Source organism: Actinomadura sp. 9N215 (genome assembly GCF_044326345.1).
Lineage (GTDB): Bacteria > Actinomycetota > Actinomycetes > Streptosporangiales > Streptosporangiaceae > Spirillospora.
The window spans coordinates 1-115,343 of sequence record NZ_JBIRBA010000018.1; the positions used below are offsets into that span (position 1 = coordinate 1).

General features: G+C 67.7%; 87 protein-coding genes and 2 tRNA genes (1 of these 89 running past the window's edge). 25 read left to right on the forward strand and 64 right to left on the reverse strand.

The features are described 5' to 3' along the window. Together ACH34T_RS27125 and ACH34T_RS27130 are read right to left on the reverse strand one after the other, a co-directional pair. The coding region (locus ACH34T_RS27125; protein ID WP_396023737.1) for an amino acid adenylation domain-containing protein at window positions 1-11,730 on the reverse strand (11,730 nt) is incomplete at its 3' end. Next, the gene (locus ACH34T_RS27130; RefSeq protein WP_396023738.1) at window positions 11,730-17,924 is read right to left on the reverse strand and encodes an amino acid adenylation domain-containing protein; all 6,195 of its coding nucleotides are present in this window, start codon (window positions 17,922-17,924) and stop codon (window positions 11,730-11,732) included. The genes ACH34T_RS27130 and ACH34T_RS27125, both read right to left, overlap by 1 nt. A 332-nt stretch (window positions 17,925-18,256) precedes the next feature. Between ACH34T_RS27130 and ACH34T_RS27135 the strand changes: the two genes are divergently transcribed. After that, window positions 18,257-20,143, forward strand: a complete 1,887-nt coding sequence (locus tag ACH34T_RS27135) for an AMP-binding protein (protein WP_396023739.1) — start codon at window positions 18,257-18,259, stop codon at window positions 20,141-20,143. Here the strand turns inward: ACH34T_RS27135 and ACH34T_RS27140 are convergent. The 5 genes from ACH34T_RS27140 to ACH34T_RS27160 form a co-directional block, all read right to left on the reverse strand. Next, window positions 20,087-21,037, reverse strand: coding sequence for a hypothetical protein (locus ACH34T_RS27140; protein ID WP_396023740.1), 951 nt, complete (start codon window positions 21,035-21,037; stop codon window positions 20,087-20,089). The two genes, ACH34T_RS27135 and ACH34T_RS27140, sit on opposite strands and share 57 nt — an antisense overlap. Beyond that, window positions 21,034-21,924 (reverse strand): ABC transporter ATP-binding protein, encoded by an 891-nt coding sequence (locus tag ACH34T_RS27145; RefSeq protein WP_396023741.1) that lies wholly within the window; start codon window positions 21,922-21,924, stop codon window positions 21,034-21,036. Before ACH34T_RS27145 ends, ACH34T_RS27140 begins: the two co-directional genes overlap by 4 nt. Next, window positions 21,921-22,313, reverse strand: coding sequence for a GntR family transcriptional regulator (locus ACH34T_RS27150; protein WP_396023742.1), 393 nt, complete (start codon window positions 22,311-22,313; stop codon window positions 21,921-21,923). The genes ACH34T_RS27145 and ACH34T_RS27150 overlap by 4 nt, the downstream gene beginning before the upstream one ends. A gap of 288 nt (window positions 22,314-22,601) precedes the next feature. Continuing rightward, window positions 22,602-23,132: a hypothetical protein gene (locus ACH34T_RS27155; RefSeq protein ID WP_396023743.1), complete on the reverse strand. Its 531-nt coding sequence runs from the start codon at window positions 23,130-23,132 to the stop codon at window positions 22,602-22,604. A gap of 50 nt (window positions 23,133-23,182) precedes the next feature. After that, window positions 23,183-24,592 carry a hypothetical protein gene (locus ACH34T_RS27160; protein ID WP_396023744.1) on the reverse strand — a complete coding sequence of 470 codons (1,410 nt, stop codon included), beginning with the start codon at window positions 24,590-24,592 and terminating at the stop codon, window positions 23,183-23,185. 378 nt (window positions 24,593-24,970) lie between these two features. Here ACH34T_RS27160 and ACH34T_RS27165 point away from each other — a divergent pair, with 378 nt between their 5' ends. Further along, window positions 24,971-25,678 carry a tryptophan 2,3-dioxygenase family protein gene (locus tag ACH34T_RS27165; RefSeq protein ID WP_396023745.1) on the forward strand — a complete coding sequence of 236 codons (708 nt, stop codon included), beginning with the start codon at window positions 24,971-24,973 and terminating at the stop codon, window positions 25,676-25,678. Here ACH34T_RS27165 and ACH34T_RS27170 read toward each other — a convergent pair. Next, window positions 25,616-27,163, reverse strand: a complete 1,548-nt coding sequence (locus tag ACH34T_RS27170) for an amino acid adenylation domain-containing protein (protein WP_396023746.1) — start codon at window positions 27,161-27,163, stop codon at window positions 25,616-25,618. The genes ACH34T_RS27165 and ACH34T_RS27170 overlap by 63 nt on opposite strands. A gap of 510 nt (window positions 27,164-27,673) precedes the next feature. On the opposite strand from ACH34T_RS27170, the gene ACH34T_RS27175 reads away from it, so the two are divergent. Next, window positions 27,674-29,275 carry a tryptophan halogenase family protein gene (locus tag ACH34T_RS27175; RefSeq protein WP_396023747.1) on the forward strand — a complete coding sequence of 534 codons (1,602 nt, stop codon included), beginning with the start codon at window positions 27,674-27,676 and terminating at the stop codon, window positions 29,273-29,275. 320 nt (window positions 29,276-29,595) lie between these two features. Continuing rightward, complete coding sequence (locus tag ACH34T_RS27180) at window positions 29,596-30,804, forward strand: hypothetical protein (protein WP_396023748.1); 1,209 nt, start codon at window positions 29,596-29,598, stop codon at window positions 30,802-30,804. A gap of 113 nt (window positions 30,805-30,917) precedes the next feature. On the opposite strand, the gene ACH34T_RS27185 is transcribed toward ACH34T_RS27180, so the two are convergent. Next, window positions 30,918-31,487 carry an alkylmercury lyase family protein gene (locus ACH34T_RS27185; protein WP_396023749.1) on the reverse strand — a complete coding sequence of 190 codons (570 nt, stop codon included), beginning with the start codon at window positions 31,485-31,487 and terminating at the stop codon, window positions 30,918-30,920. Window positions 31,488-31,840: 353 nt separating this feature from the next. Between ACH34T_RS27185 and ACH34T_RS27190 the strand changes: the two genes are divergently transcribed. Next, window positions 31,841-33,412, forward strand: a complete 1,572-nt coding sequence (locus ACH34T_RS27190) for a pyridoxal phosphate-dependent decarboxylase family protein (RefSeq protein WP_396023750.1) — start codon at window positions 31,841-31,843, stop codon at window positions 33,410-33,412. 182 nt (window positions 33,413-33,594) lie between these two features. Continuing rightward, entirely contained in the window at window positions 33,595-35,049 is a 1,455-nt protein-coding gene (locus ACH34T_RS27195) for a CUAEP/CCAEP-tail radical SAM (seleno)protein (protein WP_396023751.1), read from the forward strand. Here ACH34T_RS27195 and vioD read toward each other — a convergent pair whose 3' ends face one another. Then, window positions 35,050-36,183, reverse strand: a complete 1,134-nt coding sequence (vioD, locus tag ACH34T_RS27200) for a capreomycidine synthase (RefSeq protein WP_396023752.1) — start codon at window positions 36,181-36,183, stop codon at window positions 35,050-35,052. It abuts the gene before it with no gap. Between the two features lie 740 nt (window positions 36,184-36,923). Here vioD and ACH34T_RS27205 point away from each other — a divergent pair. Next, entirely contained in the window at window positions 36,924-37,289 is a 366-nt protein-coding gene (locus ACH34T_RS27205; RefSeq protein ID WP_396023753.1) for an ArsR/SmtB family transcription factor, read from the forward strand. A 733-nt stretch (window positions 37,290-38,022) separates the two neighbouring features. On the opposite strand, the gene ACH34T_RS27210 is transcribed toward ACH34T_RS27205, so the two are convergent. The 11 genes from ACH34T_RS27210 to ACH34T_RS27260 form a co-directional block, all read right to left on the reverse strand. Beyond that, window positions 38,023-40,083, reverse strand: coding sequence for an ATP-binding protein (locus ACH34T_RS27210; protein WP_396023754.1), 2,061 nt, complete (start codon window positions 40,081-40,083; stop codon window positions 38,023-38,025). 380 nt (window positions 40,084-40,463) lie between these two features. Continuing rightward, window positions 40,464-42,416 carry an alpha/beta fold hydrolase gene (locus ACH34T_RS27215; RefSeq protein ID WP_396023755.1) on the reverse strand — a complete coding sequence of 651 codons (1,953 nt, stop codon included), beginning with the start codon at window positions 42,414-42,416 and terminating at the stop codon, window positions 40,464-40,466. A gap of 300 nt (window positions 42,417-42,716) precedes the next feature. Then, on the reverse strand, window positions 42,717-43,253 hold the full coding sequence (locus tag ACH34T_RS27220) for a hypothetical protein (RefSeq protein ID WP_396023756.1): 537 nt from the start codon (window positions 43,251-43,253) through the stop codon (window positions 42,717-42,719). 78 nt (window positions 43,254-43,331) lie between these two features. Continuing rightward, a complete protein-coding gene (locus ACH34T_RS27225) occupies window positions 43,332-43,652 on the reverse strand; it encodes a hypothetical protein (protein ID WP_396023757.1) in 321 nt (106 codons plus the stop codon). A gap of 197 nt (window positions 43,653-43,849) precedes the next feature. After that, window positions 43,850-44,761, reverse strand: coding sequence for a hypothetical protein (locus tag ACH34T_RS27230; RefSeq protein WP_396023758.1), 912 nt, complete (start codon window positions 44,759-44,761; stop codon window positions 43,850-43,852). 221 nt (window positions 44,762-44,982) lie between these two features. Further along, window positions 44,983-46,512: a S8 family serine peptidase gene (locus ACH34T_RS27235; protein WP_396023759.1), complete on the reverse strand. Its 1,530-nt coding sequence runs from the start codon at window positions 46,510-46,512 to the stop codon at window positions 44,983-44,985. A gap of 402 nt (window positions 46,513-46,914) precedes the next feature. Further along, a complete protein-coding gene (locus tag ACH34T_RS27240; RefSeq protein ID WP_396023760.1) occupies window positions 46,915-47,538 on the reverse strand; it encodes an HAD family hydrolase in 624 nt (207 codons plus the stop codon). Continuing rightward, complete coding sequence (locus ACH34T_RS27245; RefSeq protein WP_396023761.1) at window positions 47,535-48,464, reverse strand: SAM-dependent methyltransferase; 930 nt, start codon at window positions 48,462-48,464, stop codon at window positions 47,535-47,537. The genes ACH34T_RS27240 and ACH34T_RS27245 overlap by 4 nt, the downstream gene beginning before the upstream one ends. Further along, complete coding sequence (locus tag ACH34T_RS27250; protein ID WP_396023762.1) at window positions 48,461-49,336, reverse strand: SAM-dependent methyltransferase; 876 nt, start codon at window positions 49,334-49,336, stop codon at window positions 48,461-48,463. The genes ACH34T_RS27245 and ACH34T_RS27250 overlap by 4 nt, the downstream gene beginning before the upstream one ends. Next, window positions 49,333-50,142 carry an SAM-dependent methyltransferase gene (locus tag ACH34T_RS27255; protein WP_396023763.1) on the reverse strand — a complete coding sequence of 270 codons (810 nt, stop codon included), beginning with the start codon at window positions 50,140-50,142 and terminating at the stop codon, window positions 49,333-49,335. The genes ACH34T_RS27250 and ACH34T_RS27255 overlap by 4 nt, the downstream gene beginning before the upstream one ends. Then, entirely contained in the window at window positions 50,139-50,357 is a 219-nt protein-coding gene (locus ACH34T_RS27260; RefSeq protein WP_396023764.1) for a hypothetical protein, read from the reverse strand. The genes ACH34T_RS27255 and ACH34T_RS27260 overlap by 4 nt, the downstream gene beginning before the upstream one ends. 492 nt (window positions 50,358-50,849) lie before the next feature. Here ACH34T_RS27260 and ACH34T_RS27265 point away from each other — a divergent pair, with 492 nt between their 5' ends. Then, on the forward strand, window positions 50,850-51,983 hold the full coding sequence (locus ACH34T_RS27265) for a hypothetical protein (protein WP_396023765.1): 1,134 nt from the start codon (window positions 50,850-50,852) through the stop codon (window positions 51,981-51,983). A 28-nt stretch (window positions 51,984-52,011) separates the two neighbouring features. Next, a complete protein-coding gene (locus ACH34T_RS27270) occupies window positions 52,012-52,899 on the forward strand; it encodes a phosphotransferase family protein (RefSeq protein ID WP_396023766.1) in 888 nt (295 codons plus the stop codon). Between the two features lie 284 nt (window positions 52,900-53,183). Here the strand turns inward: ACH34T_RS27270 and ACH34T_RS27275 are convergent, their stop codons facing one another. After that, a complete protein-coding gene (locus ACH34T_RS27275; protein ID WP_396023767.1) occupies window positions 53,184-53,537 on the reverse strand; it encodes a hypothetical protein in 354 nt (117 codons plus the stop codon). 128 nt (window positions 53,538-53,665) lie between these two features. On the opposite strand from ACH34T_RS27275, the gene ACH34T_RS27280 reads away from it, so the two are divergent. Next, complete coding sequence (locus tag ACH34T_RS27280) at window positions 53,666-53,794, forward strand: hypothetical protein (RefSeq protein WP_396023768.1); 129 nt, start codon at window positions 53,666-53,668, stop codon at window positions 53,792-53,794. A 319-nt stretch (window positions 53,795-54,113) separates the two neighbouring features. Here the strand turns inward: ACH34T_RS27280 and ACH34T_RS27285 are convergent, their stop codons facing one another. From ACH34T_RS27285 to ACH34T_RS27310, 6 genes are all read right to left on the reverse strand, one after another. Continuing rightward, complete coding sequence (locus tag ACH34T_RS27285) at window positions 54,114-55,178, reverse strand: thiopeptide-type bacteriocin biosynthesis protein (protein WP_396023769.1); 1,065 nt, start codon at window positions 55,176-55,178, stop codon at window positions 54,114-54,116. A gap of 17 nt (window positions 55,179-55,195) precedes the next feature. Beyond that, entirely contained in the window at window positions 55,196-56,449 is a 1,254-nt protein-coding gene (locus tag ACH34T_RS27290) for a lanthionine synthetase C family protein (protein WP_396023770.1), read from the reverse strand. A 2-nt stretch (window positions 56,450-56,451) separates the two neighbouring features. Next, the gene (locus tag ACH34T_RS27295) at window positions 56,452-59,706 is read right to left on the reverse strand and encodes a lantibiotic dehydratase (protein ID WP_396023771.1); all 3,255 of its coding nucleotides are present in this window, start codon (window positions 59,704-59,706) and stop codon (window positions 56,452-56,454) included. 91 nt (window positions 59,707-59,797) lie between these two features. Then, window positions 59,798-60,013 carry an FxLD family lanthipeptide gene (locus ACH34T_RS27300; protein WP_396023772.1) on the reverse strand — a complete coding sequence of 72 codons (216 nt, stop codon included), beginning with the start codon at window positions 60,011-60,013 and terminating at the stop codon, window positions 59,798-59,800. Between the two features lie 58 nt (window positions 60,014-60,071). After that, window positions 60,072-61,277, reverse strand: a complete 1,206-nt coding sequence (gene fxlM, locus ACH34T_RS27305) for a methyltransferase, FxLD system (RefSeq protein WP_396023773.1) — start codon at window positions 61,275-61,277, stop codon at window positions 60,072-60,074. A gap of 247 nt (window positions 61,278-61,524) precedes the next feature. Next, on the reverse strand, window positions 61,525-62,364 hold the full coding sequence (locus ACH34T_RS27310) for a TauD/TfdA family dioxygenase (protein WP_396023774.1): 840 nt from the start codon (window positions 62,362-62,364) through the stop codon (window positions 61,525-61,527). Window positions 62,365-62,660: 296 nt separating this feature from the next. Here ACH34T_RS27310 and ACH34T_RS27315 point away from each other — a divergent pair, with 296 nt between their 5' ends. Then, the gene (locus ACH34T_RS27315; RefSeq protein ID WP_396023775.1) at window positions 62,661-63,014 is read left to right on the forward strand and encodes an NUDIX domain-containing protein; all 354 of its coding nucleotides are present in this window, start codon (window positions 62,661-62,663) and stop codon (window positions 63,012-63,014) included. Between the two features lie 59 nt (window positions 63,015-63,073). Then, complete coding sequence (locus ACH34T_RS27320; RefSeq protein WP_396023776.1) at window positions 63,074-64,210, forward strand: helix-turn-helix domain-containing protein; 1,137 nt, start codon at window positions 63,074-63,076, stop codon at window positions 64,208-64,210. 237 nt (window positions 64,211-64,447) lie between these two features. Here the strand turns inward: ACH34T_RS27320 and ACH34T_RS27325 are convergent, their stop codons facing one another. The 8 genes from ACH34T_RS27325 to ACH34T_RS27360 all read right to left on the reverse strand — a co-directional run bounded on the left by ACH34T_RS27325 (window position 64,448) and on the right by ACH34T_RS27360 (window position 71,822). Continuing rightward, window positions 64,448-65,932 carry a hypothetical protein gene (locus ACH34T_RS27325; protein WP_396023777.1) on the reverse strand — a complete coding sequence of 495 codons (1,485 nt, stop codon included), beginning with the start codon at window positions 65,930-65,932 and terminating at the stop codon, window positions 64,448-64,450. 23 nt (window positions 65,933-65,955) lie between these two features. Further along, window positions 65,956-66,339, reverse strand: coding sequence for a hypothetical protein (locus tag ACH34T_RS27330; protein ID WP_396023778.1), 384 nt, complete (start codon window positions 66,337-66,339; stop codon window positions 65,956-65,958). 191 nt (window positions 66,340-66,530) lie between these two features. Further along, window positions 66,531-66,842: a hypothetical protein gene (locus tag ACH34T_RS27335; protein ID WP_396023779.1), complete on the reverse strand. Its 312-nt coding sequence runs from the start codon at window positions 66,840-66,842 to the stop codon at window positions 66,531-66,533. Window positions 66,843-66,979: 137 nt separating this feature from the next. Beyond that, the gene (locus ACH34T_RS27340) at window positions 66,980-67,816 is read right to left on the reverse strand and encodes a hypothetical protein (protein ID WP_396023780.1); all 837 of its coding nucleotides are present in this window, start codon (window positions 67,814-67,816) and stop codon (window positions 66,980-66,982) included. 37 nt (window positions 67,817-67,853) lie between these two features. Further along, window positions 67,854-68,678: a hypothetical protein gene (locus ACH34T_RS27345; RefSeq protein WP_396023781.1), complete on the reverse strand. Its 825-nt coding sequence runs from the start codon at window positions 68,676-68,678 to the stop codon at window positions 67,854-67,856. Window positions 68,679-68,726: 48 nt separating this feature from the next. Then, window positions 68,727-69,515, reverse strand: a complete 789-nt coding sequence (locus tag ACH34T_RS27350; protein ID WP_396023782.1) for a hypothetical protein — start codon at window positions 69,513-69,515, stop codon at window positions 68,727-68,729. A 42-nt stretch (window positions 69,516-69,557) separates the two neighbouring features. Next, complete coding sequence (locus ACH34T_RS27355) at window positions 69,558-69,959, reverse strand: DUF4913 domain-containing protein (RefSeq protein ID WP_396023783.1); 402 nt, start codon at window positions 69,957-69,959, stop codon at window positions 69,558-69,560. A gap of 57 nt (window positions 69,960-70,016) precedes the next feature. Continuing rightward, window positions 70,017-71,822, reverse strand: coding sequence for a type IV secretory system conjugative DNA transfer family protein (locus tag ACH34T_RS27360; protein ID WP_396023784.1), 1,806 nt, complete (start codon window positions 71,820-71,822; stop codon window positions 70,017-70,019). 191 nt (window positions 71,823-72,013) lie between these two features. On the opposite strand from ACH34T_RS27360, the gene ACH34T_RS27365 reads away from it, so the two are divergent. After that, window positions 72,014-72,691 carry a hypothetical protein gene (locus ACH34T_RS27365; protein ID WP_396023785.1) on the forward strand — a complete coding sequence of 226 codons (678 nt, stop codon included), beginning with the start codon at window positions 72,014-72,016 and terminating at the stop codon, window positions 72,689-72,691. Window positions 72,692-72,924: 233 nt separating this feature from the next. Here the strand turns inward: ACH34T_RS27365 and ACH34T_RS27370 are convergent, their stop codons facing one another. The 6 genes from ACH34T_RS27370 to ACH34T_RS27395 are packed head-to-tail and all read right to left on the reverse strand — an operon-like array spanning window position 72,925 to window position 78,842. Continuing rightward, a complete protein-coding gene (locus ACH34T_RS27370; protein WP_396023786.1) occupies window positions 72,925-74,406 on the reverse strand; it encodes a hypothetical protein in 1,482 nt (493 codons plus the stop codon). A 40-nt stretch (window positions 74,407-74,446) separates the two neighbouring features. Beyond that, the gene (locus tag ACH34T_RS27375) at window positions 74,447-75,922 is read right to left on the reverse strand and encodes an SCO6880 family protein (RefSeq protein WP_396023787.1); all 1,476 of its coding nucleotides are present in this window, start codon (window positions 75,920-75,922) and stop codon (window positions 74,447-74,449) included. Beyond that, window positions 75,912-77,261 carry a hypothetical protein gene (locus ACH34T_RS27380; protein ID WP_396023788.1) on the reverse strand — a complete coding sequence of 450 codons (1,350 nt, stop codon included), beginning with the start codon at window positions 77,259-77,261 and terminating at the stop codon, window positions 75,912-75,914. The genes ACH34T_RS27375 and ACH34T_RS27380 overlap by 11 nt, the downstream gene beginning before the upstream one ends. Before the next feature lie 53 nt (window positions 77,262-77,314). Next, entirely contained in the window at window positions 77,315-78,043 is a 729-nt protein-coding gene (locus ACH34T_RS27385) for a hypothetical protein (RefSeq protein ID WP_396023789.1), read from the reverse strand. Beyond that, window positions 78,040-78,357, reverse strand: a complete 318-nt coding sequence (locus tag ACH34T_RS27390) for a hypothetical protein (RefSeq protein WP_396023790.1) — start codon at window positions 78,355-78,357, stop codon at window positions 78,040-78,042. Before ACH34T_RS27390 ends, ACH34T_RS27385 begins: the two co-directional genes overlap by 4 nt. Continuing rightward, on the reverse strand, window positions 78,357-78,842 hold the full coding sequence (locus ACH34T_RS27395) for a hypothetical protein (RefSeq protein ID WP_396023791.1): 486 nt from the start codon (window positions 78,840-78,842) through the stop codon (window positions 78,357-78,359). Before ACH34T_RS27395 ends, ACH34T_RS27390 begins: the two co-directional genes overlap by 1 nt. A gap of 179 nt (window positions 78,843-79,021) precedes the next feature. On the opposite strand from ACH34T_RS27395, the gene ACH34T_RS27400 reads away from it, so the two are divergent. From ACH34T_RS27400 to ACH34T_RS27415, 4 genes are all read left to right on the forward strand, one after another. After that, window positions 79,022-79,318 carry a helix-turn-helix domain-containing protein gene (locus ACH34T_RS27400; protein WP_396023792.1) on the forward strand — a complete coding sequence of 99 codons (297 nt, stop codon included), beginning with the start codon at window positions 79,022-79,024 and terminating at the stop codon, window positions 79,316-79,318. A gap of 482 nt (window positions 79,319-79,800) precedes the next feature. Then, on the forward strand, window positions 79,801-80,316 hold the full coding sequence (locus tag ACH34T_RS27405) for a C40 family peptidase (protein ID WP_396023884.1): 516 nt from the start codon (window positions 79,801-79,803) through the stop codon (window positions 80,314-80,316). Between the two features lie 14 nt (window positions 80,317-80,330). Next, complete coding sequence (locus ACH34T_RS27410) at window positions 80,331-81,269, forward strand: phosphoadenosine phosphosulfate reductase (protein ID WP_396023793.1); 939 nt, start codon at window positions 80,331-80,333, stop codon at window positions 81,267-81,269. 630 nt (window positions 81,270-81,899) lie between these two features. Beyond that, window positions 81,900-82,190, forward strand: coding sequence for a hypothetical protein (locus ACH34T_RS27415; RefSeq protein WP_396023794.1), 291 nt, complete (start codon window positions 81,900-81,902; stop codon window positions 82,188-82,190). A gap of 52 nt (window positions 82,191-82,242) precedes the next feature. Here ACH34T_RS27415 and ACH34T_RS27420 read toward each other — a convergent pair whose 3' ends face one another. From ACH34T_RS27420 to ACH34T_RS27430, 3 genes are all read right to left on the reverse strand, one after another. Continuing rightward, on the reverse strand, window positions 82,243-83,187 hold the full coding sequence (locus ACH34T_RS27420) for a tyrosine-type recombinase/integrase (RefSeq protein WP_396023795.1): 945 nt from the start codon (window positions 83,185-83,187) through the stop codon (window positions 82,243-82,245). An 85-nt stretch (window positions 83,188-83,272) separates the two neighbouring features. After that, window positions 83,273-83,346, reverse strand: a tRNA-Phe gene (locus tag ACH34T_RS27425). Between the two features lie 24 nt (window positions 83,347-83,370). Continuing rightward, window positions 83,371-83,445 (reverse strand) — tRNA-Asp (locus ACH34T_RS27430). A 263-nt stretch (window positions 83,446-83,708) separates the two neighbouring features. Between ACH34T_RS27430 and ACH34T_RS27435 the strand changes: the two genes are divergently transcribed. The 3 genes from ACH34T_RS27435 (at window position 83,709) to ACH34T_RS27445 (ending at window position 88,242) form a co-directional block, all read left to right on the forward strand. After that, window positions 83,709-85,133: an amino acid permease gene (locus ACH34T_RS27435; RefSeq protein ID WP_396023796.1), complete on the forward strand. Its 1,425-nt coding sequence runs from the start codon at window positions 83,709-83,711 to the stop codon at window positions 85,131-85,133. 100 nt (window positions 85,134-85,233) lie between these two features. Further along, window positions 85,234-86,985: an adenylate/guanylate cyclase domain-containing protein gene (locus ACH34T_RS27440; protein WP_396023885.1), complete on the forward strand. Its 1,752-nt coding sequence runs from the start codon at window positions 85,234-85,236 to the stop codon at window positions 86,983-86,985. A gap of 234 nt (window positions 86,986-87,219) precedes the next feature. After that, window positions 87,220-88,242, forward strand: coding sequence for a glycerophosphodiester phosphodiesterase (locus tag ACH34T_RS27445; protein WP_396023797.1), 1,023 nt, complete (start codon window positions 87,220-87,222; stop codon window positions 88,240-88,242). A 146-nt stretch (window positions 88,243-88,388) separates the two neighbouring features. Here the strand turns inward: ACH34T_RS27445 and ACH34T_RS27450 are convergent, their stop codons facing one another. Then, window positions 88,389-89,294 (reverse strand): LysR family transcriptional regulator, encoded by a 906-nt coding sequence (locus ACH34T_RS27450; protein WP_396023798.1) that lies wholly within the window; start codon window positions 89,292-89,294, stop codon window positions 88,389-88,391. Between the two features lie 192 nt (window positions 89,295-89,486). Between ACH34T_RS27450 and ACH34T_RS27455 the strand changes: the two genes are divergently transcribed. Then, complete coding sequence (locus ACH34T_RS27455; protein ID WP_396023886.1) at window positions 89,487-90,815, forward strand: sensor histidine kinase; 1,329 nt, start codon at window positions 89,487-89,489, stop codon at window positions 90,813-90,815. 193 nt (window positions 90,816-91,008) lie between these two features. Here ACH34T_RS27455 and ACH34T_RS27460 read toward each other — a convergent pair whose 3' ends face one another. Beyond that, the gene (locus tag ACH34T_RS27460; RefSeq protein WP_396023799.1) at window positions 91,009-92,748 is read right to left on the reverse strand and encodes a cyclic nucleotide-binding domain-containing protein; all 1,740 of its coding nucleotides are present in this window, start codon (window positions 92,746-92,748) and stop codon (window positions 91,009-91,011) included. Between the two features lie 833 nt (window positions 92,749-93,581). On the opposite strand from ACH34T_RS27460, the gene ACH34T_RS27465 reads away from it, so the two are divergent. After that, window positions 93,582-94,454: a helix-turn-helix domain-containing protein gene (locus tag ACH34T_RS27465; RefSeq protein WP_396023800.1), complete on the forward strand. Its 873-nt coding sequence runs from the start codon at window positions 93,582-93,584 to the stop codon at window positions 94,452-94,454. Window positions 94,455-94,714: 260 nt separating this feature from the next. Next, window positions 94,715-94,927: a DUF397 domain-containing protein gene (locus tag ACH34T_RS27470; RefSeq protein WP_396023801.1), complete on the forward strand. Its 213-nt coding sequence runs from the start codon at window positions 94,715-94,717 to the stop codon at window positions 94,925-94,927. Window positions 94,928-95,428: 501 nt separating this feature from the next. On the opposite strand, the gene ACH34T_RS27475 is transcribed toward ACH34T_RS27470, so the two are convergent. From ACH34T_RS27475 to ACH34T_RS27515, 9 genes are all read right to left on the reverse strand, one after another. Then, window positions 95,429-96,211 (reverse strand): maleylpyruvate isomerase family mycothiol-dependent enzyme, encoded by a 783-nt coding sequence (locus ACH34T_RS27475; RefSeq protein WP_396023802.1) that lies wholly within the window; start codon window positions 96,209-96,211, stop codon window positions 95,429-95,431. Next, window positions 96,208-97,035 carry an NAD(P)H-binding protein gene (locus ACH34T_RS27480; protein ID WP_396023803.1) on the reverse strand — a complete coding sequence of 276 codons (828 nt, stop codon included), beginning with the start codon at window positions 97,033-97,035 and terminating at the stop codon, window positions 96,208-96,210. The genes ACH34T_RS27475 and ACH34T_RS27480 overlap by 4 nt, the downstream gene beginning before the upstream one ends. Before the next feature lie 441 nt (window positions 97,036-97,476). After that, window positions 97,477-98,094 (reverse strand): alpha-ketoglutarate-dependent dioxygenase AlkB, encoded by a 618-nt coding sequence (locus ACH34T_RS27485; RefSeq protein ID WP_396023804.1) that lies wholly within the window; start codon window positions 98,092-98,094, stop codon window positions 97,477-97,479. A gap of 61 nt (window positions 98,095-98,155) precedes the next feature. Beyond that, on the reverse strand, window positions 98,156-100,312 hold the full coding sequence (locus tag ACH34T_RS27490) for an AarF/UbiB family protein (RefSeq protein ID WP_396023805.1): 2,157 nt from the start codon (window positions 100,310-100,312) through the stop codon (window positions 98,156-98,158). 579 nt (window positions 100,313-100,891) lie between these two features. Beyond that, window positions 100,892-101,758 (reverse strand): helix-turn-helix domain-containing protein, encoded by an 867-nt coding sequence (locus tag ACH34T_RS27495; RefSeq protein ID WP_396023806.1) that lies wholly within the window; start codon window positions 101,756-101,758, stop codon window positions 100,892-100,894. A gap of 162 nt (window positions 101,759-101,920) precedes the next feature. Next, window positions 101,921-102,958 (reverse strand): XRE family transcriptional regulator, encoded by a 1,038-nt coding sequence (locus ACH34T_RS27500; protein ID WP_396023807.1) that lies wholly within the window; start codon window positions 102,956-102,958, stop codon window positions 101,921-101,923. Between the two features lie 15 nt (window positions 102,959-102,973). Continuing rightward, window positions 102,974-103,663 (reverse strand): hypothetical protein, encoded by a 690-nt coding sequence (locus ACH34T_RS27505; RefSeq protein WP_396023808.1) that lies wholly within the window; start codon window positions 103,661-103,663, stop codon window positions 102,974-102,976. A gap of 45 nt (window positions 103,664-103,708) precedes the next feature. After that, on the reverse strand, window positions 103,709-104,494 hold the full coding sequence (locus ACH34T_RS27510; protein WP_396023809.1) for a glutamate ABC transporter substrate-binding protein: 786 nt from the start codon (window positions 104,492-104,494) through the stop codon (window positions 103,709-103,711). A gap of 250 nt (window positions 104,495-104,744) precedes the next feature. Then, a complete protein-coding gene (locus ACH34T_RS27515) occupies window positions 104,745-104,987 on the reverse strand; it encodes a hypothetical protein (protein ID WP_396023810.1) in 243 nt (80 codons plus the stop codon). Window positions 104,988-105,440: 453 nt separating this feature from the next. Between ACH34T_RS27515 and ACH34T_RS27520 the strand changes: the two genes are divergently transcribed. After that, window positions 105,441-106,049, forward strand: coding sequence for a hypothetical protein (locus tag ACH34T_RS27520; protein ID WP_396023811.1), 609 nt, complete (start codon window positions 105,441-105,443; stop codon window positions 106,047-106,049). A 62-nt stretch (window positions 106,050-106,111) separates the two neighbouring features. Here the strand turns inward: ACH34T_RS27520 and ACH34T_RS27525 are convergent, their stop codons facing one another. Beyond that, window positions 106,112-106,957, reverse strand: coding sequence for a nucleic acid/nucleotide deaminase domain-containing protein (locus tag ACH34T_RS27525; RefSeq protein WP_396023812.1), 846 nt, complete (start codon window positions 106,955-106,957; stop codon window positions 106,112-106,114). 124 nt (window positions 106,958-107,081) lie between these two features. Between ACH34T_RS27525 and ACH34T_RS27530 the strand changes: the two genes are divergently transcribed. After that, window positions 107,082-107,870 carry a YbaB/EbfC family nucleoid-associated protein gene (locus ACH34T_RS27530; RefSeq protein WP_396023887.1) on the forward strand — a complete coding sequence of 263 codons (789 nt, stop codon included), beginning with the start codon at window positions 107,082-107,084 and terminating at the stop codon, window positions 107,868-107,870. Here ACH34T_RS27530 and ACH34T_RS27535 read toward each other — a convergent pair. The 7 genes from ACH34T_RS27535 to ACH34T_RS27565 all read right to left on the reverse strand — a co-directional run. Further along, entirely contained in the window at window positions 107,833-110,202 is a 2,370-nt protein-coding gene (locus tag ACH34T_RS27535) for a hypothetical protein (RefSeq protein ID WP_396023813.1), read from the reverse strand. The genes ACH34T_RS27530 and ACH34T_RS27535 overlap by 38 nt on opposite strands. Before the next feature lie 14 nt (window positions 110,203-110,216). Beyond that, window positions 110,217-111,353: a nucleic acid/nucleotide deaminase domain-containing protein gene (locus tag ACH34T_RS27540; protein ID WP_396023814.1), complete on the reverse strand. Its 1,137-nt coding sequence runs from the start codon at window positions 111,351-111,353 to the stop codon at window positions 110,217-110,219. Then, the gene (locus ACH34T_RS27545) at window positions 111,350-113,353 is read right to left on the reverse strand and encodes a HEAT repeat domain-containing protein (RefSeq protein ID WP_396023815.1); all 2,004 of its coding nucleotides are present in this window, start codon (window positions 113,351-113,353) and stop codon (window positions 111,350-111,352) included. Before ACH34T_RS27545 ends, ACH34T_RS27540 begins: the two co-directional genes overlap by 4 nt. Window positions 113,354-113,636: 283 nt before the next feature. Next, complete coding sequence (locus ACH34T_RS27550) at window positions 113,637-114,188, reverse strand: nucleic acid/nucleotide deaminase domain-containing protein (RefSeq protein WP_396023816.1); 552 nt, start codon at window positions 114,186-114,188, stop codon at window positions 113,637-113,639. A 73-nt stretch (window positions 114,189-114,261) separates the two neighbouring features. Continuing rightward, complete coding sequence (locus tag ACH34T_RS27555; protein WP_396023818.1) at window positions 114,262-114,756, reverse strand: hypothetical protein; 495 nt, start codon at window positions 114,754-114,756, stop codon at window positions 114,262-114,264. A 12-nt stretch (window positions 114,757-114,768) separates the two neighbouring features. Then, the gene (locus tag ACH34T_RS27560; protein ID WP_396023819.1) at window positions 114,769-115,095 is read right to left on the reverse strand and encodes a WXG100 family type VII secretion target; all 327 of its coding nucleotides are present in this window, start codon (window positions 115,093-115,095) and stop codon (window positions 114,769-114,771) included. Continuing rightward, window positions 115,092-115,343, reverse strand: the 3' portion of a protein-coding gene (locus tag ACH34T_RS27565; RefSeq protein ID WP_396023820.1) for a YbaB/EbfC family nucleoid-associated protein. 168 nt of this gene lie beyond the right edge of the window; the window shows 252 of its 420 coding nt (coding positions 169-420); the start codon falls outside the window, past its right edge — the gene reads right to left on this strand; its stop codon occupies window positions 115,092-115,094. Before ACH34T_RS27565 ends, ACH34T_RS27560 begins: the two co-directional genes overlap by 4 nt.

Below are 115,343 nucleotides of genomic sequence, written 5' to 3' on the forward strand. Positions count from 1 at the left end.
GAGTTGTTGGGGGGAGTGGCGTTGGGTGTGGGTGGTGGTGATGAGGGTGGCGCCGGCGGTGAGGGCGAGGGTGGTTTCCCAGATGGAGGCGTCGAAGCTTGCGGAGTAGAACTGCAGGATGCGGTCGGTTGGGGTGAGGTGGAAGTGGTGTTGTTGGGCGGTGATGAGGTTGGTGAGGCCGCCGTGGCGGATGCTGACGGCTTTGGGGGTTCCCGTCGACCCAGAGGTATAGATCAAATAGGCACAATTGTCCGGGGCCAGACCGTGGCGCGGCGGCGTGGAGGGCCGTCCGGCGAGCGCGGCTACCGTGCCGGGATCGTCGATGACGAGATGCCGTGCCTGCGGCAGACGCTCCTGGAGGCCGACGGTGGTGACGGCGATACAAGCGCCGCTGTCGGTCAGATGGTGGGCCAGGCGGCCGGGCGGATCCCCGGGATCCAGCGGCAGGTACACGGCCCCCGCCTTCCAGATGCCCAGCATCGCGATGACCAGTTCCGCGTCGCGAGGCAGGCATACGGCCACCACACGCTCTGGCCCGGCTCCGAGCGCGCGCAGGTGATGCGCCAGCCGGTTGGCGGCCTCGTCCAGCTCGCGATAGGTGAGCTCGCGGGTCGGGCTGACGACCGCCGTCTGATCCGGGGCCGACGCGGCCCACTCCGAGACCAGCTCGTGCACCAGGCGATCCGGCGACGGTACGGCCGGGCCCGTTCCCAGCGACACGTGCCGCTCGACCTCCGCCGGGCTCATCCGGCCGAGCTCGCTCAACCGCAGGCCCGGATCAGCGGCGACCAATCCCAGGATCGTCGTGAAGCGTCCGATCAGGCGCTCGATCGTGTCCGCACGATAGAGCCGCGTACGGTACTCGACGCCTCCGCTCAGCCCGCCGCCGGCTTCCACCAGGTTGAACGTGAGATCGAACTTTGCCGTGGTGTGGCTGAGAGGGAAACCGCACAGGTCGGCATCGCTCAGGGCGGTACGGCCCAGCCGGGCGGGGGCGTCGAGGGCGTCGAACGCGAACATGACATCGAACAAGGGGTGGCGTCCTCGGTCCCGAGGCGGCTTCAGCTCGTCGACGAGATGTTCGAAGGGGAGGTCCTGGTGGGCGAACGCGCTCAGCGTGACCTCCCTGACCCTGATGAGAAGCTGCAGGAAGGTGGGATCGCCGGACAGGTCCGTGCGCAGCACAAGCGTGTTGACGAAGAAGCCGATCAACTGCTCGATGTCGGGATGACCACGCCCGGCGACGGGAGAGCCGACCGGCACATCCTCCTGGCCGCTGTATTCGGAGACCATGGCTTGGAACCCGGCCAGCAGCGTCATGTACATGCTGCATCCCGCTCGCCGGCTCAGCCTTCGCAGGGCATCGGCGGTCTCCGACGGCACGGTGAACGACAGGAGCGCGCCCGCGGAATCGCGCAGCGCTGGGCGGGGCAGGTCGGTCGGCAGGTTCAGGACCGGTACGCCGGCGAGCTGCTGTCGCCAGTACGTGAGCTGGCGTCGTAGTTCCTCGCCGGAGAGCAGAGCGCGCTGCCAGGCGGCAAAGTCGGCGTACTGCACCGGGAGCGGTGCCAGCGGGGACTCCGCTCCTCCGCTGAAGGTCTCGTACAGCTGGGAGATCTCGCGGCGCAGGATGACGCCCGACCATCGATCGGAGGCCAGATGATGCAAGATCAGGGCGAGCACGTGATCGTCTCGGCTCACCCGGATCAGGCGGGCCCGCAGCGGGAGATCGACAGCCAGTTCGAACGGCTCGGCAAGATCCGAGTTCATGATCCGGGTCGCCTCTGCCTGGGCCGACTCGACGGCGAGACCTGACAGGTCGACCAGCGGCAGCGCGACCGGCGCCGGCGGATGGATGTGCTGGACGGGGTCTCCGTCCGCTGTGGTGTCGATGGTCGTACGCAGAACCTCGTGCCGCGTGACGATCTCGTCCAAGGCCCGCCGTATCGCCTCGATGTCCAGCCTTCCGGTGAACTGCAGCACCGTGGGCACGTGGTAGTCCGCGGCCTCGCCGACGAGCTGGTCGAGGAACCACAGGCGTTGTTGGGAGAACGAGAGCTGGAGGGGGAGGTTTCGATCGACCCTCTCGATCGCGGGCAGCGGGCGAGTGCGCGCGGTCTGGTCGACCACGGTGGCGAGGGCCCCTAGGACCGGGGCGTCGAACAGCGCCGCGATGGGGACGTCCACATAAAGCCGGTCGCGGATCCGCGCGATGACCTTGGTCGCTCGGATGGAGTGGCCGCCCAACTCAAAGAAGTCGTCGTCGAGACCGACCCGTTCGACGCCGAGCACTTCGCCCCAGATGGACGCCAGCGTCCTCTCTGTCGGCGTCCGAGGCGGCCGGTGAACGACGGACGGCCCAGGACGAGCCGCACCGGGCGGGGCCAACGCGCTCCGGTCGACCTTCCCGCGCGTGGTCAGGGGAAGAGCCTCCAGCGGGACGAATACCGTGGGGATCATGAAGTCAGGAAGCCCGGTTCTGAGATGTTCGCGCAGTTCTCCCACGGACGGCGGGCCCGCGGTCCGCACATGCACGAAATAGGCGATCAGCTCGTCTTCGTGGGCGACGACCGTGGCGGCGTGGACGCGGGGGTGGGTGGTGAGCGCGGTTTCGATCTCGGCGGGCTCGATGCGGTGGCCGCGGAGGTTGATCTGGTGGTCGGTACGGCCGAGGAAGTGCAGGGCGCCGTCGGCGTCCAGGCGGGCTTGGTCGCCGGTGCGGTAGAGGCGGCCGCCGTCGTTGGTGTGGGGGTTGGCGATGAAACGTTCGGCGGTAAGGGCGGGACGGTCGAGGTAGCCGCGAGCGAGCTGTGCTCCGCCCACGTACAGCTCTCCAGGTACGCCTACCGGCGCGGGGCGCAGGTGCTTGTCGAGTACCAGCGTCGTCGTGTTGGGCAGGGGCGTGCCGAGCGGCGGTGGTTTCCCGGAGTCGGGCTCGATTCGTGCGGTGGTGGCGCAGACGGTGGTTTCGGTCGGCCCGTAGGCGTTGAGCAGGCGCAGTCCCGGCCTTTGCCAGCGTTCTGCTGTGGCACTGGGCAGCCGCTCCCCGGCGGAGACCACCGTGCGCAGCGTCGGGGCTAGGCCGGGGTCCAGGACGGTCAGCAGCGCGGGAGGAAGCGTGGCCGCGGTGACACCGTACCGAGTGAGGTGCGCGGCCAGCGCCTCGGGGGATCGGCGGTGGCCCTGGTCGGTCATGACCAGGGTGGCGCCCGTGGTCAGCGTCACCGCGATCTCCGAGATCGACGCGTCGAACCCGGTCGTCGCGTACTGCGCCACTCGGTCGTCCGGGCCTGTTCCGAAACGCTCTCGTTGCGCCGCGACGAGGTTGCGGAGCCCGCCGTGCCGCACCGCCACCGCCTTCGGATACCCGGAGGACCCGGACGTGTAGATCAGATAGGCCGTGCTGGCGGCGTGAACCCGCTGTTCTGGTGGAGTGTGAGGCTGAGTCCCGATGGCGTTCTCGGTCGCCGCGTCGTCCAGGAGGACCAGGGGCACGGGCTGATCGGGTAGCGCGTCGAGCTGGCCGGTCGTGGTGATGAGCAGGCTGGCGGATGCGTCCACGACCTGGTAGGCAGTGCGCGCAAGAGGTGCGTCGGGCTCGAGGGGGAGGTACGCGGCACCGGCCTTCCAGATGGCGAGTAGCGCGGTGATGAGGTCAGCGTTCCGGGGGAGGCAGACGCCGATGACGGTGTCCGGGCCCGAGCCCAGGGCGTGCAGGTGATGAGCGAGCCGGTTGGCGGCCCTGTCCAGGTCGCGGTAGCTCAGCGACCGGCCTGTGGCGTCGATCACGGCGACCTTGTCGGGTGCGGCGACCGCCTGGCCGGCGACGAGCTCGTGGGCCATCTCGCGGGCCCACCCTGTGGAGGGGCCGGTGCTCCATGCCCGCAGCTGTTCCCGTTCCGTGGGTGAGGAAAGATCGAGCTCGCTCAGCCGTAGGCCGGGGTCAGCGGTCACGGTGTCCAGGAGTGCCAGCAGATGAGTGATCCACTGCCGGATGGTCCTCGGCTCGAACAGGGCGGTGCTGTACTCCATGCCCCCCTTCAGCCCGCCGTCCGACTCGGTCATGACCAGACGGAGATCGTTCCCCGCCATGACGCAGGCGACGGGGAAGTCGGCGCTATCGACGCCGGCCAGCTCGCGGGCCTCGGTCATCGTGTTCTCGAAGTCGAAGACCACCTGGAACAACGCATTGCGGGTACGTTCGCGCCGCGGCTGGAGCTGCTCGACGATGTGCTCGAACGGGATGTCCTGGTTTTCGTACGCGTCAAGGGCGATCCGACGCACCCGGGACAGGAGCTCGCCGAAGGTCGGATCTCCCCGGAGATCCGTGCGGAGCGCCAGCGTGTTGATGAAGAATCCGATGAGCGGCTCGGCGTCGGGGTGGCCACGGCCGGCGACCGGAGCGCCCACGGTCACGTCTTCCTGATCGCTGTAGCGCGAGAGCAGCGCCTGGAACGCCGCCAGCAGGGTCATGAAGAGCGTGCATCCCGCCTGCCGGCTCAGATCCCGGAGCCGCTCGGCGGTCGCCGGGGAGATGATGATGGGCTCCAGCGCGCCGATCGGGTCGCGATCCGCGGAGCGCGGCCTGTCCGTCGGCAGGTCGAGAGGCGGCAGCCCGGCCAGTTGCTCGCGCCAGTAGTCCAGCTGCGACTGAATCGTCTCGTCCGAAAGCCGGCCTCGCTGCCAGGCCGCGTAGTCGGCGTACTGGACGGGCAGCGGCGCCAGTGGGGACGGGAGGCCGTTGCGGAACGCCTCGTACAGGATCCCCAGCTCGCGGAACATGAGCGCGGCCGACCAGCGATCGGACGCGCTGTGGTGGGTGGTGATTCCCAAGACGTGATCATGCTCGGCTAGGCGGACGAGCCGGAGCCGCAGAGGCGGGTCGGTGCTCAGGTCGAACGGTGCCGTGGCGGTGCCGTCGATGAGGCGGCGCGCCGCGACGTGGGCTTCCTCGGGAGGCAGGCCCGACAGGTCCGCGACGGGCAGCTCCACAGGTCCCGGCGGCCGGATCTCTTGGGCGAACGTCCCGTCGGATGTGATCGCCACCGTGGTGCGCAGCACTTCGTGACGCTCGACGACCTCGCTGAGCGCGCGTCTGAGCGCCTCGATGTCGAGTTCGCCGGTGAGGCGCAGCGCAGTGGGGTTGTTGTACTCGGTGCTCTCAGGCTCGAGCTGATTGAGGAACCAGAGGCGTTCCTGGGCGAAGGATGGAGGCAGGGGACGGGTGCGGTCGGTTGTCGTCAGTGGTGGGAGTGGTTCGTCCTCGACGGAGTTCTCGATCGCCGTGGCGAGTGCGGAGAGGACGGGGGCGTCGAAGACGGCGGCGATGGGCAGCGCGGCGTGCAGGCGCGTTCGGACGTGGGCGACGACCTGGGCGGCGAGGAGCGAGTGGCCGCCGAGGTCGAAGAAGTCGTCGTGCGCGCCGACGCGGTCGAGGCCCAAGACCTCGCACCAGATGCTCGCCAGTGCGTGCTCCGTAGCGGTTCGGGGTGGGATGTAGGAGGCCGCGAGCCGCGGACGGTCTGTGCCGGGGTCTGGCAGGGCTCTGCGATCGACCTTTCCAGTGGCCGTCAGCGGTAGCGCATCCAGGACCACGAACACGCTCGGGATCAAGTGGCTCGGCAGTCGCGGTGCGAGGAAGGCCCGCAGCTCGCCCACGGGCGGTGGATCGTCGTCGTTCTCCACGGTGAGGTAGGCGGCCAGCCGTCGTTCGCTCGCGCCTTCGCCATGGGCGACGACGGCGGCCGACCGGATCTGGGCGTGACCGGTGAGGGCGACCTCGATCTCGCCGGGTTCGATCCGGTAACCCCGTATCTTGATCTGCTCGTCGGCCCGTCCGAGGAATTCGAGGTGGCCGTCCGGTCGCCAGCGGGCGAGGTCGCCGGTGCGGTACAGGCGGGAGCCGTCGGCGGCATGCGGATTCGGGACGAAGCGTTCCGCAGTGAGGACGGGTCGGCGATGGTAGCCCCGTGCGAGCTGCGGTCCGCCGATGTACAGCTCGCCGGGCAATCCGACCGGCACGGGCCTGAGCCGTTCGTCGAGGACACGCATCGTCGTGCCGGGGATCGGCCCGCCGATGGGCAGCCTGCGGTCAGTCGAGTCTTCGGGCCGGAGTTCGCACATGGTGACGCCGACGGTGGTCTCGGTGGGCCCGTAGCCGTTCATCACCCGCAAGGAGCCATTCAGCCAGCGGTCGACGGTGGAGGCGGAGAGGTTCTCGCCGACGGCGATGACCGTTCGCAGCGACGTGGTGTGGGCGGCGTCGAGCGCGTCCAGCACGGCGGGGGGAACAGTGGCCACGGTGACGCCGTGCGCGGCGATGTGGCGACTCAGCTCGTCGGGCGAGCGGCGGTGGCCGTCGTTCGCGATGACGAGGGCGGCACCGCCGGTCAGCGCCAGGGTGAACTCGGAGATCGACGCGTCGAAGCTCGCCGAATAGAACTGGAGCACCCGGTCCTCGGGGGTGATCTGGAAGTGCCGCCGCTGCGCGTTGATCAGATTTGCCAGGCCCGCGTGCTGCAGAGTGACCGCCTTGGGCGCCCCGGTGGAGCCCGACGTGTAGATCAGATAGGCCGCGGTGGTCAGGGGCGTCCGGTGGTCCGGCGCGGTATCCGGCAGTTCACGCGCCCCTGCGGTCGCGCCGGAGCCATCGAGGACGACCTCGTTCGGGCATGGGCACCGGCCCTTGAGATCAGGGCTGGTGATGACGACATGGGCCTGGCTGTCGGCCAGATGGTGGGCGAGCCGTTCGGGTGGGTCGGCGGGATCGAGAGGGAGGTAGACGCCCCCGGCCTTCCAGATGGCGAGCAGTGCGATGACGAGCTCGGGACCGCGGGGAAGGCAGACCGCGACGACGGCTTCCGGAGCGGTACCGAGGGACCGCAGGTGATGGGCGAGCCGGTTGGCGCGCCGGTCGAGCCGCTCGTAAGTCAGCCGCCTGTCCCCGTCGATCACGGCCGGACTGTCGGGTGTGTAGGCCGCCTGCTCGGCGATCAGTTCGTGCGCGGGATGCTCGGCCCGCGCGCCGTGGCGGCGAGCGCCGGTGCCCCATGCGGACAGGGTCTCCCGTTCCGCCGCGGACAGGAGCTCGATGTCGCGGAGCGGGAGATGCGGATCGGCCGCCACGGCCGCCACCAGCGCCTCGAAGTGACCGGCGAGACGCTCCACCGTCGCCCGGTCGTACAGCCGGGTGCTGTACTCGACGCAGCCGCGCAGGGCGGGGCCGTCTTCGATGACGTCCAGGCCAAGCTCGGCCTTCGCCGTCGCGTGGCTCAGCGGAAAGCCGCTGATCGAGAGGTCGGCGAGAGTGACGTGGTCCGCGATGTCGTCGCGCGTGCGGTAGCTGAAGAGAATGTCGAACAAGGGGTGGCGGGTGCGGTCGCGCGTCACGTGTAGGGCTTCCACCAGGTGCTCGAACGGCACGTCTTGGTGGCTGTAGGCGTCGAGCGCGGTCTCGCGTGCGCGGGACAGCAATTCGGTGAACGTCGGGTCGCCGGACACATCGGTGCGCAATACCAGCGTGTTCACGAAGAACCCGATCAGCTGTTCGGCCGCTACGTGGGTGCGGCCGGCGATCGGGGTACCGACCACGATGTCGTCCTGACCGCTGTAGCGGGCGAGGAGCCCTTGAAAAGCTGCCAGGAGCGTCATGAACATGCTGCAGCCCGCCTGTCGGCTCAGCTGCTCAAGCCCGCTGGTGACCTCGGCGGAGATGGCGAAGTGGTACACCGCGCCCGCGGGGTCGCGATCGTGCGGGCGCGGGCGGTCGGTGGGCAGCTCGAGAGTGGGCAGGTCGGCAAGTTGTGCTCGCCAGTAGTCCAGCTGCCGCCGCAGCGTGTCCTCGGACAACCATTTCCGCTGCCAGGAAGCGTAGTCGGCATATTGGACGGTCAACGGTGGCAGCGGTGACGGCAGGCCGTCGCGGAACGCCCCGTAAAGCGCCGAGAGCTCCCGCATGAAGATGCCCGTCGACCATTCGTCCGACGCGATGTGATGGACGGTGACAACGAAGACGTGTTCGTTGCGGGCGAGACGGAGCAGCCGGACACGCACAGGGAGATCCGACGCGAGATCGAACGGCATGGCGGCGTCGGCGTCGAGCTGTTGGCGGGCCTCGTCCTCGGCGTGCTGGTGGAGCAGATCCGAAAGGTCTGTGATGGGCAGCTCCAGCGCCGAAGGAGGACGGACGATCTGAACGGGGACTCCGTCGGCCGCCGGCGTGATGTTCGTGCGCAGCACCTCGTGGCGGGCCACGACCTCATCGAGCGCTCCGCGTAGTGCTCCAACGTCGAGCGGCCCCGTCAGCCGGAGGACGGAAAACGCGTTGTATGCGGGACTGTCCGGGACGAGTTGATGGAGGAACCAGAGCCGCCGCTGGGCGAAGGACAGCTCCAGCGGGCCGCCGCGCTCGACGGCGACGAGTGGTGGGAGAGGCTGGGAAGGAGCGCTTTCGTCGATGATTCTGGCGAGAGCGGCGAGGACGGGAGCGTCGAAGAGGTCAGCGACCCGAAGCGCGACATGGAAGCGCGTCTGGATCCGTGCGACGACCTGAGTGGCGAGAATTGAATGTCCGCCGAGCTCAAAGAAGTCGTCCTGGGCGCCGACGCGGTCTAGGTGGAGGACCTGCCGCCAGATATCGGCCAGCGCGTGCTCCGTGGGCGTGGCCGGCGCAACATACGCGCCCGTGAGATCGGGCCGCGAGGAAGCGGGATCTGGTAGGGCATGGCGGTCGATCTTCCCGCTGGAGGTGCGCGGAAACGAGCCGAGAGCGACGAATCTCGCAGGGACCATGGGGTCGGGCAATCGGGTGCGGAGGAAGGCCCGCAGTTCGTCGGCCTTGGGCGGGTCCTCGTCCGGCACCGGAACGACATAGGCGACCAGCACGGGCTCGCCGGAGGCGTCGATGTCCCGCGCGACCACCGCGGCCTCCCGTATCCGTGGATGGGCGGCGAGCAGGGCTTCGCTCTCGCCTGGCTCCACGCGGTGGCCCCGCACTTTGACCTGGTCGTCGACTCGCCTGAGGAATTCGAGCTGGCCGTCGGGGAGGCGGCGGACCAGATCCCCGGTCCGGTAGATACGTGTCCCGTCGCCTTTTACGGGATCGGCGATGAACCGTCCGGCGGTCAGCGCCGGGCGCCCGTGATAGCCCCGGGCGACCTGCACCCCGCCGATGAAGAGTTCACCCGGGACTCCGATGGGGACGGGACGCAACCCGTCGTCCAGGACGAGTGCCGTCGTGTTGGCCATCGGAGCGCCGATCGGGGCGCTCGGGGTCACCGGTTCCGCCGCGACGGCGTAGGTGACCGCGCCGATGGTGGTCTCTGTGGGCCCGTAATGGTTGTGGACGGCCAGGTTCGCGTGGCCGTGCTCATGCATGGTGCGGTGCAGTTCAGCCATGAGTTCGCGGGAACTGCGTTCTCCACCCAGGATCAGCGCCATGCCCGGCAGTGGAGGTGGGGCGTCGCCGACATCAGAGAGCAGTCCGGCGAGCTGGGTGGGAAGGAGCTTGAGGTATTGAACGTCATGCTGAGTCAGGTGGGCGCGCAACCGGTCGGCGTCGATGTCGGGTGGGAGAAGGTGCGTGGTGCCTCCGAGGACCAGCGCCGGATAGAGCATGGTTCCGGCGAAGTCGACGCTGAGGGATTGCGCGGTGGCGTAGCCGACTTCCGGCCGCAGCGCGAATCGGTCGATGATGTGGCGGGTATAGGCGGCGAGGTTCCGGTTGGTGATGGTGACCGCTTTGGGGTTGCCGGTGGAACCGGAGGTGTAGATCAGGTAGGCGGCGTTGTCGGCTTGCGCACGGCTCTCCGGCCGACTCGGATCGGCGGCGGCGATCGCCTCCCGAACCTTGTGGTCGTCCAGGAGTACGAGGGGAGTGGGATGGTCGGGAAGCCGGTCCAATAGATCACTGACGGTGATCAAGAGGCTGGCTCTCGCGTCGGCGAGCTGGAAGGCGGTTCGGGCCAGCGGGGCGTCAGGATCCAGGGGGAGGTAGGCGGCACCGGCCTTCCACACGGCGAGCAGGGCGGCAACAAGGTCCGGGGTGCGAGGCAGACAGATGGCGATGACGGTTTCCGGGCCGGCGCCGAGGGCTTGTAGGTGGTGAGCAAGCTGGTTGGCGTTCTTGTCCAGGTCCCGATAAGTGAGGCTTTCACCTGCGGCGACGACCGCGATGCGTTCTGGAGCGCGGGCGGCGTGACCGGCGATGGCGCGGTAGACCGGATCGTCGGGGACGGCCGCGTCCGGGCCTTTGCTCCAAGCGGTCAGCTGGTTCAGCTCGACGGGCGATAGCAGCTCTATGTCGCTCAGCCGGACGGCAGGTTCGTCGGCCACCGCCCTCAACACGTTGAGCAGATGGGATGCCAGCCGCTCCATCGTGGCGGCATCGAAAAGCCGGACGCTGTACTCGAGGCAGCCGTGAAGAGTTTCTTCGGATTCGACGAGGTTCAGCGTCAGGTCGAACTGTGTGGTGACGTGGGCCGTTTCGAACTCCGCAACCTCCAGACCGGGGATCAGCCGGTCAGCCGGCGAATCGTCGTGAGCCTGGTGGCTGAAAAAGATGTCGAACAGCGGGTGTCGTGTCCGCTCCCGCCCGGGACCGAGGGCTTCCACGAGGTGTTCGAAGGGGAGGTCCTGGTGGCCCAGTGCTTCGAGAGCGGTGCTGCGGACGCGGATCAGCAGCTCGGCGAAAGTCGGATCGCCGGACAGATCCGTCCGCATGACCAGCGTGTTGATGAAGAACCCGATCAGCCGTTCGCTCTGGGGGTGGTTGCGTCCCGCTGTGGGAGTGCCGATCGCGATGTCCGTCTGCCCGCTGTAGCGCGCGAGCACGATCTGGAACGCCGCCATCAGCGTCATGAACATGCTGCAGCCCGCCTCCCGGCTCAGCTCTCGCAACTCCTGCGTCAGAGCGGCCGGGATGGTGAACTCTTGGAGGGCGCCGGCCGGATCGCGATGTGCAGGGCGTGGCCGGTCGGTGGGTAGTCGTAAGTCGGGTAGATGGGCCAGGCGGTCTTTCCAGTAGTCCAGTTCCCGGTTCAACTTCTCGCTGGTCAGCCATGCCTTTTGCCAGGCGGCGTAGTCGCGATACTGGATCGGCAGGGGTTCCAGGGGCGACGGTGCGCCTTGCCGGAAGGCCGTGTAAAGAGCGGCGAGCTCTCGCCGCAGGATGTCGGCCGACCAGTGATCGGAAGCGATGTGGTGCAGAGTCAACGCGAGCACGTGATCTCGCTCGGCCAGCCGGATGAGGCGGGCTCGCAGGGGTGGGACGGTGGCGAGGTCGAACGGAGCCGTGGCCTCCGCGTCGGCCATACGGCGGGCCTCGGCCATGGCCTCCGCGGGTGGGAGACCGGAGATGTCGGCCACAGGCAGCACGACGTCCGGCGGCGCGCCGACGCACGGCACCGCGGTTCCATCTGCGGCCGTCCCGACCGTGGTGCGCAATACCTCGTGGCGGGCCGCGATCTCGGTGAGGGCTCGGCCGAGCGCCTCGATGTCCAGATCCCCCTTCAGCCGCAAGGTGATCGGGACGTTGTACTCGGGGCTTTCGGGAGCCAGGCGGTTGAGAAACCACAGTCGTTGCTGAGCGAACGACAAGGAACGGGGGGCGTTGGCAGGGAGAGGCTCAATGCCTGTGGACTTGCCGGCGTCCCCATGCAATCGGCGGCGGAGCAGTTCCTGTTGGGCGGTGGAGAGGTCGGTGTGCGGGTTCGTCACGTGATCGGCGCTCATCACGCCTCCCCGTCGGACGCCAGCAGCATCCGCGCCTGGTCATCGGACAGCTGCCGGATCTGGTCGATGAGGGCTTGTTCGACGGCTGCCGAGTAGTCGGAAAGTACTGGTTTGTCGAAGAGGACGGCGACCGGTGTGTCGATCTCGAACCGGGTGCGTACCCGCGTTACGACCTGGATGGCGAGCAGGGAGTGGCCACCCAGGTCGAAGAAGTTGTCATGCACTCCGACACCGTCGACGTCGAGCACTTCCCGCCAGATACCCGCCATCACATGTTCGGTCGGCGTCTGAGGTGGAAGCCGAACCGGGGTCTGCTCGTTGCGAGCGGAATCGGGGGCGGGAAGAGCGCTGCGATCGATCTTGCCTCTGAGCGTCAGCGGGAGCTCGTCGAGCGCAACGAAGACTTCGGGGACCATGGGATCGGGCAGTCGGCTCCGGAGGAAGGCGCGGAGCTCTCCCGGTCCGGGCTCTTCGGCTGGGTCCGGGACGAAGTAGGCGACCAGGCCGGCGGTCCCGGAGGCGTCGCGGTGCGCGACGACCACGGCCCTCGTGATCAGCCGGTGGGCGGTGAGCGTGGCCTCGACCTCGGCGGGCTCGACGCGATGACCTCGGATCTTGACTTGGTCGTCGCCGCGGCCGAGGAACTCCAGTTGGCCGTCTGAACGCCAGCGGGCGAGGTCACCCGTGCGGTACAGGCGCGATCCTTCGGCGGATTGTGGATCGGGGACGAAACGTTCGGCCGTCAGGCTGGGCCGGCCGTGGTAGCCACGGGCGAGCTGAGGGCCGCCGATGAACAGCTCGCCTGGTGCGCCGACCGGGACCGTCCGCAGGTGTCGATCGAGCACCAACAGCCTGGTGTTGGCGATCGGGACGCCGATCGGGACCGTTCGGTCCTCGATGGGCGGGGCCTCCAGCCGGTATTCCGAGACCCCGATAGCCGTCTCGGTCGGTCCGTAACCGATGCACAGCGTCGTGTGCTGCTGGAATCGTTCGTACCAGCGGCGCGCCAGCGATCCAGGCACGGCCTCGCCTCCGCAGACGAGCAGACGCAGGCTTCCGCATCGGTCTGCGCCGGCGACGTCCAGCACCGGGCCGAGTAGCGCGGGCGCGAACCGGGCGACGGTGATCGCCCGCTCATCGATGAGGCGGCACAACGCGACCGGGTCGAGTTGTGCTTGTGGGGGTGCCATGACGATGCTGGCGCCGGCCAGAAGCGGACAGCAGAGCTCCCACAAGGAGACGTCGAAGGCGATCCGGTCGTTGTACAGGACCCGATCTTCGGGCGTGTAGCCATGGGCGTCGATCTGCCAGCGCAGCCGGTTGATCAGACCACCATGGTGGTTGATCACCGCCTTGGGCGCGCCGGTGGATCCGGACGTGTAGATGAGATAGGCGGCGTTGTCGGGGCGTGTGTCGCACGCGGGGGCTGTGGCCGGGCGCCGGTCGATCGCGATCCGCGTGGCCGGGTCATCGATGACGAGCACCCGTTCCGGGCGGAGACCGAGGCGATCACGCAGCCCGCCGGTGGTGATGACGGAGCGGGCTTTGCCATCCTGCAGGTGGAAGGCAATGCGATCGGGGGGATCGTCCGGGTCGAGCGGAAGATAGGCGGCTCCGGCCTTCCAGGTGGCCAGCAGAGCGGTGATGAGGTCGAGCCCGCGGTTCAGGCAGACGGCGATGATGGTCTCCGGGCCTGCCCCCAGGTCGCGGAGGTGGTGGGCGAGCTGGTTGGCGCGCTCCTCAAGCTGCCGGTAGGTCAGCGCGCCGTCGGCTGCGATCACCGCGGTGCGGTCGGGAACGGCTGCCGCCTGCTCTGCGATCAACTCATGGACCAGCAGGCCGGATTCGGGCATCCGCGGGCCGCGGCTCCAGGCCGCCAGCCGGTCGCGTTCCGCTGAGGGCATGGGGTCGATCTCGCTCAGTCGCGCATCTGCGGAAGCCACCGCGGCCGCGAGCAAGGCCGTGAAGTGATCAGTCAGCCGTTCGATCGAGGCGGCGTTGAGGAGCTCTGTGCGATACCTGACGCGTCCGCGCAGTTCGTCCCCGGACGCGATGAGCTCAACGGACAGATCGAACTTGGCCGTGGTGCGGTCCGCGGGAAAACTGCACAGATCGAGGTCGGTGAAGTCCGTTGAGAACTCCGTATCCAGCCCATTCTGCTCTTGGTCGGCTGTATCGAAAGCGAACATCACGTCGAACAAAGGATTTCGCCCGCGGTCGCGCGCCGGTTGCAACGCGTCCACCAGCTTTTCAAACGGCAGGTCTTGGTGGGTGTAAGCGTTTAGAGTGGTCCGGCGAACCCGGCCGAGCAGTTCCTTGAACGTCGGGTCGCCCGAGGTATCGGTACGGAGAACCAGTGTGTTGACGAAGAAGCCGATGAGGTGCTCGGTGTCCGGGTGGGTGCGGCCGGCGACAGGCGTGCCCACCGCGATTTCGTCCGATGCGGTGTAACGGGCGAGAAGGGCTTGGAATGCAGCGAGGAGGGTCATGAACACACTGCAGCCCTCATGCTGGCTCAGTTCCTGGACGCGGGTGGTCAGCTCCGCAGCCAGGGTGAAGGTGTGGAGGGCACCAGTGGGGTCACGGTCCGGTCGACGGGGTCGGTCGATGGGCAGATCGAGCGCGGGCAGGTCGGCCAGCTGTGTGCGCCAATAGTCCAACTGCCGGTCTAGCCTTTCGCCTGAGAGCCAGGCCCGCTGCCATGCCGCGTAGTCGGCGTACTGGACCGGTACTGCTTCGAGCGGGGAAGGACGGCCATGGCGGAACGCCTCGTACAGAGCTGAGAGCTCACGAGTGAAGAGGCCGGTCGACCATTCGTCGGACGCGACGTGGTGGAAGATGACGCTCAGGACGTGCTCATTTTCGGCCAACCGCATCAGACGTGCTCGCATCGGCGGGGCTCCGGCCAGGTCGAAAGGAGTGGAGGCGTCGGTGTCGTTCAACCACCGTGCTCGATCGCGGGCCTGCTCGATGGGCAGGTTTGACAGGTCGATCAAAGGAATTTCGACAGCTGAGGGTGGGCCGATGAGCTGGACGGGCATCCCTTCGGGGTCCACCGCGATGGTCGTGCGCAACACCTCATGTCGCGCGACGATTTCGTAGATGGCTCGATAAAGTGCGGCTACGTCCAATTCGCCGGACAACTCCAAGGCGAACGGCACGTTGTACTCGGTGTTGTCGGGATGAAGACGGCTGAGAAACCAGAGGCGCTGCTGAGCGAACGAGAGTTCCAGCGGGCCGTTCCGGTCGGCCTTGGAGATACGCGACAGCGGATGGGCCGGGGCCGCGTGGTCGACCACGATTGCAAGCCGGACCACGGTCGGTGCATCGAAGACGGCCACGATCGGTAGATCGACGTTCAGTTCCGATCTTATTCTGGCGATTATCTGAGCGGCGAGTAGAGAGTGACCGCCGAGTTCGAAGAAGTCATCGTTCACGGCGACGTAGTCGACGTTGAGGACTCGTCGCCAGATGTCGGCGAGCACCCGCTCGGTAGCGGTCTCCGGTTCGACAGGATCGGGTCGCGGAGGATCGGGAAGGGCCTTGTGATCGACTTTCCCGCTGGACGTCAGCGGAAGCTCCGGCAACATAACGATCGCCGCCGGAATCATGCTCTCCGGCAGCCGCGATCTGAGGAAGGCCCGCAGTTCATCGGCGCGGGGCTCCTCTTGGCCCGGAGTGGGAACGATATAGGCGACCAGCCGACGCCTGGCGGGCGGTTCGGCCAGGGCGGGAGGGGCTTGGTCACCAACGATCTCCAGTTGGCCGTCCGAGTGCCACCTTGCGACTTTGCCTGTGCGGTACAGCCGTGACCCATCCCCGAGGTGGGGATTGGCGACCAGAAGTTCGGCGGTCGAGTGAGGCTGACGGCCAAATTCCCGGGCCTGCCCGGCTCCGCCGATGTAAAGCTCTCCGGTGACTCCGATCGGAGCCGGAGCCAAGTTGCGTTCCAGCACGTAGCAGGCCATGCCGGGCAAGGGCAGCCCGAAGTCGGTACGCGGTTCCTCGCAGCCGCGTGTCAGTTCGACGAGAGCGGCGAAATTTCGCTCCACGACGCTCGCGCACCCAGTGTGCGTCACCGTTTCCGGGGCCATGACCAACCGATGCCCCAACGTCAGGGTCGCCGACATTTCGCAGATGAACAGGTCGGAATCGGCTGGATGAGAAAGTATCCAGGAACCGGTGGTCCCGGATTTGAGGTGGCGGCGGGCTCCTGCGGCCAGGTGGGAAAGTGCGCCATGGCTCAAGGTGACCTCGCCGGACTCGGAGAGCCGTACGATGCAGGCTGCGTTATCCGGGCGCGGACCCATGAATTCGGGTGCATCGGCCGAGTGAGAATCCAAAAGCGGCGAGGCGCCGAGATCGTCCACGGCGACAACGTTCGCCGCGGCATCCGGCGACGAGTCGAGGGCCTCGGCGTGCACAAGCGGCGACGAGTCGAGGGCCTCGGCGTGCACAAGCACCGTCGCGAGACCGTCGCGTGCCGGGACCCCTGTCTGAGGAAGGTGCTCGATGGCCAGAAACGAGGCACCGGCCTTCAGCACGCCGAGAACGCCGATGATAAGCCCCGGAATCCGCGGCAGACGGAGACCTACGAGATCTTCGGGGCCGATGCCCAGAGATCGCAGATGGCGGGCGAGCCGGTTCGCGCGAGCGTCCAGCTCACCGTAGGTCAGCTGGAGGTCGCCGGCGATCACCGCGACGGCCTCGGGGACACGCTGTGCACAGGCCGCCACTGCCTCATGCACGAACGAGCCCGGGGGCTTTTGCTCATTCCCGGACCCCGGGAAGGTGCACAGTACTCGGTCGCGTTCTTCCTGCGTCAGAAGCGGCAGTTGAAGGATGGGTGTGTTCGGATCCTCGACCACCGCCGCAAGAAGATTGCGGAAGTGGTCGGCGAGGCGTTCAACAGTGCCCCGGTCGAACAATTCTCTGCTGTACTCGATCGTGGCCGTGATCTTTTCGTCAACCTCTAGAATGTCGAACGTGAGGTCGAATTTCGCGGTGCTGGGCCCAAAACTGCAGGCCGTCAGACCAGAATGGTCGCTCTGCGCGGCCGCTCCGTCTTGGCTGCGAAAATTGAGCATGACGTCGAAGAGTGGATTGCGCCCTCGATCTCGTTTCGGCTGAAGTGCATCGACCACTAACTCGAACGGAACGTCCTGATTGGCGTATGCATCGAGGGCCGTCTTTCTAACTTGAACTAGCAGGTCTAGTGCAGTGTCGCGGTGGCCTATCTGTGACCGCACTACAAGTGTGTTGACAAAGAAGCCGATCAGTCGCTCGACACCCGGGTAATGACGTCCGGAGACGGGGATACCGATGGGGATGTCATATTGGCCACAGTGGCGGGCGAGTAGAGCTTGAAGGCTAGCCAGTAGGGTCATGAAGAGGCTGGCGCCGGCGTCGCGGGATATGCAGTGGAGCTTTCTAGTGGTCTCTCGCGAAATGGCGAAGTTCACGGTCGCGCCAGCAGTGCCGCGAACCAGGGGGCGAGGTCGGTCGATGGGGAGCGTCAAAGGCGGGAGGTTGGCGAGCTGTGAGCGCCAGTAGGATAGCTGCTTATCGATTATTCCTTCAGTGAGCCATTCGCGCTGCCAGGCCGCGTAATCGGCGTACTGGATGCCCAGGGGTGCCAAAGATGGCTCATGCTCTTCTCGAATCTCTTGATAAATTGTTACGAGCTCATCTTTTAGGACTCCCGCGGACCATTGATCGAAGATGATGTGATGTGCCACGATGAGGAGAACATGTTCCGCGGTGGGGAGCTTGATCAGATGCGGTCGCAGGAGCGGCCCTGTGGCCAGGTCAAAGGCGGTCGATAGGTTTTTCTCGGCCAGTCGTCGGACCTCAAGCTCGGCATCGTTGCTTGACAGATGGGACAGATCAGTGGATCGCAGCTTCAATCCGGTAGTCGGGTGAACGGTTTGTACCACAATTCCGTCCACTTCGCCGAAAGTCGTGCGGAGGCTCTCGTGGCGCATGACAACTTCATGCAAAGCCTGCCTTAGTGTCTGCGCTTCAAGTGCCTCGCCTTGGCGGAGGGTGATGACCAGGTTGTAAGCCGTGGTCTTCGGCTCAAGCTGCTGCAGGAACCAGAGGCGTTCTTGGGCGAACGAGGCCACCACCCGCCAAGCGGCATCGCCAGGGAGGCTCTCAGGCGTGGTGGTCGCAGGGCTGTTCTCGTCGCGCATGTCCCGCCATCCTCCAGAAGAACGGAGCAGGGGCCGGGCTCGCCGTCTTGAGGACGATATAACAGGACTTCCTGTAGTGTCACGCCTTGTGCCTCCGGGCCGAACGGCGACGCGCCTCCCCATCCGATCGAAGCCTTGCCGGGCGAGAGGCGTCGGGGCATGCTGGAAAGCATGTCTCAGGAGAACCTGTTTCGACGCGGGCGGCGACGGACGGTTGCCGGCGCGGTGAACCCACGATCGGCCAGGCGGAGCACATGAGACCCGTGATCGCAGGTCACCGGTCTGTAACCGATGCCGTGTCACCGACCCGGAGACTGGACCCTTCGGCGTCGGTGGTGCCCGACCTGTTGCGTAGCTGGGCGCAAGCCGATGGTGAAAGAAGTGCGGTCGTCGTGGACGGTGGGGGCTCTCTGACCTACAGCCAGTGGGAGACGCGGTCCAACGCCACTGCCCAGGGTCTGCTGAGCAAGGGGATCCGGCTGGGCGACCGCGTGGGCTTGTATTTCGAGAACGCTGACTGGCTGGATTTTGTCATTGCCTACATCGGTGTCCTCAAGGCCGGAGCGATCGCCGTTCCACTGTCGAGTCGGTTGGCTGACAAAGAACTGACTTGGATACTCGCCGATTGCGAACCCTCCGGCGTCATCCATGGCCGTGTCCGGCCCGCGTCGCAGGAGCAGTCGGGCTGGCGCGCGACACTGCCCGAGCTCACCGCCGACTGCGATACGGCTGAGACGCAGGTGGCCGTCCAGCCCGAAGACCTTGCGGACGTGCTCTACACATCCGGGACGACAGGACGACCTAAGGGCGTCGCTTGCACGCACGGGCACGCGGTCCGGCCACTGTTGGAGGTCGCGGACTGGTATCCCGAAGCGTGGCGCCGATCCGCCCAGCGGCCCTATCTACACGCGAACTCGGTGTCCACCGCAGCGGGACAGCTACGGATGATGGAGCCGCTCGGGCCGCTCGGAATGACGACGGTAGCGCTCCCCGCCTTCGACGCTGAGCGTTTCTGCGCGCTGATCGCCGAGCATCGGGCCGCGGTCGTGCAAATGATTCCCGCCATGGCGCTGACGATCATGGACAGTGGCGCTGTGGACCGCCACGACTTGAGCAGCCTGCGTGTCGTGGTCTTCGGGTGTGCGCCTTTGCCCGCGAACGCCGTGGTCCGCGTTGCGCGGGCCTTGCCCGAGTGTCTGCTGGTGAACCTGTACGAGCTCAGTGAGGCCAGGCATGTCGGCACCTACTCGATCTGCGGTGAGGAGCCCGCGGGGTCCGTGGGGCGGCCACGCGGCGCGACCGAGGTTCGGATCGTGGACGGATCAGGGCGGCTCATGCCCACTGGGCAAGTCGGCGAGATCTGTCTGCGTTGGCGTGGCCTGGCTCCTCAGAGCTACTTCCGCGACCGGGATGCGACTGCCACGGTCTTTGGCGATGGCTGGACCAGGACCGGCGACGGTGGCTACCTGGGCGAGGACGGGCGCCTCCGCCTCGTCGACCGGCTGAAGGACGTGATCATATCTGGCGGCCACTCGGTCTCCTCCGTGGAGGTCGAGGATGCTCTCTGCGATCACGACGACGTCGCTCAGGCCGCGGTCTTCGGGAGATCGCATGCGAGTGAGGGAGAGGAGGTTTGCGCTGCCGTCGTCCTTCGAGGTTCGGTCGAGCCCGAAGAACTACGGCGGTTCGTTCGCCAGAGACTCGCCGACCACAAAGTGCCACGCCGGATCTGGGTCCTCGACGAGATCCCGCGCAACCGGTCTGGGAAACCGCTCAAGCGGGAGCTCCGCGAGCGTTTTGCCGCCCGGGTTTCGGATCACGGCTTCAGCGCTCATCCCGGCGACGACATAACGGAGATAGTGTGCGGAGTGTGGCGGCAAGTGCTCGGTGTGATGTCCGGGCCCGCTGATGACTTCCTCGCGCTCGGGGGGAACTCGCTAAGCGCGACCCAGGTGGTCACAAGGCTGCGTGACGTCCTCGGCGTCGAGCTGACCGTAGGTGACGTGTTCGAGCAGCGAACGCCGGCGGGACTGGCCGCTGCGATTCGTGGAGGAGAACATAGCGATCATGAACCTCTTCGTCCGATCCGCCCGCTGCCGCGACCGCCTGAGCTGAGCCGCCGCCCACTGAGTCGGCGCCCGCCCGGCCTGGGGTTAGACGAGTCAGCCGAATCGGCGCATGATCCAGTAGATCGTGAACGCGAAGAGCAACACGGCTAGGCCGCTGAAGACGGCGGTTTCAACAGCCTGCAATGACCAGAAATGGTTGTCCGGGTGGTATTTGTCCAAGTGTTTGAAACCGCGTTCACGGAGACACCTCAGCGTGCCCTCATAGTCGGCGGCTGTACGGCGGCACAATCGATCCGCCGCAGTCAGGCTGACGCGGTCTCCCTGACCGTCCACGTATCCCCTGGAGATCACCCATGCCTTGTCGGTGGTCTTCGTTCCTGTGCCGCCGACGGGATAGGTGGTCGAGAGCGTCGGCATGAAATGAACCCGCAGGCCGGATACAGCGAACCGGACCGTGACGAAGCCGATCAGGGTGACGCCCATGGCGAGAAGTGAACGGCCGAGCACGGCGCCGGCGGCGACTCCGAGGGACACGGCGAAGAGCGCGTATCCGATCGGCGCGATCCCGACGAGGTCGAATGCGTCCGGAGTGACCCGTCCGAGGGCGGTCGCGTCCTGGAACGGCTTGAACCACCAGGCGAGTAGAAGTGACGTAACGCCGGCTATTAGCGCGGTCGCCAATATCATGATTCCAAGCTTAATGGAAAGCCAGCGAGCACGGCCGATTGTCTGGTTCCAGACGAGGCGATGAGTGTTCTGCTCGAACTCGCGAGCGACGAGCGGCGCACCCCAGAAGAACCCGATGAGCAATGGAAGTACAATCAAGAAACGAGCGGTGTTCAGCCAGCCTGTAAAGCGCTGGTCGAAGCTGTGGGCGATGGTGACGCAGTCTCCTCCGGAAGCCAGGCACGAGGTGAGACCGCTGTCCCTTGAAAAGTCGGTGATCTGCATCCTCGTCAGGTACGCAGCGAGGGCGAGTACGGCGAGCACGACGGCCCCTGACAGGAACTGGACCCTGTGCTGCCGCCAGGTCAGCCAGATCACGAGGTACCTCCGTCAGCGAGGGCTAGGCGCGTGGCCGGGCCCGAGTTCTGACTCATATAGGCGAGGACGAGCTGCTCCAGACCGACGGGGAGAGCCTGCCATGCGGGATCGAGCAGTGGCCCGTTGAGCCGCACGAGCAAAGTGGTCTGCCGGTCCGTGTGGCTGGAGCTGATAACGGTGTGCGGCCCGATCTTCGGGCTGTTCTCTCTCGGCCCCTGGAGCAATCGGTGCGCGTCGAGGAGCGGCTCGATGTCCCCGGCCAGCTGGACCCGCGACGCCGACAACAGGACGAGGTGGTCGCAAAGCTGGTCGAGCTCGGAGACGACATGCGACGACAGGACGACCCCCAGCCCGCTCATCTCAACCTCCGACATGAGCGCGCGCATGAACTCCTGGCGCGCCAGCGGATCGAGATCGACGACCGGCTCATCGAGGAGTAGCAGTTCCGGTCGCCTGCCGAGCGCCAACGCCAAGGCAACCTGCGCACGCTGGCCGCCCGAGAGATGTCCGACGCGCTTCTCCAAGGGGACGCCGACGCGCTGCAACCGCTCCTCGGCGGACTCTTGATCCCATCCTGGATTGAGACGACGGCCGAGTTTCAGGGTTTCGGCCACGGTGAAATTGCGGTAGAGCGGCTTGTCCTGAGCGACGTATCCCAGGCGAGCCCGGACGTGCGGGCTGCGGGGAGCATGGCCGAAGACACGAACTTGCCCGGCGGTCGGGCGCAGCATCCCGACCGCCAGATCGAGCAGAGTGGTCTTGCCGGCGCCGTTCGGGCCGACCAGCCCCACGACACGCCCTTTCGGGATCGACAAGGTGCAGTCCTGCAGTGCCCAGTTGCGGCGGTACCGTTTGCCCACGTCGATCATCTCAAGGATGGCCGTCATGCCACACCCTCCGAAAAGCTGTGCCGGATGACCGCGGTTACGAGCGCAATGACGTCATCCTGTTGGAGTCCGGCCGTCCGAGCCCTACGAATCCACTGTTCGAGATCCCGGCGTAGCCACGGCTCAGCGCTCAAGGATGGATTCGCCAGTGAGAGCAAGACGAAAGTCCCCTGGCCGGGACGGGTCTCGACGAGACCATCACGCTCCAGATCCCGATAGGCCTTGTGCACCGTGTTGGGGTTGATCGCGAGCTTCTCGACGACTTCCCGAGCGGTGGGCAGCTGATCGCCCGGTTTGAGTAGGCCGAGCCGCAGCGCCCGCTTCACCTGGTGGACCAGCTGGAGATAGGTCGTGACACCCGATCCACGGTCAAGGTAAAACTCGATCATCGTGCTACCGATCTACTAGTTGCTTAGTAGTATAGTAGTTGGCAGCAGCCTTTTGAAGGCCTTCGCGTCATCGGACGGTGATCTCTGCCCCGACGACCCGCCTCCGGCGAAGGTCGCCCGGCTGCGCCGTCCGGGGGCCTAGTTGCGCTCGGCGTGACTCAGAGCATGGCCGCGTGCCGACCGGTTCGGGACGGTCAGCTGCCCTGCTGCCCAGTGCAGCTGACCATCTCAAAGCTCAGCGAGATGCCGTGGCACCAGCCGACCAAATCTTGATCGCAGCAGTCTGAGCTAGTGGGAACCATTTTGATGGGCGAGTGAGGAGTGGCTCCCAGTGGGGCCGTAGTTCACCATTCGGGCATTGCGAAAGAATTCCCTCACATCGGGATCGCCCATCAATTTTTCTGCCACCCGAACGGCCTGCTCGCGATGAGATTCAATCGGTCTTCCAAGCTGGATGATAGGACATGACAATGCATGAATCAGTTGGAGAATGCCCTCAATCTGAAACCAGTACGGATACAGCCTGCAATCTAGTGACTTGTATGCGCGGCTACCGCGGATGGCTGCAGAGCAGCAACCGTCTTGTCGAGCGTCCACCTTCTTTCCACCAAAATACGACTCGTCCAATATCTCGTACTGCGCAACCTCATAGCCAAGCGCGATTGCGCTTTCCCACTCGCCGGGCAGGAAGAGGATATAGGAGTCGGACTTCAGGCAGCAGTTCCACTCGCACTGACCGTGATTGACGAGCTCACGACAGAGTGGGATCTTTTCGTTCAGTGAACTCAAGATGTCATCAAGCAGATCTGCTGTGATCACGTTTTCCCCGTCCTATCAGCCAATTTGATAGCAGCCCTTGGTCGCCGCTTCTAGATCCACGAGCTCATATCGTGATACCCGAGAGAATGGGCCATTTCCGTTATCTCCGGCTTCTGGAGTTGAGGGCTGATGATCTCGTAGTTGCGTCGCCACTTGCCAGGGCGCGGAGGTACGATCGATACCATTGGAGGGAGGCCGGACAGCACAGGTTCAAGTAGTTCTGACGGGTCGACTTCCAACCATTCTGCGAGGGCCAAGGTTACTTTGACACGTTTTTCCCGACCGCCTATCAAGTCCTCGTGTCGAAGTTGGAACAAGTCGACGCTGTTGGCCTCAGAAAAGTCCAATATTGATCTATGGATCTCGTACCACTGTCGTGTACAGATCTCCTCCAGGCTGGCGTGGGTCAGCTCTTGCCAGCCGGGCGGAAAGTCCATCTTCCACCAGGACGTGCTCCAGGGGCGGCCTGGAGAGGTGTACCCACTAATCGCCAGAAGTGTGTCTACCCGCTGATTGAAGAACCATGGTGAGAGCCAACCCTCGCGCAGGCTGTCAATTGTGGCACCCGGATTTCGGGTCAAATGCAATATCCTCAGCCGTGCATTAGGAAAGAAGTCATGAATTGCCTGTATCTTGTATGCGTTCACGGGCGCTTTGGAAACCACTGCCTGCGCAGAGACATCGGCCTGCCCTGCTCTTTGCCAGGGGCCAGGCATTGCCAGGGGCGCCCACTCGAAGATTGTGGGGGAATGCGGGCCTGAGGGAGTGGGAAGGTCGGGAAAGTACGCACGTACCTTGTGCCAGGGAAGATCACCATAGTAGGGATCTACCATGGGGTGACGATCCACCAGTTCTCGCAGGATTTTGCAATGAATGTCAATCGACAAATCCTTGTGTGGGATTGATCGATCAAGGTTGATTGAGTTGAGCACCCGAGTCGCGATGGCCTGGGCTTCCTCCAGGCTGATCTGCTCCATGGGCCACTGCACGATCCAACGCCAAAGGAGGTCGACGGCGAAACGCTCGCTGTCCACCGATCCCCAGTCATTGATTGGAAATCCGACATCGGAACCAAGCTCTTCCTCAAGAAGGCCGGGATCGCCGGTCACTTGTTGGATGCGGTCCGAGTCGGCATTGTTCTCGGGATAGTTCCATCCAGCCAGTTTCAGAATTGGCTGCATTTCCCCCTGAAAGTGCAGTAGGGCGCTTGAATGTCGAAGAATTTCGGCTAGAAACGATGACCCGCCTCTGAACGATGAAGCAACAAAAATGAGAGTCCGCACAGATCGGCGAAAGTCGGGTATCGGCGAGCGCAGCCTTCGCAGATTATCCAGCCGTTCACGGGTCATTGCAAAAGTGTCAATGCTTTCGTTAATCACCAGAATGCCGTCCCTGGTCGACCCTGATTGGCTGTAGGTGACGCCGACCGGCTGATGCACCGCCGGGAAGGCAGCGGTCACCCCATCCAGCGCTTGCCGTCCGCTTATCAACAGGATAACCTGATATAGGCGAGAGGGGTAGTCCCGTGCCAGAAGCTGCTTGGACGAGGCTGGCTCAGAGGGCCCCTTCTTCAATAGATGTCTGGCTAGGGTGCCATGGCATATTCGCCCAGCTGAACTGGTCATATGTGCTCCCCGATTCCTTCCTGGTGTCGATGGGCTGCCTTCCCGAGGCCGATCGGACAGCGGGGTGCGGTGCGGCTCGGGCCACGTACGACGAGACGCGCCGAGGAGGACTCAGTGTCCGGGGGTGAACGCATGGATGGGGATGGAACACGCGACGAGGCGGGTTGTCCTTGGGGTAGTGCGAACGCCGGAGGCCCGGATCCTGAACCAGTCGTGTACAGCAGGACGCTACGCCTGGAGGTGCTGCTGGACCTTCAAGGCGAGATCGCGTCGAGTGGCGATGACCTATTCTTCATCGTTCTGCACCAAACCCATGAGCTCTGGTTCAAGTCTCTTCTATACGAACTTGAGAGGGCCCGAGATCACATCGCCGCCGGCGCGCTGGATCCAGCGGCCCACGAATTGCGACGGGTCCGGGCTATCGAGCGTCTGCTCACCGAACAGCTTCTCTCCATGCTGACACTTACTGTGGATGGATTCGCGGCGCTACGTCCATACCTGGGCACGTCGAGCGCGTTCCAGTCAGCGCAGTTCAGGGAAATCGAGTTTTTGTCCGGGCTAAAGGATTCTCGCTACCTGAATGTCAAGTGGTTCTCGACCGCGGAGCGTCGGCGTCTGCAGCGACGTTACGATGAGCCGAGCCTGAGGGATTCCTTTGATGGCCTGCTCGCGCGGAAGGGGGTCGCAGATCTGTTCGACGCCATTAAATGCGACCCCGATGGCGAGTTGCGTTCGCTCGTGGAAGGGCTGGTAGCGCACGACGAGGGCCTGAGGGAGTGGCGAGTTCGGCACATGGAGATGGCGCGGCGTCTCATCGGGGACAGTTCTGGGACGGGCGGGACATCCGGACTTCCCTATCTACGCTCCAGGCAAGGGAGCGCCGTCTTTCCCGATCTCCGGGCGATCCTTGATCGGCTTTGATGTGGCAGAAATTCCGTCGTCCGTATCGTTCCGAACTACGACAACGCTGGCGGCCACGGCCGCGTGCTGATTCAACACCGCCTCGATCTCACCGGGTTCGATCCGGGTTCCGGCGATCTTCACCTGCCGATCGATCCGTCCGAGAAACTGGAGAACCCCCTGGGGGAGGAGCCGCACCGCGTCGCCCGTACGGTACAGGCGGCCCGTACCGGTATCGGTGAAGCTGTCTCGGAAGAAGCTCGCGCGAGTTCGCTCAGGGTCGCCGACATAGCCCCGTCCTACACCCAGGCCCCCTACGAAGAGCTCGCCAGGCTCTCCCACAGCGCATGCTTGCCACATGTGTCCTGCCAGTTTCAGAACATAGAGTGCGGTGTTCGACACCGGGCCGCCTATCGGCAAGCGGCCGAGCGCGAGGTCGTCTTGCGTGACCTCGTGATGGGCGACGTCGTCTGAGCATTCTGTGGGGCCGTAGGCGTTGAGCAGGCGCGTTCGCGGAACGGTTCGAAGCCACCGACGCGCGAGCTCGGCAGGGAGTTCTTCGCCGGTGGCGAGGAGCCAGCGCAGTGTGGGCCAGGCGCCGGCGGCAAGCCCTTCGGGGGTGTCGAGGAGCAGTCTTATGAGGGTGGGCACCAGTTCGAGCACCGTGACGCCTTTGTCGCGGATCGCTGTCGCGATTTTCTCCGCATTGCGAGCATCGTCGTCCGCGATGATGTGGACGCGGCCACCGACGAGCAGTGGGGCGAGCAACTGCCACACCGAGATGTCGAAACCGAGCGATGCCGTCTGGGCGACGACGTCGTCCCCGTCCAGCTGAAGGTCGTGCACCTTGCTGAACAGGTGGTTCAGCATGCCGCGATGCTCGACGACCGCCCCTTTGGGGTGTCCGGAGGACCCGGACGTGAACAGCACGTATCTGGGCTGGTCCATCGAGTCGAGACGCGGCGGCTCCGTCCAGATCGCTGACCGGTGCGCGTCATGGACGCGCAGAACGGGGCAGCGTGCCTCGGCAGCGCCGTGTTTAACGGACGATCCGATGAGGGACTCGTCGCCGACCAGCAGTACGACCGAGGCGAATCCGCGCTTCAGGGTGTCCTCAACGCGCCGCGTTGGCCATGAGGCGTCAATGGGCAGATAGATTCCCCCCAGCAGTTCCAGAGCCAGGAAGGCCGACGCCGTCGCTGCCGATCGCTGGCCGCTTACTGCCACGACCGAGCTTGGCCCCACGCCGGCCTCGTGCAGAAAGGTAGCGAAACGGCGTGCCTCCGAGGCCAGTTGCGCATAGGTCAGGTGTCGGTTGCGATCGACGATCGCAGTACGCGCCGGGGTGCTCGCCGCGATCTGCTCGACCTGGGAGACGACCGGTTGGTCGAGTCCGAGCGCGGTCTCCTTGTGGAGCGCCAGCGCCCGCGCCCGCGCCGTCTCGGTGTCGGCCATGGGGAGCACGGGGAGCGACGACGTCTCCGGGAGGTCCGCGATGCCGATCATTGTGGCCTCCTGCCGACCTGACGGTTGCCGTGCCGCATTGCCTGTGCTTGTTGGAACAGGCTACCCTGTTATAAGAGATATGGGCACTTCCACGGCAAGGCGGGGGGTCGTCGAGGACACGGCAGTAGCGGGCGATCGACGTTGTGGAGGCCTGGCCCTTGACTACTTCGGGACAAGCGGAGCCCCTCACACCGCCGCATCTGCTGTTCCTCTACGTGCAGATGGGTGCGCCCCTCCGCCCTGGCAATTCTGCCCAGCCTGGTAATCGGTTGGATCAGGCGACACGGGATAGCCCAACAGTTGTCTGCGGGAATACTGATCCGCCGGCCGGTCCTAGGCAAGTTCTGGCTTGTCTTCCTCGTGGCGGGTGCGTGTGGTGGTGCTTGGCAACTTCGCGGGCGCGTACAGGCGGCTCGACGCTATGACATGCACGATCGTAGTGCTGGTGGCGGCAACTGCGGGAGGAAGGCTTCATCGGCCATATGGGCCAGCGTCAATGAGTGAACGGATGTGATCGCCGTGGACAACCGCATCGAAGACGTCGTGATTCTCGGAGGCGGGACGGCCGGCTGGATGACCGCTTCCTATCTCGCCAAAGCGCTGCAGGGCACGGTGCGGATCACTGTGCTCGAGGCGCCGGCGATTCCCAGGATCGGCGTCGGCGAGGCGACGATCCCTAACCTTCACAAGACCTTCTTCAGCTACCTTGGGCTGTCAGAGGAAGAGTGGATGCGCGAATGCAATGCCGGCTTCAAGATCGCCGTGCGGTTCGTCAACTGGCGAACTCCGGGGAGCGGCAGCCCGCGCGCCCGACCGCTGAAGAATCGGACGGACCACTTCTACCATCCGTTCGGCCTGCTGCCGGACTGCGATCAGATACCTCTGTCGCACTACTGGTTGAGCAAGACGCTCAATGGCGAGACGGACACGCCCTTTGACTACGCGTGCTTCAAAGAACCCCCCATCATGGACGCCAAACGTGCGCCGCGATGGATGGACGGCCGACCGGCCACCCGCTACGCATGGCACTTCGACGCGCAGCTCGTCGCAGACTTCCTCAAGCGGTTCGCCATCCAGCGGCTGGGCGTCGTTCATGTCGAGGACGAGATGCGTGACGTCCGCATGGACGAGCGCGGCTTCCTCCAGGCGCTCACCACCAAGAGCGGCCGTGTGCTGAACGGAGACCTGTTCGTCGACTGCTCGGGATTCCGCAGCCTGCTGATCAACAAGGCGATGGGTGAGCCGTTCCTCGACATGAGCGACCACCTGCTCTGCGACAGCGCGGTGGCCACCGCGATTCCGCACGACGACGCAACGCACGGCGTGGAGCCGTACACGTCCGCCATCGCCATGAACGCGGGTTGGACCTGGAAGATCCCCACGCTCGGCCGGTTCGGTACCGGCTACGTGTACTCCAGTCAGTTCGCCTCTCAGGACGAGGCCACCGCGGACTTCTGTGCGTTGTGGGGCCTCGATCCCACCGAGACCAAGCTGAACCAGATCCGCTTCCGCGTCGGGCGCAACCGCAGGGCGTGGGTGAGGAACTGCGTCGGCATTGGCCTGTCGTCCTGTTTCCTGGAGCCGCTGGAGTCCAGCGGCATCTACTTCATCACCGCCTCCATCTACCAGCTTGTCAAGCATTTCCCGGACAAACGCTTCGACCCCGTGCTGATCGATCGGTTCAACCGGGAGATCGAGAGCATGTTCGACAACACCAGGGACTTCATCCAGGCGCACTTCCACTTCTCACCGAGGACGGACACCGCCTTCTGGAAAGCCAACAAGGAGTTGCACCTTGCAGACGGCATTGCCGAGAAGATCGAGATGTACAGCGCCGGGATGCCGATCAACCCCCCGCTCACCGACGAGGACAGCTACTACGCGAACTTCGAGGAGGAGTTCCGCAACTTCTGGACAAACGGTAGCTATTACTGCATTCTGGCTGGGCTCGGTTTCATGCCGAAACAGCCACTTCCTGTGCTCCGCTACAAACCGGACTCGATAACCCGGGCCGAACCTCTCTTCGAATCGGTCATGGAGCGGCAGAGAGAGCTTATCGAGACGCTTCCAACAAACTACCAGTACCTGCGCGAGCTGCACGGCGTGCAGTGAGCGTCCAGGGGGGTTGGCGAGAGATTACCGCCTGGGGAACACTTCGCGCGGGGCTCGGAAGCTCTATACCAGCGCTGCCGTCGTGGCGGTGGCTGATGCCGCCGGGGGCGGCAGGGGCGGCGGGCGCATGATCTCCAGCCTCCGCCGTGTCCGTTGGTTCGGGATCCGTGTGCACAGCGATGCGCAGCAAGGATACGCACGACACGATGCCAGAAGTGGACGCTCTGCCCGTTTTGCGTGCGGGGTGATGTCGGCCTTCCCCCTCGGGGACCACAAGCTGGCACTCAGCCAAGTGAAGCACTGTGAAGTGGGCGGTCATCATGGATGATCTCCTCGCGAGGCTCGCCCATGTCGCGCCCGACGCGTTTCCGTATGAGGCGGTGCTCGACGAGTATCGGCGGGTGGGAAAGCATTTCGTCCACAAGGATCTTCTCTGCGCGCTCGACGCGACTCGTACTCGCATATTCGGTCGGTCGACGGCTGATGCCTCGGAGCTGAAACGTTTTCTCAATTGTGCACTGGACAAATGGGATGGCCATTACGACTATGCGACGTACATCGGGTTGAGTCTGTTGCCGATGCCTGACGTCGAAAGCCCGTCGGAGGCCCTGGCCCGACGGGACAGGCTAGTGCTGCTGCTCGTCACGGACGCGCTGCGATTCGAGCTGGACGCCGCTGACGGGCGTACCGGACTGCTGCCTCGATTCCGTCCCGACGAACGATCGGTGGCCAAGCGTTGCCGGCTCGGCGTACGGGCGGTGGGCCAGGACACGTGGGTCGTGCGTCCGCGAGGGCGGGAATTTGTGGATGACCCAATGAAGGTGTCACGTCGGTTGTGCGAAGGCTTGGCGGCGAGAGCGACGTCCGCTGAACGTCGATTTCTGGAATTGAGCATGCTCCCTGTGTACACCGTCCACGACGAATATTTGTTCATCCGAGTCCTGCAGGCCTTTGAGGTGACGTTCGCCGCGACTTGCGTTCTGCTCCGTGCCACGATCAACGCCCTCCTGAACGGGGCGGGTGAGATAGCCGCCGAGCGTCTGGGATCTGCCGAGGCCGTCCTCCGTGGCTCGGCACCGCTCTTCTCGTTCCTGGCGACGATGCGGGTGGCCTCGTTCCACACGTTCCGACAGTTCACCGAGGGGGCGAGCGCAATCCAATCGGACTACTACAAAATGATGGAAGCGCTCTGCCGTACGCCAGACCCGGAACGACTGAATTCCCCCGCCTATCGCTCCGTTCCTGAGGTCCGGCGACTTGTCGGTGAGGGTGTCGCCAACGTCGATGAGGTATTTTATGCCGCACGAGCGGCAGGAGTTCTCGCACCATCGGCGGCCAGCGAAGTGGCATCTGCGATGGATCGGTTCGCGACGACTCTCAAGCTCTGGCGGAGGACCCATTACCGGCTCGCGGTGCGAATGCTCGGAGAGCGCCGCGGGACGGGATACACGGAGGGGACCCCGTATCTGAAGCAGGCGCTCGACGTCCCGGTCTTTCTCGACACACGGGATCGTTCGCGCGGGCGTTAGTCGTGCGGTGCGTCCTGGCTCATCTCAGTATCAGGGCTCGCCGGCAAACGTCGCCCGCGCCGGTCATGCGTGCGGGGTGCTCCTCGTAGGCGGGAAAGCCGGGCCGTTCCGGCTCAATGTCCGGACGACCGATCCCTGATGGGAAGCGGATGGAGCAGCGGACGAAAGGCATGAGCGCTGTCGAAGGCGGCTTCACGGATGGGAAGGATGGCCGCCGAGAGATCGTTGCTTTCCAGCCAGCGCTTGGCACTCTCCGGACTCTCCATCAGGTTGACCAGCGGACACCAGTCCTCGACTGTCACACAGGAGGTCGACCGGTCGGGCATCATCAGGACGGCCGACCTCGGGACGCTGACGACACGCCTTCTGCTGAAGCGCACTTCGATCGGAGTCCCGGTCTGTGGGCAATGGGAACGCACGATGGTGCGTCGGCCCTGCAGCGCGCTGATTCCGAGTGCGTCCCAGGCGCACCAGGTCCACCGAGGCCCCTCGCTCGTTACGAAAACATGCTGGGTCGGTTTGGCGCTCAGCCCTGCGATGCCGAGGATCAGGCGATCCTCGCTCCGGATCAGGCGTCCACGTTCCTCCAAATTGTCGACGTGTGGCTCTATCGCGTCCGACGAGGACCCCAGCGCGCCGCCGAGCTGCTCGAGGGAAACCGGCCGTCTCGTCGCGTAGAGCATTCTGAACGTCTGGCGTTCTACGGCACGCTCAGTCGGGGCTGTACATATGGGCGATTCTCCGTGGCCGGACTGACTCTCGGGTTCGAAAACGTGGCCATCGGAGCGGTGAGCCGACCGTCCTCCCGCCCGACGCCCCGCCATGAAACCTGCGAGCACGCCCACGCTGAGCAGGGCGGCGCCCGCGGGGAGGAACGCGGCGTCGTCCAGGCCGAAGGTTCGTGCAGACCGATCGGCGCCCTTGAGAGTCCGCCTCATGCGCGCCCCTTCGCTTCGGTTGGCAACCGTGCGCCGTCGAGAGTGCCCCTTGCCCGCGAAGATAACAGGACTTCTTGATATGTGTCTGCCCCCGTGCGATGCTGCGTGGAATCCACGAGGAGCTGACGGGAGGCTCGGTGGATCACCCCGGTCCTGCATTCGATCCGTTGACCCTCGACAGGCGTACCCGAGATCGGTTGTGGGGGCTGCTCGCCGAGGCCGCGGAAGGGTTCGCCGACAACGTGGGCGAGCTCGCGGCCGGAGCATTGGTCGACGCGTCCGACGTGAGAAAGGCGCTCGCCGCCTTCGACTTCGACGACCCGGTCGCGCCGACCGACGCCTTCACGCTTGCCCTCGACGCGCTGAGGACCCTGCAGCCGCAGGTGGGCCATCCACGTCACTTCGGCATGTTCGATCCCGCGCCGACGACCATGGGAATCATCGCCGACGCACTTGCCGCTTTGTTCAACCCCTGTCTGGCGACGTGGGACGGCAGCCCGTTCGGTGTTGAGACGGAGAGACACCTCGTCGCGTCCTTTGCCGGCAAGTTCGGCTACCCTCAGGACGTCGCGGACGGGATCATCACCTCCGGTGGGTCGGAGGCCAATCTCACCGCCGCCCTTTTGGCCCTGGTGGAGCGGTTCCCCGAGTATCCGGAACTCGGACTGCGGGGACTGCCCGGACAGCCGGTCATCTACTTCGCCACCGGAGCCCACCCGTCCGTGCCAAAAGCAGCGAGGCTGGTCGGCCTCGGTGATTCGGCTGCACGCGAGGTGCCGGTGACCGAGACGGGTCGGATGGACGGAGAACTTCTAGACCGGCTCATACAAGCTGACCGTGACGCCGGCCTCATCCCTCTGTTGGTCAGCGCCACCGCGGGGACGACCGGTGAAGGCGTCATCGACCCGATCGGCGTGATCGCGGAGGTGGCGACACGCCATGGCGTCTGGCTCCATGTGGACGCGGCGTGGGGCGGGGCGGCGGCGCTGCTTCCCGAGCTCCGATCGGCGTTCGCCGACATGGAGCAGGCTGATTCCATCACCTTCGACCCGCACAAATGGATGTCTGTCCCGATGAACTGCGGGATGCTGCTCACGCGGCATGGTCCGCTTCTCGGGCGGGCGTTCGATGTGACGGCCCCGTTCGTCGCCGCCCAGGAAGGCTCGGCGCCCGACCCCTTCGCTCGTTCGATCCGCTGGTCGCGTGGGTTCGCCGGGCTCAAGCTCCTGCTGTCGCTGGCGGTCGCCGGCTGGAGCGGCTACGAGGAGACGCTGCGCCGGCAGGTGGCTCTCGGAAACGTCCTTCGTGCACGCCTCCGCGCGGCGGGATGGTCAGTGACCAACGACACGCCTCTGCCCGTCGTCTGCTTCACCGACGAGCGCCGAGGGGCGGACGAGGAACGCCGGTTCCTCTCCCTCGTCGCCGGGGCAGTCAATCGGACCGGCGAAGCCAAGCTCTTCGTCGCGAAGGTCCGCGGCCGTCACGCGCTCCGTGCCTGCCTGACGAACCACGCGACCAGAGCCGGCGACGTGGACCGGCTCGTGGATCTTCTTGAGTCCGCAAGGCAGCAGGTGCTGGCTGGGGATGCGGACCTTCAGGCGCCCGTATCGGCAGGTGACTGTACGGACGGTGCCTGCTCGACGGGCTTCAGCTTCGCGTGGGATCGCTGAACTGGGGTACTCGACGAAACCTTTCAACGAGCATGCGCCGACGAACAAATAATCAGGAAAACCTGTGGAAAGCATGGATGGAAGGACCTACCGTGGTAGGCGTCGTCATCGCAAATAAGGATCATGGGCAACGTTCGCGTCCGTCCCCAGTGCCGGTACGCGGCTAGGAGGCGAGGTCCCCTGTGCGCGTCCTCCTGATTTCGTCGTACGAGATCGGTCGCCAGCCCTTCGGACTCGCCTCTCCGGCCGCGTGGCTTCGTGGAGAAGGGGCTGAGGTCACCTGCGTCGACCTTGCTGTGGAGCGTTTCGATGAGCGTTCGGTCGAGGCTGCGGGGCTCATTGCGTTTCATGTCCCGATGCACACGGCGACTCGCATCGCGATCTCTCATCTCGACCGGGTGAAGAAGCTGAACCCGCAGGCACACCTGTGCTTTTTCGGTCTGTACGCGCCGGTCAACGAAGAGTATCTGCGGAGCCTTGGCGTTCACACCATCCTGGGCGGCGAGTTCGAAGAGGGGCTGACCGCGCTGGCCCAGCGATTGGCCGGTTCGCCGGATGCTGTCGCGGAACGACGGGGAAACGACGTCGTCCAGACCGGGCCCGTGATATCGCTCGCGCGGCAGCAATTTCGAGTTCCCGATCGAAGTGGTATGCCGGCGTTGAAGCGTTACGCCAAGGTTGATCCCGGCAATGGCCGCTTGAAGGTGGCCGGCTACACAGAGGCGTCTCGAGGGTGCCGCCACCTGTGCCGCCACTGTCCGATCGTGCCAGTGTACGGGGGCCGCTTCCGTGTCGTGCAGCGAGACGTGGTGATGGAAGACATACGGCGTCAGGTCACGCAGGGCGCGGAGCACATCACTTTCGGGGATCCCGATTTCTTCAACGGCCCCGGGCACGCCATGGCCTTGGTGACCGCCTTGAACGAGGAGTTTCCGGACGTCACCTACGACGTCACTATCAAGGTTGAACATCTCCGGAAGCACCTGAGGCTGCTGCCAGACCTTCGTGCGACTGGTTGCCTGTTCGTCACCAGTGCGGTCGAGGCCGTTGATGCGCCCACACTTCGGATCTACGAAAAGAACCACACCCGGGACGATTTCATCGACGTGGCATCTGAGTTTCGGAGTATAGGGCTGGCCTTCAATCCGACCTTTGTCACGTTTTCACCATGGACGACGCTCGAGAGCTACGCAGACCTACTGAGCCTTCTCGTCGAACTTGAATTGGTCGACAATGTGGCTCCCATTCAGTTCGCCATCAGACTGTTGATTCCGGCGGGTTCGAGACTGCTGGAGCTATCCGAGGTCCGTCAGATCACCGAACCGTTCAACAAAGAAGCACTGTACTATCCTTGGACGCATCACGACCCACGCGTCGACGCGCTATACGAAACCGTTCGAGGACATGTCGAGGCCGGCACCGCTGCCGGGCAAAGTAGGCGTGAGATCTTCCGTCTGATCTGGAAGTGCACCTATGCTGGGCTGCACAACACCGATCCCGACGACGTTTCCGTGCCGGAGCCTGCGCTTGACGGCCTGCCTGAGCGATCGGTGCCCGCAGTCACCGAACCCTGGTATTGCTGTGCCGAGCCCACTGATTTGCAGCTGGCCGGCGCCGGCGACCGTGCGATCATTTGATCAAAGGCCGAGAGGATCCGCAGCCTTCATGGAGCCTAGAAGGCTGGACACTGCGGACAGTCCGCCCTGGAGTTCATCGCGCGAGCCGCCAAAGCCAAGGCGGACGTGGCTGGGGTGTGCGAAACATGTGCCTGGCACGAGCAGAGTGCCGTGCTCGCTCATGAGCCGATGGCAGAAGTCTTCCACGTTAGAGACGTTGCGTAGCCGGGGAAAGGCGGTGACTCCTCCCGCCGGACGGACCCACTCAATGTGGTCCTCGTGCTGGCCAACCCACTCATCCAGCACCGCCAGGTTGCCGCGGGCCTGTTCGAGCATGGGCTGAAGAAGAAGTTCGGACTGCTTGACCGCGTGGGTCGCAACCAGTTCGGCCAGCGGCGACAATGCCAGCGTTGTGTAGTCGCGATGGGTGACACATCGTTCGAGCACATCGAGGGGAGCCATGCACCAACCGACGCGGATGCCCGGAAGTCCATACGCCTTGGAAAGTGTGCCGAAGGTGATCGCCTTTTCATACAGCCGGGAGGCATCCGGAAGAGGCGGGATCCCGTAAGTCAGTTCGGCAAAGGCCGCGTCCCAGACCAGATAGCAATCGTGGGTTTCTGCGATGTCGACGATTGTGCGCTGTTGGTCCCGGTTGACGGTAACGCCTGTGGGGTTGTGGGGAAAATTGACGACCAGCATGCGGGTCGCCGAGGAAACCAATGACCGCAGTTGATCGATGTCAGGTTTGAAGCCGCGCTCGAAACGCAGTTGCCAGGGCACGATCCGGCATCCGATTCCGGCCGCGATGGAGACAAGGGAGTGGTAGGCGGGATCGACCACGACGACCTCGTCGCCAGGATGCAGAAGCGCCGTCATCACGAGGAAGAGCGCTTCACTCGAGCCATTCGTGGCCATGACCCGGCTGGGGTCGCCATTGCCCCATCTCTGCGCGATCGCCGTACGAAGTTCCGGAGCTCCGCAGGACGGACTGTCCCTGAAGACAACGGAGTCGAGCTCTGTGATGTCGATGCCGAGCGTTTCGCGTAGCTCACCGAACGAGTAGGAGCTCACTCCGCTGCAACTGATGTCATTGGATGCGGTGAAGTAGTAGTCACGAAGCCAGTCTTCAAGCGCGGCTCTTGGTAGCTGCATGTTTCACGCTCCCTGGAAACCCTGTCTACGTGATTCTACATAACGATACCGAGCTTTCTAAAGGCCCTTTCCTGTCGTGCTGAGGATGCCCACCGGCCCGGGGGTGATCGTGAATGGTGTGCTGGCCTAAGGGCATACCGAAGCCCTGGCGATCGGCCGGTTGTGATTATCAGGCCGCCACCAGATGCTTCGCATGCTGTTGTTCTGTACCTCACGGCAGCCTGTCCAGACCGAGTCGGTCAGCCTATGCGCAGTTCAGGACGTACGCTTTCCCGACTACCGGGAGGTATCGACGGCTCGTCTGGAGGCAGTGACCACAGGTCCGCGGCGGTCTCAAGGTTGCGTCTGCAACCGGATATGAGATCGACACGCTATGCCTTCATCGCTGGACGAACGATGACTAATCCTTGCGTAGGCAATACTTGATCACGCTATTTGACCCTCCGGATGCAAGGGGCAAGGTATCGAGGGAGAGGTTCTTTCGGTGAGGTGGCTGGTGTCGAACCGGTGGCCCTGGTACCTATTTTGGTCGAACCTATCGATCGCAAATCTTGTCCAAAATGGGGCCCAGGCGGCCGCTCATCGAGTTGCATTAGGGTGATCGATTGTGTGCGGAAAGTAATGGTGAAGCTTGGGTTTGGATCGATCCTAGAAGCGGACTCGATGATTGACGTAATATCTGACCCAGAGGGACTTGGCCCGTAAGTCAGACGCCAGGCGGGGATGGGGTTTGCACGGAAATGCTTCACGAGCGGATCCACGGCGATGCCGAGAGTGGCGGCGAAGAAGCGGACGCGGGGTCCGTCGCGAGGTTTCTGGGCGTGCTCGCTGATCCGGCGAGGTTGGATCTAATGGAGCTCCTGTGTGACGGTGAGCGTACCGTGAGTGAATGCGCCGAACAACTTCATCTTTCGCAGGGACAGGTCTTAGGTCATCTACACTGCTTGGTCGAAGCTGGGCATCTGCGGTCCTCTCACCGTGGACAGCAGACGTACTACCGAGTGGCGGCACTGCAGACCGCCCACCTGATTCACCTGGCGCGCTCGCTCGCGACCGACAACGCAACCGAATTAGGCTGTTGTAGTCGCATCAGCACGGAGCCATGAACCGGATACGCCGGTTGCTGTGGATCTTCAGCAGTGGCATGAATCAGTCGGTACGACGCCTCGGGTTCGCCGACGTCCTTCGAGCCAGTCATGATTTTGGCTGATGGGGAGGAGGATGACCCTCGATGGCGGCACCACGTGAGTACCTTCGGAACTCCGCGACCGAGAGGTGCTGCTGGCGTTAAAGGTGGACTGGCCGATCGCGCGGACCGCCTCGAACCTGAGCATCCACCGCGAGGTTGCGGACCTGGAGGCCGCCCGTACGTTCTTCGCATCTCTCCCCATGATTGAGGACACGAGGATTCCAGAAGGACGACTCGGCCCTAGCCGGGGCACGTCACCGATACGTGTGGCGGCTGGCCTGCGACGGGCGGGTCCGAACGCAGCGGCGTCCGGCGATCGTTGCCGGACGCCCTGGCCTGACGCCGCACGGCATGCGTCACGGGCATAACACCTGGCTCGCCGAGGCCGACGTGGCCGAGGTGGTGCGTTGCGCGGGGCTGGGCTGGGAGAGGTGATTGAAGGTCTTCCCGTTGGCGCATCACACTCGGGGCACGGCCCTCGGACTCGCGCATCCGCGCGTACGGGCCTGGCCTGCTCCCCTTCATCGGCTGGCCCCCTCGTTGGTTCGTTTTCCCAGGTCGTAGTAAGGATCCATGTGAGGGCGTTCCTGGAGCGGGGTGGCTCGAACACGACCACGGGCGTATTAGCTGATCGGGTCGCTGGGCTTGGACTATCGGGGCTCCTCGGTTGAGGGGTGGTCGGGATCTGCGCTTGGAGATCGTTGGGCGAGTTGGTCGGCGATGTGGGTGGCTTGTGGGGCGCCGAGCTGCTGGTACAGGTCGAGTGCCTGGTGGAGGTGGTGGGTTCGGGTGGCGGGGTCGTCGCGTAGGTCGGCGAGGCGGGCCAGGAGGGTGTGGATGTTGGCGGTTTCGTGCTGGGCGTCGACCTGGTGGGTGAGGGTGAGGGCGGCGTGTAGGTCGGTGTCGGCGTCGTCGAGTCGGCTGAGGTGAAGGTGGCTGTCGGCGCGGCCGGTGAGGGCGCGGGCGTGTAGGTAGGGCTCGTGGTGCGTGGCGAAGTAGCTGATGGCTTCGTCGTAGTGTTCGATGGCGCGGTGGTGGTGGCCGGTCCGGGCGGTGACTTCGGCGAGGTGGCGGGTCATGAGCGCGGCGCCGCGCGGGTGGTTGATGTGGCGGTGGATGTCGCGGGCCCGGGTGAAGGTTTCGGTGGCTAGGTCGAGTTGGCCGGTGGCCATTTGTGCTACGCCGAGCATGTCCAGCGCGGAGGCCTCCCCGATCGGGTGGTCGGCCGCGCGTTCCAGGTCGAGGGCGCGTTGGGCGTGGGTGATGGCGGCGGTGTGGGAGCCGCGGTTGTTGTGGTAGGCGGCCAGCCCTTCCAGCATCCGGGCCTGCGCCAGGACGTCCTGGGCGTTTTCGGCGGCGGCCAGCCCGTCCAGGTGGAACTGCTCGAAGTGCGTGTAGTGCTTGCGGTGGGTGAACAGTCCCCACATCGCCTCGGCGATCTCCCACGCGGTGGTGAAGTCACCGTACAGGTGTGCGTGGTGGAGCAGGGCGAGCAGGTTGTCGCGCTCGACCTCCTGCCAGTCCAGTGCCGCGACGGTGTCGGCGAAGGTGGTCACGGGCGGCTGGGTGAAGTATCGGCCCAGGTACCAGCGGTGGGGGTTGATGGTCCGCTGGGCGGCGACGGCGATCTGCAGCATCCGGGTGGTGATGCGGTTGAAGGCGGCTCGCCGGACGGGTTCGGGGTCGGTCGTCTCGGTGGTGTCGAGGGCGTGCTGGCGTGTGAGGTCGTGGTAGCGGTACCGGCCGGGGGCGTGCTGGTGGAGGAGTTGGGCGTCGGTGAGTGTTTCCAGTAGCTGCTCGGCTTGCGGGGGCTCCAGGTCGGCGGCGGCCGCGGCGAGGTCGGGGGTCAGGTCGGGGCCGGGGTGGAGGCCGAGGAGCCGGTACATCCGTTTGGCGTCGTCGCTGGGCAGGGCGTTGTAGGAGGTGGTGAGTGCAGCCGGTACCGAGTGGTCGTTCATGTGAGTGTCCGTGCCTTCATGGTTGTGGTGGTTGTGGAGGGCGTGGAGTTGGGCCAGGCGGGTGTGTTCGTCGTTGAGGCGGGTGACGAGCCGGGCGATGGGGGTGTGGGGGTGGGTGATCAGGTGTGCCGCGCAGGCGGTCAGTGCGAGCGGCAGCCGACCGCAGTGGGCGATCAGGGTCCGGGTGGCGTCCGGGTCGGTGGCGGTGCGGGCGGCGCCGGCCATGGCGTCCACCAGTTGCCGGGCACCGGTCTCGTCCAGCGGTTGAAGGTCCAGGTAGTGGGCGCCCTCGACCCGCAGGCAGGGCAGGGTCCGGCGGGTGGTAACTGCGACCAGGTTGCGGCCCGCGCCGGGCAGCAGCGGCCGGACTTGGGCGGCGGATGCGGCGTTGTCGAGCAGGATGATCAGCCGCCGCTCGGCGGTGACTGATCGGAACAGTGCGCTCTGCTCGTGGACGTCGCGGGGGAGCTGATCGGGTGTGATGCCCAGGGCGCGCAGGAACCGTTCGAGGACGTCGCCGGGGTCGGCCGGGCGGGTTCCGGAGAACCCGCGCAAGTCGGTGAACAGTTGCCCGTCGTTGTATTGGGAGCGGAGCTGGTGCAGCCACCGCAGCGCCAGCGCGGATTTGCCGACTCCTCCAGTGCCGGTGATCACCACCAGGGTTGGCGCGTCGTGGTGGCCGGTCCTGGGGGGCTGGGTCGTTGCCGGGTTCGGCGGCTGGTGGGGCGTATCGGTCCAGGTGGGCCAGCTCATCGGTGCGGTCGGCCCAGCAGGCGGGCGCTGCGCGCAGCTGGGCCGGGACGGGCATCACGGCGGCCGGATGCGGCGCGGGCATGGTGAGGTGCATCCCGCCGTGGACCGCGCTGGCTTGCACGACGGCGTGGACGTTGCCGTCGCCCCCGGTGAAGTCGTTGTGATGCCCCGGCCCGGTCATCACGACCGTCCCGGGTGTGTGGCCGCTTGTACAACCGGTCGTGCTGCGGCGCAGTGCAGCCGCACAGCGAGCACCTTCACCATGTGGTCGACATCTTTCACAGAGAGCATCCGGTACGGTCTGGCCGGTGCGGCCGGTCACTCCGGGCGATAGACCGGCCGCTCGGCGTTCGTCATTCGGCGCGCAGCTCGGGCTCTGGTCAGGACGGGCCGCAGGCTCCGCCGAGGTGCCGGGCCAGGAACTCCTCGACCGCGGCGTAGAAGGTCTCGCGGTTCTGCGGCCGGACGAGGCCGTGGCCCTCGCCGTCGAACTTGAGGTGGCGGTAGGGGATTTGGTGTGTTTCCAGCGCGGCGATCAGCGTGTCGACCTGCTGCGCTGCGGGCACGCGCACGTCGTTGACACCGTGAGCGATCAGCAGCGGAACGCGGATCTTGTCGGCGTGCTCGGCGGGTGAGACCTCGCGGAGCCAGTCAGCGTCGCGCTCGGGGTGGCCAACGCGGGCGCACAGCTGTTCGCGCATCGGCTGGGCGTAGGGCGGCAGTGAGGTGATCAGGGTGGTCAGGTCGGTGGGAGCGCACGCTGCCACCGCGGCGGTGAACACGTTTCCGTTGAACACCGCGCCGCACAGCGCGGTGTACCCGCCGTAGGAGCCGCCGTAGATGGCGACCCGCCCGGCGTCGGCCACTCCTTCGTCGATGAAGTGGGTGAGGGTATCGAGGAGGTCGTTCTGCATGGCCCGGCCCCATTGGCGGTCCCCAGCGGCCATGTGGGCTGTGCCGTAGCCGGAGGAGCCGCGGTAGTTGACCTGGATCACCGCGTATCCGCGGTTGGCCAGCCATTGCGCCTCGGGGTGGAACTCCCACCGGTCGCGGGCCCAGGGCCCGCCGTGCACCACCAGCACCGTCGGCAGCGGCCCGTCGGGCGCGCCCGGCGGGCGGGTCAGGTAGCCACGCAGATCGAGCCCGTCTCTGGCCACCAGCGCGAACGGTTCCATCGGCGCGAGCGCGTACTGGGTCAGGTCGTCACGCTGGTGGAACAGGAATTGCGCCTGCCTGCTGTCGCGGTCGTAGAGGTAGTAGCGGACGGGGGCGTGCGGGGCGGTGGTCTCGGCGAGCAGCAGCCGCCCGCCGCGGGCCCACCCGATCACGCTCACGTCACCCTCGTCCAGCGCGGTCAAATCGTCCAGATCGGCGGCGAAGTCCGGGTCGAGGAGCTGGTAGCGGTTGCGGTCGGGGGCGTAGACCGCCACGACCGGCTCGACGCGGTCCGGGTCCAGCCACGCCTGGACGACGTCGTGGTCGGGGTCGGCGTCGATCGTGGTGATCGCCCCGTCGCAGACGTCGACGTAGGCGAGTCTCAGGGCCCTGGCCTGCACCGAGGTGCCCATGATCAGCCTGGTGCCGTCGCGGGTGAAGTCGATGCGCGTGTCGAGAGAGACGTCGTCGACGGGCAGGTGGAGCAGCGGACGCCACGGCCCGCCCGGCTCGTCGCAGACGTGGACCGTGCAGCTGCCGTCGGGGTTGGGGGCCATGCCGCCGCGGACGTGCAGATCGGTGTCGGCCAGCCATTCGGTGAACGGCGGGTCCCCGTCATGCCCGGGGTTGGACTCGACTAGGCGCAGCTCGCCGCTGTTCAGGTCCAGCCGGTAGAGGTCGCGCAGCCCCGGGTTCCCGACGTTGGCCGCGATGAGCATCTGATCGGGGTGCCATTGCGGGTGGTAGGCCACGACCTTGGCCTGGACGGGGCCGTGGTCGCCGTGCTCGGGCGTGACCAGCCGGGGCCGGGGCTGCTCGTCGGGCTGCTCATCGAACTGGTCCGGCAGGTCGAGCAGAGAAAGCCGCCAGTTCTCGTCGCCGTCTGTGTCCTGGCGGATGAGTAGCCGTCCACCGGCGCACAGGGTGAATTCGGTGATGCCGCGTCCCCGGTCATGGGTGACGGGGCGGGCCGGGGCCGAGCCGTCCACCGGCTGGATCCATACGTTCATCACCCCCTCGATTGGGGCGGCGAAGCCGAGCAGCCGCCCGTCCGGCGACAATGCGGGGTTGAGCCGGTCAGGGGCGCCGAACAGCACCCGCCGCGGGATGAGCGTGCGCGGACCGGCGGCCGGGGCGGGTGAGAGGGTGGGTGGTTGGGCGGGTGACGCGATGTTCATCGGACTCGTCGATTCCTCTTCGCTGCGTTACGGACACGGAGTTGTCGGCCGCGGCTGGCGGCGTGCCCGCCGCCCTGCGCCCGGTGGCACGGGTTGGTGGCACGGGTTGGTGGCACGGGTTGGCAGGCACGGCGGGGTCACGGGGACCGGCCGCGTCCCTGCCGACCGGGTTGCCCGACCGGGTTAAGCACGCGCGAGCCCAGGTCGAGCAGGCGGGCGGGCGGGTTCGCCGAACGAGCGGAACCGGCGATTTCGGCGGCGCGCGACGCCCGGGCCGGCGCGGCACGGCCGCCAGCCCCGTCAGCGGTCAAGGCCGCTGGCCTTGGCCGCTCGGGTGGCCGCTCGCATCTGGTGTTGCACGTTGATCGCCGCGCCCCACAGCATCATCAGCAGGTTCTGGGCGTCGTTTTCGGCCGCGGCCCGCTGCTGGTAGAGCTCGCGGGCCTTGTCCCGGCCCTGCGAGGCGTAGGTTTCGACCATCTCCCGGGCGAGGCGGGCGTTGGTGCGATGGATCCGGCGGGCCTCCACCATGGTCTGCGCGGTCATGCCGGGCACCGCGTCGCGGGCGCGGGCGACGCCCTTGCGCTCGTCGGGCAGGAAACGGGCCACCTCGGGGACGTCGTCGCCGGTGACGGCGCCCAGGGCTCGGCAGCGACGCTGGATGAATTTGATGAGGGACTCCGCCATGATCGGCCCGGTCTCGGGGAAGTCGCGGCGATGCTGCATCGCGGCGAAGGCCTCGTACGCGCCGAAATGATCACCGTTGACGGAGGTGGTGATGGTGTTCTGGCATTGCGCGCTGATGATCTCGTTGCGCGTCAGTCGGGATCTCGGCATGACAGGGCTCCGGTTTGTGGACGAGGGAGATGCTGGGCTCTGGCGGTGGTCGATGACCTCGCGGACGGGCTGCCGGGGTCATTTGGTGGTCGAGCACCGCCGACGGGTCGCCGGCGCCGACCTCGGCGGGGTCGTGGTGGCGGGTCGGTGGCCACGCTCATCTCCGGGCGCGCACGCGGCGCGCCAGGCGGGCCAGCGGGCACCGGTACCCAGCGCTGTGATCTGCTCGGCGGTGACGCCCCGGGGCGGCTTGCGGTCGATCGTCCCGGCGGCGGCCAGATGCTCCTGGACGGTCAGCGGTGAGCGCTCCAGGTCTTGGGCGATCTGCGCAATGGTGCGTCCGGCGGTGAACAGGTCGACGAACTGGGCCTTTTCGGTGGCGCGGACTGGCTTGGCCATGGCGGGATTCCTCCGGCTTCTCGATGGGACTTCGGCGTTGCTGGCCGGAGCACCGGCACGGCTCGGAACGGCCCGGACGGCGGTCCTGGCAAAAGGGGGGTGCGGCCGGTTCTGGCGGCGCAACGGTCACGGGGACCGGGGCTGCATGGCCGACTCGCATGGCCGACTCGCAGGCCGCAGGCGGTCATGCGGTGGGCTCACTCGGTCAGGTGTTTGGCCAGTTGGTGGCGGGCGATGCGGGCGGCCAGGGCCGCCCGCAGCGCCATGGGCGGGTGCGTCGGCCCCAGCACCGCGATGACGGCTGTGGTCAGCTGGGCCCGGCCTGTCGGGGCGGGGAGCGCGGCACGCAGCATCCTCCAGAAGCCGCGGGCGGCATCAGGTTCAGCGGTGCTGGCGGCGGCATCGGCAGCGAGTTCGCTGATCCAGTTCAGGAGCAGTGTCGCCATCCACACGGTGGGGGCGGCGACCACGAGAGCGCGCGGCGGGAGGATCAATCCCATGCCCAGCCAGCCGGCCAGGCTGACCAACTGCACCGCGATGGCGACTTGTCGCCACGGGCGGCGGACGTGGTGGGCCTCATGGGCCAGGGCGTAGGCCAGCGCGGTGGGCTGCTCCAGGAGCCGGTCGCCGACCAGGATGATCGGGTGCCGCCGGTTCGGCAGCACTGCGGCGTACAAGCGCGTACGCGCACAGTCGCAGCCGGTGGTGTCCAGGGCGCACTGATGCTCCGGTGGCCGGTCCAGGCAGTACACATGGACGCCCTCGGCGGCGGGGAGCCGGCGGCGGACCCGGTCTTGGGTGCGTGTCAGAACCGTGCGGGCCACCGGGCGCAGGTCGGCGACGAGCCGCTGCTCGTAGTCGTCGGCCGAGCTCCAATCCACGCCCGGCAGCGGATCACCGAGATGGTTCACGTAGACGACCAGGACGGCCCAGGCGCCGACCAGGACGGCCAGCGCGCCGGTCACTGCCGTGGCCCAGGACGGGGGCAACCCCATCCGAGCGGCGCCGCCGACGACGGCGCCACTGGTCAGGATCAGGGCGGGGACGATGGGGATCTTCCGTTTGGCGGCCGCCTCGTGGTGGTGGTTGGCGACAAACCTGGCATACATCGCCTCAGCGAAGTCACGGCGCTCCGGCGGAGCTTTCACGGGTGGGGCTTTTGCAGGTGCGGTGGGTGAAGCCGTGTCGGCCATCTCCGGTGGTCCCCTCTGGGACGTGAGTGCGGGTGGGAGGGTTGGGTCCGGGGCGGACGGCGCCCCAGGCCCGCTCGTGGGTCCTGCTGCCGGTCGATCCGCAGGCCGCATGGGCGGCCTGCGGATCGCTCACCCGGTCAGGTGCCGACGCGCCGAATAGCGGCCGACAGTGCCGGGACCAGCCATCGGGCGTCGCCGATGGTGCCGTTGCCCGACACCACGTCCCATCCGGGCTGTGCCGGGTAGCCGGGGTTTCCGGGGACGGCGTTGGAGCCTTGGGTGACGTCGGCGATGCCGGTGCGGGTGCCGGTGGCGGCCACCAGCCCGTACAGGGCGGGGTTGATCCGGCCGAGCGGCCGGTGCGCGGCCTGGCGGACCAGCCCGAGGACACCGGCCCACAGCGGCGCCGACACCGAGGTGCCGGCCGCGCGCCGCCAGCCCCCGTCCCGGTCGATCTTGCCGCCGAGCACGTTGTAGGTGGAGTAGATGATCATGCGGCTTTCGCCCGAGCCGTTGGCGGCTACGTCGGTGGTGCCGCGGTGCCCGGCGACCAGGTGGGCGTAGCGGTCCTGGAACGCCGGGCGGGTGAACACCCTCGACAGGCCGCCGCCGGTGGCCCGTCCCAGCCCGTGCGGGTCACCCCAGACGGTGTCGGGGGAGCGCCGCCGCCCGTGGTCGTCCAGGTCGACTTGGGTGCCGCCGACGGCCAGGACGTCCGGGGAGCTGGCGGGCCAGGGGACGTTGGCCGCGGTGGACTGCCCGGAGGTGTTGCCGGTGTCGCCGTTGGACACCGCGACCGTGAGCTTGCGGGCGCCGATGATCTGGCTGAGCTGCCGGTTCAGCCGGGTGAGCGTCGCGGCGGGAAGATCGGACTCGTACGTGCCATACGACATCGACACGATCACGCCGGGGTGGCCGGGGGCGTAGTCGCGCACGGCGTCCAGGATGTCGGCGTAGCCACCGTCGGTAGCCGTCTCGGGGGTGGCGATCACCACGATGCGGGCGTGCGGGGCCATCGCGTGGATCATGCTGGCGTCCAGCACGGTCTCCTGGGCGATGGCGTACCGCCAGGGAGCCTCCGGCGCGTCGGGCGGCGGCATCGGGGTGATCGGCCCAGTGGCGCGGTACTCCAGGTCCGCCTTCGGCAGCCCGTAGGCCGCCGAGAACACGCCGAGGTCGTGCCGCAGCGTGTGCTCCGGCACGCTGTGCCAGATCGGCAGCACGACGGTCGCGCCGCGGCCGGTCCACCCGGCCCGGTGCGCGCCGGTCACTCCGTAGGCGCGGGCCAGCTGCCGGACCGAGTAGCAGGGCGACCCGTAGGCGGCCCGGCATTCGGCCGTCGTGGGCGGCGCCTGCCCCGTGCCCGGGCTCGCTCCCGGACTCGTGGCCGGGCGCGCTCCCTGGCTCGTGGCCGGGCCGGTGCCGGTGGCTAGGGCGCGCGCGGCGGTGAGGTCGGCGTGGGTGAGGCGCCGTGGCCCGCGCAACGGGAGCACTCCGGCGGCCAACTGCCGCGCGATGCTCGTCGCCGCCGCGGCAGGCGTGGACGCGCCCGCCGGGGCGGCCGATCGGCTGACCGGGCCGGTGCCGGTGGCCAGCGCGAACGCGACGGCGCTGATGCCCAGCACCGCCACGCCCGTCAACACGGCCGTGGTTGGTTTGGTCGGCAAAAACAAAGGGTGTCGCTTTCTCTGGTCGCAATGGTCACGGTCGTCCCTCCAGACCACGGGCTCGTGGAAGCAGGGACGGCCGCTGCCCAAGGCTCCGCGGGTCTTGGATTGCGGTCGCCTGCGGCGGCGCCGCTGCGCTGCGGCGCTAGGGGGTGTCGCTGGGCTGTGGCGTGGGGCGAGGCTGGGGTGGGCCTCGTGCGGCGTGCTCTTGCGTCGCCGATCCCCAACTCGTTCCCACGCCCAAACCGCCGTCGACCCACCGCACGACCCACCGCGCCACCCGTTCCGCCAAGCGCGGCAGCAGGACCAGCAAGCCAGAACACAGAGGGCCGAGATGCAGGTGGGCGCGCCACGGAATCCACACGGTGGCGGCGCGAACCTCCGACCCCGCCCAGGCACCGTTCACTGGGCCCGCCCCGTCATCCGGGCGAGCACGGCAGGCAATTCCCGCACATGCTCAATCACCGGCACCCCATCGGGGACCTCGCCGGAGGTCTCGTCAACTGGCCAGCCCGCCGACCGATCGGCGGTCGAGGCCAGCGGCGCGACCAGCACCGCCCGCATCCCCGCCTTCACCGCCGGGAGCACATCGCTGTGGACCTGGTTGCCCACGTAGCAGATCTCGGCGGGAGAGCACCCGCCGCTAGCCGCGGTGATCGCGTCAAAGAATCTCGGTGACGGTTTCGCGACTCCAAGCTCGGCGCTGTGCAGGACGGCCCGCAGCAGCCCCCGCACGCCCGCGGCGACCAGCTGCGCCTCGCCGGACTGGCCCGCCAGGGTGTTGGAGGCGACCAGCAGCCGCAACCCGGTCCGGTGCAGCGACCGGATCACCGCGGCGGCCGCCGGATCAACCGGGAACGACTGGTCCAGCCGCCGCGCCACCGCCCCGACGTTGAGCGTGATCAGACCCTCGTAACCGGGCGGCACGGAAACGTCCTGGTCGGCACCGCGCTGGTCCAGGACCCCGCCGTAGTCGAACCCGACACACCGCACCGGCGGGTCCCACACCACCTGCCCGGCGCTCACCGCGCACCGTCCCGGGCCTGGACGCGGCCGACGCCGCACCACAGATCGGAGGGTCCCTGGCCGATCGCCTCCGCCTGCGGCGAGCAGGAGCGCTCCGGTCGCCATTGCGGCGCGGGCACGATGCCCGGCTCGACGAGTTCCACCCCGGCGAACAGGTCCCTCACGTCCTGGGGCGTGCGGGGATGCGGCAGACCGGGGATCGGCCGGTCCTGCAACGTGCCCAAAGCGGCCACTCCTTGGCTGGTCTGCCCGGTCAGCTGGCAGACCGCGATGTAGCTGCCGCAGGGAAGTGCGGCGCGCAGCCGCTCCACGGCCCCGACGGCGCGGCGGCCGTCCAGGGGATCGAGGCTGGTCGTCAGCAGCACCCCGACCGGCTCAGCCAGATCCAGCAGATTCTTGGCCGCGGCGGCAGCCAACGCTGCGGCAGGATCGGTCGGGTCGGCGTCGACGCAGGTGTCCTCAAAAGGGGAGGACAGCCACGCTCGGGCCTGCACCATGACGAAGGCGTCGGCGTCGGCGTAGACCACCCGGGCCGCCGGGTCGATCCGCTGGGCGACCTCGTGGACTTCCGCCCGCAACGGCTCGCTCGGCAGATCACGCACCGGCAGATCGGTGCCCGCGACCAACACCTGACCAATACCGTGCTCGCCGACCAAGGCCCGCACCACGCGGGCCCGGAACGCCAGCCGATGACGGGCGGCGGCGACCAACCCCGGATACCCCCGCCCCGCCCAGTCGCTGAAGTTACGATCAGCGGGGTAGTTCTCCTTGCCGCCGACCAGCGCGTTCCAGACACGGCTCCAATGCGGTGTCGTGGGGTCGAGCGGGTAGAACAGATCGCGCTTGGCCGCCGCCCACTCCAACCCCTGGACGGTCGGAAGGTACGGGGCCCAGCTGAGCCCCGCGCCGCCGAGCTGGTCGTTCACCGCGACCTCCCGGCCGCCTGGTGACTCACCCGCGCACCCGTCCGGGCACGAACACGGCCGACACCGCACCACAGATCGACCCCCTCCAGCGGCGCCCAAGGGGACGGTTCCGGTCGCCAATGCGGCGCTGCGACCAGACCCGGCTCGGCCACGTCCAGGTCGGTGAACAGGGCCCGGATCCCATCCAAGGTCCGCGCGTGCGGCAGGCCAGGGATCGGCCGGTCCCACAACCCGCCCAGCGCCCCAAGCCCCTGACCGGTGTCCCCGGCAAGGTGACAGATCCCGATACAGCTCCCGCCGGGCAGCACGGTCCGCAGAACGGCCAGAGCGTGCGCGGCCGTCTGATCGTCCACGCCGTCCAGGCTGGTCGTCAGCAGCACCCCGACCGGCTCAGCCAGGGACAGCGTCGCCGCCGCCTGATCCAGGAGCACGCCGGGCTCGTACAGATCCGCGTCAACGTGCGCGCAACCGCCAGGCGCGCGAGAAGTCAGCAACGCACGCGCGTGCATCATCACCCACGCGTCGGTGTCGGCATACACCACCCGAGTCGCCGGATCGATCCGCTGCGCGATCTCGTGCACCTCGTCGCGCAGCGGAACATCGACACCGACCACCAGCAACTGACGCAGCCGGTACTCCTCGACCATCACCCGAACCGCCCGGGCCCGGAAGACCAAGCGGAACCGAGCAACGTCCAAAATCTGCGGGTAGAGCTGTTGCACCCGCTCGCCGAACTGCTGCTCAGCCGGGCCAGCGTCCTTGCCATTCGCCCATAGATTCCACAACCGCGCCATGACGGGCGTGGACTCATCCAGCTCGATCAGGTCACCAGCGGCGGCCGACCCGTGAACGGTCGTGTCGTGAGCGCTCATGCCGCTCTCCCCACGCTGACGCGGGCGGCCATGCCGACGACGCGGATCGTCTCGTACAGCTCGCCCTCGTAGGCGCCATCGCCGGACCACAGCTGCACGTCGACCAGGCCGGGCGGCAGGAGGTCCCAGCCGTCCGCGAGGGCAGCGATGTCCTCCTCCTCGCGAAAGACGATCGGGCTGCTGGCGTTGCTGTAGGCCTTGGTCATCCCACTGACCCGGGCCTGGCTGGTGCGAGTCTTGGTCGCGTGAGACAGGACGACGACGCTGCCGGGCGCCAAGCGCTCCCGCAGCCCCGCCATAACGGCGGCCGGATCGTCCACGAAGTGCAGGACGGCAGCCGCGATGATCAGCACCGGCTCGGTCAGGTCGACGCGGCCCACCAGCTCGGGGTGGCCAAAGATGCCGTCGGGGTCGGTGATGTCACCGCGAAGCACGCCGAGATACCCCCGGCGGAGCGCGCGGGCGTGCGCGAGCACGACCTCGTCCTTATCGAAGGCGAACACCGTGGCGTCCGGCGCGACGTTGCGGACGCAGATCTCCACGGAATCAAGCGGAACGTCGTCCACGATCCCAACACCAATGTCGAGGATCTGCCGGATGCCGTATTCGGCAACGGCCCACGAGGCGGCGCGACCGGCGAACTTGAAGTTCTCCTTCGCCATGGCCGGGACGTCCGGCGAGATCCGGATGACTGCTTCGGCGGTCTCCCTGTCGGCCTCCGTCCAGGCTCTGCCGCCCAGGTAGTAGTTGTAGAGGCCAGCGGGGGTAGCGTGGCTGAAGTCGAGGGCGAGGCCGGGGGTGATCATGATTCCGCCGCGTCGAGTAGTTCGTGCAGTTTCTCGGGCGTGTCGGCGTCCGCGGCGGTGGCGCGGTTGGGGGCCGCGTCCTTCCCACGCTCGTTGGTGTCGAGGAAGCCCCACCGGCGGTCCTTGTCGGAACGCACGATGCTCCAGTCCGGGTGGGCGTCCTTCAACCACGCCTTGGCCTGAGCGGGGTCGGTGACTTTGGGCATTGCGGTCATGATCGGTTTCCCTGTTAGCGGACGCGAGGGGTAAACGCAGCGGGGGATCCGCTGTGAGGACGGCTGACCGTTCGGTCTCCCGCCGCTGCGGTCAAGGGAAGGCGCCGCCAGCCAATCCGTCTCGTCCGCCCAAGCCGGCGGCGGCCTTGACCAGGCGCTTGGGAACGGACGGGGCGGGCGAGAGCTCGCTGCTGGGGAGGGATTCACGCTCGTTCCCCGCGCGGGTGTCCTCCTCGTGGGAGAGTCCACGCTCCTGGATGCAGTGCTGGACGAACACCGGTACCTCGTTTGGCGGGTCGTGAATTGGCTGCTTCCAGCAGATCGCTTTCGCGTCCAGCGCCTCTAGCCGACAATGTTCGACAACTTCCGACATCTGTGATGTCGTGACCTGGTCAGCTGCGAAGGTGCATGCTCATGGCATATGAGACGACCCCTGAGATCCGAGCGCGCCTGCGGTGCGAACGCCGGGCTCGGGGGTGGGACATTCCGCGTATGGCGCACGAATTGCGGGAAGCCTCTGACTATCCGCACAAAATGCCGTCCGAGCGCAGCCTCACCCGGTGTGTCGAGCGCTGGGAGGGTGGGCAGGTTCGGCGGATTACCGAGCGTTACCGAATCCTCTACGCACGAGCGCTGAGCATGAGCCAGGAAGAACTGTTCGAAGACAGCCCGCACCAGCCGCCGATCCCGGTCCCCACCCAGGGCGACGTCGAGGCGATCCGCATGATGCTGAATGCCCTGATGGCCGCCGACCGCCGCTTCGGCGGACGGCGCATCCGCCGACAGGCCGACGACTATCTGACCGACGTGATCGAGCCGATGCTGCGCGGGCACGTACCCGAGGCCCTCAAGCGGCAGATGTTCGGCCTGGCTACGGAGTTCACGCTGCGAGTGGCCGCGATGCACCTCGACACCGATCAGCTAGCCCAGGCGCTTGGCCTGCTCGGCAGGGCATCGAGTATGGCCGCTGAAAGCGCTGACATGACGCTGACCGCCTGGGTGCTGTCTCGACGTGGTGAGCATGAGATGCATCAGGCTGCCCTCACCTCCCGACCAGAGCGACGCGCGACCTTCGTCCGGCAGGCCCTCGCCTACACCGAGGGCGCAGCTGGCGTCGCACGCGAGGCTCCACCCCTCAGCCGCGCATTCTTGACCACCAAGCATGCGCTGGCCTGGTCACTGACGGGCAATAGGGCCCGGACTCAACGAGTCCTCGGTACCGTGTGGACGGCCTACGAGCGGGCCGGAGATGTCCAGGAGCCGGAGTGGATGGGTGCCTATGAGTACGGGCATCTGCGCCACGAGGAGGCCCGCTGCTACGTCAACCTCGGCATGGGGCGTGAGGCCGTCCAAGCCGCCGAGCTAGCCCTCAACGCACGCACCGCTGCGCGGCCCCGCGCATTCACGCTCGGTGTCTTGGCCATCGGTCACGCCCAGACTTTGGAAGTCGAGGCCGCATGCGCGGCAGCCCATGAACTCATCGACCTGGCATCCCAGATCTCATCGCGACGGGTGTGCATCCGACTCGGCGAGGTTCTCGATGCGCTTACCCCTTACGAGAACAACCAGGCTGTCGCTGAGTTGCGGGAGGTGGCAAAGCCGGTGTTGCAGGGTTGTGGGCTCTGACGGTGGGGAGCTCTGGCCAATGACTGCAATGCCGTCCGAAGTCCAGGACGCCCTCGCCGAGGTGGGCGCCCGCTGCCAGGTTCCCGTTGACGACGCTCGATTAGTGCATCAGCACAGCAACACTGCTATCGCGCTGCCAGCCGCTCGGCTTCTGGTCCGCGTCGCTGGCAATCCCGATGCGTTCGAGAACGTCGTCTCCGCCGTAGCCATCACGCGTTGGCTTACTTGCCGGGGCTACCGCTGCGTGGTTCCTGCCGAAGTGGATCCATTCCTCGTCGTCGGGCGGGCGGTCTCTGTGTGGCGGCTGCTGGACGTAGCCGAAGAACCCCCAGCGAACGGTGCCGAACTCGGTGAGTTGCTCCGTGAATTGCACCGCCAGCCAAGCCCGCCGGTCCAGTTACGAAACCTCACCGACCCATTCGAGTCGGTGACGGCCGCCATGCGACAGCACCCAGACGCCATGACCGAAGACGATCAGACGTGGTTAAGCGACCGGGTGAGGCGACTGCGGCGCAGTTGGACTGATCTGAGCCCTGCTCTACTGACCGGCCTGGTGCACGGTGACGCGCACACCAACAACACCATCCGTTTGACTACAGGCCAGGTCGTTCTTGGCGACTGGGACCACGTCGCCCAGGGACCTCGCGAGTGGGACCTTATCCAGGTGCACTACATGGCCCGCCGATTCGGCCGCCACACGCGGGAAGACCTTGACCGGTTCACTGCGGCCTATGGCTGGGATGTTCGCGACTGGCGAAGTACAGAAACGCTCATTCAGATTCGCGAGATCACAGGTCTTAGTCCCTACATGCGAAAAGCGTCAACCGACAGGCTGGTACGAAGGGAAGTTGCGCACCGCGTCGCCTCGCTGCGTATGGGGGACACCTCCATACGGTGGCACTCGCCGACTCGCTAGCCAGCAGTTGAGCTAAAAGCGCAGCCGACAACTTGAAGAAGACCTTGCAGGCGCGCGCTGGTTGACCGATCGAGCGCGCGCCAGCGAGTGCGGACCCTCTCCTGCGCGGTGTGCCCGGCCTCTACACATTATTCCAGCTGGATGACTAGCGGCCACAATTCAGGGACGGTCTCAGAAGCTCGGCCCGCAGACGAGCGAGCTCAGCGATGCGGACCACGGTTTTGGTCTGCCGAACCAGTGGTAGATCAGAAGTACCCAATTGTGCGCCCCGAGGCCATCGGTGCCTAAGAGGACCGGGGATGCAACGTGCGGCGCAGTCTCTTGGTCGCGAGTGCGGCCGACTGGGTGAGCTCTTGGTCGAGCGGATGCGGGTTTTCTCCGGTGGCCAGACCTGCGGCGCGGAGAACGTTCGCTAATTGCTGCAGCTCCGGCGCTGTTACCGCAGCGCGGACCAACGGGAGGTTCAGGGCATCTCTGGCGGCGTAGGCGTCGGTTTCGGCCGCATGGAGCAGTTCCTTGAGGAGGGAAAGGCGAGGAGGTTCGCAATTGTCGCCAGCGAGATCGAGCGCGGTCAGACCAGCGCGGACGCGGAAGACCGTCGAGCAGGGGGCGGTGGCCCCGGCGGTGAGGTATTGCATGCTAGTGAGCCACCTGGAGGGGATGAGATGCTTCCAGTACGTGTGTGCTGGCAGAGGGCGCGTAGCAGGGCTTGTGCCGTGTGCTCCCAAGACGTGCTCGTCGTACTGGCCTCGACCATGGTGGCGGCTTGGTCGAGTTCACCGTCCTTCAACAAGGCCAGGATGGCGATCTGTCGGCCATCGAGGAGACGTCGGCCAATACCGCGGTGAGCGGCGGCGTTCTGGGCTGCTTGGTTCCAGAGTCCGGCGGTGGCTAGTGCGCGGGTTCCGTCGGCGAGGAGTGCCGTCCACGTCATGGTGCGGATGGTTTGGTGGTTGTCGGGCGTGCCGGTGAGGTCGTGCAAATGGACGGTTCGCCCGTCGATCATGGTGTCGGCGCGGGCATGTGCAGCGCGGCGTAGTTCTTCCAGGGCTGTGTGCGCCGCAATCGGTTCTCCGTCGCGGATCATTTGGCGGATCAGGTTGAGGATCGGCTGGAGTGCGAGCTTGGTCGCTGCCGGAGAAAGCGGGCGTGCTTTGGTGAACACTTCGTATTGTTGCCAGCACAAGGCGCGTGCCAGGCCGGAATGGCCGCAATCAGAGGCGATCAGTGCCGCTTTGTTGAGTGCTTGGGCGGCGCTGGCGAGGGAGTGGGGGCTGTTGGTCGCCAGGAGGCGCAGTTCGGCGAGTCTTCGGTGTAGTGGCAGGGCGGGTGGGCGTGGCCGGTCGATCAAGGGGAACCAGGCGAGTGCGGGCAGGTTCGTGGTCGCTGATTGCATCGGCTTCCCGTTCTTCAGCGTGGTGCCGCGACCTGATGGGGCTGGGCATTGGCGGCGCGGAGGGGTCTGGCCCGAACACGGCGGTCATGGCAGCTTGGGCGATCGTGGCCTGGATGGCGTAGGGCAGGCCGAAGCGGTTGAAGGTGAAGATCACGTGGTGGGTCAGTACTGCGCGTAGGCCTCGGTGGAGACGTCCGGAAATGTGATGCTCGGAGAGCGCCGCTCCTGCGGCGGCGTAGGCGTTGAACCACCGTGCGGCAAATTTCAGTGTTCCCTGTGGTGTCATCAACGGTTTGATGTCGGCCCCTATCAATCGCCGCATCGCGGCGCAATGGGTGCTGTCGGCCTTGGTGAAAGGTGGAGAGGTATCGGCGCGGTGGTCGGCAACGCGTGCCCACACGTCGCCTTGCTCGTACCAGTCCAACCGTGCGGCACGGAGCAGTTCGGTGACCAGGAGAATCGCGAGTTCTGTCCGCCGATCTGTGGATTGGAGGAGGTGGATATCGCTCAGATAGGCCTGCAGGTGTCGGGTGTCGTTGCTGAAGAGTTGGTGCGCGGTGGCCATCGCGTCGAGGCCGCCGAAGGCATGTTGTTCGGGTTCGTAGACAGTGTGCGTAACGGCGGTGACTCGCTCGGCGGGGCCCGACCGGGCGAGGGCGTGGAGGCGGTTGCGGACCTCGGGGGCGGTGTCGGGGCAGGCCAGGTAACGGATGCGCCAGTATGGGTTCTTGCGGACGAGGAACCAGTCGGTGATGAGGCCTTCGCGCTCAACGCTGGTCAAGACGGGGATCAGGTGCGTCACGGCAACACGCTCGGCGGCGTGCCAATCGGAGAAGGCGACGTTGCTCTGCCACCAGCTGGGCCTGTCGGCGGAATCGTGCATGGCTCAGTTGCGGGAGGTCAGGCTACGGCGAGGACGGCGTCCCAGCCGGTGGCCGGAACGGCGCTGTTGCCTACGGCGTGTAAGGCCAGGGCAATACCCGCCGCACCGTCCAGAAGTGTGGGGGTGGTGGCGCACGTTGCTGCCGGATCGGGCAGCCTGGCCAGGAGCCGGTTGGTCAGGTTCGGGAGACGTTCCCCGAGGTGCGGAGTGCACGCGTCGGCGGCCATACGGTGAGCAGTGTGTAGAAGTCCGGCCTGCCCATGACACAGTCCCAGGTCAGTGAGGCGTCCGACCTGGACAGGGTCGCTCAGTGTCGTGGTCATTGCGGCTTCGGCGGTCTGCTGGCGTCGGGTGTCGCCGAGAGCGAGCGCGGCGAGCTGCTGCGCGCGGGCGGTGCCGCCGACGCCATAGCACCATGACGGCCGAGGTCTAAGAGACGAGTCCACTTCTCCGGCGCGGATCTGGTCAGAGGTGAGCAGGCCCGGCCACCAAGGGCCAGAGTCGTCGTGCTGGAGCCATTTATCGGTCCAGGCGCACAGACGCTCGATCGCCTCCCGGGTGCCGGACACGCTGACCCCGGACAATGTCGCCAGCGACAGCAGTGCGAGCGGAGCGCTGATGCCATGGGAGGCCCCGAGGTTGCCGTGGCCATCCGGGAACTCGGGATCGCGTTCCCCGTTGGGGGCGTCGAGCGTCCACCAAGACGGCCACCGGTCGGGCGCGTCGCCGGGTTCGGTGAGGCGTACCAGGTACTGAAGGACCTGGGCGGTGACCGGGTGGTCGGGATGGCGGCGTAGGTGGTAGACGCCGAGTCCGGTCAGTCCCCGGATGAGGTCGAATTCTTGGAGCTGTGGGCGCTGCTCGCGGTGGATGCGGGCGTGGGCGGTGTCCAGCCGCGTCTGGGTGAGGGTGATGGCGGCTTGGTCCAGCCGCTCCAGCGCGTGCCGGTAGCCGTCTTCGGCGCTGGAGCGCGGACCTTGCTGGGGGGCCTTGTCGCGGGCAGGGCTGGTGGCGGCGTGCAGTATGAACGCGAGGGCGGGAACGCCCATGTAGAGGCCGGCGTTGGCGGCTGCGGTGATCGGGGCGGCGCAGGCCGTGGTTATCCAGCGGTGCGCGGTTTCCCAGTCTCCATGACCGGTGCGAGCGCGTTCAATGTGCAGCAGGGCGATGCCGGCCGCGCCGGTGGCGAGCGCTTGCGGCCACGAGTGCCGGGCTGACGCGGTGAGGGCGGTGCGCGGATCAGAAAGAGCCGCTGCCAGTGCCCCGGCCATCGTCAGGGCTCTCTTGCCGGTGAGCGTCCCACTGGCCGCCGGGGTGCTGTGGCCGGTTCGCGTGGAGCGCGGCGGGAGCTCCAGCTCAGCGCAGCGGCTCGGGCTAGGTGCAGGCATGTGCGTTCCCCTTTCGGATCGACGCCGGCCATGCGGACGTGGTGCAGATGGAGCAGCTCGGGCAGGAGCGGCGACACGCTGGCCGGTGCGTTTGCATCAAGGGCGCGGCGGTAGGCCGCCAAGACGAGTCGGCGCTGCGCCCAGCAGGCGAGCAGTTGCTCATTGAAGGCGAGACGGGCCAGGGCGGTGTGGTCGTGGGGGTTGGCCAGCGTGATGGCTTGGTCGTATAGCGCGCGAGGCGGTGCGGTGGAGGCCGGACGGGTGTGCTCGATGAGCCAGCGCAGGGCCTGGTCGACGTCGCCGCAGAAGCCGACGGTCAGGTCGAGCATGCTCGCGGCTGTCACGGCGCGTTGTTGTGGCCCGTCTGCGGCAGCGGCGGCCGTCAGTTGCGTCACGGCGGCGTCCGAGTCGGCGGCGAAGAATTCCTCGGCGGCAGGCAGGGCAACGGGGCCACCGAACCGGTCGGTTTCGGGAAAGTCGGTATCGAACTGGACGCGGGTGGCAAGTCCGCGGCGCTGGAGCCGTGTAGTCCAGGCCGTGACCGCCGCCACGGCAGCGGCCGTCTGATCGCGTGGTATCTGCAGCCTGAGCCGGAGGTGCGGGTCGGGATCGCGGTAGCGGACGAACCAATAGCGGCCTGAACTGCCGGATCGGTTCTGGTCGGGTGGATCCAGGCTGGACAGCAGATCCGGAAGATGCCGAACCAAGATGGTGTTCTGCCGGTCCGGGTGCCCATACAGCTTGAGGTAAAGCTGCCCGCCGCTGAGAGGATGGCGCCCGTGCGTACGGACGTCCACTGGTCGCCGCACGTTTTCCAGCCAGGACGGCGCGGGCGGCGCCTGCTGCGTGGTGACCAGGGGAATCACGATCTCGTGCGGGTACCCGCCGCACCAGTCGGCCAGGCCGCCGGTGTCGCGCTCCTCCGGCGGATCGCCCGGCCTGTGAGGCTGGCGGCTTAGACGATGGGTGGGGCGGTGAGCCACTCGTTCGTCGATGAGCAGGGCTCGTAGTGATGTGCGGCCGGTCCGGCGTAGGTGTGCCCGCAGCACGGCTCTGTGGGAGGGCTCGGTGAGGTCCAGGCCGAGGCGCTGGTCACCCTCCCCGAGATAGCACTGCTGCGGTAGACGGTTCCGTTCCCGCCACGCGGCGAACGCTTCGTCCCAGGCGCGGGTGGATGCTGTAGGGCCGGGCAACTCGGTTCGGCTCAGCAACCAGCGGGCCGGGCTGAGGATGGTGCGTCCGTGCCGCAGGGCGGGCAGGAACGGCAGGTTCGCCGCCGCGCCCCAGTCGAACGTCGCACACGGCACGCTCATGGCATGCGGGACCTCGGCGAGGAACCGCACCAGCGGATGAGTGCGCCGGGACAGCTCGACGGCGTTGAAGGAAACAGGCTCCACCACCGTCTGCCGCGATCGTGACACCAGGTAGAGCCGGTGCAGGTCCGCGGTGACCGCAAGGTCGTCCAGCGGGATCACTTTCGGACTGTCTTCGTAGTATTGCCCCAGCACGATTTGGTGCGGCAACACTTCGGGGAGGGCGGCGACGTTGCCTGTGGTGGCGTGCAGGGGCGCGGCGCACAGTTGCGCGACCAACGCGTCCTGTGTGCTGCTGGGCAGATCCGCCAGCATCAACGACAGATCGTCGGCGCCGGGCAGGTTCAAGAATCGGCCGATGGTCGTTCCCGCCGATCGCGAAACTCCGACAACGGCGAGCGTGAAGCGGCCTGCGCGGACAGCGCCCTCATCGGTGGCGAGGACCCGGGCGGTAACCTCGGTGGTGGGCTGCGCTCTCTGATGCCCGGTCTCAGTGGACAAGGCGCTGATCGTGGTCTCTTCCAGGACGATTTCGCATTGACCTCCCAGCGCCGCCCGCTGCGCCAAGGCAAGCAATAGCCTGTCGCGTTCGTTCAAGGTGTCGCCGGCCGGGAGCGGCGGGCCGCCGAGATAGCTCGCCGGGTAGCCCAAACCCATATCGGCGTTCACGACATCGCGCACCGGGACGACGGCGCGTGGACCAAAGCGGTCCAGGAACGCGGCGTGCCAGCGGACCCATCCCAGGGTGAGCGCCGGTCGGCCGGCCAGCCGCACCAGCAGACTGGCGGCACGAGATGCTTCCTCTGCCACGCACTCGGGCACTCTCACGTCCCAGTCCAGTTGGAGATCGACCGCGAGGGCCGGTGCTGATGCCGGGTCCAGCTTGTCCATCACATCCTTAAGGCGTGTGCGGCATTCCCGCGCCGCCGCATGCGAGTCTGCAGCGGCGCGGCTGCGGTTATGGTCGCGAAGGTGCTCGTCGAGTTGCCGGAGCCGCCCGGTGAATCCGGCCGCACTCGGGGCGTGTTTGATGGCCGGGCGTAGGTGGCGGATCAGGTGGCCCAGCGGATCAGGGCAGCCGATGGGCGGGTGTAGGTCCGTCACCAGAACCCTCTGCGCCAGCAGGCTGATCAGCAGTGATGTGACGGCGCTGGAGTCGGTGTTGGGAAAGCGGACGGCGAGCTGTTCAGCCAAATCGCTGAGCGTGATGGGTACCTGTGCGAGCGCCAGGACCGCCTGGACGGGGGCGGTGGCGCCGATCCGGACGTGTTCGGGCCCCGAGCAGCCGCTGCGCTGCGGCCGGTACTCCTGGACTAGGTGACCGTCGCGGATGAAGATCATGTTGTTGGCGCGCACGAGCAGGCAGGGCCAGAGCGTCGGCTCGGTCTCCAGTTGCTCCACCAGCCCCGCCAGCCAGGCCGCGTCGACACGGACGACGGCGCGATGCCGGTGGCCAAATCGGCTACCGTCCCCAACGGGCGGAGCGGAAGCATCGAGGCGAGCTGGAGCGACCCCGGCGAACAACCCGAACGGGGTCGCCCGCGAGCCGGCGCGCAGCGCATAGCGCAGCACCGACAGCACCGCGCGGCGCGCGGCCGATTCGCCAACGGTCTGTCCGCCGCGTAACTGCTGGGTGCGGTGGAACAGGGAGGGGCTGGCCAACTCCAGTGCGGCGGAGAAGTCGGCCTGCTTCATGATCTGGTTCAGCCACGGCCTCCAGGTGCTCGGAGCGCCGGGATGGTCGCTCAAGTCCGGCCAAGAGCCGTCATCGGTGTTCCGCGGCCGCGCGGCGCCACGTATCAGGGCATGGTCGAGGTGGCGGTACATCGTCTGCTCCCGAGGGCGAGCGGCCCCGACCGGTCAGGGCCGGGCCGAGGCCGTTAGCCGATCGAACGTCGGTGAGGCCCGCGACGCTGGCCTATGGGCAAGTCGTAGAGCAGGCCGACTGGCAGGTCGACCCGCAGCCGTCGTCGGTCATCCGGATTAGTTGGTCGGCCTCCGGGCCGGACTCGATGATCGTGATGTCCAGCTCGAACTGGTCACGTCCAGGAGCTGGCTCGGACTCAACCGACAGACCTGCGGGCGGCGCAGTGTTCGGTGCGGTGGTCGGTTCAGTGCGGGTTCGGATGGGCATGGACTCCCCTTCTTGCGGTGGTGGGCGTTCACGGGCACCGACCCGTCAGGGCCTGGGCCTAATGCCAGGTGATGGCGACCGTGCCGTGCCGTTTGGAGATGGCGCCATCAGTCGGGGCGAGGTGGCCGACGGGGATGTAGCGGATCGTGGCTGCACCGCGGCGGCGGTGATCGCGTGCCCAGCAGCGCAGCAGGCCTAGATACTCGGCGGCCACCTGCTCAGCGGCGGGACCGTGGGCGATCACCACGGTCTCGAAGCCGCCCACGTCGGCGTTCTCACGTTTGGTCCGATAGGCGAAGGAACCGCCGCGCACCAGAGCCGGGACACCCCGCCCAGCCGAAGCCGCGAAGGCTCTCTGCTCGATCAACGTTGGACGTGCGTGCAACATCATCATCTGCGGGTGACTGGCAAGCAGGAACAGCTCCAACTCGTCGGGCAGGTCGAACACCGTGCCCGACGGCTGCTCCAGCCGCGGGCGCTCCAGCGCGGCTCGCAACTCAGAGGCAGCGATATCGAAAGTGTCATCGTCCGTCCGCAGGCCCCAGCTCCCATGATCGCCAACGGGGTAGACGCGCTCGTGGTGCTGCCCGTCACCCTGCATGGGCACGAATCCCGACAGCCGATAAGAGACGCTGGTCAACTCCTCACCCTCGGTCTCGAACGCGATCGACCGGGTGATGCCCTTGAGCCGAAGCGGAACCACCAGGCGGCCGGCCGGTGCCAGCTGCGTCCGCCATGCTGGTGGGATGTCCCAGGCTCCTGCCGTAACGATGATCCGGTCGAAGGCATCCTCGCCAGGAACGCCGTGCTCAGCGTCGCCGACGACGACCTTGACCCGCTCGTAGCCGACCGAGTTCAGGCAGGCCCGGGCCCGATCGGCGATCTGCGGGTCGATATCCACGGAGACGACCGCGCCATCGTCGCCGACCAGCTCGGCGATCAGGGCGGCGTTGTAGCCGCCGCTGCCGATCTCCAGGACCCGCATACCGGGGGTGATCTCAGCTTGTTCCAGCATGACCGACTGGATGTGCGCCGAGGACAACGAACTGGTCGCCGTGCCCTGGTCATCGCGTTTGATGACCACAGCATGGTCAGCGGCATAGACCGCCTCCAATGGCTGGTCAGGGACGAACCGGTGCCGGGGCACCGTACTGACGGCGTGCGCAACGCGGTCGGAGGTGATCGCACCCATGGCGCGCAGGTCATTCACCATCGTGGCCCGCAACGCAGGCGAGAAGTCCTCGGAATCGCGGACGGTAGTCATTGATCACCCTAATCAGTGGGGCTCTTCGGGAGCTGGGAACGGACGGTGGGCCCGTCCCGGTCTTGACACGGTTGTGGCTGGCCTGGGGTGCCCCAGGGAACTGCCGGTAGTTCGTCGTCAGGTCTCTCTGGGTTGGACGCCGAGCGCGGCTCACGTCCACCGTGTCCTGTGGTCGGCCACCGGTCCGGTGCATGTGGGCGATCGGGTCGGCGCCAGCCTCGTCCCAGAAGCTCGGCTGTCACGGCCGTCAGGTCGGCCAGCTGCGGACCAGCCCGCTATAGATTGGCGTGGTCACCGGTGAAGCCCAGTTCATGTGGCCGGCGCCGGTGGCCATGTGCGGGCGCTGGTCGGGGAGGAATCCTGGCATAAGGGAGAACGTCGGCTCGCCAAGGGCCCGCCAGCAAAGTCGGGGCCCCGTGAACGCGATGCGGGCGTGCAGCCACCGTGTGTTGTCCAGCAGGTAGCCTTGGCCAGCTGCTAGCCGGATCGGGAGTTGATGGGCGATGGCTGCGGTCCGGAGTTCGGACACGTAGGGCTTTGTCAGGGGACTCCAGCGTGCTAGCTCGTCCAGCCGCAGCCGCACCGACATCCGCCCGTCGGGGTGGGCCGTGAAGACCTGGGTGGGGTGGCCGCCGCCCATGCTGTCCCCCGTCCCAAAGAAAGCGGTGCGTGGCTGCGAGAGGGCGTGGGCAGCTTTCGGGTGGTGGGTGCGGAGGTCGGTGTGGATCGACCGACCGTCGGTGAGCAGGCATTCGCCACCCTGGTCGGCGGAGCGGCCGCACACCAGCATCATCAGCCTTGGCGGTGCTGGCGTCCCAGAACGTTCGGTGTGCGGTGCCAGTTCACTGCCGGTGAACCCGGCGAATCCTGGGCGCAGGGAGGGACAGCCGTTGTTGCGAATTGTGGTCAGGCCGTCGACGTCGCTGTCGCGGTGGGGGGTGATGGTCATGATCTGGGCGGCCAGGTCCAAGACAGCGGACCGGGAGGTCAACCCCTCCAAGAGGATCAGCCCGATCTGGCGCAACCGCTGCTCGATGATCCGCGGTGTGCCAGGGGTGACACGGTGGGGAGCGAGCAGGTCGCTCACATTTGGGAGAGCGTGAGGCATCACCAGGCTCCTTCGCTCAGTCGGTCTCGATTCACTGTCCCCAGGCGGGGGGCGGATGGTAAAGCGACAGATTGTCGATTCGGGTATCTCGTTCACATCCGGCCGGTGGCGAAGGGCGGCATGTTAGGTTCCGCACCGTAGCGCTCCACCCTTGAACCTCTGAGCTGCTGGGCAAACGAGTCCTGTACTGGTCGCTGACTGCGAGGACCACCATGGTGAATACGCCCCCAACCTGGCCTGTATCCGTCAAAGGCGTCGCAGTCGCAGGTGCCCGCGTGGCGCTGCTGAAGAACGAGCGCGACGAGTGGGAGTTGCCCGGCGGACGCCTGGAGTCTGGCGACGTCAGCCCCGAAGCGGCCGTGGAACGAGAGATCCAGGAAGAGACCGGCTGGAACGTCAAGGCGGGTCCGCTCCTGGACGTGTGGATCTATCAGCCGCTGCCGGACACGTTGCCAGAACGGCGCGTCGTGATCGTCACCTACGGCTGCACCGTATTGACCCCCGATGCCGAGCCCGTGGTGAGCCATGAGCACAAGCAGCTCGGGCTGTTCACCGCCGATCAATTCCCCAGCCTGCGCATGCCCGACGGCTACAAACAATCAATCGCCGCGTGGTTCGAACGGACATGATGACGACGAGCTCGCCGAGCCGCTCTCCAGACTCCGGGAGAGCGCCGGAGTCGAGCCCGGTGCACAGGTATGCGGCCTGGCACTGGGCCACCCCTCAAGCTCAACACGTCCTCGCCACCGGAGATCTGGGACAGATCCTGCGGTTCCACCGCCACGTCCACGGCCTCAACCAGACCACACTCGGAGAAATACTCGGCTACGACAAGACCTACATATCAGCGCTGGAACTCGGGAAACGAACACTGGACGATCTGGGCTCGCGACGCCGGATCAGCGACCTCTTGCGTCTACCACCGCACGTCCTGGGCGTCACCGACCCGGCCGACACCGACCACAGATCCATGATCCAGTTCGGGGAGTCCGCCGTCCGCCTCGCCGAAATCGCCCGCCAGTCCGGCCACGCCTCGGAGGCCGTCGCCGAACTGTGGCCGCTGGTCGCGCGGCTGGAGTCACGTATCGAGGCCGGGCACACCGAGCGGGAGGTGCTGCACCTTCTAGCTCGCGCTCGCGCTGGGCTCGGTGTCGCGCTCGGCAACGTGCTGCCCGAAGAACGGCTCAGCACTGCGGCAAACTGGACGGCGAAGAGCCTGCATGTCGCGCTCTACTTCGAGGACCCCGGGTTCTCCTCTGAGGTACTACGTCTGCACGGCAACGAACTACGCAAGGCCGGGCTCCGCGGTGCCGCCGTCCACCGCCTCCAGCACGCCCTCGCGCTCGCACCTACGTCGGACGCCCGCGCTGCCGCCGTTCCGCTGCTCGCACGCGCCGCAGGCACCCTCGGTGACGCCAGCCTGTTTGACGCCACCATTCGGCAAGCCGATGACTTGCTGGACCGAGTAGACCACACCTCACTGTTCAACCCGTACGCGCTTCACGAAATCCGGTTACGGGGCCTGGCAGTGACAGGCCGCGCGGACAACGCCATCGGTCTCGCGGACGACCCGCCCTCCTGTACCACGACCGTGGCACCCCAATGGCATGTCATCGAGCAGATCACTGTGGCGGGGGTCCGCCTGCGGGCCGGCGACCACAACGGCGCTCGTGAATGCCTGGACATCGCTGTTCGCGAGGCGGTCACTCAGCGGCTGCCACATCAACTCCAGCGGATCACGCGAACTGCCGGTGGGCAATTGCCGGAAACCCGCGCAGACGCGGAACAGGCCCTTAGCCGACTACGCCAAGAGTTGGCTGCATAAACGATCAGAATCGCCCGCTTCTACCGCTGACGCCACGACTCGAGAATAGGGGATGTGGCTGGCTGGCCGCCCGCGCCGCGTCGCCCACCCGCCCGGGCCTGGATCGACGAAACGGACATCGACTCCAATTCAGTTGACTCAGGCAGCTGCCGAGATCTTCACAATGCTCGCGGCATGCTGTCAGCGAATTAACAACCTAGAGCACTATGGCGCTCAGTCGGTTGCCGCGTGACGTGGTCATCGTTTTGAATGCTGGCTGGAGAACCGAATAGTTGGGTTAGATTGGCCGTCAGAATATCTTCCAGGTTCTTGGCCGTTGAGAAATTCGGTGATTGGGGTTGGAAAATCGGACGCTGCTAGTTGGTGTTGGAGGCGGGCGGCGGAGATGGTGGTGCGGCGGAGGATTAGTCGTGCTTCTTCCGGGAGGGGATTAGAGAGGGAGGTTAGGTCTTGAATGGCTTGGCCGAGTGTGGTGATGGCTTGGTGGCCTCTAGCCTGTGCTGTGTTGTAGTGGGTTGAGAGTTGGCGGGCTGGTCGTGTGACGCGTGGTTGGTGGGTTGGGAACCTTTTCTGGCGGTTGAGGACGCTGATTGCGGCTGCGTCGTGGATGGCGGTGTGGTGGCTAGCGATGATGTTGCAGGCCTCGGTGGTTTTGAGGGTGATGGTGACGAGTTCCGCCGCGTGGGCGAGGTCAGGGACGAGTTTGTGGGGTGGTTTGAGGCAAGGCGAGGCACGGGGGCTTGGGGTCCAGACGGGGTCGGCGTGGAGGAGGCGACCGAACCGGACGATGAGGTCGCTTGCGTCGGTTGCGGGGCCGTTTGCGGGGTGGCCATAGTGGCCGACGTATTCGTCCCAATGTCGGCTAATGGTTTTCCACGCGCGGCCGGTCTGCTGTAAGTCCGCTTGCGCATGCTGGAATGCTGGCAGGTGGTCGGGGCTGTTCAGTTCGTTGAGGCGGTAGATCAGTTGCTGGACGGCCTTGTGATTGAGGTCGCAGATGATTGCGGCTGCCCGGGCGAGATAGCGCCATGTGGGGATCGAGGAGCTTGTTGTGGGGAGGCTTAGGCGGTGGATGCTGGCGTTAATGCCGGCCAGGGATTGATTCTTGTGTTCGTTGATCTCGGGTGGGATGCGGTCGGGTGTGTGATGGAGGGGGACCGCGGTGAGGGTGGGTGTCGTCTGGGTCTCGCTGTAGATGCGGGAGAGGATTGCGGCTTTCAGGAGTAGCGGGCCGGCTTGGTTGGCGGGGTCGTTGGTGCGGCGTGCAAGGTGGCCGATGGTGGCGGTGTGGGTGCTGAGTTGGTGTAGAAGGGAGCGCGCCGTGTTGGGTGCCGCGATGACCGTGGCGTTCGCCGAGGCGACCTGGTCGGTGGTGGGGAAGTGGGTGACCAGCAGGTCCAGTCCGCAGCCCAGGGCGATGGAGGTGGCGCGGAGTTTCTGGGCCAGGGCGGATCTTGGGGTTTCGGTGTGTGCGGGTGGGCCTAGGAGGTGTTCGGCTTGTCGGAGGAGGGCGCTGGCGCGGTGGGCGGCGTCCCGCACGCCGGTGCCATCCGGATGCGGGACGCTGAAGCCGTTGGCGAGCTGGTCGTAGTAGCGGACCAGGACATGGGTGAGACGTGCGAGTTCGGGTGGAATGGCGCGGCTTCGGATGTCGCGGTCGAGGCGTTTGGTGTGGAGTCTGCGTTCGAGGTCGGTGAGGTGTTCGGCGGCGAGGGCGGTCATCTCCCCGAATGTGGCCACGGCGGCTACCGGAGCGCGTCGCGGAGGCGTCCGGCGTGCAGGGCGGCCTGGAGGCAGGCCATCTTGTCGTCGGGGTCGTTGGCCAGTTCGGCGGCCCGGACGAGGCTCTGCGATATTTTCCGCGCGAGTTCGAACAGGGCGTCGGCGGTCGCGTTCACGGCGTCGTAGTCGGCGGGGACCGCCGCGTGCAGGGACGGGGCCTGGCGGAGCGCCTGGTGGGCCTGGATGGCTTCGCCTTCGGCCATGCCCCAGGCGATGAATCCGTCGGGTTCCTGAGAGGCGTGGGAAGTGATGACCCGTTCGGCGCGGGCGAGGTCGTTGAGTGCGCTGTTGAGGATCTCCGTGAACCAGCCTCGTCGGACGTCTTCGTGTTCGCGTTCGTGCGTCATCTCGGTGTCCTCTGGTTGAGCGGGTGGGTGTTGGGAGGCGTCGACCATGGCGGTCCGGGGCGGATCCGGGCGTCAGGACGATCGATGCCGAGGTGGTCGGTGCGAGGCCAGCATGGGAAGGCACCGAGTTCGTAGGCGGTCAGTGCGTGGATGGCGCGGTCGATGCGCCTGGTGGTGTGGGGCATGAGCGGCTACCTCAGCGCCGTGTGGACGTTCCCGGCGTGGTGGACAGCCCTCAGACACGCCACACGATCGCCGGGTTCGGTGGTCTTGGACGCGACGGTGAGGATGGCTTCGGCCACGACCATCACCAGGGCGGCGACGGAGTCGGCGAACTCTTGGATCTCGCGGTCGGGCATGGAGTGGTCTGGCCAGGCGAGGGTGGGCGCGTCGGCGAGCGCCCACCAGGCATCGGTCGCCTCGATGAGCGCTGTCTGGTGAGTGTCCCGGGGTGAGGTCTGGGCCAGGACGGTGGTGGCGCGTTCGATCAGCTCTATTCCCATGAAGGCGGCTGCAAGGAGTGCGGGGAGGGAGTCGGCGGTCCTGATCTGTCGGGTGACGTGGTCGAGAAAGTGCTTCAGTGGAGCCTCCGTGTGTCGACGTCCAGCCTTGGAAGGCAAGTGCTTTCTGCGAGTCCGGGTTATCGGTGACGGTTGTGGCGGCTGTCGGGCGGGACTGCTGGGCGCGACGTCGCTTGAGATTCGGGGTGATGCTCGGTCAGCTCTTTGTCGAGCGGTATGGGGAAATCCTGCGCTGCGATTTGGGCAGGGCTGAGCGGTTGGCTTGGTGCCTCGTTCTGGGGATTCGGGGCTGGCAGGTGTGATTCCACCTCGGCCAGCAACAGGTCGGAGACGTTGTACCTGTCCATGCCGTTCCAGGCGACCAATGCGTCGAGCAGTACGTGGCGATCGTTGAGGTCGTCTTGCCGTGGTTGGAGGCCGTCGATATCAGCTCGGCCAATCCGGGTCATGGTTTCGACGAGGGTCTCCTCGGCCTGGAGCGGGTTGTTGATGACGCCTTGGGCGGTGGGTGTGGCAGGGAAGGGCGGGGCTGATTCCAAGTCTGCGGCGATGATGGTGCGGCTGCGGGTCTCACCGAGGAAGCGGACGTGGTATTCGGTGGGTCCGTCGTGGGGGACCAGGAGTCCGGTGACGCTGCCTCGCGTCGGCTGGCCCAGCAGAATCGCCTCGTCCGCGGCCGGGCCGTCGAGTTGGACGGCCGAGCCGATCGCGAAGACGTCCGGGCTTTTCTGCTCGCTGAGGTAATAGCCGTGCGCCTGGGCGAAGATGTCGTTGAACTCCAGACCGCGGTGTTCGGCGTAGTGCATCAGGTCGATCAGCAGGTCGCCGAGGAGTTCACGAGCGTCGGTGTCGTTATTGCGGTGGTCGAGGTCGTCGGTTCCTTCGAAGAGGGTTTGGAAGGAGTCCAGGGCGGCGGCTCCGAACTCGGCGAATTCTTCGGCGCGGGCTTCGGCCATGCAGCCTCCATGTAGGTCGGTACTGGTTTAGGGGCGGTCATTGGCCGGGCTTGCGCTGCTTCGGCGGGTTGCCTGGCTTGGGCCTGGTGGTGCGCGGCAGTTCGTCGGATGGAACGGGGGCCGACGCTTGGGGAAATCCGGCGGCGGCCAACCGGGCCGCCGTTGCCGCCGGTCCGGGGCGTCCCTTCGGCGGTGTCTGAGCCGCGTCCATGATGCGGTCGTGAAGTTGACGCATGATCGCGTCGGGACGGCCGCCGGACCATCTCCCGAGCCTCATGGTCAGCTGGGCGAGGTCGGTGAGTGCCTGCTCGTCGGCGACGAGTCCGTTGTGGGCGGCGCGCTTGAGGCGGACGGCGATGTCGATGATCGTCGATTCGGCGTCCCGGGCGTGGGAGACGACCCCGGCCGTCCGGGTGTGCAGGGGGAGCAGCGAATCGGCCGGTTCCAGCTCAGACGCGGCGACGTGCAGAGTTCTATTGAGACCCGGGACCTGAACGGTGCACCGGGCCTCGCCGTCGGCTGAGGTGGCGAGTGCTGTGACAAAGCCGCGCCAGAGCGCGGACTGCCTGCGTCCGGTGGCGGTGCGCTGCCGGCGGGACTGCACCTCCGCACCGAGCCGGAGGTTGTAGCTCGGGTCGTGGTCGTGTCCGCCGCGGTCGAGTCGTTGCTGGTGAACCTCGATGAACGTGTCGTGGACGTCCAGCCCTCGACGATCGGCGTAGCGGGCGAGTTGCTCGACAAGAGATTCGATCAGCGGCTCGGCCACTGTGAGGTCGGCGCGGTGACTTCGGGTGTGGTCGGGCAGGAGTTGCAGCTGATAGGCGTCGAGTGCGGTGGCGACGGCCTCATCATGGTCGGGCATCGGTGTACCTCCGGATGGTCGGGCGGGAGCAGGAGTGGGGCGTGGTGGTCACATTCGGCGAGGACGTGAGTTGGAGTCCTTGAGCTGCGGAGGGCTGTGATGCCTCGGATCGGGCTGTTCACCGGCCAGGAGAGCTGCGATGTCGTTCGGGAATGCGGCGGCAGCGCGGCGTGCGGCAAAGGATCGGTCGTCCGGCGTGCGCTGTGCATCGTCGGCCAAATGACGCAGATGATGCAGTACCCGTTCTGGCTTGGTGCCTGACCACGTGGCAAGTGCGGTGGAGACATCGGCCAGGTCCGCCAGCACCTGCGGGTCAGCATCGCGCTCTTGTCGCGGCAGGCCTTTGATGAGTTCGATGACGGTGTCTTCAGCCTCTAGGGCGGAGAAGACGATTCCGCAGGTACGGGTAGGCCGGGGAACCATTCGGGTGGCCGGTTCTAGTTGCGATGCGCTGGTGTGCTGGGGGTCGATGACTCCAGGGATGCGTAGCACGCACTCGGCGTCTTGTCTGGGTCCGTCTGAGCTCAGCTGGGTGATGAAGCCCCGGTGGTGCTCGGTCTCGCGGTCACGGAGCTGGACCTCGGTATTGAGCCGGAAGCTGTAGCGAGGATTACTCAGGGCGCCGCCACGGTCGATCTGGGTTTGGACGAGGACGTCCAACAGGTCGGTCACGTCTAGGCGGTTGCCCTCGCCGTAGCGGATTAGGTCGGCGACCAAGGAATGCAGGAGGCCCTCGGCTTCGGCGCGGTCGGTTCGGTGGCCGTTGGTCAGGTCGCCCAAAAGATGCTGTTCGTAGGCGTCGAGTGCCAGCGCGGTGGCTTCGATGCGGTCAGGCATGAAGTGTCTCCCAGTTGCGGCGTGAGCTGCGGTGATTCGGTCTCAGGCGTCGGCCGGGACGGGAGCGTCCGGGCCGGGGCTGAGCCACCACGTGGGGACGGGGACGATGCGTGCTTCATGCGGGGTGAGGTGCTCGTTCTCGGTGCATTGGTAGAAGGGGCCGCGAGGTCCGAGTAGGACGGGGAGCTGGTGGTCGAGGTGGTCGCGGTACCACAGGGCCATGCCGGTGGCGCCCTGGAGTCGCATCGCCTCCCAGGAGAACCAGAGCGCTGTAAGGCGGGAGATGGCCTCGCCGTGGCGCCACCATTCGGCGCACCAGCGGAACTCGCCGCCGAGGGTGCGCCGGTACATCGGGACGAAGTGCTCGGTCACCCAGGCGGTGACATCCGGGTAGAGCGACTTGGGGCGCTCGCCGTCCGTCGCGGATGCATCAAGGTTGGGCATGAAGCCTCCAAGGCTGTTGGTGCGTGCATGGGAAGGCCCCTTTCTTGTCGACGTGAGCTAAGGAGTGGACGGGTCGTCTGGGCGGTTGTAGTGACGGCGGGCGGCGTCGGCGATGGCGACGTCGGCGGTCTTGATGGCCTGGTTGATGGACGCGGCGTGTGGCCCGGCATACCAGGGGCGAAGCCGGAGGAGGGCGGGCCTTGTGCCGGTGGCAAGCAGCAGCGCGGTGCCGGTGGGCAGGGCGCGAATGTCGGCGGCCTCGAGGATTTCCTGACGGCGCAGGGAGATCTGCTCGCTGGCGCGTCCCTCGGTGTAGGTGATGGAGCGGACGGGGACGTCATGCTGGCCAACGAGAGTGGCGAGGTCTCGGACGAGACGGGGTGAGTCGATGCCGGCGCCGATGAGTTTGCGGGTGGCGGCGCCCCACAGCGCGGCCATGCCCGGCTCGCCCCAGACGGTGACGCCCTGCTCGTAGCTCTGCAGGATGGTGACCGGGATGATGCCGCGAGAGCCGAGGTGGGAGTACAACTGCGGCAGGTCGGCGATTCGGCAGATGTTGGCGGCCTCGTCCAGCGCCACGATCAGGGGCGGGTCGAGGCGTCCGCCGGCTTGCTCGGCGCGGCGTTCGGCGGCGCGCATCGTGGTGTCGGTGAGCGCGGCGATCAGCGGTGCCGCAGCCGACAGCGACTTCGACAGCAGGTAGAGGGTGTCGCGGGAAGTGGCGAAGGCGTCGGGGTCGAAGACGGGCAAGTCGCGGTCGGGAGTGACCCAGGCGAGGATCTCCTGGTCGCGGAGGGCCTTAGCGGCGGTGCGGGCGGTCTGGTAGATCCCGTCGCGGGTCTCGACGGCGCCGTTCTGGGTTCCTTTGAGGGACGAGGCCATGAGCTGGAATCCAGCGTCCTGGAGGAGTTCGATCGGGGTGGGGACGGCGGGCTCGTCCAGCCATTGGGCTACGTGGTGAAGCGAGCGTCCGGACGTCGCGGCGGCCAGGAACAGGGCGCAGAGCAGGTCTTGGGCGGCGGGTCCCCAGAGGTCCTTCTTCTGGCCGTCGTCGACGGTAAGGACGAAGTGTCCGGCGAGGCGGTGGGCGTCTTCGACCGTGGAGAGCCCGGCGAGCGGGTTCCACCACCAGGACTGCGGCTGGTAGGTGATGTGCTGCGGATCGAACAGCCAGATCTGCCCGCCAGTGCGTTCGGCGCGGACGGCGGCGATCGCCGACCACAAATCGGCCTTGTTGCTGGTGGCGATCACCGGCCCGGGCGCCGAGAGGACGTGGGGAATTGACTGGGTGGTGGTCTTGCCCGAGCGGGGTGCCATGAACGCCACGACGGTGTCCTCGAATGAGGCGAACACCGTGGGACCGCTGCGGTCGCCGGGAAGCAGGATATCGCCCAGGACCAGGCCGATGTCCTCTGGTTCCAGCTCTTCGGGCGCTGCTTTAGCGAGGGAGCGCCGTAGCGCAGTGGCCTTGGTCGCGGTGGCGTTGGGTTGCAGCGCGGTGAGGGCAGGGTTGTCGGCGAGAGCCGCAACTGGATCCCCAGGCTGTGGAAAACGTTCGGCGATGCGTCGACAGAGCGTCCACAGAGTGCCCGCGAGGCCGATTGCCAGCAGCGCAAGGACAAAGACGACCAGTGGTGTGGGCGTGTCCGGCCACGTGACATTCGTCTGCCGTCTGGCGAGGGCCACTGCGAAATCGGTGCCGAAGGGCATGACGGTTCCACCGGCAATTACGGCGGCGGTCTTGGCTGCGGCCCATACGATCCACAGGCCAGCGATGGGCGTCCAGCAGGCGGCCAGCACCAGCCATCCGGCGCCCGCGTTCGAGTGCAGCAGAGATGCCCGCGGCCCGAGCGCCCGCGTCATGAGCTTGTCCCCCAGGTCGCTGCCGCCTGGCGCAGCCTTGCCGCCATCGGCGCCCCGGCCACCTCGCCGCCGAGTTGCCCGCCCGGATACTCGGCATCCGCATCGCGGTCACCGTCCGCCGGCAACACGCCTTCGTCGGCGGCTGGACCAACTGCGTCGCGGACATCAGCCGACGCAACTAAGGAGCCGTCTTGAACGATGCGATCCGACCTGAGCACCCCGTGGGGACTGCCGACGCCGCAGCACTGCGGGCACAGATGCGGCACGTCTACTGGATCGGTGGCGGGAGCGGTGCGGGCAAGTCGACCATCGCTCGTTGCATAGCCGCCCGGCACGAGCTGCGGCTCTACGCGACCGATGACGTGATGTCGGATCACGCCAGCCGGAGTAGACCCGAGGACAGCCCGCTCCTGAGCGAATTCAAAGCCATGGACATGGATGAGCGGTGGGTGCAGAGATCCCCGGAGACCATGCTTGAGACCTTCCACTGGTTCCAGGGCGAAGGCTTCAACCTGATCGTTGATGACCTTCTCCGTCTCCCGAAAGAACCCGGTGTCATCGCTGAAGGCTTTCGGCTGCTGCCATATCTGGTGAAGCCACTGGTCGCCGCGCCCCGCCAGGCCGTCTGGCTCCTGCCAACGCCCGACTTCCGCCGGGCAGCGCTCGACAGCAGGGGCTCGACGTGGGACATCGCAAGCAAGACCAGTGATCCAGACAGGGCCCTGCGCAACCTGCTCGAGCGCGATCGGTTGTTCACCGAACGCATCTACGAGCAAGCGACACTTCTTCAACTGCGCATCATCGAAGTCGACACCACGATCGCGGAGGAGGACCTGGCTGAGCGAGTGACGGCGGCGTTCGGACTGTGAATCGCGACGCCATATGGCCCCATCAACAGGCCTCGCTTTCGAATGATCGAGGCATCGACTGTCGACGGGGAGCCACGATCGAGCTATCCAGAACTGGCATTTAAGCGATTGCGATAGCCGAGACGGGACTGTCCGCCGGGCGACAACCTCATCAAGGACGCCGACCCGAACGACGACGGACGAGACGACGGTCTGCCGCCGCCACTGACGGCGTTCAACCAGGCCAGATGCCCTCACCACAAGGCAGCCTTGCGCGGGTTCGTCGCCGCAGGAGCTTCAGAACTCGTGAACCTGCTGGAGCTGGTCCGGATGGCCTGGTCGGTGTCGTAGAGGTCGACCTCCGCGCCGACGAGGCAGAGCTCGACCGGGATGCCGAGGCGTTCGCCGGTCTTGATCAAGTACTTGCCGCGTCCGGGGTGGCGGGCGCTGGCCTGCCAGGAGTCGGGTGCCGACCATGAGGTGACGAGTTGTTGCTCCGGCCCGGTGAGCGGGGTGATCTCGTGGACTCGGGCCAGTTCGCGCGGCGGGAGCCCGGCGAGGACGGTGATGGCCGACCGGTCGGCGAAGCCCTTGGCCTTGGCGCGATCTTCCTCGGTGGCCAGGGCGTCGAGGTCGGCCAGCGAATGAGTGATCATGATCGACGCCATGCCTTTGGCACGGTTGAGGCGGGTGAGGGCGTCGGCGTGCTCGACGAGGCCGGGAGCGCCGCGCAGGGCGCGCCACAGCTCGTCCATGACGCCGAGGTAGGAGCGGCGGGGGCCAGCGCCCAGGTCGGTGAGGGCCGTGGCGGCGTCGACCATGCCGAAGGCGTAGGCCCAGGTGCAGAGCATCGCGGCGGTCAGGAGCTTGTCGCCGGCGGCGCGGACGCGGGAGATGTCGACGCTGATCGCGGGCGCGTCTAGGTCGAGCGGACGGGTGGTGCGCGAGTCGAAGACACCAGCCAGAGAGCCGGAGATGAGCAGGTCGAGGGTGAAGACGAGGTCGCGGGTCTGCGCCCGGTAGGAGCCGCCGGTGTCGGTGCGGGTGGCTGAGCGCAGTTCGTCCGGGGCCGCTTCGAGAATGCGCAGGACGTCCACGATGGTCGGGTCCTGGTCGAGCCGTTCGTCGAGGAGGTCGATGGCGCGTCCGAGGACGACTTCCTCGGCGTTGGTGATGCGGGCTTCGCGGACGAGGGTCGCCAGCGCGAGCAATAGGGAGAGTCGCCGTGACCGCACTTCCCATCGCAGGGTCTCGGCGTCGGCTCCGGTCAGGCGTCGGCGTGCTTCGTCCAGGGGGCCGGCGTCGAGGGGGTTGATGCGGTCGAAGCCGCGTCCGACACGGATGACCTGGCCGCCCAGGTACTCCACCAGCCTGGTGTAGTCCGGTTTGGTGTCGCCGAGGATGATCGGGGTGGTGCCGGTGGCGACGGCTCCGGTGACCAGGCGTTTGACGAGCGTGGACTTGCCGGTGCCGGGCTGTCCGAGGACGAACATCCCGGGGTTGGTGACCAGCCCTTCGCGGAGCCATACGAGTGGGTCCAGGCAGACGACCTCGCCCCAGAGTTGGTGGCGTCCGACAGGGGTTCCGACGGTCGGTGTTCCTGAGCCGGCGGTGAAGGGGTAGAGGCCACAGACTTGGCTGGTGGTCGCCTGGTACTCGGGCGCGGCGGCGACGTGTGCGGCGCGTCCGGCGCCGGGGCCGTGCCAGCCCCACGGTGGAGCGAGCGGTTCGGACATGGCTTGTGCTTCGACATTGGGCAAGCGCTGTTCCTCCGGTTCAGTGGATCAGGCGATTGGACAGTTCCGGTGGGCAGATGCCGCACGGGAGCGTTGTGGCGAATCCGGCGGCCTGGCTTCCCCACAGGCGGCGCAGGCGGATCTTGGCCGAGTCGGCGGACGACTCGACGTGCGCGACGGCGCGGCGGAGCCGGTCGGGATCGGTGACGGTGACGGTCGCGTACATCGAGACCAGGCAGACTCCGGCGCCCATCGCCTCCTCGGCGGCGGCTTGGCGGGCGCGGGCGGAGTCCCAGCTGTCGCGGGCGGTTTCGTCGCGTCCGGTTCGACGGCGGAACTGGCTGCGGAACGCCGCCGCGTTCACCTCTTGTTGCAGGACGCGGCTCGCCGCGGCGGCGGGCATTGCGCGGTATTGGAGGGTGACGCGCTTGGGGAACGGGCCGGGAGCGACCAGCCGGGCGAGGACGTCCGAGCGCACGTTCTGGCGGGGTGGTTCATGCCATGCCCAGGTCACTGAGACTCCGCCGTCATGCTCGTAGCGGTCGGTGTACTCGGTCGCGGCGACCGGCCCCGCGTCGTCCCAGGACAAGACGTCCTCCCGGCCTGGACGGGTGAGCAGCCGGTTGACCTCGCCGCGGGCTTGCGGGTCGAACGCCGTCCGCACCGCGCCCGCAATCTCGGCGGCAGTGGCCCGTCCCAAGACAGAGACGCCGCAGCCACCGAGCCTGGATGCCAGCCCGTCCAGTGTGCGACCCAGTTCGGCGACCGCGTCGAACAGGTCCTTCGGGCTGATCGAGGACGCCTTGGGGTCGAAGGTGATCGAGACGCGGGTGTCGACGTCGGCGGCGGCAGCGGGCGCCGTCCGGACGAGCTCGCTCATGATCGTGCGCGCCGGAGCCGGTGCGGTCGGAACGACGGCCCGCTCGACGGTGTCGGCGAGTGTGGACCCAGGCTCGGGCGCCGTATCCACTGTCACCGTCACCCACCGGACCGCGGGCATGTGGCCGAGCGTGGCGAGCCAGCCGCCCCAGGATGCGACCCAGGTGTCGGCGTCACTGCGGTCGGCGAGCCAAGTCGAGGTGGGAACCACGCGCAGGGTGGCGGTGAGCAGGCCAGTGCGGCGATCCCACACGATCCCGTACCGGCCGCCGTACCCGTCCTCGGCACTGAGCAGCGTCAACGGCGCCAGGGCGCCCGGAAGCTGAAACGCACGCGGGTGGTCGATGACGACCCCGGCGCGATAGCGATTCTGACCGCGCAGCAGCCCCAATTGCCAGCGGCATCGCGCCAACACCAGCCGTGCCAGCGGAACGCCTCCGACCCGGACGAGCCCCAACCCGCCACCGGTGGCCGCAACCGGAAGAACGTAGATGAGCAAACGCGGAGCGACGGCGGTGACCAGAACGAGCAGCATCGCGGTGCCAAGGGCAACGAATGTTGAGGTGGTGTCCAGGCCGAGCAGACCGATGCCGTGCCGTCGGCGCCAGCCGCCGTAAGTACGAACCTCATCTCCCATCGCCGCCTCCTTCACCAACCGCACCGGTCGGGCCGCCGGCGCTCGGGCCGCCTGCCCCTCCAGTGGCGGCCCAGCGGATCGCCTCCTCGCCCTGCTGTCGTTCGTTCTTCGCCGTCCGGATGAGGGTGGGAGCAACCGATTCACCGCGGCCGCGATCGGGCGGTGCCCATCCGTGACCACCTGCGGTGCTCTGGCTCATCCCAGATTGGTCGGTGCCTGGCTGGCCAGCCCCTGATGGAGCACTCGGGTCGGAGGCGCGGTCTTCGACGGGTCCGGCCGTTGTCTGCCCGTCGTTCGTCTGCTCTGGTGAGGCGGGTGACTGACCCGGATTGCCGTCGCCTGGCGGGGCGACGTCCTGATCTCCGAGCTGCCGGTCGAGGTAGTCGGCGTGCTCGGCTGCAGAGCTGGACCCTCCGGATCCGGAGCCTCCGCTGCCGTAGGCGCGTAGCGCACCGAGCGCGGCCACACTCGCCATCACCGTGCCGAGGACACCACCGCCGCTGCTCGACTCGGTGCCACCGGTCGACCAGGTGAAGAACTTCAGCAGGACGGGGAACGCGATCAGGCTGATCAGCATCATTGCCAGACCCATCAGCAACGCGTGCAGGCCTTTGCCCTTCCCGAGCAGGATGAACGCCGTCGCATACACCGTTGCCGCAGTGGGTTTGTAGAAGCCCAGCGCGAGCATCCAGCCTGCGACGGTGCTGAACCATGGCTGCGTCGACTTGGTGATCGATCCTGAGGCCGCCAGCGGCAGAAGCCCGGCCAGGATCACCAGGGCCGCTCCCCGAAACAGCAGCAGGATCGCCTGGATAATGCCGATGATCAACGCGAGCAGGGAGAACAGGAGCACCAGCGCGCTCGGCGTGCCGGTCGGGGCCGTCACGATCGCGGTCATCCGCTTGGCGAAATCGCCTTGTGCTGAGGCATCCAGGACCCAGCCGCACCATTCGTCGCCCCACTGCAGCAGCAGATTCGGCACGACCGTGCCGATTGCGGTGACCGTCACCAGCACCACCAGGCCGCGGCCGGCGTCGATCAGCGGTACGGCCTTGCGGGACAACGCCATCCGTGCGGCGACGACCAGGAGCGCCATCACGGCCACAACGACCGTCAGCGGACGGATCAGCAACTGCAGGTACCCGACCGCCGGTTCACCCTCAAGATCAGGTGATGGCGTATTGACCCACCATGACGCGGTATTGGAGATGAACCATCCGACCGCCGATTGGAACGACTCGGCGGCCTCGTCCAGCACGTTCGCGCCGATCGCAGCCGGAATGTCGGGGAGGGAGGGAAGTGAAGGAAGGAATGGGTTACCGCCGTCGTCGTTGTCCACCGGCTGGACGCACGCCGGGTTGATCAGCGGTGAGCAGGGTTGGATCGGAAGCATCAACCACCCCCGCCGCGAAACCGGACGTAGCCGTCCGATGATTCGATCGGCGACGCCGCTCCGGCCCATGTCCCGCCCGGTGGGGCGACGACACGCCAGTCACCGTCCTGCCAACGCAGTTGGATCCGGGTCACCGCACGGGCGGTCACATCGCTGTCGCCCGGCCCGGCCGACACCAGGTCCAGGCTCGTCGCCTCCGGGGAGTAGCCCTGCCAGCGGAAGGCCTCCAGGACCACGTATCCGCGCCCGAGCGCGGCACCATCCGGCCGGTCGCCACGCTGCCGTCCGTAGGACTCGTTGGTCGAATCCTTAAGGGTTTCGGTGTCCGGGCCGATGACCTGCTCGCTGATGGTGGGCTCGAACACCTTCGACCCCCACTGGACGTTCGCCCGCACCGCGATGTGGATCGCGGCGAGCAGCGCGCCGCGCGGCGTCTGCGTGAATCCCGCCGCGAGATCATCGTCCGTCCGGCGTGGCCCGTCCTCAGCGGAATAGGGGAGCAGGACACCGTGGTAATCCCGCCACGACACACCAGCGAACGACACCGTTGGCGCGCTCGCCGACTGCCCGCTCGGCACGGACCTCCGGACGACGATCGGCCTGCTCTTCGGCTCGATCCTGAACACAGGTGGTGCGACGAGACCGATCAGGACACCTCCACTGATCACCCCGATAGCGACGACCCGCCTGCGGCTCCACCACGCGACGTCCTCACGGAGATCGCTCATTTGAAGAACACCCCGACGATCGGGGCCGCCGTCGCCGCCAGGCTCAACCCGCCCAGCACCCACGGGATGCCGGTCGCACCGTCGGCCGCGAAGGTGGAACGGTTCTTGCGACCAATGGCCATCTGGCCCGCGCAGATGAACAAGCCGGCGACGCCGCAGACCAGGACGCCCCACTTGCCCCACGACAGCAGCGTCTCCATCTTCTGATCCAGCCCGGGCGGTGGCACCGGAGGCGGATCGGGCACCTTCACGCCCGAACCTTCGCCATCCAACGGAGACAGCACCGCCATGACGAACGACCTCAGCACGCTCATCACCCGCCACCTGCCAGGCGCCGGAGCTCGTCCAAGGCCTGCCGCGCCCTGCCCGGCAGATCGACCTCGGCCGGGTCCTCGACCAGCCGGAACGCGCGGACATGCGGGACACGCACCGTGCCGCCCACCCGTCCTTCCAGCAGCGCGAACCGAGCCGTCGCGTCCCGCGACTCCGGGCCGCCGTCGCTGACGATTGCCAGCGCCGACACGCGCTCGTCCCAGGCACGCAGCGCCCCAATCGCCGCTGTCGCGTGCTTGGCCGCCATCGCCGTGTTCCGCACCGCCAGAACCACCGGACGGCCCTTGGCGCGCATCGGTGCGCGGTCCAGCTCCAGCAGCGGCTGAATCGATCCCATGTCCCACGCCGCGGGCAGCAGCGCGGCCAGTGTGGACGTCCCGGCGCCGCCGTGCGCGCCGACCACGACCGCGTCCAGAACCTCCCCCGCCCGATCGGCCGGGATCGTTCCGCTTTGTCGAAGACTCACCCAGTACCCCCTATTCATTGCTCTGGGTTGATGAGTGATCACCGTACGTGGCAGAATTATGGAGCGCAAGCATCGTCAAACAGTTTCTGAGAACGTCATCACGCCCAACAACATGCCTCGCAGCACTCATCGACCACACTTGAGAGGACGACATGACCACCCACCCAGGAGCCCCCGCGATGACCGAGACACCCGGCCGCGACCCCGACGTCCTCACCACCGCCGAACTCGCGACCAAACTCGGCCTGTCGCCCCAGACCGTCCGCCGGATGGCCAACGCCGGGCAGATCCCCGCCCTCAAGACCGGCAAGGACTTCCGCTACTCCTGGGAAGCGGTCCGCGAAGTGCTGCGGCAGCCCCACCGCGAACCGGGGGAAGCCGCCGATGACCCAACCGACCAGACACCCGCCCCGCAACCGAAGAAGGGTGCCGGCTACCGCGCCCAACGTCGCGCCCGCACCGGCGCCGAAGACTGACCCACCCCGGCGGCCCCGGCCCACCCGGTGAAGGCGGCTGCCGCATGCGCCGCCGCCCTGCTCCTCCCGCTGGCGCTCGTCCTCCTCCTGCTCACCCGCCCCAACCCAGTCGCGGCCACCGGCTCAGATCTAGCCGGCGCACCCACGGCCGAAGCCAAACGCGACATCCCACCCGCATACCTGCGCTGGTACCTGGACGCCGCGCAGACCTGCCCCGGCCTCCCCTGGAACGTCCTGGCCGCCATCGGAAAGGTTGAATCCGACCACGGCCGTTCCGCCGCGACCGGCGTCCACTCCGGCGAAAACCACGCCGGCGCTGGCGGCCCTATGCAGTTCCTCGCCGCCACCTGGGCCGTCTATGGCGTCGACGGCGACCACGACGGTCGCAAAGACCCCACAACCCCGCCGACGCCATCTACGGCGCAGCCCGCTACCTGTGCGCCAACAAGGCCGGCAAAGGCGGCAATCAACTCCGCCACGCGATCTGGCAGTACAACCACGCCGACTGGTACGTCCGCAAAGTCCTCGCCCAAGCCGCCCGCTACGCCACCCCCACCGCCACCGGACGAGGCGCCGCCGCTGTCCGCGCAGCCCTCCGCTGGCTCGGCACCCCGTACTCCTGGGGCGGCGGCGGACCCTCCGGCCCTACCTACGGCATCGCCCACGGAGCAGGCACCAAAGGCTTCGACTGCTCCGGCCTCACCCAATACGCCTGGGCCCGAGCCGGCGTCCGCCTACCCCGCGTCGCCGTCGCCCAATACAACACCGGCACCCACATCCCCCGCGCCCAACTTCAGCCCGGCGACCTGCTCTTCTTCGCCACCAACCCCGCAAACCCCGCGACCATCCACCACGTCGGCATCTACCACGGCCGCGGCCGCATGATCCACGCACCCCACACCGGCGACGTCGTCCGCATCTCCCAGTTCACCAACAACCCCTACCGCGAACGCCAATACGTCGGCGCCACTCGCCCCACACCACCCACCCAAGCCTGACCGGAGGCCCGCCCTTGCACCCACACCGCCAGGAAGCCATCTCCCTGACCAACGAACCAACCGTCAACCCGTCCCGCAGCCACCCAACCGGCAGACACGGCCACCCGCCACGAAAGCGCGCCTCAAAAGGGACAAAGACCCCACCGCCATGCGGACCTCTGCGCGCCTTCAGTTACGGCGGCGGTTGGCAATCAACCGCCGCACTCGTCCTGGCCGCCCAAGGCGAAATCGACTTCCGCCGCTTCCTGTTCGCCAACGTCGGTGACGACTCCGAACACCCCGGCACCCTCCGCTACATCCGCGAACACGCCGTACCCTTCGCCGCCGCGCACGACATCGAACTCCGCCAGCTCCACCGCACCCGCCGTGACGGCACCATCGAAACCCTCTACGGCCGCCTCATGCGCGAAGGCTCCCGCTCCATCCCCATCCCCGTCCGCATGAGCAACGGTGCCCCAGGCACCCGCTCCTGCACCGCTGACTTCAAAATCCGCGTCATCGGCCGCTGGCTCAAAGCCCACGGCGCCGGCCCGACCAATCCCGCCACCATCGCCATCGGCATCAGCGTCGACGAGATCCACCGTGCCAACGCCCGCCGCCACGAACCCTACGAACGCATCGTCTACCCGCTCCTCGACCTCGGCATCCGCCGCGCCGACTGCCCCCGCATCATCCGCTCCGCCGGCCTCCCCGTCCCACCCAAATCCGCTTGCTGGTTCTGCCCCTTCCACCGCCTCACCACCTGGCAAGACATGCGCCGTACCCAACCAGCCCTGTTCACCAAGGCCTGCCACCTCGAAGCCACCATCAACAAACGCCGAGCCCACCTCGGCAAAGACCCCGTCTACCTCACCCGCTACAACACCCCACTCGCGGACGCTGTCCCGACCGCAGACCCCCTCCCCTTCGAGGACGGCGAAGGCACCTGCGACACCGGCTGGTGCTTCACATGACGAGGGCGGGCATATCCGCGTCTCCAATACAGTTCTGAGGAAACCTCTTCCGCCGTTTCAAATGGGCTGGACCTGTGTGGACGGCGTGGGAGGACGAGGAAGGACGAGGAAGCGTCGCTGACGTCTTCGGCCCCGGGAGTTTCTTCGGAACCCCCTAGTGCGCACGCGAACCCTGGGGGTTCCGAAGGAGGTCTGGACCGGGTCGGCCGCGACGCTGTCCGCCGCGATGGCGGCGTGGCGCCCGCCTTCACCAGCGGGCGAGGATCGAAACGTCGACCAGTCCACGGAGGTGGACGACGAGCATCTCGGTGGCACCCGCCTTCACTGGCGAGTGAGGATTACAACGTCCAGGTCATCGGGGCGCTTGTCTGGTATCTGGTAGGGAGCGGGCGGTGTACGACTGGCGACGCTAATGCGTCGGTGAGTGGGGCCTCACCTTACTGGCTGGTGAGCATTGCGACGATGGATCCGATTATGGGACAGCTCGTTGTGATTTATTGGAAAACTTGCAGGCTGCGTTAGGTGGGTCGCAGGTGAGATAGCTCGATTAACGTTTGTTTCGGTGAAGTCAGGGCATTTTCTGGGACGAGCGTGAACAGGACACGTCATGTGTCTTAGACGCTCTTGGAAATGGCCTTGGCGGCGAAGGGAGATGGCCTGAACTTCTCCATTGCGGACGCGGAGGTTGTCATGGCGGGGATCGACAAGCGGATCGCTGTTCTTCTGTCCTGGAGCAGGACCGGGGATAGGAAGCGGCGTACGAGGCCGGCCAGGGATGCGTTCCTGGCCAGGTTCGAGCGGGAGGTCGATCCGGAAGGTGTGCTTCCGGCTGAAGAGCGGCGGGAGCGTGCCGAGTTGGCCAAGCGGGCCTACATGTTGCGGCTGGCCAAGCGGTCGGCCCAGGCGCGGAAGAAGGGCTGAACCAAGATAGGCCCCGGCGCTGGATGCGCCGGGGCTTTGTCATGGACGGGCTTTAGTCCTCCATAATTCGGTCGTAGGTGCGGCGGGCTCTGGTGCTGGCGGCGCTTCGGCCGTAGCGGCGAAGCATCTGGGGTGATGACCAGCCGTTGAGTTCCATGAGGTCGCCTTCTGCTCCGCCTTTGTCGAGCCAGGTGTGAGAGAAATGGTGGCGGAACTTGTGCGGGTGGACGGCCACGCCGCATTCCTCGCCGCGGCGGACGACCATCTGGTAGATGCCGTTGGCGGTCATGGGTGGGCGGTTGTTGGTGCCCAGCCAGAGGCGGCGGCTGGAGGCGTAGGTGTGCTTGCTGCGGATGCGGATGTAGCGGTCGATGGCGCGCGCCGAGGGATGGCCGAATCGGACGATGCGCTGCTTGTTTCCCTTCCCGGTGACGAGGAGTTCCCGACGCATGAGGTCGAGATCGCTGCGGTCGGCGTCCTCAGGGTCGTAGGTGATGCCGGCCAGTTCGGATAGACGCAGGCCGGTTGCCTTGAAGAGGGACAGGATGGCGAAGTCGCGGCGTTGGGTGAAGGCCTTGCCTTCACAGTGCTTGAGGAGCTTGGTGAGTTCCTCGTCGGTGAAGACGGGGACAACCCTCTCGCCGACGGCAGGCGGGCGGAGTTTGGCCATGGGGTTGGGCAGTTCTTCATCGGTGGACCACCACTTGAAGAACTGCTGCAAGGCTCGGTACTGGTTGTTGGCGTAGCTGTCGGAGTAGTGATTGAGGAGCCATACCGTCCAGGCGCGGACGTCGTCGGCGGTGACGTCTTCCCAGTCGGTGTGGGTCGTGCTGCGTCGAAGGTGCTCGGCCGCGAACCACTGCGCTGCTTCGGCGTAGGTGCGGACGGTCTTCGGTGACTTCCCCTCAGCGTTGAGGTGGAGGGTGAACGAGTTGATCGCGGGCTGGAAGGTACCTGCTCGGAGGTCCTTCGGGCGCCGCGTCCGGGCGGTACCCATCGGGAGATAGTTTTCCTCTGTTCAAGCGGTGTACACCGACGGTGATCAACCCGTTATCGGTGTTTCCGCTGGTCAGAGACCTAGGTGGGCAGGGGCGGGGTCGAACCGCCGACCTTCCGCTTTTCAGGCGGACGCTCGTACCGACTGAGCTACCTGCCCGGGACGTGCTGGTGCACGTCTGGGCGGTCCTGACGGGATTTGAACCCGCGGCCTCCACCTTGACAGGGTGGCGAGCACTCCTAGCTGCTCCACAGGACCTTGCTGCTCCGAGTGGTCTCGGAGGGTGTTTGACGCTTGGCGACGTCCGAGAGCATACGCGATGCCCGAGGTGGTCGCCAACTCGTTAACGGCGGGGTGGAGGGGGGAAGATCGTCACGGAGAGATACCGGGGCGATACCGGTTTGTGGGGTGTGTTTCGCGTTATGTGCCCGGGCTCCTAGTCTGTCCAGGTTGCGCAGCGGTGCGTGACCGGAGGGTGGCGCCGTTCCGGGAGGGGCGGCCCTAGATGTGAGGGAGGCCGCGTGGTCGACAAGCTCCCAGACCAGGGCGCGGAAGGGTATCAGCGAGGGCTCGGGACCCGGCAGATCCAGATGCTGGCGATCGGCGGGACGATCGGCACCGGGTTGTTCCTGGGCGCCGGGGAGAACATCGCCAAGGCCGGGCCGAGTCTGATCTTGACGTACGCCATCGCCGGGCTGGCGTTGTTCTTCGTCATGCGGGCGCTCGGCGAGCTGCTGACGTACCGGAGGACGGAGGGAGGGTTCGCCGGGTACGCCCGGGAGTTCCTCGGTCCGTTCTGGGGATATGCCACGACCTGGACGTACTGGATCATCTGGGTCACGACCGGCATGGCGGAGCTGACCGCGGCCGGGACGTACATACAGAAGTGGTGGCCCGAGGTCGAGCAGTGGCAGACGGCGCTGGTGGCGCTGGTGATCCTGTTCGTGGTGAACCTGATCTCGGTGAAGCTGTTCGGTGAGCTGGAGTTCTGGTTCGCCATGATCAAGGTCGCCGCGATCGTGATGATGATCATGGTGGGGCTCGGAGTGCTGATCTTCGGGTTCAGCGACGCCGGGGAGACGGCGGCGGTCGGGAACCTGTGGGAGCACGACGGTGTCTTCCCCGAGGGGGCCAGCGCGACGATCATGACGCTGCAGATGGTGATGTTCGCCTATCTGGGCGTCGAGCTGGTCGGGGTGACGGCGAGCGAGGCCAAGGATCCGGAGAAAAACATCCCGCGGGCGATCAACTCGCTGCCGCTGCGGTTCGCGCTGTTCTACCTCGGGTCGCTGCTGGTCATCCTGGCGGTGGTGCCGTGGACGGCGTTCAAGGGCGGCGCGAGCCCGTTCGTGCTGGCGTTCGACAAGATCGGCATTCCGGGCGGCGGGGACATCGTGAACTTCGTGGTGCTGACGGCGGCGCTGTCGTCCTGCAACGCGGGCGGGCTGTACTCGACGTCCCGGATGCTGCGGACGGCCGGTGTCAACGGCGACGGTCCGAAGCTGCTGTCGCGGCTGAACGGACGTGGTGTTCCCGTGCTGACCGTCGTGATCTCGGCGCTGGTGATGGGCATCGGCGTCGTGGTCAACGCGGTGGTGCCGGAGAAGGCGTTCGAGTACATCACGTCGGTGTCGACCGGTGGCGCGCTCGCGGTGTGGACGGTCATCGTCGTCTCGCACATGATCTACCGGCGGAAGGCGAAGGCCGGGGTGCTGGCGAAGTCGTCCTACCGGATGCCGTGGGCGCCGTACAGCAGCTGGGCGGTGCTGGCGTTCTTCGTGTTCGTCACGGTGACGATCGCGTGGGAGTCCGACACGCGGATCGCGCTGTACGTGATGGCGGTGTGGGCCGCGGTGGTCCTGATCGCGTGGCCGTTCGTGCGGCGCGCCTCGCAGGGCGCCGCGGGCGTGAAGGTCGCGGTCGAGACGGAGAGCACCAGCGCCTGAGTGACGGAACGTCCCGGCGGCCTGTGCCGCCGGGACGTTCCATGCCGTGGGATGATCCCCCCTGGGCGGTTCCATCCCTCCGGAGGCGCACGTGACCAGCATGCTTGAGATCCGTGTGCGCTGGGTCCTGCTCATGGTGGTCGGCGTCGCCAACGCGGTCGGCTCGTTGGTCGTGCTGCTGTTCGCCACGTTCGTGGTGCCGGACCCGCCACTGGACGACCGCGCCCACGCCCACTTGGTGAACGCGGTGGCGTTCTTCAGTTATCCGTTGGTCGCGGTGCCTGTGGCGTTGTTCTCGGGGTTGTCGCTTTGGCGGCCTGTGGTGAGCCTCGTCCGGGACGGGGGGACGCCCGATCGGCAGCAGCGGCGTGCGGTGCTCCTTGGTCCGCTGCGGTTGACGCTTCTCATCGGTGCGTTGTGGGTGGTCGGGGCACTGGGCTGGGCAGTGCTGGATCTTGCGCTGTTCACCGGGCGGCTGGCGGTGAAGACGGGTTTGACCTGTTTGCTGGGCGCGGCCACCACCTGCACGATCGTCTATCTGCTGTCGGAGCGGCTGCTACGTCCGGCGGCGGCGCTGGTGCTGGCGGCGGAGCGGCCCAGGAAGATCCGGCTGCCGGGGGTGACCACGCGGGTGATGCTCGCGTGGGCGCTGGGCACGGCGATCCCGGTGTTCGGGCTGATCTGCGTCGCCGTCGCCGCGCTGGCCGCGCCGGACATCAACGTCACGCAGCTCGCCGTCACGATCCTGGGGCTCGGTGGCGCCTCGCTGGTCGCGGGCGTCTATGTCACCTATATCGCGACACAGGCGATCGCTGATCCGATCCGGGCCGTCCGCAAGGGCATGGCGCAGGTGGAGCGGGGCGACCTCGGCGCGGAGGTCGACGTGTACGACGCGAGCGAGGTCGGGCAACTGCAGGCCGGGTTCAACCACATGGTGGCCGGGCTCCGCGAGCATGAGCGGCTGCGCGACCTGTTCGGACGGCACGTGGGCGAGGAGGTCGCCGACCTGGCGCTGGAGCGCGGCGACATCACGCTCGGCGGGGAGACCCGGGAGGTGGCCGTGCTGTTCGTCGACCTCACCGGGTCCACGCGGCTGGCGGACACGCGGAGCCCGGACGAGGTCGTCGAGCTGCTGAACCGGTTCTTCGGCGTCGTGGTGACGGTGGTCGCGGGGCACGGCGGCTGGATCAACAAGTTCGAGGGGGACGCGGCGCTCGCGATCTTCGGCGCACCGACCCAGCTGGAGGATTCGGCGGGCGGGGCGCTCGGCGCGGCCCGGGAGCTGGCGCGGCGGCTGCGCGCCGAGGTCCCGACGCTGGACGCGGGGATCGGCGTGTCCGCGGGCCCGGTCGTCGCCGGGTACATCGGCGCGGAGGAGCGGTTCGAGTACACGGTGATCGGCGACCCGGTGAACGAGGCGGCCCGGCTCAGTGATCTGGCGAAGGGGACGCGGGGGCGGGTGCTGGCGTCGGCGACCGTCCTTGAGCTGGCGCATCTCGCCGAGGCGGACGAATGGGACCTCGGACGGTCGGTGACGCTGCGCGGCAGGAGCCGTCCGACCCGGCTGGGGACGCCCCGTCAGGGGAAGCCCCGGCTTGGAACGCCCCGGTCGGTGGCGTTGCCGAGCTCGCCGGGTTCGCCGGGCGGGGAGTCCGATGTCGTTGAATCGGTGGGGGCGGCGCCCGCGGGCAGGGCGTTCATCCGGCGTGTCCGCTTTCCGCGGCCGCTGCGGCGGAGCCGGAGGCTGCTGCTCGGGGCGCTGATCCTGTCGAAGGCGGCGAAGGGCGGCGCGCGGACGGACGGCAAGCCCGACGAGCCGGAATCGGGCCGGGACGGCGCTGTCCATTTCTGATCAAAGGGCCGTGTCCGCGACGTGACGGACAGGCGACGATGCGTATCGTCCCTGGCTGTACACGGTCTGCTACCGGCTCGTAACTCCGGTGTCATCGGACGGCCCGAAGGTGGGAGCGACAGGCCCGGCTCGCCGTGGCCGCCATCACTCCCGAGGCTCCCAAGGCCAAGGCTTCCGAGGCTCCCAAGGCCAAGGCTTCCGAGGCTCCCAAGGCCAAGGCTCCAAGAGGTGAAGATGCACCGACGGAATCGTCTCGCGCTCATCGCCGTCACCACGTCGACGGCGGTCATCGTCCCGGTGACGTCCGCCGCCGCGGGCGCCGTCCCGGGCTCCTCTTCGCGGACGGGCTCCCTGGACCCCGGCTCGCGCGCCACCACCATTGCTGGGCCTGGTGCCGCTGCCTGGTCCGCCGCTGCCGGGCCTGGTGCCGCTGCCGTGGTTGGTGGCGCGGGGCTTCGGAGTGCGGCGCCTGGTGGTGATGTCACCAATGTCGCGCATCGTGGCGCGTCCGCCGACGCGCCGGAGAACACGCTCGCGGCGTTCAGGCTGGCCGTGTCCCAGCGGGCGGACGTGTTCGAGCTCGACGTCCAGGAGTCCAAGGACCACAAGCTCGTGATCATGCACGACACCACCCTCGGCCGGACGACGAACGCCGAGCAGCTGTACCCCGGCCGTGCGCCCTGGAAGGTCGCCGACTTCACCCTCGCCGAGATCAGGAAGCTGGACGCGGGATCCTGGTTCGGGAAGAAGTACAAGGGCGAACGCGTCCCGACGCTGGACCAGACGCTCAGCGCCATGCGCGGACGCGGCCTCGGGCTCCTGCTGGAGATCAAGAGCCCGAACCTCTACCCGGGCATCGAGAAGCGCGTCGGCGCGGCCCTGGAGCGGTCGCCGTCCTGGCTGCGGGACGACCCGGCGGAGCGGCGGCTCGCCGTCCAGTCGTTCGACTGGGAGTCGATGCGCCGCTTCCACTCGGTGCTGCCCAAGGTCCCGATCGGGCTGCTCGGCACCCCGAAGGCCGAGGACCTGCCCGAGCTGGCCTCCTACGCCGACCAGATCAACCCGACGTACCGCGACCTGACCGCGTCCTACGTCAAGAAGGTGCACGCGTCCCGCATGGACCTGCTCACCTGGACGGTCGACGACAGCGGCGACATGAAGAAGGCCGTCCAGCTCGGCGTGGACGGCGTCATCACCAACAAGCCGGCCGTGCTGCACCGCGTCCTGACCGAAACCGCCACCCGCTCCGCCGCCTGATCAGCCCGCCTGATCAGCCCGCCTGATCAGCCCGTCCGCTCTGCCGTCCGCTTCGTCGCCTGATCAGCCTGCTCGCTTCGCGGTCTGATCAGCCCGTCCGCTTCGCCGTCTGATCGGCCCGTCCGCTTCGCGGTCTGATTCGTCCGTTACGGCGAGTCGCTGCGGCCCTCAGGGGGGAGGTGGTCGCGGGCGCGGGTGATCAGGGCGCGGGCGGCCGGGCTGCGGGGGCCCTCGGTTCGCCAGGCGAGTGCGATCCGGCCGCTGAGCCGGGGACGGACGATCGGCAGCGCGCGCAGGTCGTCCGGCCGGGCGCGGGCGGCGGACTCGGGGAGGACGGCCACGCCGAGCCCGTGCGCGGCGAGTTGCGCGATCACGGGCGGCTCGCCGGCCTCGAACGCGACGCGCGGGCTGAGGCCGGAGTCGGCGCACGCCTCGTCCAGGACGGTCCGCAGCCCGGTGCCCTTCGGGAGGCAGATCAGGTCCTGGTCGGCGAGGGCGCGCAGCGTGATCGTGGACCGCTGGGCCAGCGGATGGCCGCGGCCGACGGCGGCGCAGAGGTCCTGCTCGATGACGACGCGCGTCGTGATGCCCTCGGGCGGTTCGGAGCCGAGGCTGAGGAACGCGAGGTCGACCCGTCCGTCCCGCAGTCCGCCGGCCAGGTCGGCGGCCTTCTCCTGGACGACCGTGATCTCCACGTTCGGGTGATCGCGATGGAAATCGGCGAGCATGCCCGGCAGGTCGAGGGACTGGATCCAGTCGATGGTGCCGATCGTGACACGCCCGCGGAGCAGGCCCGTCAGCTCGTCCACCGAGAGCCGCGCGCCCTCGACCGCCGCGAGCGCCGCCCGCGCGTAGGGCAGGACGGCCTCGCCGACCTCCGTCAGCCGGACGGTCCGTCCGGACCGGTCGAGCAGCGGCTGGCCGAGCTCCCGTTCCAGCTGCCTGATCTGGGCGCTCACGCCCGGCTGGGCGACGTGCAGCCGGGCCGCGGCCTTGGTGAAGCCGGCCTCTTCCGTCACCGCCACGAAGTACTCAAGCTGGCGCAGCTCCATAACCCGCGATGCTAACAGCGCGCCTGTCCAGCGCTGGGGCTTCTGATGAGGCCGCGGTGCGGACCACCATTTCTTTTGCCTCTCTTGGGCGCTGCGCTGCTGTTCAGAGGACTGATTTCGATCTGGACGGTGATTACCTCACCTGCGGGAGGTCGGGTGAACGGACGGCGCACATGGTCCATACGGGTGCGGATGACCGTGATGGCCGGAACGGTCACCGCCCTGATCTGCGCCATCCTGATCACCCTGGTGCTCGTCGGGGTGCGCGGCCAGACGGGCGACTACAAGCGCAACCAGGCCACTTCGGCGGCGCTGCGGGTCGCCTACGAGGTCAGGCGGGAGCCGGCGGTGCGGCGCGGGCTCGCCGGGCCGGACGACGTCGTCCTGCAGCTCCTGGACCACCGGCGTCAGGTGATCGCGGGGAAGGACGGGGCGTCGCGCATCGCGCCGATCGCCCATTTCCGCCCGGGGGAGACCGACATCTACTCCACCGAGGTCCTTTGCCCGCCGCAGGGGCTGCACGGCTGCATGTGGGTGGTCGCGATCCGCGTCTACCAGCCGACCGGGGACTGGACCATCTACGCGGCGACCCCCACCGTCCCCTGGTACGTCAACCCGAGCCTGCTCCTGGTCGCGGTGTGCGTGTCGCTCCTGGTCGTCCTGCTCGTGAGCCTGCGCGCCTGGGGGACGGTCGACCAGACCCTCGCCCCGGTGGACGCGATCCGCGCCGAGCTCGCGGAGATCACCGCCGGCGAGTCGGGCCGGCGCGTGACGGTGCCGGAGAACCGGGACGAGATCAGGCTGCTGGCCGAGGCGGCGAACGCGACCCTCGACCGGCTCGACAGCGCCCTGGCGCGGCAGCGCAGCTTCACCTCGGACGCGTCCCATGACCTGCGCAGCCCCATCGCCGCCGCGCGCGCCCAGATCGAGGAGGCGCTGCTGTATCCGGAGCAGACCGACTGGCCGAAGACGGGACGGGCCGTCCTGCAGAGCCTGGAACGCCTCCAGGCGATCGTGACGGACCTGCTGCAGCTCGCCCGCCTGGACGCCGCGGCCTGGCAGGACACCGAGCTCGTCGACCTCGGCGCGCTCGTCACGATCGAGGTCGCGCGGTCCGACCGGACGAAGCGGATCGTCCCGCACATCCAGGAGGGCGTGACGGTGCTCGGCGACCGGCTCCGGCTCGTCCGGCTGCTGACGAACCTGCTGGACAACGCCGAACGCCACGCCGAGGCGCAGGTCGACATCACGGTGCGCCGCGAGGACTCGGTCGCCGTCCTGGAGGTCCGGGACGATGGGGCGGGCATCGCCGAGGGTGACCGCGACCTGGTCTTCCAGCGTTTCGCCCGCCTGGAGGCGAGCAAGGCCCGCGATCCCGCCGGCACCGGCCTCGGCCTTCCCATCGCCCGCGAGATCGCCCGGCTCCACGGCGGGACGCTCACCATCGAGGACAGCGCGGAGGGCCGCGGCGCCCGCTTCGTCCTCCGCATCCCGAGAAACCGGGGCGACCGCGACGCATGATCCGACGCGCACGCCATGCGGCAAGGCGCGCAGGCATGCGGCAAGGCGCGCACGCATGCGGCAAATCCGACGCGCACGCATGCGGCAAGGCGTGCACGCCATGCGGCAACGGAAAACCCCGCGTAGTGGTGCACGCGGGGTCGGCCAGCGGGGTGCTGGAGGGGCCCGTGCGGGGACGGGCCGGAGCGGCAGGTCAGACGGCGGACTGGGCGGGCACGCCGCGCAGATGGATCCAACCTTCGGTCTTGAGCTTCTTCACCTTGCAGGTGATGGGCGCGTAGTCCGCGGCGTTCACGAAGCCGGGGCTGTGCGCGATCACGGACTCGTAGACGAACGTCGACGCGATGAAGCCGAGGTCGGCGCCGGTCGCGGCCAGACGGTCCTTGAGGGGACGCGCGTCCAGGAGACGCGCGGTGCGGATCAGGGCCCAGCCGGCCACGCCGGGCGGGTCGGGCATCACGGGCCCGACGTGCACCGCGACCCGGAGCTGGATGCGGACGGCGCCGCTCGACCGCTGGTTGTGACGGCGCAGCCGTGCCGCCAGCGTGGCGATCATGGGGTCGATCACGGCGGCGGTCGGCACCTCGGCCGGGACGACGATCAGCGCGCCGTCACCGCGGTCCTCGACGTGGCAGGCGTCCCAGGGCACCGCCGACTCGCCGAACGCCTCGCGGAGCAGCGCGTACATGGCGCGGCGCATTTCGAGACGGTCGAGGTCGTTGCGGCGGGTGTCGCTGAAGCCCGCGATGTCGGTGTAGACGATCGTGCAGTTCTGGCCCGCCCACGTCGCGCCGGCGGGCCCGGGCGGGGTGACGGTCATGGGCTGCGTCGGCTCGTCCTCGAACGGGCCGGGAGCGGCGTCGTTCGGCGACGGTTGTGCCTGTTGCGCCGGCTGTACCGGCTGCCAGGAGGCGTTGCGCTGGGGCGGCACCAGGTTGCCCGGTCCGCCGTACGCCGGGCCCTGCTGGACGTGATCAGCCCCGTTGGCCGGTCCGCCGTACGCCGGGCCCTGCTGGACGTGATCAGCCCCGGCGAAGGGCATCGGCAAGGCGGCGTACGCCTGCGTGTCGTACTGCGTGATGGGCACCTGCCGCCCCGTGGCGCTGCCGCCGTGCCCGTGCGGTGGTGCGCCGTACTGCGGGGCAGCACCGCCCGGCGCGATGGAGCGGTACTGGACGGCGGGGTCGTGCGGCGCGTTGGGCCAGTACTGGTCGTTCGTCGCGTACTGCGGTGGCGCCAAGGGCTGGGACGTCGGGGGCTGGGAGGTCAGGGGCTGGGACGTGGGGGGCTGGTGTGTCAGGGGCTGAGGCGTCAGGGGCTGGGGCGGCGGGCCCGTCTGCTCGGTCAGCCGGTCGTACACCTCCCGTTCCATGACGGCGACCACGCGCGGGTGGGCGCTCAGGTAGGCCGCGAACTGCTGGGTGGTCATGCGCAGGCCGCGGAGGGTGTCCATGGCGACGATGGTCGCGGACCGGCGGCGCAGCAGCAGCGCGGCGCGTTCGCCGATGATGTCGCCGGGGCCGCGGAACGCGATGATCCGCTCGTGTCCGTCCCGGTTCACCGAGACCCTGACCGAGCCGGACTGGATCACGACGGCCTGGTCGGCGGTCTGGCCCTCGAACCAGAGCACGGTGCCGACCGGGTAGACGACCTCGTCGGTGTACGCGAGGAGGTCGTTCCGCTCGACATCGGTGAGTGAGCCCCAGAAGCCCGGCCTCGGCGGCGGTGAGACGGGCCGGGTGGGGACGAGGGGTTGCGGGCCATTGACGTCGCGGCGCTCGGCCTCGATCTCGATCTCGGTCTCGGGTTCGTCGTGCGCCTGCCGGGCGACGTCGGCGGGGCCGGTTTCGGACGCGACGATCTGGTCCGGGTCGTGCTGGCGGGAATGGTCGTGCTGGCGGACGTGGTCGTCCTGGCGGCCGTAGTCGTCCATCAGCGCCCCCGCCAGACGGTCGGCCGGACGGCGAACAGTGGATTTGTGGGGCGGTGGATGTCAATGGTCGGGGAATGAAAATGAAGTCTTGACATGTCGAGAACCCCATGCCTCGAATCGCGTCTTCGGATGCCGCACGTCCGCTGCCTGGGATTCGGTCTGGCAGCGCATCGGTGTGGCGACCGAGTCGCATTCACCTACTAGCCCGATCGGCATGATCGCGGTTAGACTGGGTGAGTCCGCGAAGAACGTTTGGGCAGGTCAGCCCGGATCTTTCTGCACTTCGCAAGAGAGTCCGAAGAGGCCGGCCGGTACGATCTCGCGCGGTCTCGAGGAGTCGCTCTCCGCTTTCCCTCGATCGTCTTGGCTCGCAACCGGTGATCGGATGGGAAGCGGCGGGCGACTCTATTTTCTTTTCTGGTATTCCGAAATATCCGGCGTTCCGTGGCGTCCTCCCCGTCCGGCGCGTGTCCGGTGTCTCGTTGCCGGCGTACGTCCCCGTGTCCGCCGAGGGAGAGGCTCCGGACGGGACGCGCTGTCCGTCCTGGCCCTCACCCTAAGTGAAAGTGTTGCCTGTCGGAGGTAGCAAGGCGTCGGGTGGCAGGTCGGCGTCTGCTACTTTGCTACCTAGCACATTACAACATAGTCTACGGGCATGCAGCAGTCTGGAAGCTTCAACGTCGAGTTTCGGGCGATATGACGGGGCCGGCCCTCGGGGGTGAGTTCTCGCGGGTCCGTCAGGTGGCGCATTGGCGTGACGTATCGCGCAACATGGCGGGCTGCCAGATTGCATGCGGGCTGGTGGCATCTACTACATAGAGTGAGCGATTGAGATGACCAGTGACCAGGGGCCGATCGTCCAGAGCGCACTGCTGCGCGCCGAACTCGTCCGCCTGCGCAAAGAGAAGAAGATGACACAGGACCAGGTGGCGCGGCAGCTTGAATGGTCTCCGTCCAAGCTCATCAGGGTCGAGGGCGGCAAGAACGCCATCACCCGGACGGACCTTCAGGCCCTGCTCACGGTGTACGACGTCACCTCGGAGGGGCGCCAGGAGCGGCTGCAGTCGCTGGCGCGCGGCGCGCGCGAACCGGCGTGGTGGAACACGTACCGGGGCGAGTTCGACCCCAACTTCCTGAACTACGTGGGCTACGCGGCGGGGGCGGCCTACATCCGGCAGTTCCACGGATCGGTCATTCCGGGGCTGATCCAGACGCCCGAGTACGCGGGCGTGCTCGCCACCGGCAAGGTGTCCGAGCAGGGCAGGGCCCTCGGCGCGAAGCTGCGCCTCCAGCGGCAGCAGGAGCTCGCCAAGCGGCAGAACCCGCCACGCCAGCACTACATCATCGACGAGGCGGTGATCCGCCGCCATGTCGGCATCAAGGTCGATCCCGCCATCATGCCCGCCCAGCTCACGCGCATCGCCGACGACGCCGAGCGCGACGAGCTGCTGACCGTCAGGATCATCCCGTTCAACGCGGGCGCGCACCTGGGCCTCGAAGGGCCGTTCAGCCTCCTGGAGTTCGACGGCGACCTGGACGACATCCTCTACCTTGAGGGCCGGTCGGGCGCCAGCCTGATGCTCACGGGCGACGACGACAAGATCCCCGAGTACCGCGACACGTTCGAGCTCCTGCTGGAACAGGCGCTGTCGGCCGAGCAGTCGATCGCGCTGCTCCGGCAGACCGCCGAGGACCTCATGGCCTGACTCCCGCTCCGCAACTCGACTCGACTCGACCGGAGGTGACGGCCGCATCGGGCACCCACAAGGCGAGTGGCCTTCATAGCACGCAGAGTGATCTTGTGTTCCCTTGTAGGCGGGATAACTCGAACCGTTTACACTCAGGACCGGGAAATTATCCACAAGGTCGTGGTTTGTCGTGCCCTGCTTGGTGCTCGCCGGGCGGGTGTTCTTGCCCGATCGGTTGGCGAGACGGCACCCGCCGGCAATGGATGGAGGGTTGCTGGATGGTGTGCCGATCGATTCGCGGAACCGTGCTGAACTGGCGCAAAGCCAGTTATAGCCAGGATTCGAGCGACTGCGTGGAGGTGACGGCGCTTGGCCCGTCGGTGCTGGTCCGAGACTCGCGGGACCACTCCGCGGGCGTCCTCGCTCTCGATTCCGCGCAGTGGAATGCGCTGCTGAGCGCGATCCAGGCTGGAGATCTGGACGGACGTTGAGTCGCGCGACTCTTTTTCGCACCTTTCGCAGAAATTGTCGAACATGGCGATTGCCGGAAGCCTTGACTGGCTACTCTTGACAAGACTGCGGAGTTGGGATGGTTCGTCGACCCCGAGCGAACCCTGAATCGACCCTGAACCGTCCCTGATCACCCTGTCGCGGAGACGACGCCGCCCGTAACATGATCATCAACGGGTCGCCGAACCGCCATCCCGGCGCCCCCGACGAGACCGGAACCGCCCACCCTCGGACACCCCTGCCCGCAAGCCGGCCCACGGTCACCCGCCCACCGCCCGCCCGCCCGGCCACGCCATCGCCGGACGACGGGTGCGACGCCCAACCGCGCCATTGCAGGCTGCCGAACGAGCGCCCGGCCCCGCCATAGCCGATCGCTGTGCGACGCCCGATCACACCGGCGCCGCTTGGTGTGCAGCTGCGCGGCTACGCATTTGCCGGTCGCCGCGTGACGTCCGGTCACGACAGCGCCGAGACGGGGGAGGTCAGTAGAGGAAGGGGAGGGTCACGCCTTCGGCTCCGGTGAGGTCGTCTCCGCGGGAGCGTCCCATCAGCCAGGCGAGCAGCGACGCCTCCGCCCCCGCGACGATCACGTCGCCGTCGCCGTCGCCGTCGCCGTCGCCGTCGCCGTCGCCGTCGCCGGAGCGGACGTGGGCGGCGTTGGCGCTGTGGGCGTGAACGTCGTCGCCTGCGCTGAGGGTGCGGCCTGTGTCGGTGGCGTGCAGGCGCAGGCGTGGGGCGTCGTCGCGGCGGGCGAAGGAGGCGACGACGCTGTCGAGCGTCCGGGACGTGAAGGCCGCGGGCCAGTCGTCCGGCGTGAATCCGGCATCGAGGTCGACGTGGTGGACGAGCACCTCGGTGAGCCGTGCGTCGGTGGCGCGGGCGGCGGGGTGGCGGGCGCCCGATGTCCACTGGACGACCCTCTCCCACGCCTCGTCCGGCATCAGCGTGTAGGCGTCGGCGAACCGCTGGGCGCTGTCTTGGACGTCCGCGACGAGCGTGGCGGCGGGTCGTCCGGCGCCCGCGTCGATCTCGGCCGCGCGGGCGTCCATGCTCGGATACTCGTAGGACTCGACGCCTGTGCGGGCCCAGGTGAGCAGGCGGGTGCCGCCGTCGGCGTTCCGGGCGATGTGGGTGAGGACGTGGCCGCGCGTCCAGCCGGGGAGCAGGGACGGTGCGCGGACGTCGTCGTCATCGAGGCGCTCCGCCGTGGCGAGCAGAGACCGTGTCGCGGCGGCGATGGTGGCGAGGGGCTCGACGGCGGTCATGCGAAGGCGGACACGTGGGCTTCGGCCCATTGGCGGAAGGTTCGGGGTGGTGTGCCCGTGATGTCCTGCACTGTTGATCGGACGACCGACTCGTCCAGGGAGCCGTTCACGTAGAAGTCGAAGAACGCGTCGACGTATTCGGCGGGCATCTGCCCGGTCATCTCGGCGCGGGCCTCGTCGTCGGGCTGGGCCTCGAAGCGCAGGTCACGGCCGAGGACATCGGCGAGGACGGCGACCTGCTCGGCGGGCAGGAGCGACTCGGGGCCGGTCGGATAGTGGATCTGTCCCTCGTGACCGTCGTCCAGCAGGGCCTTCGCGGCGACGGCGGCGATGTCGCGCGGATCGACGGCGGCGGTGCGGACGTTCGCGAACGGCAGCCGGAGCGTGTCACCGGCGTTGAGCTGTGGGAGCCAGCGCAGCGCGTTCGACATGAAGGCGCTCGGACGCAGGACCGTCCACGGCAGGCCCGAATCGTAGAGCGCCCGCTCGGTGACGACCATGTAGCGGGTGACGGCGTTCGTCATGTCGCCGCTGCCCGCCGACCCGCCCGAAAGCTGGACGACGCGCCGCGCTCCGGCGCGGCCAGCCTCGGCGAGGACGCCCGGCATGTCGCGATAGCCCGGGAGGAGGAACAGGCCTCGGGCTCCGTCCAGCGCCGGGGCCAGGGAGGCGGGGTCGTCGAGGTTGCCGGTGACGTGCTCGACGCCGTCCACCGGCTCAGGCGGCTGGCGGCGGACGAGAGCGCACACGGGTTCGCCGGACGACGCAAGGATGTCGACCAACTCCGCGCCAATATTGCCGGTCGCGCCGGTCACCAAGATCATCGAGCTTCCTTTCCTCAGGAGATCGGACGGCCGTCACGGAAGACCCACCAGCCGTCCCGCCACCGGACAGGCGCGCCCCCCACACCACACCCACCGCGCCCACCATCACAGGACGTCCGCCGGGACTTTGGCGGCGGGGTGTTCGTCTTGTTCGTGGTGGGTGCGGCCAAGTGGGGCGGACGGGCGTTGAGTAGGCGTGGTTGGTGCAGTGTTCGGGGGCGAGTATGTGGGGCCGTGCGTGGGGCCGTGCCAACTCCTTCGTTGCCCGGTCGGCCGTCTCGGAGAGTGGGCCGCGCAGGACGTTGTGGCCGCGTTCCGGGAGGTGCCTGCGCGCTTCGAGGCCGACTGCGCCGAGGGGGTGCGTTGGTGGAGGGCAGGGCGGTGTCTCCTCGCGGGTCATCGTCATGATCGCACGATGCCGACGCGCTTCCGAGCGGGTGGTCAGCGGACGTTGCGGGGGCGGAATTGGATGCTGATGCGGGGGCCGGTTGTGCGGGTGCTTTTCGGGATCGCGTGCTCCCATGTCCGCTGGCAGCTCCCGCCCATCACGATGAGGTCGCCGTGTCCGAGCTCGTGGCGGATCGTCTGCCCGCCGCCGCGTGGACGTAGCAGGAGGCTCCGCGGCGTCCCGACGGACAGGATCGCGACCATCGTGTCCTCTGTGGCGCCGCGCCCGATCTTGTCGCCGTGCCATGCCACGCTGTCGCGGCCGTCCCGGTACAGGCACAGTCCGGCGGTGCGGAACGGCTCCCCGAGCTCCTCCGCGTAGTGGGCGTCGAGCGCGGCCTTCGCCTCGTCCAGGACGGGATCGGGCAGAGCGTCGCCTTCGTCGTAGAACGCCAGCAGCCGTGGCACGTCGACGACACGGTCGTACATGCGCCGGCTCTCCGCGCGCCACGGGACGGACGCGAGCAGCCGCTCGAACAGCGCGTCCGCGCCCGGGATCCAGCCGGGCAGGACGTCCACCCAGGCGCCGTGCGCCAGCCGCGTCCGCCGCGCCGAACCCAGCGGACGCGGACCGCGCTCGTCCGTGTCGTCCAGCAGCGAGGCTTGGAACATGTCCTCACTGTACCCGGTGCAGTCAAACATGTGTTCGAGTAGGGTGGGTGATGGTCGCAGGTCAGCGGCGGAAGATCACTGCGAGGACGCGTAGGGACAGGACGGAGCAGATCACCAGCCCGCAGTATCCGAAGAACTGGTAGAGGGTCACGTCCGAGGTCATGCTCGGCCCGCCTTTCAGGCCCAGCAGCATCACCGCCATCACTCCGGCCGTCGACGCGAGGACGGTGAGAAGCGCCTGCTGGAGGAGGCCGGTGACGGTCCGGCGGTCGCCCTCGTCCGCGAACAGCCGGACGTTCATGGTCAGGCGGCCCGCCTCCGCGGCGGCGGTGATGCGGTCGAGGCGGCGCGGGAGGCGGCGCAGCATCGGCAGCAGGCCGACCAGTTCGTCGGCCGCGGCCTCCTGGAGGGACGCGGGGCGGAGCCGTTCCCGAAGGTAGGTCTCGCCGAACTCCTGCGCCCCGGTGACGATGCCGAACCCGGGCGCGAGCTCGGACAGGCCGCCCTCCAGCGTCGCCAGCGCCCGGAACACCGCCGCGATCTCCGGCGGGACGTTCAGGTCGAACCGTGCCACCAGCCGGAACAGGTCGGTGAACGTCGCCATGTCCGGCACGGACCCGGCGCCGAGATGCCGTGCCATGAAAGCGCCGAGTGCGCGGGCGAGGGCCTGCTCGTCCAGTTCGTCGGGACGGGCGACGACTTCGAGGAAGGCGTCCGTCACCGCGATCGCGTCGCCGCGGTTCATGGCGAGGAGCATCCGCTGCAGGCAGCCGCGCAGCCCGGCGTCGAGGCGTCCGACCGAGCCGAAGTCGATCAGCCCGAGGCGGCCGTCGTCGAGCAACAGGATGTTGCCGGGATGCGGGTCGGCGTGGAAGACCCCGTCGAGGACGATCTGCCGCAGCACCGTGTCGAGGACGGCGTGCGCCAGTTTCGTCCGGTCCATTCCTCTCGCGTCACCTCGTCCGGCCTCCCGTCGGACTCCTTGCCCGGCCTCTCGTCCGGCTCCTCTCGCGTCTCCTTGTCCGGCCTCTCGTCCGGCTTCTCTCGGGTCTCCTCGTCCGGGTTCTTGTCCGGGTTCTCGTGCGGCTTCTTGTCCGGCTTCCCCTCCGGGTTCCCGTGCGGTTTCTCGTCTGGCTTCTCGGGCGTCGATGAGAGGGCCGGCCTGGCTGAGCGGCGTGCCGTGCAGGCGCTGCATGACCAGGATGCGGCCGGTGCACAGGTCGTCGTACGGGTGCGGGATGACGATGTCCGATCCGCGTGCCGTCACCGCGGCCGCCACCGACGCCATGTTGCGTGCCTCGACCCGGAAGTCGAGTTCCTCGCGCAGTGCGGTGGCGAACCCGTCGGCCAGGTCGACGACGCCGAACGCCTTCGCCCACCCGGCGCGGAACTGGAGCGTCCGCGCCAGGCGGCCGACGATGTCCAGGTCGCGCTCGACCACCGTGAGGACGCCCGGCCGCTGGACCTTGACGACGACGTCCTCACCCGACCTCAGCGTGGCGGCGTGCACCTGCGCGACCGACGCGGCGGCCAGCGGTGTCCGGTCGAAGGACGCGAAGACGTCCTCGGGCGGCGCGCCCAGTTCGTCCTGGATCACCTGTTCGATGTCCGGCCACGGGACGGGGGTGGCGCGGTCCTGCAGGCGTCCGAGCTCCGCCACGAACTCCGGCGGGAGGACGTCCCGCCGCGTCGACAGGACCTGGCCGAACTTCACGAACGCCACGCCCGCCTGCTCCAGCGAATCCGTGAACGAGCGCGCGAGCCGCTCCCGCCCCTCCTGCGACGTGGGCCCGCGGCGGGCACGTCCCCGCAGGTAGGGGCCGAGGCCGTGGCGCAGGACGATGAACGTGATCCGCCAGTAGCGCCGCGTCCGCGCCACCCGGGACCTCGCGCCGCCGAACCAGAACAGCGGCGACGGGACGCTCCCGGTCGGGACGAACGCCTCCCAGAGCACCAGCAGAGTCATCGAGACCAGAAGCGCGCACGCGAAGCCGAGGCAGACGAACCAGAGCAGCGGGGTCAGCTCCTGGCGGCCGTCGAGGTCGCCGATCAGCGCCGTGATGATCGGGTTCGCCACGCCCTGCCCGATCACGCCCGCCACGATCGTCCGGAACAAGGAGAACCGGACATTGAGCAGCCGCCGCGCCCCGTACGCCATCACGCACGTGTTGATCGCCGTCCCGACCACGAACGCGACGGCCGTCGCCGAGGAATCCAAAACCCGTCCACCACCTGCGAAGTCGCCAATGTCGCAGGCGACGCTAACGCCGCGTCCGCGCGCCACGCCTCCCGCCGCCGGGGGACCGGCACGCCGACGGCCTCCCACCCACGGGTGAACCTCCCGCCCCACCATGCCCCTGCCGGTCGGCCCGCGCCCCTGTCGGCCCCGCGCCGCTTTCGGCCCGTGCCCGCGTTGGCCCGCGCCGCTTTCGGCTCGCGCCCGCGTTGGCCCGCGCCGCTTTCGGCTCGCGCCCGCGTTGGCTCGCGCCGCTTTCGGCTCGCGCCCGCGTTGGCTCGCGCCCGCGTTGGTCCGCGCCCGCGTTGGTCCGCGCCCGCGTTGGCCCGTGCCCGCGTTGGCCCGTGCCCGCGTTGGTCCGCGCCCGCGTCGGGACGCGCCGCTTTCGGCCTGCGCCCGCGTCGGGACGCGCTCGCGTCGGAAGGTGTCTGTCGGGACGCGCCCCTGTCGGAACGTGTCTGTCGGAGCGGGCCGGTTGGGACGTGTGTCGTTGGAGCGGGACGGTTGGAGGGGCGGGTGGAGCGAGTTGGGGTGGCGGGCGGTGTGGGGTGGGACGTGGGGTTAGAAGTCCTTCAGGATTTTGGTGAGGAGTGTGATGGTGCGGGCGGGAGGTGCGGCGCGGATGGCGAGTGAATCCATGATCTCTTTGTAGCGGTCGGCTTCCCTGCCCTCCGGGTAGCGGGCGCCGGTCAGCTGTTCGAGGTACACGACGTCGTCCAGGTCGTGCTCTGCGAACCGGATGAGCGTGATCGGGCCGCCCAGTGCCAGATGGCCGCCCGCGGAGAACGGCAGGAGCTGCACCTTCACGTTCGGCATGCGCTCCGACACGGCGATCAGGTGCTCGATCTGGGCGCGCATCGTCGCGGCCCCGCCGATCGGACGGCGCAGCGCCGCCTCATCGATCACCGCCCAGAACCTGGCCGGGGCGACGGGGCGGTGCAGGATGCCCTGCCTGGTCATCCGCACCTTGAGGCGGCGGCGGAACTCGTCGTATGCCGCGTTGTGGTGCTCCAGTCCGATGACCGCCCGCGCGTAGTCGACCGTCTGCAGGAGCCCGGGGACGTACTGCACCTCGTAGGCGCGAATCGTCGACGCCGACTGCTCCAGGCCGACGTATTGCTCGAACCAGCTCGGCACCACGTCGGCGTAGCTCTGCCACCAGCCCGCCTTCTTCGCCTCCCGGACGAGGTCGATGAAGCTCTCCCTTTCGGCTTCGTCGTCCAGGCCGTACAGGTCGAGCAGGTCAAGGACGTCCCGCACCTTGAAACCGTGCCGTCCGAGCTCAAGGCGGCACATCTTGGAGGCGGAACCGCGAATGGCCGCGCCCGCCTCCGCGCGCCCGATCCCCTTTTCCTCCCGCAGCCGCCGCAGCCGCGCGCCGATCTGCATGCGCAAGGCGGTCGGACCGGCCTGCCGATTGTCAAGCACAAGATCTCCAGCGTCTCGTACGTCACGACAACCCTCGGAGGGTCTCACAGGCAATGGCGGGAGCGCAGGCGACTTCCGGTCAGAGATATGTAACTGCCGGCCCGCCGAAGAAATCACACCATCGTCGTTGGACGACCAGTGGGGATCGTTCCAGTTTCGGGGTCACCGGCGTGGAATCAGCAGATCGAGATCGGCTCTCGTGACTCGCGCGCGTAGCGCCACGCGGTCACGGTCCGTGCCCGCCGCGCCGACGATCTCGATGGCGCCGGTCAGCATCGTGGGCTGCTCCAAGGCCTTCGGCGGCCCCGGTTCCCGCCTTCGCCACCCGCGCGAACTCAGCATGCTCATCGCGTTCCGGTATGCGGCCTCATTCATGATTTTCAGTGTCCGCGCCCGGTACAGCAGCGCCGCCATGCTGACGCCCCATACCGCCTTCAACTCGGCCAGCCGCCCCCAGTCGGCACTCGCGGGCAATTCGCCGCCGATGTCGTCCGCCGGCATCAGGAATTCCGCGGCGAAACGGTGCGCCTGGTCTTCGACGATCTTCTCTCCGGGTTCGGCGTCGGCGTGCATCACCAAATGTCCAAGCTCGTGCGCGCCGTCGAATCGGTTACGCCAGTAATCGCCCTTGGCCGGGTTGAAGAACACCATCGGCCGCGGATGAACGTCCGCGCTGAACGCGTCGACCCGTTCCGCCGCCTCCGGCAGCACCAGCACGATCACCCCGTGCGACTCCAGCAGCCTCACCACATGCGGGACCGGCCCCGGCTCTCCGACCAGGGCTTTCCGTGCGACCTTGGCCGCCTCGACGGGACCGTCCCCGGCGATCTCGTCCGGCGACACCGCGTACTCCGGCAGATCGACCGCGGGGAAATCGACGAGGTCCTCCAATGCCCCGACCACATCCGCGGCGATCCGCCCATAGGCGAGTGCCTGATCCCGCTCGATCTGGCTGGTCGACCTCAACGACCTGAAATGCGCCCCGTCCAGCGAAACACGGCTGCGCCCGCCCTGAAAGAACTCGACGGGCACCCCGAGAGCGATCGCCAGGCGTCTCACCATCGGCTCCTCGGGCGCCTGCGCCCCGGCCTCGTACCGCCCGATGGCCTTCGGAGTCGTTCCCACGGCCTGCGCGACCTGATTCTTACGCAACCCCCTGAGCCGCCGGGCAAGCGTCAGCCGCTCGCAGTCGAACAGCACCCGCGCCACCCTTTGCTAGGCCGATTTCGTCTCCCCACGGAGCCGCATCGGGACATCGGCTTCCCGGTCGTCCCACAACGGCATCGTCCGCTCGACGAGCTTACGACGTGGATCGGGCCCAATGGCGTCGTCCAGCTCCCGCACCCAGTGCCAGGCCGTGCCGCCGTCCGCGTTCCACCTGGGCCGGCCCAGGAAAAGCTCCATTTCCAGCGGCTCATCGGTGGCGCTGTGCGCCAGCACCAAAGTCACCACGCCGGGCGTGTCGTGGCCGATGCCGAGCGGCAACTCCAACTGCGGATCCTCGACATATCCCTGCCGCGCCACGGCCTGTTTGGTGGGACTGTCCCGATCCCACCGGATGCCGCGGACGTTCCCGAACTCGTGCCGTTTCAGCAACACCCGGTAAGCCCTCGGCCCCTGCGCGGCCAACGGGGTGCCCGCTCGCGCGTCGCGGAAGGGGCCGAATCGCCACCCGGGGGACCCGTTCAGATCGTCCCGGACGACCTGCGGCTCGTCCTCGAAGACCCGGTCGATCCACGTCGCCAGCACGTCGAACGCGCTGACCCCGTACGACCGCTCCGTGAACCCCGCCGCCCGGCTCAAGGACCCCAGGACGGCCAGCGTCGCGTCCCGATGGGCCTCCCGCAGAGCGTGCAGGAAACCGGCCGCCAAGAGCTCGTCCCAAACAACCCTGTCCTCAGCCACCAGCCCACTCTAAGCAGCCGCACCGACAATACGAGCAGCGTTTCTTTACGAGCAGCCCTCGAACTGGGGGACCTCTTCGACCAGCCTGAGCCCGCTGTTGCCGAACCACTTCCGCAGCAAGCGGCTGGCCGTCCCGTCCTGGTACATGGTGGTGAGGGCCCGGTTCACCGCCTCGCAGCCGTCGACGTCGTCCTTCCGCAGCCCGACCCCGTACCGCTCCTCGGTGAACGGCGCGTTCAGGATCTGCAGGTCCTTGGCCGCGAATCCGGCCAGCACCAGGTCACCGGTGGAAACCGCGTCGACCACCCCGCCGCGCAGTTTCGTCACACAGTCGCTATAGGAAGATCCCGGAACAAGCGTTGTCGGAATGCTCAGCCCTTTGACCACTCGTTCCGTTGAGACCGAGCCGCTTGCCTGGCACATTCGGAGGCCGGCCAGGTCACGTACACCCCGAATCCGGGTTTCTCCACGCCGCACCATGATGTCCTGTTGCGCCACGTAGTAGGGACCGGCGAACGTGACGAGCTTCGACCGGTCGGGCGTAATCGAGTACGAGGCGAGGACGAGGTCAACGGCGCGGTCGTTCAGCTTCTGCTCCCGATTGTCCGACCGGACCTCTTGAAACCTGACCCGGGAGGCGCCGATGTGCCGGGCGATGTACGTCCCCACATCCACCTCGAACCCCCGGAACACACCCCGTTCCCTGAGCCCGAGGCCGGGCTGGTCGGCTTTGACCCCGACAACGACGGCATCGTCATCTGAAACAGACGCCCTCGCGGCTGAACACCCCACGAGCACGACACTCAGCAAGACCGCCAGAACAGCATGCACACGGCCATGCCTACTCGTGAAACTAAATCACGAGATGAACAGCAAATGATCGCCTCACAACCACCAGGTGGCCCAAGGGCACCAATTCCCAAAGCCCCAGCCCAAGGGCGCACTACACCAGACCACACCCCGGCACATCCACTGCGGTCGGTCGGTACCCGCCAGGATCGGGACCTACAGTGAGCGACGCCCGCTGTGGGTGGTACCTGCCGTGAGTGGTGTCTGCCTTGGGTGGTGTTCTGCGGGAGGCTTACTTGCGCGCGCGGGGCCTCCGCTGTCGGGTGCTCTTGACTGGCGCGGCCTTGCCGTCGGTCACCGCCTTCTCGTGCTGCTGCCAGCCCTGAAGCCATTTCCATCCGGCCCCGAGGGCCGCGGTGGTGGCCGCCACCATGAACGCGGTCACCTGATCCTCATCGAGCTGAGCTCCGGGGACGAGTTGCGCCACGACCCCGGCCAGCCACCCGGCCGCGACCGCGAACACCGGGGTGAACAAGGCGACTCCACGTCCCCACCAAGAAGCCTCGCCCTCCGGCTCCTCAGCACCAGCATCCGTTGCGACAACGTCACCCGCATTTTCCGTCATGCACATCACCCATTCCATCTGAGGACGGCCAGAAGAATGATCAGCCGTCCGTTCGCCTTTGTCATTCCCAGCGTGGCCTGCACCCTACACAGGCCGCTGCCCATCGGCCGATATCGGCCACGCTCAATGTCGGTATGTGTGGTGTTTGAGTCGTTTTATTTTCCGAGGTGGTGATCATTTATGAACGGTCTTGGTTGTGTGGGGGTGTCGTTCGGATGGCCTTGTTGATTCTTGGTCGGGATCTTTCGGGAGGGTGGTCGGGCAGGTAGGTTTTGTGATCGGTCGTGTGTTGGTGGTGGGGTGTGTCACGCTGGGTGCGTGGGTGGTTCGGTTGTGCTCAGGCGTCCTCGGTGGCTCTTTGTCGTGCTGGTTCCCGCCTGTGTTGTTGTGCTGGGTGGGTGCGGGGCCACGGTCGCCTGGCGGTTCGGATTGTTCAACTCGGATGGGCGGTTCGAGGACGTCGACGCGTGCAAGCTCATGCCTGCCGCCGGAACGCTGGCGGCGTTCGTTTCCAAGGGGGCGCGTGAACCGGGGGATTCCCGGCCCGAAGGGCTTCTCGGGTTGGGAGGGGACGCCCGGTCGGAGTGCAAATGGAGCAGTGTGCCGCGGGGAGTGGACCAGCCGTTCAGGACGGTGCGCGTCTTCGCCAAGACCGCGCATGCTACGACCGATCAGACCGGGCCGGAACGTGCCGTCGAGGATGTGGAGATCTGGCACGGAAACCGGGTGCGGCGCGGGCAAGAGGTGACGTCGGTCGACGTGGGGGAGAAGGGCTACCGGACGATCGACAAGGCGTCGTATGTCATCGTGATGGCCCGTATCGAGGTGTTCGACATCCACGCCAAATTCCGGATCTCCAATGTGGTCGTGGATGTGTCGGCACGCACCCATGACCAGCCGGATGAGAAGGAGAAGGCGCAGGTGGTGGCGCTGGCGAAGGTCGTGGCGGAACGGCTGAGAGCTCTTGATTGACGCGCCCGGGGCGGACGGGCGAGCACAGCCCGCGGGCGTCAGGTTCAGGTAGGGAGTGGGCGTCAGCTGGTGGCGGCGTGGTTCATCAGTTCCAGCATGCCGGTTTCACGCTCCTCGGCGGTCGCGCCGTAGTCGTAGCTGTAGGTGAAGTCGGCGTTGGTGAACTGGTTGAGCCACATCGCGCAGTAGTTGCCCGGCATGAAGCACGGTTCCAGTTCGGTGTAGACGCGCGTGATCTGCTCGGGGTGGACGCCTTGGGACGACAGACGCTGCCAGAGGAGATGTTCGGGGTGCTCGACGCCCACTTTGGTCTCTTCGGTTTCGATGTGTTTGCGTCCGTCCGGTTCCTCGATCTCGAAGGCCACGGAGGCGGGAAAGCTCAGCGCGTGCCGGATCAGTTCCAGGACGCGGGACCACCAGGATTCGTCGTCGTCCAGGGCGGGAGCGTCGATTCGGAGGAGGCGGGAGCGCAGTTCGCGGAACACGGTCACGGGGTCCTGCCGTCCGGGGGAGCGCAGGGCGGGGAGGGCCTGGTCCAGGGCCAGAAGTGAATCCAGGAAGGACGGGACGTCGGCGTTCACGTGCAATGGTGCGACGTCCGTCACCACGAAGCCGGCCTGGACGGCACCGGACGGGATGACGCAGATTTCGGCGCCCTGGTCGGTTCCGAGGCGGCACCAGGAGTTCGCGTCCGATGGGATATGAGCGGCGTCTATTGAGGCCGCGTAGTCGCCGAGGCGGAGCGGCTCATTGTCGGTCGCGGAGAAGTAGGGGCCCACTTGGGCGGGCAGGCCGTTGTTGAGCGCGGCGCGGGCGGGGGCGGGCAGTGGCGCGTCCGCGGCTTCGATATGCAGTAGGCCCTCGGTGCCGAAGTGCTCCGCAAGGCGGGTTCCCAGGTCTTCCGTCATGGCTTCAGTCTCTCAGCCGTCCCGCATAGGCTCGTGATGTTGACGGGAATGGAAGGGCGGGCGTCGGGTGGAGCCAGTCGAGTTCGAGCGGACGTTGGCCGAGGCGCGCAAAGCGCTGGAGTCGATGCGCCGGGGCGGTGAGGCCGCAGGTGCCGGACCTGCTGGGCAGGGCCCGGGCGCTGGGCCCGCTGGGCGGGACGCAGCCGCCGGTTCTGTTGAGCGGGACGCGGGTGCGGGTGTCGGGCCTGCGGGACGGGGCGCCGGTGCCGGGCCTGTGGGGCGGGCTCCGGGTGCCGGGTCCGTTGAGCGGGTTGCGGATGACGCGTCCGTCGGGCGGAGCGCGGGTGTCGGGTCTGTCGCGGGGGGTGCGGGTGCCCGGCCTGTTGAAGGGGGCGCGGGTGCTGGGTCTCTTGCGGGAGGTGCGGGTGCTGGGTCTCTTGCGGGGGGCGCGGGTGCTGGGTCTCTTGCGGGAGGTGCGGGTGCTGGGTCTCTTGCGGGAGGTGCGGGTGCTGGGTCTCTTGCGGGAGGTGCGGGTGCTGGGTCTCTTGCGGGGGGCGCGGGTATTGGGTCTCTTGCCGGGGGTGCGGGTGCCGGGGCTCTTGAGGGGGTCGGGGAGGCGGCCGAGGGCAAGGTCAAGGCGACCGCGGCCGTGGGCGGACGCGTCAAGGGCGTGGAGATCAACCCTCGGGCCATGCGGATGTCCGCGGACGAGCTCGGCGGGCATCTCGTGACGGCCGTGAACGCGGCGCTCAAAGACCTGCGGAGCAAGACCGCGGAGGCGGCGGGCGACGCGGTGGACGCGGTGACCCTGGCCGAGCAGGCCGAGGAGATCCAGACCGAGGGCCTGCGTCAGCTGGCGGTGTTCAACCAGGCCATCAACGAGGCGCTGGCGAAGGTCCGGGACGGTCGCTGATCCGGTGCAGGCGGAGCGTCGCCGTGCCGTGCGGGCCGGCGACGGCGAGTAGGCCTTCGGGGGTCAGGGCCAGGGCGTTGACCGTGAGTCCCAGGTTCATGACGCGCTCGTCCCCGGTGAGCAGGTCCCAGATCCTGATGTGACCATCGGTCCAGGCGATGGCGGCGACGGGGCCGGACGGGAGCCTCGCGAAAGCCGCTGCGGTGACGCCCGTGTTGCGGCGGATGAGCGGCTCGTCCGCCGGGCCTGGATCGTCCGCCGGGCCCGGCTCGTCCACGGGGTCCGCCGGATCTGCCGGGTTCATCAAGTCCGCAGGTCTCATTGGGTTCGTCGGGTCTGCTGGGGGTGCGTCGATCGGCCGTAGTCGTATCGTGCCGTCGGCGCCGCCGCTGAGCAGGCTGAGGCGGCCGCTGTCGCCCTGCATGCCGGTCACGGCCGTCACCGGGCCGTCATGGAGGCGGTGGGTTCTGACGTTTTGCGGGGCGGCGGGTTCCCATACGTGCACTTGTCCGGACGCGTCGCCGGCGAGGAGGTGGCTTGAGCCGGCGGTGCCGAGGGCGGTCAGGCCCTGCCACTTCCTGAGCGTGTCGCGGACCGTGCTCGCGCCGACCTGCTCGGGGCCGCTGTCGGGCGCCTGGTTGAGGAGCCCGCTGATGCGGTCGGCGCGGCTCTCGGACTTGGTGACGGTGCTGGCCCGCACGGCCCGGTGCGCGTCGAGATGCAGGACGGTGCCGTCCGGGAACCACACCAGGCCCCAGATCTCCGGCGCGCCGCCGGTGATGCGGCCGATGGGCGTCCCGGACGAGGAGTCGAAGGTGTGCAGGGCGCCGTCGGCGGCGGCGACGAGGAGTGCGCCGTCGCGGTAGGCGAGCGCGGACACCGGGCCCGTCCAGCCTTCGCCGCGGACGTTGGACCAGCCCGGCTCCCAGGCGGTGGACGCGTGCGGCGCGAACTGGTCGGCGAGGACGCCGTCCCGGAGCAGCTGTGCCGACAGCCGGAGGAGCGATGCCCGTTCGGCCGGGTCGGACGTGGCGAGGAGCCCGGGGCCGGCGGCGCGCCACACCGGCCACTGCGGTGCGGAGTCCAGCGATTCGAGGACGGCGGTCGCGGCTCGCGGGTCGGCGTGGACGAGCTGTCCGGCGTTCGCGATGAGGCGGTCGGCCACTCCGGTGACGGCCGCGTGGCGTAGGAGATACGCGGTGATGTAGGGCGGGCTCTCGGCCCAGAGCGGGGCCCCGGTGGGATCTACGGGGATCTGGGCGTAGAGGGCGGCGCCGATCGCGTGCTCGACTTGCGCGTGGAGTTCCGGCGTGCGCCTGCGCAGAAGCGCTTCGCGGAGTGGACGCGAACCGATCTGGAAACCGTCGTCTACGCGGCTGACGAGGCGTGCGGCGAGGTCGACGGCCGCGCGGGCCCGCTCCGGGTCGCCGGTCAGGGCCGCCGTCAGCGCCGTCCAAAGATCGGCGTCGAGGAGACCGTACGCGGACGCGAGGACCTCCAGCGCGGGGACGGCGCCGGGCGGCACGCGGTCGAGCCAGCGCTCGGCGACGTCCTCCGCCGCGCCCGCGGCCAGCGCGAGTTCAGCCATCCCGACGTTGGGAAACAAAGCCTCGGCGTGGGCAATGCCCTCGATGTGGACGAAGTCTTGGGTGTGCGGGGCGTGGGTGGTGCCCTGGGTGTGGATGGTGCGTGGGGTGGGGGTGGTGCGTGGGGTGGGGGTGGTGCCTGGGGTGGGGGTGGTGCCTGGGGTGGGGGTGGTGTGGGTGTCGTTTGGGAGTTGTTGTCGTAGCCATGCTGTGAACGCGGCCCGGTCGGTCAGGTCGGGGTCGTCCAGGTGGACGACCTCGGCCGGGACGGTGAACGCGGAAAGGGCCTCGGGCCGTCCCTCCACGAGCAGCCGGACGTGCTGTGACCCCAGAAGCGGGTCGAGCAGGTCCGTGATGATCGCGGGGGCGGCGGAGCCGTCGCAGGCCGGGCCTGACTCGTCCAGCTCGCCGATCACCACGGTGGCGGGACGACGGTCCGCCGCGATGCCCGCGACGACGACCTCCGGGGACCCGCCCGCGACCGACAGCTGCTCCGCCAGCGCCCACCCCAGGGCGTGCGGCGTCATCCCCCGCGCGCTGATCATGGCGTGGACCGTGCGCACCGGGCCGGTGTCGGTGAGCGCCGTCCAGGCCGTGAGGTGGCTCTTGCCGCTGCCGGGTGCGCCGGTCACGACGCAGAGCCGTGGACGCAGGACGTCGGTGAGCCACGCCCGGACGGCCGCGACCGCCGGTTCCCGGCCCGCGCCGATGGACGGCGCCTGGTTCATCTCGACCGGTGTCGTCACTGTGATCCGCTCCGTCAGGTTTCTGTGGCGCCTGCCGCCTGCCGCATGAGTTCGAGCAGGCCGCGTTCGCGTTCGTCCGCCGTGGCGCCGTAGTCGAAGCTGTAGGTGAACTCCGCGTTGCGGAAACGGCTGAGTCCCGTCCGGCAGTAGTTTCCGGGCAGGAAGCACGGCTCCAGCTCCGTGTAGACGCGTGTGACCTGGCCTGGTGCGATGCCGCGGGCGTCCAGCCGGTCCCAGAGGAGGCGTTCGGGGTGCGGCAGGCCGACGCGGGCCTGTTCCGTTTCGACGTGCTTGCCGCCGTTCGCGTCCTCGTACTCGACGGCGGCGGCGAACGGGAAGCTGAGGGCGTGCCGGATCTGCTCCAGGACGCGCGGCCACCACGCCTCGTCGTCCGCCAGCGCCGGTTCGTCGATCTCCAGGAGCGCCTGGCGCAGCTCGCGGAAGATCTCGGCGGGATTCCGGTCGCCGGGGGACGCGAGCGGCGGAAGGTACCGGTCGAGCGCCAGCAGGGAGGCAATGAACGCCGGGACGGAACCGTTGACCGTCATCGGCGGGGCGGTCGCGGTGACGAACACGGCTTGGACGTCACCGGCCCCGGTCACGCAGATCTCGGCACCGTGGTCGGTACCGACGCGGCACCAACCTGCCGCGTCGACCACCCCGCCGGACGCCTCGCGCGACGCCTTGCCGAATGTCCCGCCCGATGTCCCGCCGGACGTCCCGTTGGAGCTTCCGCCCGACGCTCCGCTCGCCGTCCCGCCGGAGGTTCTGCCCGACGCTTCGCCGGATGTCCCGCCGGACGCGTCGTTGAACGTCCCGCCGGGCGCTTCGTTGAACGTTTCGGCGGAGGCGGAGGCTGAGGCGGGGGTGGTGGGGATTGCGTCGGGGTAGCCGATGGTCGCCGCGTACTCGGCCAGGGCGAGTGGTTCGCCCGTCGAGGCGGTGAAGTAGGGGCCGACCTGGAGCGGTAGCCCGGGATCCGCCAGCGCGCGGGCCGCATCGGGCGGCAGCGCCCCCGTCCCCGGCCCCGTCCTGGCAACCGCGCCTGGACCTGCACCGGTGTCCGCTGCCGCGTCTGCGCCAGGGAGCTCTGAGGGCGGGATGCGGCGTACCCCCTTGGGGCCGAAGCGCGCCATGATCTCGGCGGTCATCGGGCATTCGCCTCCTCACCGGTGATCCGCGCCAGGGCCGTGGCGGCCAAGGTCTGGTAGGCGCGGTCGGTGGCGAGGACGTCCGTGCTCGCGCCGCCCGCCAGGACCCGGGGGCTCTCCGCGATCTCCCTGATGTCGGGGACGGCGGGGGACGCGTCCGCGCCGATCTCGCCGAGGCACCGCACCGCGAGCATCCCGGTCGGGGTCGCGGCGACGGCGTCCACCAGGTGGGGGAGGGCCCGCTCGACGTCGCCCGTGGCGTGGTGGATCACGGCGGCGGCGCCGGGTGTCGTCTCGTCCAGGAGGGGCAGGGCGGGTGCCGCGGCGGGGCCGAGGGCGAAGAGGCGCTCGATGTCCTCGTCGTCCAGGCCGGAGCGGATCGCGCCGGACAGGAACCGCAGCGGCTCCTCTCCGTCACCGGTGATCCGCCAGATCGCCCACGCCGCGTTCTGGCTGGCCTGCGGGCCGTGCTTGCGTCCGAGGAAGCGCCGCAGGACGGGGACGGCGTCCGCGGCGGCCGGGCCGAGCGCGGCGAGTGCCCGCGCGACATGCGGGACGGCCTTGCGGCGTTCGAGCAGGGAGATCATGTCCGGCAGGAGGGGCAGCGCGCGGTCGCCCCACGCGGCGAGCCCGATCATGACGTTCGTCAGGTGGTTGCCCGCGAAGCCGGTGCCCTTCTTCGGCTCGTCCAGGAACTCGCGGACGGGGCCGAGGAGCGCGTCGGCGTGCTCCTTCATACCGGCGAGCGCCGGGGCCGGGTTGAACGACAGGCGAGGTTCGGCCAGGTCGGCGGCCAGGGCGGGGACGCACCGCGCGTCGCCCGCCCGGCCGAGCGCCTCCAGCGCGCTGCCCGCGATCAGGTCATACGGGTGGTCGAGGCCGGACGTGCCCAGGAGGGCGGGGAGCCGATCGGTGACGAGGGCGATGTCGGGGCCGCCCTGCTTGATCTCCCAGACGGCCTCTTTGACGACCTCGGCCTCGGCCTCGGTGTCGGCGTCGGTGAGCAGGTCGGCGAGCGGCGGGAGGAGCCCTGCCGCGCCCGCCCGCCACGTGCGCATGACCTGCCCCGCCCGGTGGACGGCCTGCACGCGCTTCTCGGTGCTGGCGGCCGCGCCTGTCCTGTCGGTGACGTCGGTGACGCCGGTGACGTCGGGGCTTCCGGGGGTGAGTGCGTCGCGGGCCAGGCGGATCTGCGGACCGGGGTGGTCGTCCAGCGCGGAGGTCAGGAATCCGGTGCGGCCGCCGTCGAGGACCCACAGTTGGCCGTCCAGCGCCGACTCGTCCGCCTGGATCTCCGCCGTGATGGCTTGCAGGTGGTCGTCGTCCAGGTCGTCCGCACCGCACCACACCAGCGCCACCGCGGCGGCGGCCCGGACCTCGCGCCGCGCGTCGGCGCCGCGCTCCCGGAACCAGTCGAGCGGTGGTTCGGCCCTGTCCGTGCAGATGTCGCCGACGGCGAGGACCATGCTTGCGGCGGCGCCCGCGTCCTCCTCCGCGCCGGCGGCCTCCCGGAGGCGCGGCACCGGGTCGGGGTCGTGCTCGGGGAAGTCGGCGAGGACGAACGGAGCCGCGGCGCGGACGGCGGGGTCGCCGTCGTCCAGCAGGCTCATCAGCGTCGGGACGCCCGCCTCGACGGCGGCGCGCGCGGCCCGCGCCCACTCCAGGACGGTCGCGAGATCGGGCTCGTCGTACTCGGCGTCGTCGTGGTCCTCCAGGTCCCAGACGGCCGCGGCGATGTCGGAGAGCAGCCCGAGGATTCGCGGACGGTGGTGCGTGCCCGGGTTCGAGACGAGCTCGTACAGGACGCCGACCGCCGGGACCGTCGCCGGATACACCCAGCCCTGGTGGTAGATGGTGCCGGACAAGTCGTACAAGGCGCGTTCGACCGCCGCCGGGTCGTCCGATCCGACCTGCTCTAGCGTGTCCGGCAGGTTCGTCGCGGCGCCGTAGGCGTGGGTCAGGCCCGCCCAGTCGGCCGCGTCACGGAATCCGCCGCTCATCCCCGTCCCCCGGAAGGTTCTCTGAAACGTCCTCGCCCGGCCGCCTCACCGAAGCGCCCTTTGGCCTGCTCGCCGAAGCGTCCCGTGGTCTGCTCGCCGAAGCGTCCCGTGGTCTGCTCGCCGAAGCGTTCCTTGGCCTGTTCACTGACGCGGCCCGGGGCCTGTTCGCTGACGCGGCCCGTGGCTCGTCCGCGAGGTGCTCCCGGCCTGTTCCTTAGTGCGCTCTCTGGCCTGTTCCCCGGAGCGGCGCCGGGCACGCGTGCGTCGGCCGTGAGATGGGTGATCACGTCAGCAGTCCCCCGGCATGTCTCTTGACCGAGGAGTTCGCGCTGGACTTGGAACCGGGCACGTCATTGTCGTAAGGATAGCTGTAGGTCACGTCGAGCTTGTTATTGAAGTATCTGGGGATCCATTCCTCGCACCAGGCGCCGGGAATGTCGCACGGCTGGCGTTCGGTATAGACCTCCTTGAGCTTGCCGCCGCGCTCCAGGATCTCCATGCCCGCGCGCTTCTCCGAGTGCCGCCCGTCGCTGCGCGCGACCATGATGCGCTCATCGCCGTTCTTGTCGATGTAGCGGAATGCCGCGTAGTTGCGGCCCGAGCCGTCACCGGAATGGCGGCGTGCGTCGTCCACAGCGCGGGCCAGGTCGTTGCTGTCGCGGTCGACCTTTCGGGTTCTGACATTGGGACCGGTCTGGCCTTTCTCGCCGTCCTTCCGGTCCTTCATGTGGTACTTCTTGGAGAGGTCGCCCTCGCGGGACTTGTTCGGATGGATCAGCTCGTACTCGCGGCTCCGGCCGCTCCGGCTGCGGAACGTCCGGGTCTCCGACAGCACTTTCGAGATGACCTTCGCACCGGCCGGATTTCCCCGGCCGCCGCTGCTTCCGCCCCGGTTGCCCCGGCCGTGTCTAGCCATTGAGCAGCGCCTCCACCGCCATGCCGAGGAGCTGGTCGATGATCGCACCCGTGATCATCTTGAAGATGGGGATCTCGGCCAGCGAGGCGCCGAACGTGACCACCGCGGTCGCGATGGCCTGCGCGATCTGGATCGCCAGGATGATGAGCTGGACGATCACGTTGATCTTCAGGACGAGGACGACGACCCCGGCGATCAGCAGCCCCGCGCCGACCAGCATGCAGTCTGTCGCGGCGTCCCGGATGTTCGCGGACGCGGCCTCGTCGTTCGTCCACTCCTTCTGGAAGGCCTCGAAATCGTCGCCCTTGTTGGCCGTCCAGACGCCCTGCGCCACCGAATCGGCGCTGGACGACGTCGACTGGAGCGTCCCGCCGAACGACATCCAGGTGCCGCCCATCTCCATCAGTTTCGTCTCGTCTGCCTCCGGCCAGGTGTAGCCGAGCATTCCGAGCAGGCTGATGAGTTCGCCGGGCAGTTGCAGGCCCATGACCTACCCCACCTACCCCAGTGCCTTGCTGATGGTGTTCACCGTCTGGACGTTCGACTGCTCCATCTTGGTGTAGTTCTTCGCGACCGCTTCGAGCGCCTTGACCCGCTCGTCCAGCTCCTCGACGTTCTCCTTGAAGCATTTCATCGCCGCCTCGAAACAGGCGCCGTGCGCGATTCCGATGAGCATTCCGATATCGTCGCCGCCCCAGGGCTCGCCATAACCGGAGATCTGCGACTCGAACTGCTGCACCTGCTGGTTGAACTCGTCCGCGACCTGGCCGAGTCGTTCGGCGGACGAGGTGAGCTGGTCGGGTGATACCTGGAAGCCGTCGGTCATCGCCGTCCTCCGTGAAGCTGAGCCATCAAGTCCGAAATCGACTGGGTCATCTGCCGCATTTGACGCATGCTCAGGTCCTGGAGTTCGCGGGCCTGCGCCGTGAGCCGCTCGGTGTCCGCGCCTGAGGGCAGCCCCGCCGGATCGGCCCGGAGCTCCTGGAACGCGGCGTTCACCGCCGCCGCGACATGCTCGCCGATCTCCCCGGAGGACAGCCTCATCGCGCGCGGCGCGAGCTCGATGCTCTCGAC

Coding starts and splice junctions, on each gene's coding strand:
- ACH34T_RS27385 (WP_396023789.1), bottom strand. CDS start 78,043: ATGAGCGATCTCCGTGAGGACGTCGCGTGGTGGAGCCGCAGGCGGGTC.
- ACH34T_RS27130 (WP_396023738.1), bottom strand. CDS start 17,924: ATGCGCGACGAGAACAGCCCTGCGACCACCACGCCTGAGAGCCTCCCT.
- ACH34T_RS27525 (WP_396023812.1), bottom strand. CDS start 106,957: ATGACGGAAGACCTGGGAACCCGCCTTGCGGAGCACTTCGGCACCGAG.
- ACH34T_RS27485 (WP_396023804.1), bottom strand. CDS start 98,094: ATGTTCCAAGCCTCGCTGCTGGACGACACGGACGAGCGCGGTCCGCGT.
- ACH34T_RS27475 (WP_396023802.1), bottom strand. CDS start 96,211: ATGACCGCCGTCGAGCCCCTCGCCACCATCGCCGCCGCGACACGGTCT.
- ACH34T_RS27555 (WP_396023818.1), bottom strand. CDS start 114,756: ATGGGCCTGCAACTGCCCGGCGAACTCATCAGCCTGCTCGGAATGCTC.
- ACH34T_RS27445 (WP_396023797.1), top strand. CDS start 87,220: ATGCACCGACGGAATCGTCTCGCGCTCATCGCCGTCACCACGTCGACG.
- ACH34T_RS27215 (WP_396023755.1), bottom strand. CDS start 42,416: ATGAACATCGCGTCACCCGCCCAACCACCCACCCTCTCACCCGCCCCG.
- ACH34T_RS27335 (WP_396023779.1), bottom strand. CDS start 66,842: ATGGGAATAGAGCTGATCGAACGCGCCACCACCGTCCTGGCCCAGACC.
- fxlM (WP_396023773.1), bottom strand. CDS start 61,277: ATGACTACCGTCCGCGATTCCGAGGACTTCTCGCCTGCGTTGCGGGCC.
- ACH34T_RS27415 (WP_396023794.1), top strand. CDS start 81,900: ATGGCCTTGGCGGCGAAGGGAGATGGCCTGAACTTCTCCATTGCGGAC.
- ACH34T_RS27450 (WP_396023798.1), bottom strand. CDS start 89,294: ATGGAGCTGCGCCAGCTTGAGTACTTCGTGGCGGTGACGGAAGAGGCC.
- ACH34T_RS27180 (WP_396023748.1), top strand. CDS start 29,596: ATGGATGATCTCCTCGCGAGGCTCGCCCATGTCGCGCCCGACGCGTTT.
- ACH34T_RS27350 (WP_396023782.1), bottom strand. CDS start 69,515: ATGCCTGACCGCATCGAAGCCACCGCGCTGGCACTCGACGCCTACGAA.
- ACH34T_RS27265 (WP_396023765.1), top strand. CDS start 50,850: ATGGCGCACGAATTGCGGGAAGCCTCTGACTATCCGCACAAAATGCCG.
- ACH34T_RS27230 (WP_396023758.1), bottom strand. CDS start 44,761: ATGTATGCCAGGTTTGTCGCCAACCACCACCACGAGGCGGCCGCCAAA.
- ACH34T_RS27540 (WP_396023814.1), bottom strand. CDS start 111,353: ATGACCGCCGAGATCATGGCGCGCTTCGGCCCCAAGGGGGTACGCCGC.
- ACH34T_RS27225 (WP_396023757.1), bottom strand. CDS start 43,652: ATGGCCAAGCCAGTCCGCGCCACCGAAAAGGCCCAGTTCGTCGACCTG.
- ACH34T_RS27360 (WP_396023784.1), bottom strand. CDS start 71,822: ATGACGCGGGCGCTCGGGCCGCGGGCATCTCTGCTGCACTCGAACGCG.
- ACH34T_RS27210 (WP_396023754.1), bottom strand. CDS start 40,083: ATGAGCTGGCCCACCTGGACCGATACGCCCCACCAGCCGCCGAACCCG.
- vioD (WP_396023752.1), bottom strand. CDS start 36,183: ATGCAGCTACCAAGAGCCGCGCTTGAAGACTGGCTTCGTGACTACTAC.
- ACH34T_RS27545 (WP_396023815.1), bottom strand. CDS start 113,353: ATGAGCGGCGGATTCCGTGACGCGGCCGACTGGGCGGGCCTGACCCAC.
- ACH34T_RS27145 (WP_396023741.1), bottom strand. CDS start 21,924: ATGACGGCCATCCTTGAGATGATCGACGTGGGCAAACGGTACCGCCGC.
- ACH34T_RS27560 (WP_396023819.1), bottom strand. CDS start 115,095: ATGACCGACGGCTTCCAGGTATCACCCGACCAGCTCACCTCGTCCGCC.
- ACH34T_RS27480 (WP_396023803.1), bottom strand. CDS start 97,035: ATGATCTTGGTGACCGGCGCGACCGGCAATATTGGCGCGGAGTTGGTC.
- ACH34T_RS27420 (WP_396023795.1), bottom strand. CDS start 83,187: ATGGGTACCGCCCGGACGCGGCGCCCGAAGGACCTCCGAGCAGGTACC.
- ACH34T_RS27300 (WP_396023772.1), bottom strand. CDS start 60,013: ATGCCCATCCGAACCCGCACTGAACCGACCACCGCACCGAACACTGCG.
- ACH34T_RS27150 (WP_396023742.1), bottom strand. CDS start 22,313: ATGATCGAGTTTTACCTTGACCGTGGATCGGGTGTCACGACCTATCTC.
- ACH34T_RS27260 (WP_396023764.1), bottom strand. CDS start 50,357: ATGACCGCAATGCCCAAAGTCACCGACCCCGCTCAGGCCAAGGCGTGG.
- ACH34T_RS27275 (WP_396023767.1), bottom strand. CDS start 53,537: ATGCAATACCTCACCGCCGGGGCCACCGCCCCCTGCTCGACGGTCTTC.
- ACH34T_RS27530 (WP_396023887.1), top strand. CDS start 107,082: ATGCGCCGGGGCGGTGAGGCCGCAGGTGCCGGACCTGCTGGGCAGGGC.
- ACH34T_RS27440 (WP_396023885.1), top strand. CDS start 85,234: ATGCTTGAGATCCGTGTGCGCTGGGTCCTGCTCATGGTGGTCGGCGTC.
- ACH34T_RS27375 (WP_396023787.1), bottom strand. CDS start 75,922: ATGGGAGATGAGGTTCGTACTTACGGCGGCTGGCGCCGACGGCACGGC.
- ACH34T_RS27330 (WP_396023778.1), bottom strand. CDS start 66,339: ATGACGCACGAACGCGAACACGAAGACGTCCGACGAGGCTGGTTCACG.
- ACH34T_RS27190 (WP_396023750.1), top strand. CDS start 31,841: ATGCTGCGTGGAATCCACGAGGAGCTGACGGGAGGCTCGGTGGATCAC.
- ACH34T_RS27345 (WP_396023781.1), bottom strand. CDS start 68,678: ATGCCCGACCATGATGAGGCCGTCGCCACCGCACTCGACGCCTATCAG.
- ACH34T_RS27270 (WP_396023766.1), top strand. CDS start 52,012: ATGCCGTCCGAAGTCCAGGACGCCCTCGCCGAGGTGGGCGCCCGCTGC.
- ACH34T_RS27290 (WP_396023770.1), bottom strand. CDS start 56,449: ATGGCCGGGGCACTGGCAGCGGCTCTTTCTGATCCGCGCACCGCCCTC.
- ACH34T_RS27285 (WP_396023769.1), bottom strand. CDS start 55,178: ATGCACGATTCCGCCGACAGGCCCAGCTGGTGGCAGAGCAACGTCGCC.
- ACH34T_RS27370 (WP_396023786.1), bottom strand. CDS start 74,406: ATGTCCGAACCGCTCGCTCCACCGTGGGGCTGGCACGGCCCCGGCGCC.
- ACH34T_RS27325 (WP_396023777.1), bottom strand. CDS start 65,932: ATGACCGCCCTCGCCGCCGAACACCTCACCGACCTCGAACGCAGACTC.
- ACH34T_RS27355 (WP_396023783.1), bottom strand. CDS start 69,959: ATGCCCAACCTTGATGCATCCGCGACGGACGGCGAGCGCCCCAAGTCG.
- ACH34T_RS27205 (WP_396023753.1), top strand. CDS start 36,924: ATGCTTCACGAGCGGATCCACGGCGATGCCGAGAGTGGCGGCGAAGAA.
- ACH34T_RS27400 (WP_396023792.1), top strand. CDS start 79,022: ATGACCGAGACACCCGGCCGCGACCCCGACGTCCTCACCACCGCCGAA.
- ACH34T_RS27340 (WP_396023780.1), bottom strand. CDS start 67,816: ATGGCCGAAGCCCGCGCCGAAGAATTCGCCGAGTTCGGAGCCGCCGCC.
- ACH34T_RS27470 (WP_396023801.1), top strand. CDS start 94,715: ATGGTGTGCCGATCGATTCGCGGAACCGTGCTGAACTGGCGCAAAGCC.
- ACH34T_RS27250 (WP_396023762.1), bottom strand. CDS start 49,336: ATGAGCGCTCACGACACGACCGTTCACGGGTCGGCCGCCGCTGGTGAC.
- ACH34T_RS27390 (WP_396023790.1), bottom strand. CDS start 78,357: ATGAGCGTGCTGAGGTCGTTCGTCATGGCGGTGCTGTCTCCGTTGGAT.
- ACH34T_RS27460 (WP_396023799.1), bottom strand. CDS start 92,748: ATGGACGACTACGGCCGCCAGGACGACCACGTCCGCCAGCACGACCAT.
- ACH34T_RS27220 (WP_396023756.1), bottom strand. CDS start 43,253: ATGCCGAGATCCCGACTGACGCGCAACGAGATCATCAGCGCGCAATGC.
- ACH34T_RS27185 (WP_396023749.1), bottom strand. CDS start 31,487: ATGCTCTACGCGACGAGACGGCCGGTTTCCCTCGAGCAGCTCGGCGGC.
- ACH34T_RS27465 (WP_396023800.1), top strand. CDS start 93,582: ATGACCAGTGACCAGGGGCCGATCGTCCAGAGCGCACTGCTGCGCGCC.
- ACH34T_RS27455 (WP_396023886.1), top strand. CDS start 89,487: ATGACCGTGATGGCCGGAACGGTCACCGCCCTGATCTGCGCCATCCTG.
- ACH34T_RS27255 (WP_396023763.1), bottom strand. CDS start 50,142: ATGATCACCCCCGGCCTCGCCCTCGACTTCAGCCACGCTACCCCCGCT.
- ACH34T_RS27295 (WP_396023771.1), bottom strand. CDS start 59,706: ATGTACCGCCACCTCGACCATGCCCTGATACGTGGCGCCGCGCGGCCG.
- ACH34T_RS27170 (WP_396023746.1), bottom strand. CDS start 27,163: ATGATCGGCATCGCGGACCTCCCGGAGACGTCGTCGCTCCCCGTGCTC.